The 103,040-nt window shown below is 63.0% G+C and carries 90 protein-coding genes and 1 pseudogene (1 of these 91 running past the window's edge); 51 read left to right on the top strand and 40 right to left on the bottom strand.

Annotated features, from left to right (window positions below; all coding sequences use genetic code 11):
* From NKJ40_RS11110 to NKJ40_RS11080, 7 genes and pseudogenes are all read right to left on the bottom strand, one after another.
* Positions 1-227: pseudogene (locus tag NKJ40_RS11110) on the bottom strand (ribosome biogenesis GTPase Der); the annotation flags it as partial.
* 39 nt (positions 228-266) lie between these two features.
* The gene (locus NKJ40_RS11105; RefSeq protein WP_352466136.1) at positions 267-1,157 is read right to left on the bottom strand and encodes an SDR family NAD(P)-dependent oxidoreductase; all 891 of its coding nucleotides are present in this window, start codon (positions 1,155-1,157) and stop codon (positions 267-269) included.
* Positions 1,154-1,933 carry a hypothetical protein gene (locus NKJ40_RS11100; RefSeq protein WP_352466135.1) on the bottom strand — a complete coding sequence of 260 codons (780 nt, stop codon included), beginning with the start codon at positions 1,931-1,933 and terminating at the stop codon, positions 1,154-1,156. The genes NKJ40_RS11105 and NKJ40_RS11100 overlap by 4 nt, the downstream gene beginning before the upstream one ends.
* A gap of 11 nt (positions 1,934-1,944) precedes the next feature.
* On the bottom strand, positions 1,945-2,532 hold the full coding sequence (locus NKJ40_RS11095) for a protein-S-isoprenylcysteine O-methyltransferase (RefSeq protein WP_352466146.1): 588 nt from the start codon (positions 2,530-2,532) through the stop codon (positions 1,945-1,947).
* 201 nt (positions 2,533-2,733) lie between these two features.
* On the bottom strand, positions 2,734-3,306 hold the full coding sequence (locus NKJ40_RS11090; RefSeq protein ID WP_352466145.1) for a hypothetical protein: 573 nt from the start codon (positions 3,304-3,306) through the stop codon (positions 2,734-2,736).
* Between the two features lie 148 nt (positions 3,307-3,454).
* A complete protein-coding gene (locus NKJ40_RS11085; protein ID WP_292659957.1) occupies positions 3,455-3,589 on the bottom strand; it encodes an ABC transporter in 135 nt (44 codons plus the stop codon).
* Positions 3,590-3,788: 199 nt separating this feature from the next.
* A complete protein-coding gene (locus tag NKJ40_RS11080) occupies positions 3,789-4,361 on the bottom strand; it encodes a L,D-transpeptidase (RefSeq protein ID WP_352466134.1) in 573 nt (190 codons plus the stop codon).
* 189 nt (positions 4,362-4,550) lie between these two features.
* On the opposite strand from NKJ40_RS11080, the gene NKJ40_RS11075 reads away from it, so the two are divergent.
* Positions 4,551-5,306 (top strand): SDR family NAD(P)-dependent oxidoreductase, encoded by a 756-nt coding sequence (locus tag NKJ40_RS11075; RefSeq protein WP_352466133.1) that lies wholly within the window; start codon positions 4,551-4,553, stop codon positions 5,304-5,306.
* Positions 5,307-5,557: 251 nt separating this feature from the next.
* Here the strand turns inward: NKJ40_RS11075 and der are convergent, their stop codons facing one another.
* Positions 5,558-6,991: a ribosome biogenesis GTPase Der gene (gene der, locus NKJ40_RS11070; RefSeq protein ID WP_352466132.1), complete on the bottom strand. Its 1,434-nt coding sequence runs from the start codon at positions 6,989-6,991 to the stop codon at positions 5,558-5,560.
* Positions 6,992-6,997: 6 nt separating this feature from the next.
* Positions 6,998-7,663, bottom strand: coding sequence for a tetratricopeptide repeat protein (locus NKJ40_RS11065; RefSeq protein WP_352466131.1), 666 nt, complete (start codon positions 7,661-7,663; stop codon positions 6,998-7,000).
* Positions 7,664-7,867: 204 nt separating this feature from the next.
* Between NKJ40_RS11065 and NKJ40_RS11060 the strand changes: the two genes are divergently transcribed.
* Positions 7,868-8,860: a polysaccharide deacetylase family protein gene (locus NKJ40_RS11060; RefSeq protein ID WP_352466130.1), complete on the top strand. Its 993-nt coding sequence runs from the start codon at positions 7,868-7,870 to the stop codon at positions 8,858-8,860.
* A gap of 26 nt (positions 8,861-8,886) precedes the next feature.
* Here NKJ40_RS11060 and sbmA read toward each other — a convergent pair whose 3' ends face one another.
* The 3 genes from sbmA to NKJ40_RS11045 all read right to left on the bottom strand — a co-directional run bounded on the left by sbmA (position 8,887) and on the right by NKJ40_RS11045 (position 11,761).
* Entirely contained in the window at positions 8,887-10,164 is a 1,278-nt protein-coding gene (gene sbmA / locus NKJ40_RS11055) for a peptide antibiotic transporter SbmA (protein ID WP_352466129.1), read from the bottom strand.
* Between the two features lie 116 nt (positions 10,165-10,280).
* Positions 10,281-11,435 carry a YbfB/YjiJ family MFS transporter gene (locus tag NKJ40_RS11050; RefSeq protein WP_352466128.1) on the bottom strand — a complete coding sequence of 385 codons (1,155 nt, stop codon included), beginning with the start codon at positions 11,433-11,435 and terminating at the stop codon, positions 10,281-10,283.
* A gap of 122 nt (positions 11,436-11,557) precedes the next feature.
* Positions 11,558-11,761, bottom strand: coding sequence for a hypothetical protein (locus NKJ40_RS11045; RefSeq protein ID WP_352466127.1), 204 nt, complete (start codon positions 11,759-11,761; stop codon positions 11,558-11,560).
* Between the two features lie 96 nt (positions 11,762-11,857).
* Here NKJ40_RS11045 and NKJ40_RS11040 point away from each other — a divergent pair, with 96 nt between their 5' ends.
* From NKJ40_RS11040 to NKJ40_RS11030, 3 genes are all read left to right on the top strand, one after another.
* Complete coding sequence (locus NKJ40_RS11040) at positions 11,858-12,772, top strand: LysR substrate-binding domain-containing protein (protein WP_352466126.1); 915 nt, start codon at positions 11,858-11,860, stop codon at positions 12,770-12,772.
* A gap of 81 nt (positions 12,773-12,853) precedes the next feature.
* Positions 12,854-14,110: an aminopeptidase gene (locus NKJ40_RS11035; protein ID WP_352466125.1), complete on the top strand. Its 1,257-nt coding sequence runs from the start codon at positions 12,854-12,856 to the stop codon at positions 14,108-14,110.
* A 57-nt stretch (positions 14,111-14,167) separates the two neighbouring features.
* Positions 14,168-14,524: a DUF488 domain-containing protein gene (locus NKJ40_RS11030; RefSeq protein WP_352466124.1), complete on the top strand. Its 357-nt coding sequence runs from the start codon at positions 14,168-14,170 to the stop codon at positions 14,522-14,524.
* Between the two features lie 191 nt (positions 14,525-14,715).
* On the opposite strand, the gene NKJ40_RS11025 is transcribed toward NKJ40_RS11030, so the two are convergent.
* Entirely contained in the window at positions 14,716-15,069 is a 354-nt protein-coding gene (locus tag NKJ40_RS11025) for an ArsC family reductase (RefSeq protein WP_352466123.1), read from the bottom strand.
* A gap of 172 nt (positions 15,070-15,241) precedes the next feature.
* Here NKJ40_RS11025 and NKJ40_RS11020 point away from each other — a divergent pair, with 172 nt between their 5' ends.
* Both NKJ40_RS11020 and NKJ40_RS11015 read left to right on the top strand, forming a co-directional pair.
* Positions 15,242-15,592: an ArsR/SmtB family transcription factor gene (locus NKJ40_RS11020; protein ID WP_352455157.1), complete on the top strand. Its 351-nt coding sequence runs from the start codon at positions 15,242-15,244 to the stop codon at positions 15,590-15,592.
* Positions 15,589-16,074 (top strand): SRPBCC family protein, encoded by a 486-nt coding sequence (locus tag NKJ40_RS11015; protein ID WP_502903701.1) that lies wholly within the window; start codon positions 15,589-15,591, stop codon positions 16,072-16,074. Before NKJ40_RS11020 ends, NKJ40_RS11015 begins: the two co-directional genes overlap by 4 nt.
* A 126-nt stretch (positions 16,075-16,200) precedes the next feature.
* Here the strand turns inward: NKJ40_RS11015 and NKJ40_RS11010 are convergent, their stop codons facing one another.
* From NKJ40_RS11010 to NKJ40_RS10980, 7 genes are all read right to left on the bottom strand, one after another.
* Positions 16,201-17,628, bottom strand: coding sequence for an aldehyde dehydrogenase family protein (locus NKJ40_RS11010; protein ID WP_352466122.1), 1,428 nt, complete (start codon positions 17,626-17,628; stop codon positions 16,201-16,203).
* Positions 17,629-17,666: 38 nt separating this feature from the next.
* Positions 17,667-18,752 (bottom strand): ABC transporter ATP-binding protein, encoded by a 1,086-nt coding sequence (locus NKJ40_RS11005; protein WP_352466121.1) that lies wholly within the window; start codon positions 18,750-18,752, stop codon positions 17,667-17,669.
* Positions 18,742-19,350 carry a cupin domain-containing protein gene (locus NKJ40_RS11000; protein WP_502903700.1) on the bottom strand — a complete coding sequence of 203 codons (609 nt, stop codon included), beginning with the start codon at positions 19,348-19,350 and terminating at the stop codon, positions 18,742-18,744. Before NKJ40_RS11000 ends, NKJ40_RS11005 begins: the two co-directional genes overlap by 11 nt.
* A 71-nt stretch (positions 19,351-19,421) precedes the next feature.
* Positions 19,422-20,492, bottom strand: coding sequence for an ABC transporter substrate-binding protein (locus NKJ40_RS10995; RefSeq protein ID WP_352466119.1), 1,071 nt, complete (start codon positions 20,490-20,492; stop codon positions 19,422-19,424).
* Positions 20,477-21,355: an ABC transporter permease gene (locus NKJ40_RS10990; RefSeq protein WP_352466118.1), complete on the bottom strand. Its 879-nt coding sequence runs from the start codon at positions 21,353-21,355 to the stop codon at positions 20,477-20,479. Before NKJ40_RS10990 ends, NKJ40_RS10995 begins: the two co-directional genes overlap by 16 nt.
* Positions 21,352-22,239, bottom strand: coding sequence for an ABC transporter permease (locus tag NKJ40_RS10985; RefSeq protein WP_352466117.1), 888 nt, complete (start codon positions 22,237-22,239; stop codon positions 21,352-21,354). The genes NKJ40_RS10990 and NKJ40_RS10985 overlap by 4 nt, the downstream gene beginning before the upstream one ends.
* Positions 22,240-22,323: 84 nt before the next feature.
* Positions 22,324-23,607, bottom strand: coding sequence for an NAD(P)/FAD-dependent oxidoreductase (locus NKJ40_RS10980; protein ID WP_352466116.1), 1,284 nt, complete (start codon positions 23,605-23,607; stop codon positions 22,324-22,326).
* A gap of 226 nt (positions 23,608-23,833) precedes the next feature.
* Here NKJ40_RS10980 and NKJ40_RS10975 point away from each other — a divergent pair, with 226 nt between their 5' ends.
* The 6 genes from NKJ40_RS10975 (at position 23,834) to NKJ40_RS10950 (ending at position 30,014) form a co-directional block, all read left to right on the top strand.
* Positions 23,834-24,991 carry a fumarylacetoacetate hydrolase family protein gene (locus NKJ40_RS10975; protein WP_352466115.1) on the top strand — a complete coding sequence of 386 codons (1,158 nt, stop codon included), beginning with the start codon at positions 23,834-23,836 and terminating at the stop codon, positions 24,989-24,991.
* 73 nt (positions 24,992-25,064) lie between these two features.
* On the top strand, positions 25,065-25,859 hold the full coding sequence (locus NKJ40_RS10970) for an SDR family oxidoreductase (protein WP_352466114.1): 795 nt from the start codon (positions 25,065-25,067) through the stop codon (positions 25,857-25,859).
* A gap of 250 nt (positions 25,860-26,109) precedes the next feature.
* Positions 26,110-27,042: a substrate-binding domain-containing protein gene (locus NKJ40_RS10965; protein WP_352466113.1), complete on the top strand. Its 933-nt coding sequence runs from the start codon at positions 26,110-26,112 to the stop codon at positions 27,040-27,042.
* Between the two features lie 107 nt (positions 27,043-27,149).
* Positions 27,150-28,136 (top strand): ABC transporter permease, encoded by a 987-nt coding sequence (locus tag NKJ40_RS10960; RefSeq protein ID WP_352466112.1) that lies wholly within the window; start codon positions 27,150-27,152, stop codon positions 28,134-28,136.
* Positions 28,137-28,139: 3 nt separating this feature from the next.
* A complete protein-coding gene (locus NKJ40_RS10955) occupies positions 28,140-28,934 on the top strand; it encodes an ATP-binding cassette domain-containing protein (RefSeq protein WP_352466111.1) in 795 nt (264 codons plus the stop codon).
* A gap of 57 nt (positions 28,935-28,991) precedes the next feature.
* Positions 28,992-30,014 (top strand): LacI family DNA-binding transcriptional regulator, encoded by a 1,023-nt coding sequence (locus NKJ40_RS10950; protein ID WP_352466110.1) that lies wholly within the window; start codon positions 28,992-28,994, stop codon positions 30,012-30,014.
* A 541-nt stretch (positions 30,015-30,555) separates the two neighbouring features.
* On the opposite strand, the gene NKJ40_RS10945 is transcribed toward NKJ40_RS10950, so the two are convergent.
* Complete coding sequence (locus tag NKJ40_RS10945) at positions 30,556-31,137, bottom strand: TetR/AcrR family transcriptional regulator (protein WP_031211029.1); 582 nt, start codon at positions 31,135-31,137, stop codon at positions 30,556-30,558.
* Between the two features lie 252 nt (positions 31,138-31,389).
* Between NKJ40_RS10945 and NKJ40_RS10940 the strand changes: the two genes are divergently transcribed.
* From NKJ40_RS10940 to NKJ40_RS10930, 3 genes are read left to right on the top strand one after another with little or no spacing between them, the layout of a single operon-like run.
* Positions 31,390-31,665 carry a hypothetical protein gene (locus NKJ40_RS10940; protein ID WP_352466109.1) on the top strand — a complete coding sequence of 92 codons (276 nt, stop codon included), beginning with the start codon at positions 31,390-31,392 and terminating at the stop codon, positions 31,663-31,665.
* A complete protein-coding gene (locus NKJ40_RS10935; RefSeq protein WP_352466108.1) occupies positions 31,659-34,838 on the top strand; it encodes an efflux RND transporter permease subunit in 3,180 nt (1,059 codons plus the stop codon). Before NKJ40_RS10940 ends, NKJ40_RS10935 begins: the two co-directional genes overlap by 7 nt.
* 16 nt (positions 34,839-34,854) lie before the next feature.
* A complete protein-coding gene (locus NKJ40_RS10930; protein WP_352466107.1) occupies positions 34,855-36,009 on the top strand; it encodes an efflux RND transporter periplasmic adaptor subunit in 1,155 nt (384 codons plus the stop codon).
* A 316-nt stretch (positions 36,010-36,325) separates the two neighbouring features.
* On the opposite strand, the gene NKJ40_RS10925 is transcribed toward NKJ40_RS10930, so the two are convergent.
* Together NKJ40_RS10925 and NKJ40_RS10920 are read right to left on the bottom strand one after the other, a co-directional pair.
* Positions 36,326-36,736, bottom strand: a complete 411-nt coding sequence (locus tag NKJ40_RS10925; protein WP_352466106.1) for a cupin domain-containing protein — start codon at positions 36,734-36,736, stop codon at positions 36,326-36,328.
* A 49-nt stretch (positions 36,737-36,785) separates the two neighbouring features.
* Positions 36,786-37,457, bottom strand: a complete 672-nt coding sequence (locus tag NKJ40_RS10920; RefSeq protein ID WP_352466105.1) for a TetR/AcrR family transcriptional regulator — start codon at positions 37,455-37,457, stop codon at positions 36,786-36,788.
* Positions 37,458-37,663: 206 nt separating this feature from the next.
* On the opposite strand from NKJ40_RS10920, the gene NKJ40_RS10915 reads away from it, so the two are divergent.
* The 4 genes from NKJ40_RS10915 (at position 37,664) to NKJ40_RS10900 (ending at position 42,590) form a co-directional block, all read left to right on the top strand.
* Positions 37,664-38,422, top strand: a complete 759-nt coding sequence (locus NKJ40_RS10915; RefSeq protein WP_352466104.1) for a GntR family transcriptional regulator — start codon at positions 37,664-37,666, stop codon at positions 38,420-38,422.
* 16 nt (positions 38,423-38,438) lie between these two features.
* Positions 38,439-39,545, top strand: a complete 1,107-nt coding sequence (locus NKJ40_RS10910) for a mandelate racemase/muconate lactonizing enzyme family protein (RefSeq protein WP_352466103.1) — start codon at positions 38,439-38,441, stop codon at positions 39,543-39,545.
* Positions 39,546-39,757: 212 nt separating this feature from the next.
* Positions 39,758-41,080, top strand: coding sequence for an NAD(P)H-dependent oxidoreductase (locus NKJ40_RS10905; protein WP_352466102.1), 1,323 nt, complete (start codon positions 39,758-39,760; stop codon positions 41,078-41,080).
* A 19-nt stretch (positions 41,081-41,099) separates the two neighbouring features.
* Positions 41,100-42,590 (top strand): xylulokinase, encoded by a 1,491-nt coding sequence (locus NKJ40_RS10900; RefSeq protein ID WP_352466101.1) that lies wholly within the window; start codon positions 41,100-41,102, stop codon positions 42,588-42,590.
* Positions 42,591-42,849: 259 nt separating this feature from the next.
* On the opposite strand, the gene NKJ40_RS10895 is transcribed toward NKJ40_RS10900, so the two are convergent.
* Positions 42,850-43,812 carry a sugar-binding transcriptional regulator gene (locus NKJ40_RS10895; protein WP_352466100.1) on the bottom strand — a complete coding sequence of 321 codons (963 nt, stop codon included), beginning with the start codon at positions 43,810-43,812 and terminating at the stop codon, positions 42,850-42,852.
* A gap of 265 nt (positions 43,813-44,077) precedes the next feature.
* Here NKJ40_RS10895 and NKJ40_RS10890 point away from each other — a divergent pair, with 265 nt between their 5' ends.
* The 5 genes from NKJ40_RS10890 (at position 44,078) to NKJ40_RS10870 (ending at position 49,404) form a co-directional block, all read left to right on the top strand.
* Positions 44,078-45,088, top strand: a complete 1,011-nt coding sequence (locus NKJ40_RS10890) for an ABC transporter permease (RefSeq protein ID WP_352466099.1) — start codon at positions 44,078-44,080, stop codon at positions 45,086-45,088.
* A 150-nt stretch (positions 45,089-45,238) separates the two neighbouring features.
* On the top strand, positions 45,239-46,177 hold the full coding sequence (locus NKJ40_RS10885) for a sugar ABC transporter substrate-binding protein (protein ID WP_292653899.1): 939 nt from the start codon (positions 45,239-45,241) through the stop codon (positions 46,175-46,177).
* A 33-nt stretch (positions 46,178-46,210) separates the two neighbouring features.
* The gene (locus NKJ40_RS10880) at positions 46,211-47,719 is read left to right on the top strand and encodes a sugar ABC transporter ATP-binding protein (protein WP_352466098.1); all 1,509 of its coding nucleotides are present in this window, start codon (positions 46,211-46,213) and stop codon (positions 47,717-47,719) included.
* A 126-nt stretch (positions 47,720-47,845) separates the two neighbouring features.
* Positions 47,846-48,610: an SDR family oxidoreductase gene (locus NKJ40_RS10875; RefSeq protein WP_352466097.1), complete on the top strand. Its 765-nt coding sequence runs from the start codon at positions 47,846-47,848 to the stop codon at positions 48,608-48,610.
* Positions 48,611-48,618: 8 nt separating this feature from the next.
* Entirely contained in the window at positions 48,619-49,404 is a 786-nt protein-coding gene (locus tag NKJ40_RS10870; protein WP_352466096.1) for an SDR family oxidoreductase, read from the top strand.
* A gap of 56 nt (positions 49,405-49,460) precedes the next feature.
* Here the strand turns inward: NKJ40_RS10870 and NKJ40_RS10865 are convergent, their stop codons facing one another.
* On the bottom strand, positions 49,461-50,537 hold the full coding sequence (locus NKJ40_RS10865; RefSeq protein ID WP_352466143.1) for a D-alanine--D-alanine ligase family protein: 1,077 nt from the start codon (positions 50,535-50,537) through the stop codon (positions 49,461-49,463).
* Between the two features lie 561 nt (positions 50,538-51,098).
* On the opposite strand from NKJ40_RS10865, the gene NKJ40_RS10860 reads away from it, so the two are divergent.
* From NKJ40_RS10860 to NKJ40_RS10845, 4 genes are all read left to right on the top strand, one after another.
* The gene (locus tag NKJ40_RS10860; RefSeq protein WP_352466095.1) at positions 51,099-52,073 is read left to right on the top strand and encodes an ABC transporter substrate-binding protein; all 975 of its coding nucleotides are present in this window, start codon (positions 51,099-51,101) and stop codon (positions 52,071-52,073) included.
* 74 nt (positions 52,074-52,147) lie between these two features.
* On the top strand, positions 52,148-53,224 hold the full coding sequence (locus NKJ40_RS10855) for a quaternary amine ABC transporter ATP-binding protein (protein ID WP_352466094.1): 1,077 nt from the start codon (positions 52,148-52,150) through the stop codon (positions 53,222-53,224).
* Positions 53,221-55,203: an ABC transporter permease gene (locus NKJ40_RS10850; protein WP_352466093.1), complete on the top strand. Its 1,983-nt coding sequence runs from the start codon at positions 53,221-53,223 to the stop codon at positions 55,201-55,203. Before NKJ40_RS10855 ends, NKJ40_RS10850 begins: the two co-directional genes overlap by 4 nt.
* Positions 55,204-55,363: 160 nt before the next feature.
* Positions 55,364-56,929: an autotransporter outer membrane beta-barrel domain-containing protein gene (locus NKJ40_RS10845; RefSeq protein WP_352466092.1), complete on the top strand. Its 1,566-nt coding sequence runs from the start codon at positions 55,364-55,366 to the stop codon at positions 56,927-56,929.
* A gap of 123 nt (positions 56,930-57,052) precedes the next feature.
* Here NKJ40_RS10845 and NKJ40_RS10840 read toward each other — a convergent pair whose 3' ends face one another.
* The 5 genes from NKJ40_RS10840 to NKJ40_RS10820 all read right to left on the bottom strand — a co-directional run bounded on the left by NKJ40_RS10840 (position 57,053) and on the right by NKJ40_RS10820 (position 61,844).
* Positions 57,053-58,234 (bottom strand): M20 aminoacylase family protein, encoded by a 1,182-nt coding sequence (locus NKJ40_RS10840; RefSeq protein WP_352466091.1) that lies wholly within the window; start codon positions 58,232-58,234, stop codon positions 57,053-57,055.
* Between the two features lie 47 nt (positions 58,235-58,281).
* Positions 58,282-59,055 (bottom strand): amino acid ABC transporter ATP-binding protein, encoded by a 774-nt coding sequence (locus tag NKJ40_RS10835; protein ID WP_352466090.1) that lies wholly within the window; start codon positions 59,053-59,055, stop codon positions 58,282-58,284.
* Entirely contained in the window at positions 59,042-59,962 is a 921-nt protein-coding gene (locus NKJ40_RS10830; protein WP_352466089.1) for an amino acid ABC transporter permease, read from the bottom strand. The genes NKJ40_RS10835 and NKJ40_RS10830 overlap by 14 nt, the downstream gene beginning before the upstream one ends.
* Positions 59,963-59,970: 8 nt before the next feature.
* Positions 59,971-60,801 carry an ABC transporter substrate-binding protein gene (locus NKJ40_RS10825; RefSeq protein ID WP_502903702.1) on the bottom strand — a complete coding sequence of 277 codons (831 nt, stop codon included), beginning with the start codon at positions 60,799-60,801 and terminating at the stop codon, positions 59,971-59,973.
* Between the two features lie 68 nt (positions 60,802-60,869).
* A complete protein-coding gene (locus tag NKJ40_RS10820; protein ID WP_352466142.1) occupies positions 60,870-61,844 on the bottom strand; it encodes a substrate-binding domain-containing protein in 975 nt (324 codons plus the stop codon).
* A 108-nt stretch (positions 61,845-61,952) separates the two neighbouring features.
* On the opposite strand from NKJ40_RS10820, the gene NKJ40_RS10815 reads away from it, so the two are divergent.
* From NKJ40_RS10815 to NKJ40_RS10800, 4 genes are all read left to right on the top strand, one after another.
* Entirely contained in the window at positions 61,953-63,290 is a 1,338-nt protein-coding gene (locus NKJ40_RS10815; RefSeq protein WP_352466087.1) for an aminotransferase-like domain-containing protein, read from the top strand.
* A gap of 255 nt (positions 63,291-63,545) precedes the next feature.
* Positions 63,546-64,856 carry an MFS transporter gene (locus NKJ40_RS10810; RefSeq protein ID WP_352466086.1) on the top strand — a complete coding sequence of 437 codons (1,311 nt, stop codon included), beginning with the start codon at positions 63,546-63,548 and terminating at the stop codon, positions 64,854-64,856.
* 124 nt (positions 64,857-64,980) lie between these two features.
* Positions 64,981-66,474: a cysteine synthase A gene (gene cysK, locus NKJ40_RS10805; RefSeq protein ID WP_352466085.1), complete on the top strand. Its 1,494-nt coding sequence runs from the start codon at positions 64,981-64,983 to the stop codon at positions 66,472-66,474.
* Positions 66,475-66,686: 212 nt separating this feature from the next.
* A complete protein-coding gene (locus tag NKJ40_RS10800) occupies positions 66,687-71,405 on the top strand; it encodes an alpha/beta fold hydrolase (protein WP_352466084.1) in 4,719 nt (1,572 codons plus the stop codon).
* A 291-nt stretch (positions 71,406-71,696) separates the two neighbouring features.
* On the opposite strand, the gene NKJ40_RS10795 is transcribed toward NKJ40_RS10800, so the two are convergent.
* From NKJ40_RS10795 to NKJ40_RS10780, 4 genes are all read right to left on the bottom strand, one after another.
* Positions 71,697-71,978 carry a DUF1127 domain-containing protein gene (locus tag NKJ40_RS10795; protein WP_352466083.1) on the bottom strand — a complete coding sequence of 94 codons (282 nt, stop codon included), beginning with the start codon at positions 71,976-71,978 and terminating at the stop codon, positions 71,697-71,699.
* A gap of 124 nt (positions 71,979-72,102) precedes the next feature.
* Entirely contained in the window at positions 72,103-73,389 is a 1,287-nt protein-coding gene (locus NKJ40_RS10790) for an NAD(P)-binding domain-containing protein (RefSeq protein WP_352466082.1), read from the bottom strand.
* A gap of 45 nt (positions 73,390-73,434) precedes the next feature.
* Positions 73,435-74,034 carry an OsmC family protein gene (locus NKJ40_RS10785; protein ID WP_352466081.1) on the bottom strand — a complete coding sequence of 200 codons (600 nt, stop codon included), beginning with the start codon at positions 74,032-74,034 and terminating at the stop codon, positions 73,435-73,437.
* Between the two features lie 310 nt (positions 74,035-74,344).
* Positions 74,345-75,703 carry a trimethylamine monooxygenase gene (locus NKJ40_RS10780; protein WP_352466080.1) on the bottom strand — a complete coding sequence of 453 codons (1,359 nt, stop codon included), beginning with the start codon at positions 75,701-75,703 and terminating at the stop codon, positions 74,345-74,347.
* Between the two features lie 260 nt (positions 75,704-75,963).
* On the opposite strand from NKJ40_RS10780, the gene NKJ40_RS10775 reads away from it, so the two are divergent.
* Together NKJ40_RS10775 and NKJ40_RS10770 are read left to right on the top strand one after the other, a co-directional pair.
* A complete protein-coding gene (locus NKJ40_RS10775) occupies positions 75,964-76,683 on the top strand; it encodes a helix-turn-helix domain-containing protein (RefSeq protein WP_352466079.1) in 720 nt (239 codons plus the stop codon).
* Between the two features lie 155 nt (positions 76,684-76,838).
* Complete coding sequence (locus NKJ40_RS10770; RefSeq protein WP_352466078.1) at positions 76,839-77,210, top strand: endonuclease domain-containing protein; 372 nt, start codon at positions 76,839-76,841, stop codon at positions 77,208-77,210.
* A 135-nt stretch (positions 77,211-77,345) separates the two neighbouring features.
* Here NKJ40_RS10770 and NKJ40_RS10765 read toward each other — a convergent pair whose 3' ends face one another.
* From NKJ40_RS10765 to NKJ40_RS10750, 4 genes are read right to left on the bottom strand one after another with little or no spacing between them, the layout of a single operon-like run.
* Positions 77,346-78,386: a heme-dependent oxidative N-demethylase family protein gene (locus NKJ40_RS10765; protein WP_352466077.1), complete on the bottom strand. Its 1,041-nt coding sequence runs from the start codon at positions 78,384-78,386 to the stop codon at positions 77,346-77,348.
* A gap of 9 nt (positions 78,387-78,395) precedes the next feature.
* Positions 78,396-79,361 carry a PDR/VanB family oxidoreductase gene (locus tag NKJ40_RS10760; RefSeq protein ID WP_352466076.1) on the bottom strand — a complete coding sequence of 322 codons (966 nt, stop codon included), beginning with the start codon at positions 79,359-79,361 and terminating at the stop codon, positions 78,396-78,398.
* On the bottom strand, positions 79,358-79,954 hold the full coding sequence (locus NKJ40_RS10755; RefSeq protein ID WP_352466075.1) for a dimethylamine monooxygenase subunit DmmA family protein: 597 nt from the start codon (positions 79,952-79,954) through the stop codon (positions 79,358-79,360). The genes NKJ40_RS10760 and NKJ40_RS10755 overlap by 4 nt, the downstream gene beginning before the upstream one ends.
* Positions 79,955-79,968: 14 nt before the next feature.
* Positions 79,969-81,102 carry an aminomethyl transferase family protein gene (locus NKJ40_RS10750; RefSeq protein ID WP_352466074.1) on the bottom strand — a complete coding sequence of 378 codons (1,134 nt, stop codon included), beginning with the start codon at positions 81,100-81,102 and terminating at the stop codon, positions 79,969-79,971.
* Positions 81,103-81,383: 281 nt separating this feature from the next.
* Here NKJ40_RS10750 and NKJ40_RS10745 point away from each other — a divergent pair, with 281 nt between their 5' ends.
* From NKJ40_RS10745 to NKJ40_RS10670, 16 genes are all read left to right on the top strand, one after another.
* Positions 81,384-81,671, top strand: a complete 288-nt coding sequence (locus tag NKJ40_RS10745) for a hypothetical protein (RefSeq protein ID WP_292653877.1) — start codon at positions 81,384-81,386, stop codon at positions 81,669-81,671.
* Positions 81,672-81,682: 11 nt separating this feature from the next.
* Positions 81,683-82,060, top strand: coding sequence for a hypothetical protein (locus NKJ40_RS10740; protein WP_023716770.1), 378 nt, complete (start codon positions 81,683-81,685; stop codon positions 82,058-82,060).
* Positions 82,061-82,077: 17 nt separating this feature from the next.
* Positions 82,078-82,239: a hypothetical protein gene (locus tag NKJ40_RS10735; protein WP_023673991.1), complete on the top strand. Its 162-nt coding sequence runs from the start codon at positions 82,078-82,080 to the stop codon at positions 82,237-82,239.
* A gap of 15 nt (positions 82,240-82,254) precedes the next feature.
* Positions 82,255-83,655: an APC family permease gene (locus tag NKJ40_RS10730; protein ID WP_352466073.1), complete on the top strand. Its 1,401-nt coding sequence runs from the start codon at positions 82,255-82,257 to the stop codon at positions 83,653-83,655.
* Positions 83,656-83,704: 49 nt separating this feature from the next.
* Entirely contained in the window at positions 83,705-84,385 is a 681-nt protein-coding gene (locus tag NKJ40_RS10725; RefSeq protein WP_352466072.1) for a hypothetical protein, read from the top strand.
* Positions 84,382-84,714, top strand: a complete 333-nt coding sequence (locus tag NKJ40_RS10720) for a hypothetical protein (protein WP_352466071.1) — start codon at positions 84,382-84,384, stop codon at positions 84,712-84,714. The genes NKJ40_RS10725 and NKJ40_RS10720 overlap by 4 nt, the downstream gene beginning before the upstream one ends.
* A gap of 84 nt (positions 84,715-84,798) precedes the next feature.
* Positions 84,799-85,692 carry a class II glutamine amidotransferase gene (locus tag NKJ40_RS10715; RefSeq protein ID WP_352466070.1) on the top strand — a complete coding sequence of 298 codons (894 nt, stop codon included), beginning with the start codon at positions 84,799-84,801 and terminating at the stop codon, positions 85,690-85,692.
* 4 nt (positions 85,693-85,696) lie between these two features.
* Positions 85,697-86,431, top strand: coding sequence for a GltB/FmdC/FwdC-like GXGXG domain-containing protein (locus NKJ40_RS10710; RefSeq protein ID WP_352466069.1), 735 nt, complete (start codon positions 85,697-85,699; stop codon positions 86,429-86,431).
* Positions 86,432-86,437: 6 nt separating this feature from the next.
* Complete coding sequence (locus tag NKJ40_RS10705; protein WP_023673984.1) at positions 86,438-87,766, top strand: FMN-binding glutamate synthase family protein; 1,329 nt, start codon at positions 86,438-86,440, stop codon at positions 87,764-87,766.
* A gap of 35 nt (positions 87,767-87,801) precedes the next feature.
* Entirely contained in the window at positions 87,802-89,109 is a 1,308-nt protein-coding gene (gene glnT, locus NKJ40_RS10700) for a type III glutamate--ammonia ligase (protein WP_292653869.1), read from the top strand.
* Between the two features lie 36 nt (positions 89,110-89,145).
* Entirely contained in the window at positions 89,146-90,399 is a 1,254-nt protein-coding gene (locus tag NKJ40_RS10695; protein ID WP_352466068.1) for a sarcosine oxidase subunit beta family protein, read from the top strand.
* A 17-nt stretch (positions 90,400-90,416) separates the two neighbouring features.
* Entirely contained in the window at positions 90,417-90,692 is a 276-nt protein-coding gene (locus NKJ40_RS10690) for a sarcosine oxidase subunit delta (RefSeq protein ID WP_352466067.1), read from the top strand.
* Positions 90,692-93,676, top strand: a complete 2,985-nt coding sequence (locus tag NKJ40_RS10685; protein WP_352466066.1) for a sarcosine oxidase subunit alpha — start codon at positions 90,692-90,694, stop codon at positions 93,674-93,676. The genes NKJ40_RS10690 and NKJ40_RS10685 overlap by 1 nt, the downstream gene beginning before the upstream one ends.
* Entirely contained in the window at positions 93,669-94,298 is a 630-nt protein-coding gene (locus tag NKJ40_RS10680) for a sarcosine oxidase subunit gamma (protein ID WP_352466065.1), read from the top strand. Before NKJ40_RS10685 ends, NKJ40_RS10680 begins: the two co-directional genes overlap by 8 nt.
* A gap of 223 nt (positions 94,299-94,521) precedes the next feature.
* Positions 94,522-96,891, top strand: a complete 2,370-nt coding sequence (locus tag NKJ40_RS10675) for a trimethylamine N-oxide demethylase (RefSeq protein WP_352466063.1) — start codon at positions 94,522-94,524, stop codon at positions 96,889-96,891.
* A 248-nt stretch (positions 96,892-97,139) separates the two neighbouring features.
* Positions 97,140-98,849 carry a trimethylamine N-oxide permease gene (locus NKJ40_RS10670; RefSeq protein WP_352466062.1) on the top strand — a complete coding sequence of 570 codons (1,710 nt, stop codon included), beginning with the start codon at positions 97,140-97,142 and terminating at the stop codon, positions 98,847-98,849.
* Between the two features lie 214 nt (positions 98,850-99,063).
* Here NKJ40_RS10670 and NKJ40_RS10665 read toward each other — a convergent pair whose 3' ends face one another.
* Together NKJ40_RS10665 and NKJ40_RS10660 are read right to left on the bottom strand one after the other, a co-directional pair.
* The gene (locus NKJ40_RS10665; protein ID WP_352466061.1) at positions 99,064-100,557 is read right to left on the bottom strand and encodes an aldehyde dehydrogenase family protein; all 1,494 of its coding nucleotides are present in this window, start codon (positions 100,555-100,557) and stop codon (positions 99,064-99,066) included.
* 70 nt (positions 100,558-100,627) lie between these two features.
* Positions 100,628-103,040: the 3' portion of an efflux RND transporter permease subunit gene (locus NKJ40_RS10660; RefSeq protein ID WP_352466060.1), read on the bottom strand. The gene runs 722 nt beyond the window's last position; the window shows 2,413 of its 3,135 coding nt (coding positions 723-3,135); the start codon falls outside the window, past its right edge — the gene reads right to left on this strand; the stop codon is at positions 100,628-100,630.

Genomic DNA, 103,040 nt, shown 5'->3' with positions numbered 1-103,040 from the left:
TGGCGCTTCTTCGCCCTGCTGGCAAAAGGATTGTCCGAGGTGCGCAAGGCGATGCGGATCGGCACGCCGGGCATGTCGAAAGCCTCGCGCAGGCTGTTCGAGAGATAGCGGACATAGGATTGCGGCATCGCATCGGGGCGCGAGCAGGAGACGACGAAGCCGGGCGGCCGCGTCTTGGCCTGCGTGACATATTTGATCTTCAGCCGGCGCCCGGCGACGGCGGGCGGTCTCTTGCTTCAATGAGGTTTTTCGGTGGCGTGCTGCGGTCAGGGGTTAATTCCCCGAGGGCCCCGGCGTAGCTGAATCTGGCGGGTACCGCAGCATTTCTTGAACTTCATACCTGAACCGCAAGGACATTGATCATTGCCGCCGCGTTGCAGCCGGCCGACCAGGGGCAGCAGCGCTGCGGAAGGCAGGAGCGCTGCCGCAAGGGCAGCCAACTTGGCCGAGATTCCCGGTACGACGAGGCGACGACCGGATTTGAACCCTCGCCACGCCCGTTCAGCCACATACTCCGGATCCACCTTAGGCAAGATGTTGAAGAGCACCGTCTGATTGGCGCCTGACCTTGCGAGAAACTCCGTCGACACCGGGCCTGGTGCAACGCATGTGACCGTCACACCGGTTCGGCGCAATTCCTGGTGAAGCGCCTCTGAGAAGAAGCGCACGAAAGCTTTGCTAGCGAAATACAGAGCCATATAAGGCCCGGGAACGAACCCGGCCACGGAACTGAGATTGAGCACCCCGCCCCGTCGGCGCGCCACCATTCCCGGCAGAAAATGGAGGGTCAGCTCTGTGAGGGAATGTATATTGAGATCGATGATCCCGAGTTGACCATCAATAGGCAGCGCCGTCGTCGCGCCCCGCAGGCCATAGCCGGCGCTGTTGACCAGGACATCACAGACCAGGCCGTGTGCGGACAGAAAGCCCTCCAGGCGCGTTGGCGCATCGCCTGCCACGAGATCCAACTCGAGCGTGAATGCCTCGCCGCCCGCCTCCCTAACCTCAGACGCCGCGGCGGCCAAACTGTCAGGCGAGCGGGCAACCAGCACAACCGCACCGCGCTCCCGTGCAGCGACGCTCGCAATTGCCCGGCCAATTCCACCCGAGCCGCCAATCACGACGACGGCTGGCCGGAATTCACCGTGCGAATTCACGTCGCGTTCCTCTGTCTTGCAGGAGCGGCAACACTTTGACCGAGCAACACCACTTCATTGGCGACAGTACCGTTCAGAATCTTTTCAAATCTCTCCAGTGCACGTGCGACGTTCGCTCCATCCATGACCCGGTGATCGTAGTGGATGCGGACATTCACCGATCCGTCTTTGGCGATCGGACCGTAGTTGAGAAGCGTGGTCAATGGTGTCAGCGGGTTGAGTGATTCCGCACCGAGACCAGAATAGACGGACAGTTGGAAGGTACCGAAGTAATTTGCCCTTTGCCGGGCGATGTTCAACCCTAGCCACATAAGCAGCCACCTGACGGGCGCGGGCGCACCTGCCACCCGCAAGGCACGCCGAAACTCCGGGACCTCCTGGATCGGCCGTGATCGAGCCGCGTGGATGGATGCCTCAAGTTCCGTGATGGAGTAGCGCTCCGGGCATTTGATGCGGCTCAGCAGAACGGCCGGCTCGCCATCATATTCGCGCTCGTGGGCAATCGAGGCTACGCTTGCCGGATACTCGTAAAGCTGCGGCCAGGGCAACTTGACATAGGCGCGCCGCAGTTCCGGCATCTCTAGGGCAAGAAGCGCATATCCTTTCAGGAAGATCGCGGTCCACGAGGGCCTGGTCTGCTGCGCCATTCTAGCCCTTACGAGTGGGCCAAGGTTCATCTGACGCTGCACCGCGACCCGTGGCACGCCGATCGAAAACCTCATCAGATCGCCAACAAGGCGCCGGGGCGCGGAAAGCTTGAGGGCTCGGCCTCGCATCAAACGTACCTCTAATAAAGATAAGGGAATATTCGCTTGGTCTTTTCCATATAGGCACGGTATTGCGGGCCGAAATTCTCCAGCATCATACGCTCTTCCTCGTCCACTCTCAGCAGGAAAAGGACTGCGAACCCAATCAAACCCGATATGCCCGCAATCCAGTTCGGCAGCAGAAAGACCTGGCCGAGGCCCATGAGCAGGAACGAGGTATACATCGGGTGGCGGACCAAGGCGTATGGTCCGGCGCAGATGAGTTCATGCCGTTCGCGGATCTCCAGCGTAATCGACCAGTTCCGGCCAAGTTCCTTGTGGGACCTGCGAAAAACCCATAGCGCGGAGCAGAAGATGATTGTGCCGAGAGCCACGGCCCACGCGCTGGCCGGGTGGTCAGCCGCTGCGGGCATGCCGGTGACAACATAGAAGGCAGGCAGGATTGCGAGGCCAAACAGAGCAGATGCAAGCCCGACGATCTCGGAACGTGAGCGGTAGCCAGTTACAATTCGCACGCGCCTTGCCCGGCGCTCGAAGGGATACCGGATCACGTACCAAGCAACGATGCCGATCAACCAAATGACCTCGCCAAGTGAGGCTGCCGCAATGCTCACTTCAGGTCACCAGCGCCCTTTCTGCGATCGCGACTGTAGCAGCTGCCCCTGGGTATGGCCACTTCACCCATCGCCCTCGATTTCGTCACCGGCCGACCTTCAGGCGCAGCGATCCTCTCCGAGTTAGTCCGCAGACGCGAAAGCCGGAGGGGCAGTACCGATCGCATTCGGTCCCATTCATCCCTCGAATCTTGGTTATGTATTCATCTCCCGAAGCTCGGTTATGAATTGTTGCGGCCGGAGCTGAATGGCGGGAGTCTTATATCCCATGGAATGAGCGATGTTCGCCACGAAGCCGTTGCAGTTCAAGACCGTCGCCTGCCAGACATGCGAACTCGCCTGCAGCTTGCGGATGTAGGCAACGACTTTGTCGTATTCGGCCCGGGTCAGTATGATTTGCCAGCTTGCGGATCTGTATGGTTCTTCCAGATCACCGTCGCTCCACCCGGTTTCGGCTGGCACCGGCACGACATGGCCCAGAACATAGGGAACCGCACTGTTCGAAGCCGGGTGAAGGCCCGCGACTTGGGGATCGATCATTCTCCCGGCCCGGTCCACGCGCCCAAAAACTGCGTAGGTGTGGCCGTAGCTTAGGGCGTAGCGGGAGCGGAACTCGATGAAGTACCGCTCGTCGTTTTTTTGAGGCGCAGCTCCGCCATCGGCATAAGATACGAAATTCGGCTGGGGCGGCAGGTCTTTCGTCTGACATGCCGCTGCCGGGAGGGCCACCAACGCCACAAGCAAGAGACGGCTATTTATAAGCGTCATCGCCGCGTCCATTCCCGAACTTCACAAAGCACAGACTTAATAACGGCCTATGCCCGCCAACCGCGCCCTAGGCTATGAAGCCGGCCAAAGCCCCGGCTGCGTATGTATGGGGAAGGGCTTGGCACCCCTTCCCCATACAAGCCGGTCCTTACTTAATCACTGGTTGCTCTACCGGAGCGGGCGCCGGAGCTTTACCCTTTCCTTTGCCGATCCAGTCGTTCGCGCAGCCGCTCAGGCTGGCAACGGCGAGCACAGCAACCATTGCAATCAATATCCTGCTCATCAAGCAATCCTTTCCCCGGGGGCGGAATAGCCTATAGAATCGCCACAAATAAAACGATATGCAGCCCCACGAAGTTAGCTGCGATCTACACCAACGCCTAGTGCAGAAATGACACAGTTGGCACCCGGTTGTCGGCGGCACCTTTGCGGTGACGTGCTGGCAGGGTTCACCGTCCAACGGAGATCAGGCCTGCCCACCATCAAACAACCACCACCGTCGTGCCCAAAGGAGTACGGTCGTAGAGGTCAATGACGTCGTCATTTATCATACGGATGCACCCGTTCGATACCGCTGTGCCTATCGTCCATGGCTCGTTTGTACCATGTATCCGGAAGTGGGTGTCGCGCCCGTCGCGATAGAGATAAAGGGCACGCGCACCAAGCGGGTTGTTTGGTCCGCCAGGGACCCCCCCTGCATACTGCACCAGGCGCGGCTTGCGCTGCATCATGCTGGCGGTGGGTGTCCACGACGGCCAGTCCGCCTTGCGGCCGACGGTCGCTGTACCCTTGAACGAAAGTCCCTGCTCGCCGACGCCAACGCCGTAGCGCGTCGCCCACCCGTCCGTCTCGACGGCATAGAGAAAACGTTGCGAAGTATCGACGACGATCGTTCCGGCCGGCTCGTTTCGGTCGTACCGCACATGCTGCCGTCGGTAACGAGGATTCAGGCCACGCCTTGGTCCGAACGCGGATGAAATCGACGTGCATCCGGAGATCATCAGAGCCAGACTACCCAGCACGAGCCCCCGGCGCGCAATGTGGTGTTCTTCCATTTGTACCTGCTAGGAAACTGGTCATCTACCGCCGCCCTCGTCTCTACCATTCCAAGGCCTGCGGGCCAAGTCTCGCTGTGTGGTGGCAAAAATGAATTCACAGGATTAACAAGCGAATTGGAGCGAAACTTCTTGCGATAACCGTCTGCCTCTGTTCGGTTATGTCAAAATTGGCATAGGACAGAGACGATGAAGCCTGACTTCCATGGTAAAGTCGCGATTGTGACCGGCGCAGGCTCCGGAATAGGGGCGGCTGTTTCACGGCAACTCGCGCAAGAAGGAGCCGAGGTTGTTGTCGCCGACCTTGATGCCGAGGCCGCGCAGTGCAAAGCCGCCGAAATAAGCTCGCAAGGAGGCAGGGCCTACGACTTTGCGGTAGATGTCACGGATGCGGCAGCCGTGGAAAAGCTGATCGAGTTCACTGTCCAGAAATGCGGCGGACTGGATATGGCGGTAAACAATGCAGGTGTCGATGGTATTCGAAAAGCAACGGCAGACTATCCGCTCGACAACTGGCACAAGCTGATAAACGTCAATCTAAATGGCGTTTTCTACAGCATGAAGTACGAAATCGCCGCGATGCTGGATCGAGGCGGAGGCGCCATCGTGAACATGTCCTCCGTTCTCGGTTCCGTCGGCTTGCCAACTGCGTCCGCTTACACGGCAGCGAAACACGGGGTCGTTGGATTAACCAAGGTTGCGGCGATTGAATATGCGAGGATGGGCATCCGGATCAATGTCGTCGGCCCCGGCTGGATCGAAACGCCTCTTTTATCGGAGCAAATGGAGGCATTAGCCAGCCGGCGCATGGCAGGTCTTCAGCCGATGGGCAGACGCGGGAAACCGGAAGAGGTAGCGGCTCTTGTATGCTTCCTCTTGTCCGACCAGGCCAGCTTTATCACTGGGAGCTACCATCTGGTGGACGGAGCTTACACCGCCCATTAGGTGCAGAGGCTGTCCCCACTCGCGCTGGCTACCGTCAGGGCGATGACGCCGCAGATCGCCGGGCTGCCCGCACTGCCTGAGATGGGCTGTTCCCGCATCGCAAGGAAGGCCGAGCCAGACCCGGTGGCGGCGCTACTTGCCGACATCCTGCTGCAGGCGGCGGTGGAATCGCCTACCCGAAAATGTGCAGGCGCTGCCCGCGAGCGGCCTGCGGAGCGTAGCCTGATGCGGGCGCCCAGAAGACGCGCAACTCAGTGGCGCTTCTTCGCCCTGCTGGCAAAAGGATTGTCCGAGGTGCGCAAGGCGATGCGGATCGGCACGCCGGGCATGTCGAAAGCCTCGCGCAGGCTATTCGAGAGATAGCGGACATAGGATTGCGGCATCGCGTCCGGCCGTGAGCAGGAGACGACGAAGCCGGGCGGCCGCGTCTTGGCCTGCGTGACATATTTGATCTTCAGCCGGCGCCCGGCGACGGCGGGCGGCGGATGATGCGCCAGGATGCCTTCCAGCCAGCGGTTGAGCTTGCCGGTCGACACACGGCTGTTCCAAACTCGATGCGTCCTGATGACAGCATCCATCAGCTTGTCGAGGCCACGCCCGGTTTCGGCCGAGACCGGCACCGCCTGCATGCCGCGCGCCTGCGGCAACAGCCGCTCGGTTTTTTCGCGCAGCTCGGCCAGCAACTCCTGGGGATGGTCGACAAGGTCCCATTTGTTGAAGGCGATCACCGGGGCACGGCCCTCGCGGATGATCAGGTCGGCGATCTGCAGATCCTGTTTCTCGAAGGGGATGGTGGCGTCGAGCACGATGATGACGATCTCGGCAAAGCGGATGGCGCGCAAGCCGTCCTGCACCGACATCACTTCGAGCTTTTCGTGGATCCTGGCCTTGCGGCGCATGCCGGCGGTGTCGAACAGTTTTAGCCGGCGGCCATGCCAGTCCCAGTCGACCGAGATGGAATCGCGGGTGATGCCGGCCTCGGGGCCGGTCAACAGCCGCTCCTCGCCGATCAGCGCGTTGATCAGCGTCGACTTGCCCGCGTTGGGGCGGCCGACGACGGCGATGCGCATCGGCTTGGTGTCGTCATAGCTCGGCTCGGCGTCCGGGTCGGTGATGTCCTCGCCGATCAGCACCTCGCTGGCGGCGACCTCATCCTCGCCAGCCTCTTCGTCCTCGCCGAAGGCGCGCGCCTCGCCAAGTGCTGCGATCACCGCGTCGCGCAAATCGGGCAGGCCCTGGCCGTGTTCGGCCGAGACCGGGATCGGCTCGCCAAGGCCGAGCTCCCAGGCCTCCAGCATGCCGCCCTGGGCGCCGCGCGCCTCGGCTTTGTTGGCAACGACGACAACCGGCTTGCCTGATTTGCGCACGATCTCGGCGAAGGTCTTGTCGTCGGGCATCAGCCCGGACTTGGCATCGATCGTGAAAAAGATCAGGTCGGCCTCGCGGATGGCGATCTCGGTCTGGGCGCGCATGCGGCCGGGCAGCGTCGAGGCCGCCGCATCCTCGAAGCCGGCGGTGTCGATGACGTCGAAATGCAGGTCGTAGAGCTTGGCGGCATGGACGCGTCGATCGCGGGTAACGCCCGGCGTGTCGTCGACAAGCGCCAGCTTCCTTCCCACCAGCCGATTGAAAAGGGTCGATTTGCCGACGTTAGGCCGGCCGATGATGGCGACTTTGAAGGTCATGGAATATCACGACACGCCGCCCGAGCCGCGGATCAGCTCGGACATCAATGTCGCCCGCTCGCGCGTGTTGCGCGGGGCGCCGTCATCCGCGGCGATCTGGTCGAACAGCTTCAATGCCTCCGCCGCCTTGCCTTCCTTCCAGGCGGCAAGGCCAAGCGCCTCGCGCGCCGTATGGCGCAGCGTGTTGGTGTCGGCGGTGAGCGCCTCGACGCGGCTGGAGACATCGGCGAAAGAGCCGTGGTCGACCAGAAGCAGCGCTGCCCTGAGGCGCGCCATGTCGCGAATGCCGGATGGGATCTTGGTGTCGGCGGCGACCTCGTCGAAATCCTTGACGGCGGCGTCGACGTCGCCCTTGTCAGCCTTGACGGTTGCCGCGCGCATGCGGGCGAGCAGCGGATAGGCGCCGTAGCCGTCCTTCTCCAACGCCTCCAGAGCGGCAAGCGCCTCGTCGTTCTTGCCGTCATTGGCGAGCTTGAGCGCCTGCGAGAAGGCATCGCCCGAGCGGTTGGCGCGGGTCTCGTCCCAATAGCGGTAGCCGACGACGGCAGCAGTGCCGAGCACCACCAGCACGGCCAGCACGAGCAAGGCGGGACCGAAACGGTCCCACAGCGCATGCGCCTGGTCGCGACGAATCTCTTCGTTGACTTCGCGGATAAAACTGTCGTCCGACATGGATCAAAACCATTCATGCCCCGGCCGGGGCGGTTGATGAGCCCGCGTTTTAGCGAAATTTTGCCGGCATGGAAGGGGTTCGGCAGGAAAATCGCCTATTCACGAGGCAGTCGCCGCCAACGGCGGCCGCACTGGTCGATCGTATCCGTGCCATATTTCACCGGTAGGCGTCGCTTCTACATTCCTCAATCCAGTCAGATGCCTTTGCCCCGTTTGTCCCGCGTTATTGCGTTTTCGATCGCGTCGCTTGCGGCGGGCGCTGCTTTTGCCGACCCGCCGGCGACGCCGGCAAAACCGAAACAGGTCGTCATCATCTCGTTCGACAGTGCCCGCGACATTTCGCAGTGGCAGCGCAGCCGGGCGCTGGCCCAGCGCACAGGCGCGCATTTCACCTATTTTGTCTCCTGCGTGTTCCTGTTGTCGCCGCAGACACGCAGCCAATACACCGCGCCCGGCAAAACAGCCGGCAAATCGAACATCGGCTTTGCCGCCTCCAAACAAGAAGTCGCCGAGCGGCTCGAGCAGATCAACCTTGCCGCCTCCGAAGGCCACGATATCGGCAGCCATGGCTGCGGCCATTTCGACGGCAAGGACTGGAGCAAAGCCGACTGGCTGAGCGAGTTCGGCTCATTCAAGCATATTCTCGAAAACGCCTATTCGATCAACGGCATTGCACCTGAACCAAAGGGCTGGCGCGATTTCGCGCGCAAGTCGGTGGTCGGGTTCCGCGCGCCTTATCTGTCGGCAAACAAGGCGCTCTACGAGGCGCTGCCAGCGGCCGGCTTCCTGCTCGACGCAAGCGGCGTCTCGCGTGGGCCGGTTGAGCCGCCGACCGTCAACGGCATCACGCGTTTTTCGCTACCGCAGATCCCGGAAGGGCCGAGTTCAAGGCGTGTGATCGCCATGGATTACAATCTCTATGTCAGGCATTCCGGCGGCTTCGAGCGGCCGAGCATGGCAGAAGAGTTTGCCGACCGGACCTACCACGCCTTTCGCGCCGCCTTCGACGCGCAATACCAGGGCAAGCGCATTCCGCTGGAGCTCGGCTTCCACTTCACGCTGATGAACGACGGCGCCTACTGGAACGCGCTGGAACGCTTTGCCGGCGAGGTCTGCGTCAAAGCGGACGTCGAGTGCATCAGTTTTCACGACTACGTTTCGCGGCGAGGTGAAAGACAGGCGGCGGCGGGCGGCTGAGCCCAAGTGATCGCCGCCCGCCATCATCAGCTTACCGGCTGGTCCTCAGGGCGCAAGCCGGCTTGCTCACGTTCCAGATAGCGCTGATCGATCGCCGGCAGCGGTTCCCCTTCCAGCGTCGCCTCGAAGGCTCGGAGGCGTTTGTAGATCGAGATCAGTTCCACGATCGTCGGCCAAGCATTCACCAGATACTGAAATGAAGATCGGACCTGCTCAAACGAGTTGAGAATCTGGTTCAGAGCGCCGAGCTTGATTTTCCCCGCGACCATCGTAGGAACAAGAACGATGTATGGAAATATATTGTCAATTTGTAGATAGAATATTCTAGCAACGTTAAAATATAAGTAATGAAAGTATTTACGAAAATAGATGCTTCTTACACTTCTAAAAAGATCAGCGACAGTTGGCGGTTGCGCGCGATCTGCGTCGTCCTCACCATAGACTAATTCTTTTCGGTAGGCTGCTTCGACACGTTGGGTGCGGAACTCGAGACCCGGTAGCTTGATTCCTACCACTGCCAAGAAAGTAGTCCCGAAGAGCGACCAAAGGATTGCCACAACGACCAGGGAGTAAGGCACCGTGCCTATAATCGGCAGTTCCGTGACGTTCTGAGAGAGATGCAGCAGCACGGGAAGGAACGCTATCAGTGTCATGATGGACCCGACTAAACTTACGCCCAGATCCTCCATCGTGCTGGAGAAACGCATCGTGTCCTCTTGAACACGCTGGGATGCACCTTCGATGCGCCTCAATCTTTCCCAGTTGGTCATGTAGTATTCATTCATTGCGGTACGCCAACGAAATATCCAATGACTTACAAAAAACCGGTTGAGGGCGCCAACCGTCACAGCCAGAAGCGCAATCCACATAATTGTCAGCAGTTGGATATAGAAGTCCCACGGCGTCGTAGAGTACGGTGTGCCTAAAGCCTTCTGGATAAGGTCATAGAAAGGGCCATACCAGTCATTGAAGGCGACATTTACCTGCACCTGGTAATAGATCACAAAGAGGATCAGTGAGGTGCCAAGGATCGACCAATTCCGCCATGGATGAGGTCGGTACCAGGCCCAAAAGCCGTAGAAAATGAGGACGACAGCCGCAAAATATATGTAGAACCAGAGAAATGGCTTCGACCAAAAGAGCGACACGCCAATGATCTTGTCAACGCCGGCGGCCATCGGGGGCAGTCCAAACACTGCGCCAAGTTGCTCTCCTCCAAAAAACCAGAACAGAACGGCCGCGAGGCTCCAGACGGCTACCGAAGAGAAGAAGAGCTTCGGCTGCGGAAAAAACGATACGAACACTGTGGGGAAATCCTCGGTCGATGCGCAAATCAGCGGGGTTCAGCGGGCATAAAGTCACACATTAGTGGGAAAGAAAATGCCCGCTACCCAATGCCCGTCGTCGAGCAAGACCATAATCATGGCGATTTTGGCGCAGCCGACCAGGCGATCGCACCCGAGGCCAGCAGGACGGCGGCGGCCACGATCGAGGCAAGGAAGAAGTTACCCGAGGCCTGCGCAAGCAGCCCGGCGACGATCGGGCCGATGATCTGGCCAAGGCCGAAGGCGGCCGTCATGATCGCCAGCATCCGGCGTGGTGCTTGCGGAGCAAGCTGCCTGCCGGTCTGCAGGCCAAGCGCGGTGATGGCGATGAAGGTGCCGCCGACGAGAAGGCCACCGAGCAGCGGCCCGGTGCGCCCGCCCATGATGACACTGGCGCTGACGCCGACCACCTCGACCAGGCACCCCAGGGCGTAGGTGGCACAGAGCCCGATTTTAGCCGCGAGCTTCTGCCACAGCCAGACCGAAGGAAAACCGGCAAGTCCGGTGACCATCCAGACCACAGCCTCGAAGACGCGGCCGCCGCCGCCCTGGCGGACGATCGCGACCAGGAACGTTGCCGTGACGATGTAGCCGAAGCCGAACAGGCCGTAGGCGACGATGATCTTCACCAGCGACCGGTCTTTCGGCAGTGCCGGCTCGCTCCCGGTGGTGCTGTTCGCGGCCGAGGTGCCGCCGGCCAGCAAGGCAACGGCGGCAAAGCCGCAGGCTGAAATTACCGCGGACCACAGCCAGCCCGCCGCCCAGCCGGCATGTTCGGTGACGAGGACTGCCAACAGCGCCGAGGACGCCGCGATGCCGAGGCCGACACCGCCGAAATATAACGCCTGCAGGTCGTTTCGCCCGACCGCGGCGAGATGACCGAAAACGATGCTGGTCATGAAGACCAGCACGAAGGCGCTGGCGAGGCCGGCAAGAAAGCGGATGAGGAGAAAGGCGGGCATCGTGCCGGTCAGGCCCATCAGCCCGGCGAGGATCGCGGTGGCGGCAAGGCCGGCCAGCATCAGCTGGCGCTCGCGGCCTTGCGCCCAGCCGCCGGTGGCGGCAAGCGCGCCGACAAGGTAGCCGAGATAATTGGCCGAAGCGATCCAGCCGGCATCCGCCGGCGACAGGCCGAGCTCTTCCATCATGCCAGGCAGGATCGGCGTATAGACGAAGCGGCCGATGCCCATGGCGACGGCCAGGGCGATCATGCCGGCGATTGCCAGGCGCAAGGGCGAAGCGATGTTCATCGCGGTGCACCATAGGTGCGCCTGCCGGTGAGACAATCCGCCTTTTATTGGGCCAGAAGTGTTCGCGGCCGCGTCGGCGGCTGGCTCGCCTGAGGTGCCAAGCACGATCCTCGTTCAGGAACTCAGCCGCAGCAGGTCGAGGTCGTCTCGTAGTGAGTACGACCCGCGGTCAGCCTGAATGGCATGTCGGCGAGTTCGCGCTCCGACATGGTGTCGAGCATCGGATGCGACAGCGGATCGGTCACCCAGCTGGTGGCCTCGCTGTCATGCCGGTGTGGCTGCGTTCCGATCGGGGAAAAGGCGCCGAGCCATGACAAAATCTTCATCAGATTGCCTCCTCACTCTGAGTAGCCCACTTAGAATCCGGCATCCGGCAGTGTCTGGCAATTGAGATTTCAGCCGTTCGAGTTTAGAAAAACTGTATGGCTATGCTGAACCGCGTCCATCTCAACGGCTTGCGCGCCGTCGAAGCCGTCGCGCGCCTGGGCTCGCTCGCGGCGGCGGCCGGCGAGCTCAACGTCTCGGTCAGCGCCGTCAGCCAGCAGATCAACCGGACAGAAAAGCAGCTCGGCCGGGCGCTGTTCGAACGAACGCCAGCTGGCCTGGTGGCGACGGAATTCGGCACGGTCTTTACCGCGCGGCTCAGCGCAGGCTTCCGCGAGCTCGCACAGGCGGTAGCGCTTGCCGATGAAAGCTCGGAGTGCACGCTGGTGGTTTCGGTGGCGCCGGCTTTCGCCTCGAAATGGCTGCTGCCGCGGCTGTCGCGGCATTTCGCCCGCCATCCGAACGTGCTCCTGCGCATCGATGCCTCGGTGCGGCTTGCCGATCTCGATCGTTCGGACATCGACATCGCCATCCGGCTCGGCGACGGCAAATGGCCCGGCGGGCGGTCCGAATTGCTGCTGGCGCAGGAGGTGTTTCCGGTCTGTGCACCGGTGATCGCCAGCAAGCTGAAATCGATAGAGGACCTTGCATTGACCTGTGCGATCACCGACGAAAGATCGATGATCAGTTGGGAGAGCTGGTTCGAAGCGGCCGAGGTGGAGCCGGTCACCTTCATGAAGGGCGCGCGCTTCACCGATCCGATGCTGTGCCTGGAATCGGCGATTGCCGGTCATGGCGTCATGCTCGGCTGGCAGTTGCTGGCCGCCGACGCGTTTGCCGACGGCCGGCTCGTCGCGCCGTTCGGCGTACGCGCGCAGAGCGGCCTCGGCTATTGGCTGGTGACTTCGGCCAGCAAGAGCGAAAGCCGCAAGGTCAGGGATTTCAAGATCTGGATCCGCGAAGAGATCGAGGGGACGATGGCGCAGTTCAGGTCGCTCGAGAGCGCCAGTTGAGCCTGCCGGCACATCACGGTGGAAAGGTCGGTAGCGCCGGTCTATGTAAGAATACAGTCCCCAATCACGGCAGGCAGGATCATGACCACACATTCGCGCGGCGTTTCCGCAACCATCGACCCGGTGAAGCTCGACAGGCTGGCGGAAGTCGCCGTCAAGGTCGGGCTGCAATTGCAACCGGGTCAGGATCTGGTGCTGACCTCGTCTATTGCAGCGGTGCCTTTGACGCGGCGGATCGTCGAGCACGCCTACAAGGCAGGTGCGGGCCTGGTGACGCCGATCTTCAACGATGACGAGATCACGCTGGCGCGCTTCCGCTACGGCGCCGACGCTGGTTTCGACCGCGCCGCCGGCTGGCTCTATGAAGGCATGGCCAAAGCCTTCGCCAACAATGCGGCGAGGCTTGCCGTGCGCGGCGAGGATCCGTCGCTGCTTTCGGCGCAGGACCCGGCAAAAGTCGCACGTGCCAACAAGGCGAATTCGATGGCCTACCAGCCGGCGCTGGAGAAGATCACCGGCTTCGACATCAACTGGAACATCGTCGCTTATCCCGATCAGGCCTGGGCCAAGCAGGTTTTCCCGGACGACGCCGAAGACGTCGCCGTGGCCAAGCTTGCCGACGCCATCTTTGCCGCCTCGCGGGTGGACGTCGAAGACCCGATCGGCAATTGGACGGCACACAATGCGGCGCTGAAGAGCCGCACCGAATGGCTGAACGGCCACAATTTCCACGCGCTGCATTTCACCGGCCCCGGCACCGACCTGACCGTCGGGCTGGCCGAGGGCCACGAGTGGATGGGCGGCGCCTCGACCGCCAAGAACGGCATCACTTGCAACCCCAACATCCCGACCGAAGAGGTTTTCACCACGCCGCATGCAAGGCGCGTCGAAGGCCATGTCACCAGCACCAAGCCGCTGTCCTACCAGGGCACGCTGATCGACGGCATTGCGGTGCGTTTCGAGGCGGGCCGTATCGTCGAGGCAAAAGCTTCGAAAGGTGAGGATGTGCTGCAAAAGGTGCTCGATACCGACGAAGGCTCGCGCCGTCTCGGCGAGGTGGCGCTGGTGCCGCATTCCTCGCCGATCGCCAAGAGCGGGCTCTTGTTCTTCAACACGCTGTTCGACGAGAACGCCGCCTGCCACATCGCGCTTGGCCAGTGCTATTCGAAGTGCTTCGTCGACGGCGCCTCGCTCAGCCAGGACGAGATCGCGGCGCGCGGCGGCAACAAGAGTTTCATCCACATCGACTGGATGATCGGCTCGGACAAGATCGACATAGACGGCGTCCATAAGGACGGCAGCCGCGTGCCGGTGATGCGCAAGGGCGAGTGGGTTTAGGCCCGGGATCTCTAAGCGAAGGCCAGCAAGCAGCGGCGCCTGCTGGGCCATGCGGAGTTGGCAATGGAGCTCGCGGTCAAGCGCATCTATGAGCAGCCGGCGCCCGATGACGGGCATCGGGTGCTGGTGGATCGCATATGGCCTCGCGGCGTCCGCAAAGAGGACGCGGCGCTGACGGTCTGGCTGAAGAACATCGCGCCAAGCAATGCGTTGCGCAAATGGTTCGGTCATGAGCCGGCGCGCTGGGCGGAATTCCAGCGGCGATACCGCGATGAGCTCGACTGGAACGGCGAGGCGGTGGCGGAACTACGCGCCTTGCTCGGTGAAGACAAGGTGACGCTGCTCTACGGCGCCCATGACGAGGCCCATAATAATGCGGTCGCGTTGGCGAGCTATTTGCGGGGGATCAATTAGTCACGCCGGCGGGACAGCGCCCCCTCTGTCCTGCCGGACATCTCCCCCTCAAGGGGGGAGATTGGCAGCTTCGCCGAAAGCGCCCTTCTTTGGAGACTAGCGAAAGCCGAAGTGACATCCAATCTCCCCACTAGAGGGGGGAGATGTCCGGCAGGACAGAGGGGGGCGCGACGGATCGCGGCGGGTCGGTCCTATTTCCCACTCACCGCCTGCTGATAAACATCAGGCTTGAAGCCAACCAGTATCCTGTCGCCAAGTTCCAGCACTGGTCGCTTTATCATCGTCGGTTTGGCCAGCATCAGCGCCTTGGCCTTCTTTTCATCCAGACCCATCCTGTCCTCGTCCGACAGTTCACGGAACGTTGTGCTCGCCTTGTTGAGCAGGATTTCCCAGCCGACCTTGCCTGACCAGCCGTTCAGCCGATCCGCGTCAAGCCCGTCTGCCCTGTAGTCGTGAAAGCGATAGGCAACATCATGGCTCGCCAGCCAGGAACGCGCCTTCTTGACCGTATCGCAATTGGTAATGCCGTACATGGTGATCGTCAAAACGCGTCCTCGGACCAGTCGAATCTGACGACACCCTAAAACCGCGCCTCTCGGTTTTCCAGCGGCCTCGCCGGGCTCCGCGATTTTCGCGCTTGCCAATAGTAAGGAATTTCCCTAAGTGTTTTCTGAGCCTACTCTGGTCACGCGGAATGGCCGAGGCAAGGAAACGACCATGACGGGCCTGCAGACCGAAAGCCCCCCGCCGATCGACGGCATTTTCCGGGCGCTCGCCGATCCGACCCGGCGACGCGTGGTCGAGCGACTGAACCGAAGCCCCGCCTCGGTCAGCGAGCTTGCGCAGCCGTTCGAGATGGCCCTGCCATCCTTCATCGAGCATCTCAGGGTTCTGGAAGGCTGCGGGCTGGTGCATTCGGAGAAGGCAGGCCGCGTCAGGACCTACCGGCTCGCGCCGGAGCCGTTGAAGCTCGCGGAAAACTGGTTGGCCGAGCAGCGTGCGCTGTGGGAGCGCCGCCTCGACCAGTTCGACGACTACGTGCTGAAACTCAAGGAGACAGACAGATGAATATGGTCCCGTTGTTCCAGCCCGATCCGAAGCTCGACCTCGTGCTCGAACGGACGATCGAGGCGCCGCGAGAACTGCTGTGGATGGCCCTGACGAGACCCGAGCATGTCCGCCAATGGTTCACGCCGAAGCCGTGGATCATCACCGATTGCGAGATCGACCTGCGGCCCGGCGGCCTGTTCCGCACCCGCATGCAGTCGCCCGACGGCAAGGAGGTCAACGACAGGCGTTGCTGCTACCTCGAGATTGTCCCGAACGAGCGGCTGGTGTGGACCGATGCGCTGCTGCCAGGCTACCGGCCGTCAGGCGACCCATTCATTACAGCGGTCATATCGCTGCAATCGTATGGCGAGACGACGCGCTACACCGCCACCGCCATCCACCGCGACGAAGCCACGCGCAACAGCCACGAGGAGATGGGCTTCTACGACGGCTGGGGCACAGTGGCGGATCAGTTGGCCGGCTATCTCAAGACGATCTGAGGCGACCCTGCTTCGCACTCACATTGCGGCCACGGAGCCGTCGTGGCCGTTCAACCGAACGGCGGTGCCGAAGGCACCAACGCTCGCAACAAATTTGACGGTTGGCGTAATGCCAATGTTGAAGGCTCAGGCGCCGTAGCCGATGATGCCCTTGATCTCGAGGAAATCGTGGATCGCCCAGTCGGCGTATTCGCGGCCGTTGCCGGACTGCTTGTAGCCGCCGAAGGGCGCGAACGTGTCCCATTCCGGATAATTGATCGAGACCTGCCCGGCACGCAGCCGGCTGGCAATCTTGCGGGCGTGGTCGATATCACCGGACTGCACATAGGCGGCCAGGCCATAGACGGTGTCGTTGGCGATCTTCACCGCATCATCATCGTCCTCGTAGGAGATGACCGACAGGACCGGCCCGAAGATCTCCTCCTTCTCGATGGTCATGCCGGGCCTGACGTGGCCGAAAACGGTCGGCCGCACATAGTAGCCACGGTTGAGGTGCTCCGGCCGGCCGGGGCCGCCGGTGACCAGCGTTGCGCCCTCGGCGATACCGGCCTCGATCAGTCGCTGGATCTTGTCGAACTGGATGTTGCTGACCACCGGCCCGAGCTTGGTCTCTTCCGAGCGCGGGTCGCCGACCTTGTGCGCTTCGGCCGCCTTTTTGGCGATGGTCAGCGCTTCGTCGTGGCGGGCGGCCGGCACCAGCATGCGCGTCGGCGCATCGCAAGACTGGCCGCTATTGCCGAAACACGCCTTGACACCCTTGCGCACCGCCGTCTCGAAGTCGGCGTCGGGCAGCACGATGTTGGCCGATTTGCCGCCCAGTTCCTGCGCCACGCGCTTGACCGTCTCGGCCGCCGTCTTGGCGACGATGATGCCGGCCCGGGTCGAGCCGGTGAACGAGACCATATCGACATCAGGATGGCCGGCCATGACCTGGCCGACATCCGGGCCGGTGCCATTGACCATGTTGTAGACGCCCTTCGGCGTGCCGGCAGCCTCCATCACTTCAGAAAAGACGATGCCGCTGATCGGCGCTATCTCGGAAGGCTTCAGCACGACGGTGCAGCCGGCGGCAATGGCCGGCGCCACCTTGCAGACGATCTGGTTGAGCGGCCAGTTCCACGGCGTAATCAGCGCGCAGACGCCGATCGGTTCCTTGGCCACCATGGTGGTGCCGCGCTTCTCGCTGAATTCGTAATCCTCCAGCGCCTTGATGGTGGCTTCCATATGCGCCCTGCCCGCCCAGGCCTGCGCCTCGCGCGCCCACCTGATCGGCGCGCCCATTTCCTGGCTGACCGCCTGGGCGATGTCCTCGTAGCGCTCATTGTAGACTTCGAGGATACGCTTCAGCAGCTTCAGGCGCTCGGTCTTGCTGGTTTGCGAGAAGGCCGGGAATGCCGCCTTGGCTGCCGCCACGGCCTTGTCGACATCGGCTTTCGAGCCGACCGAGATTTTGGTGTAGGCCTCTTCAATGGACGGGTCGATCACATCCAGGGTCGCCGGCACCACGGGGCCGACCCATTGGCCATCGATGAAGAAGTTGAGATGATTGCTCATGGGCCGTGCTCCGGTTTTCTGGAAGTTTGAAAGTCAGACTAGCTTGGCAGCATAGGGCAGTTGGCGCCACGGCGCAGGCTGATATGCGCCACGTCGCCGACGCTGAATTGAAAACCCTCCGCCCGGCGCGGCGCGTCGATCACCACCTGTGTCCCCTGCCCCAGCTCTGCATGAAGGCGCAAGGTGCGGCCGTGAAAGACGATGCTGTTCACCCGCACCGGTGCAGTACCGGCCGCGGCCTCGGTCGTGGCCAAAAGGTCCTCCGGACGCACGCCGATGGTGCGCACCGTGCCCTCGCCAGGCAGCTCGCCTTTTTCCGAAATCGCTTCCAGCGGCAGAGCGCCGGCGATGAACCGTAAGCGCTCGCCGTCACGGCCGACAAAGCGCGACTGTAGAAGGTTCATGGTTCCGATGAAGCTGGCGACGAATTTGGTGGCGGGCCGGTCGTAAAGGGTTGCCGGCGGTGCGATCTGCTCGATGTGGCCCTTGTTCATGACGACGATGCGATCGGAGATCGACAGCGCCTCGGTCTGGTCATGCGTGACCATGACGAAAGTGGTGCCAAGCCGCGACTGCAGCCGCTTCAATTCGACCTGCATCTGCTCGCGCAGATGCGCATCGAGCGCCGACAACGGCTCGTCGAGCAGCAGCACACGCGGCTCGCAGACGATCGCGCGGGCAAGCGCGACGCGCTGGCGCTGGCCACCCGACAATTCGGACACGCGGGCGCCGAGCTTTTCGGCAAGGCCGACCATGTCGAGCGCTGCGCCGACGCGCTTTGCCTGTTCGGCGCCGGAGAGCTTGCGCAGCGACAAGCCGAAGCCGACATTTTCGGCGACGTTCATGTGCGGGAACAGCGCGTAGTCCTGGAATACGGTGTTGACCGGGCGGTCGAAGGGCCTGAGCGCCGTGATGTCGCGGCCATCGAGCAGGACCCTGCCGTTCGACGGGCTCTCGAAGCCGGCGATGACCCGCAGGCTGGTGGTTTTGCCGCAGCCGGACGGTCCGAGCAGGGTCAGGAACTCGCCGCGCGAAATATCGAGATCGACGGTGTCGAGCCCGACGATGCCGCCGGGGAAAATCTTGGAGACCTTGTCCAGCCGGACGAGCGGATCAGGCGCCATCGCGAACCTCGGACGGCTTGGTGGTGTTGACCCACAGGATCTGGCAGCGCTCGGTGCCCGGATTGCGGAAGGCATGCAGCAACGTGCTCTTGAAGGCGAAGCTGTCACCGGCCTTCAGCCCGTATCTGGTCGAATCGACCACCAGCTCGACCTCGCCTGACATGACGAAGCCGAATTCATGGCCGGCATGGGCGTAGGCTTCGGCGGTGCCGCCACCGGCCTCCACCGTCACCAGCATGCCGGTCAGCGTGGCAGCCGGCGGCGACAGCAGCGCCTTGGCGATGCCTTCCGACTTGACCGGGATCTGCCGCCGGCTGTTGGCGCGCACACAATAAAGATCATTGCCGGCATCATTGCCGTCGGCGATCAGCGCCGACGGCTCGATGTCGAGGGCGGCGGCGAGCGGCCAGATCACTCGCACCCGCAATGACGACATGCCGCGCTCGATCTGGCTTAGCGCACCGATCGAGACGCCGGCTTTGGCGGCAAGTTCGGCCAGCGAGAGATTGCGCTCCAGCCTGAGCGCCCGCACGCGCCGGCCGACCCTGACGTCGGCGTCGTCCTTCGGCTTCCCAGCCGCTTCGTCCAGCATGTCCATCTATTCCCGACCTCGTTTTCGGTATCCTGGAGCGGCGCCGCGCAGTCGAAACCGCGCGGCGCCTCAGAAGCTCAGCCGCCTGCCTTGACCTTCTCGAACATCTTGGCGAGTTCGTCATTCTGTTTCATCGGCCCGGTGAAGACAGTGGTCTTCAGCATCACTTCCGGATCTGACGGCAGTTCTAGTTTCTTCAGCTCCTCCTTCGGCACGGCGGCGAAAGCCGAGCTGGTCGAGCTGCCATAGCCGTAGGCCTGGATCAGGTATTTTCCGGAATCCGTCTCAAGCCGGCTGTTGATGAAGTCATAAGCGAGGTCGACGTTCTTGGCGTCCTTGAGCATGACGAAGCCGCAAGCCCAGGTCAGCATGCCTTCCTTCGGTTTCATGAACTCGACCGGCACGCCCTGCTTCTTCAGCGAGGTGGCCGAGGCGTTCCAGGTCATGGCGGCGACCAGCTGGCCGCTCGCCAATGCCTGTTCGACCGAGGTCATGTCGGTGGTGTAGTTCGAGAGCAGCGGGCGCTGCTCGCGCAGTTTTTCCGCCACCTTGTCCATCTGCTCCGGCGTCATGTCGAATGGATTGACGCCGGCAAGAAGGGCCGCCACCACCGGCGTGTCGTGGACGGCATCGATGGTCGCCATGCGCCCGGCATATTGCTTGTCCCAGAGCAGGTTCCAGCTGGCTTCCGGGTTCTTCACCAGATCGGTGCGGTAGAGGATCGAGGTGTTGCCCCAGTCCCACGGCACCATCCAGACCTTGCCGTCGCCGGCCTGCAGGTCGGGCAGGTTCTTGAAGACCGGGAAGATCGAATCCCAGTTCTTGATGCGCTTGGTGTCGATCGGCTGCAGCAGGCCTTCCTTGTTCCAGCGCGCCACCTTGTCATAGCAGGGATGCGCGACATCGGGGCGGAAGCCGGCCTTGACCTTGGTGAAAGCGTCATCATCGTCGCCGAACATCGAGGCTTCGACACCATCGGGGTGCGCGGCGAGGAAGCTCTTGTTGAAGTCGGGCAGTTCATAGCCCGACCAGGTGAAATATTGCAGCTTGTCGCCGGCAAAGGCGACAGTCGACGCAAGCGCCAGCGCGCAGGCGGCCAGTCCGGTTTTCGCTGTCTTTGTCGTTATCGATTTCAGGTCGAATGCCATTGCAGTTCTCCTCTTTCGGTTTCTTGTGGTTTTGACAGGCTGGCGGGCGCTGGCCGCCGGGTGGCGGCAAGCCCGCGATGGCGCAGGATTTCGGCGAGTGCGGCGATGACGAACGACACGGCCAGGATCGCCGTGCCGAGCGCCATGACGGTCGGAAGCGATTTCGGGAAGCGCAGCTGGCTCCAGATATAAAGCGGCAGCGTCGGCTCGGTGCCGGCAAGGAAGAAGGCGACGATGAACTCGTCGAACGAGGTCAGGAAGGCCAGCATGAACGCCGAAATAATGGCGGGCAGGCTGAGCGGCAGCATCACTCGTCTGAAGGTCGTCCAGTCCGAGGCGCCGAGGTCGAGCGCTGCCTCACGGATGGTCTTCGGGATGGCGGCGAAGCGGCTGCGCATGACCACCACCGTCGTCGGCAGCGCCATCAATATATGACCAAGCACGATGGCAATCCGCGACGGCCCGAAACCAGCAAGATTGACCAGGATCAACAGCGAGATGCCTATGATGACGCCGGGGATCAGGATCGGCAGCCGGGCAATGGCGCTGATCGTGGCGGCCAGCGGCGAGCGCCCGTAGAGGTCCATATAGGACACGGTGATGCCGCAGAGTGTTGCGCCGGTGGCGGCAATGGCGCCGATGACGAGGCTGGTGGCAAGCGCACCGGACAGCGCCGAATTGCCGTAAAGTGTGCCGTACCACTCAAGCGTGAAGCCTTGCAGCGGAAATGCCGCCTGGATCGAATTGTTAAATGAAAACAGCGGGATCAGCAATATCGGCAGATACAGGAACACCAGATAGACAAGGACGTAGGCTCCGAGCCAGCCGCCGCCCTGCCTTGCATCGATACGCGCCGTGTTCATGTGCGGCTGCCGTATCGGCGGTCGGCGAAGCGCACCACCAGCACCACAGCGAGAATGACCAGCATGACGGCGACGGCGAGTGCGGCGCCGAACGGCCAGTCATTGGCCTTGCCGAACTCGGCCTGGATCAGTGTGCCGATCATCGTGCTCGCAGGGCCGCCGACCAGCGCCGGCGTCACATAGTCGCCGACGGTCGGCACGAAGACGACGAGGGCCGCCGCCAGTACGCCCGGCATCGAATTAGGCAGCACGATGCGACGGAAACTGGTGAACGGTTTTGCGCCAAGGTCGGAAGCAGCTTCGAGCAGCGATTTCGGGATCGTGTCCAGCGCCACATAGATGGGCAGGATGGCGAACGGGGCATAAGCGTGGGCAAGCGTGACGACGACCGCTGCCGGCGTATTCAAGAACGCCAATGTCGGCTCCGACCAGATGCCGCTTTCGATCAACGCCGAGTTCAGCACGCCATTATAGGCAAGCACGATCTTCCAGGCGAAGACGCGCAGCAGATAGCTGGTCCAGAACGGCAGGGTCAGCAGGAACAGCAGCAGCCCGCGCCGCCGCCCGGCATGGAAAGCCAGATAGTAGGCAACGGGATATGCCGTGACGACGGTTGCCAGCGTCACCAGGCCGGCGATGCCCAGCGAGCGCAATGTCACCGTCCAGTACAGCGGATCGGTGGCCACGGTGACGAAATTCGCAAGGGTGAAACCGGCCCCCAGCAGCGAGCCGTCATTGCCGCGAAAGGCCAGGAAGAACACCAGGCCAAGCGCGAAAAGGATCAGCAGAAAGGTGACCAGCCCGCCGGGCAGCAGCATGGCGAAGCGAAAACCCGACGAAGACCGGGTTTCCGGCAGCGGCTGCGTTGCGGCGATAGTCGACATCGACGGCCCATCATAATTTGAAATCGACCAAGCTTTTTTCATATTGGTGAAGCTGTCAAGCTGTTTCACGCTTGGGCGTGAACGTCAGCGTTCGAATGCGTCCAGCATCCGGTACCAGGCGATGGTCGCGGCAACGCCGACCTGCCGAAAGGCGTGAAACGGGATCGGCCGGATCGGCGATATCGGGAACGGCAATTGCCTGGTATCGCCGCTCAACAGGTAGGAGGCGATGCGCTCGCCAAGCGCGGTCATCAGACCGATGCCGCGGCCCTGGCAACCGACGACCGCAAGCAGACCCTTCTCTGGCTCGTGGATATGCGGGAGATGGTCCGGCGTCATTGCCACCCGGCCGAACCAGCGCTTTTCAATGGCCACATCGGACAGCGCCGGGTAGAGCCGCAGCAGCGCGCGTTCCAGATGCGCCCAGTCGGCCGGGCCGTTCGGCAAGGCCATGCGGCCGCGCCCGCCGAGCACCAGCCGGCCGTCGGCACTCTTGCGATAATAGACGAGGATGCGGCGCGAATCCGAAACCGCCTGCCCGTCCGGCAGGATCGCCGCCGCGAGATTGGACGATAGCGGTGCTGTCGCGATCTGAAAGGAATGCAGCGGAACGATCGTCTCGGCGAGGCGGGGGAGCAGGCCGCCGGTATAGGCGTTGGTCGCCAGGACGACCGCCTTGGCCTTGAGTTCGGCGCCGCTTTCGGTTGAAACGTGGCAAATGCCAGCATCCTTGCTGATCTGCATCACGTTCTGGCGCTCGGCGACCTTTACGCCCACCGCTGCAGCGACGCGCGCCAGTTCCGACGTGTAGGCGAGCGGATCGATGACACCAGCACGGTGATCGAGCCAGCCGCCGAGATAGCCCTGCGCGCCGGTCATCGTCGCGATCTCCGTCCCGCTCAGCAGCCGGACATCGGCGCCGCGGGCGCGCCACTGCCGATCCCGGTTCGCCGTCGCTTTCAGCGCGGTCTCGGTATGTGCGGCCTGGATCCAGCCATTGCGGACGAACGGCACCGCCATTCTTTCGTCGCGGATCAATTCGAAAACGGCGTCCGCCGTCGAGGCGGCAAAGTTGACGAGCGCTTCGCCGCGTTCGAGACCAAAATGCTCCAGCAGCCAGTCCGGATCGTATTTCAGGCCGGGAATGACCTGGCCGCCGTTCAGACCGGACGCGCCGCTGCCGATTTCGCCGGCCTCCAGTACCTGGACGGCAAGGCCGAGCCGGGCGGCGTGCAAGGCTGTCGACAGCCCCATGATGCCGCCGCCGACGACGACGACATCGACGCATTGGCCGGCTGGAAAAAGCGACTGGAACGCGGTGGCTGTCCGCGGCTTCTGCCAGATTGGATCGGAAAACCGTAGGAGCAAGCGTCACCTGGAGATTTCAGTAGGTGAAAAACCCTAGCGACGGTTTCATTATTTTGAAAGAGCGTTTTCCGTCGCCGTTGGCGCACGTCAGGCTCGATCAAGGTCCAGCGATGCGAAGACCGCTTGAAAGAATTGACAAAGCTCGCCCTGCAAGCGGGATAGACCTTTGGCGGGAATTTGTTGAAAGTGCCGCGGCCGAAGGACAAGAAAACAGGAAATGTAAGCCATGACGAACGCCACACATTTGCCCGCCGAAGGCCTCTTCGTAGGCCGCGCCCGGGCGAGCGATGCTTCCCATCCGCTGGTGGTCACGGTGCGTGACGGCACGGTCTTCGACATCACGTCAAATGTGGCGCCGACCGTACGCGACGTTTGCGAATTGCCGGATCCGGCGGGGCACGTCCGCTCGGCCAAGGGGCGGCCGATCGGTCCGCTCGATGCCATTGCCGCCAGCAGTTTCGAGACAGCGCGCGATCCGGGGAAACCATACCTGCTGTCCCCCGTCGACCTGCAGGCGATCAAGGCATCTGGCGTCACCTTTGTCGTCAGCCTGCTCGAACGGGTGATCGAGGAGCAGGCGCGCGGTTCGGCGGAAAAGGCCGACGCCATTCGCGCCGACATCGCCGGGCTGATCGGCCACGATCTGTCGAAGCTCAAGCCCGGCTCGCCGGAAGCAATGGAGATCAAGGCCAAGCTGATTGCGCGCGGCGCCTGGTCGCAATATCTGGAAGTCGGCATCGGCCCCGATGCCGAGATCTTCACCAAGTGCCAGCCCATGGCCTCGGTCGGCTTCGGCGCCGATGTCGGCCTGCATCCGGTTTCGACATGGAACAATCCGGAGCCGGAGATCGCCATGATTGCCGGCAGCAGCGGCAGGATCGTCGGGGCAACGATCGGCAACGACGTCAATCTGCGCGACGTCGAGGGGCGCTCGGCACTGCTGCTCGGCAAAGCCAAGGACAACAACGCTTCGGCAGCACTTGGCCCCTTTATCCGCCTGTTCGACGAGACGTTTTCCATCGGCGACGTGAAGCAGGCGATCGTACGGTTGAAAGTCGAGGGTGAGGATGGGTTCTCGCTGGAGGGCGCCAGTTCGATGGCCGAGATCAGCCGCTCGCCGGAAGAGCTGGTCGCCGCCGCCATGGGGCCGCACCACCAGTATCCGGACGGGCTGGCGCTCTATCTCGGCACGATGTTCGTGCCATCGAAGGATCGCGGCGAAAAAGGCAAGGGCTTTACCCACAAGGTCGGCGACATCGTCACCATCTCGTCGGAGAAGTTCGGTGCCCTGGTCAACCGCGTGCGGCTGTCGCCCGACTGCCCACACTGGACCTACGGCGCCAGCCATCTGATGCGCGACCTCGCAAGGGCCGACCTCATCTAACAGCCTGACATCCAATTGATTCTAGAATTCTCTGATTGGAAATTACCTGCTCGTCGGCATTCGGGAGAGTCCATTGATCGTCGCTCTTGAGGGCAAGACCCTTGTCGTTACCGGCGGGACGCAAGGGCTTGGCGAGACCATCGCCCGGCTGGCCTCAGCCGGCGGCGGCGAAGGGATCGCCATTGTCGGCCGCAACGCCGAGCGTGGCAGACGCATCGCTGAAGAGCTTTCACGACCAAGCCGGCCCGTCGTCTTCATCCAGGCCGACCTTGGAGATCCGACCGCGCCTGCAGCTGTCATGGCGGAAGCGATCAAAAGACTCGGCCGCGTCGATTGTCTGGTGAACGCCGCGGCCCTCACCGACCGGGCCTCGCTGGAAACTGGCACAATCGACGACTGGGACAGGTTGTTTTCCGTCAATGCGCGCGCGCCGTTCTTCCTCATGCAGGCGGCCGTAGCCGACATGAAGACACGGCGGGCAGCGGGCGCCATCGTCAACATACTGTCGGTGAATGCGCATTGCGGTGCGCCGGACCTTGCCATCTATTCCGCAACCAAGGGCGCGCTTTCGACGCTGACCAGAAACATTGCCAACGCGCATCTTTCCGATCGCATCCGCGTCAACGGCATCAACATGGGCTGGGTAGCGACGCCGGCCGAACAAGAGATGCAGGCGCGCACGCTGGGCAAGGGCGAAAACTGGGCAAAGATCGCCGCCGCCGGCCTGCCGCTTGGTCGATTGCTGACCACGGACGAAGTCGCCCAGCTAACGCTATTCCTGCTCAGCGACGCCTCCGGGCTGATGACCGGGACGCTTATCGACCTAGAGCAATCCGTGCTCGGCGCGCCGCCGCGCGGCATTGCATGACGGTCGCAAGGCCGATCGTCGGCCGCCTGGAAAATATCAGCCAAACTGATGCAATCTGATGGGATTGCTGATGGCGTGGTGCCTTGCGCCAACGTCCATTGGCAATCGAGGCTTGCCATCGATCGAAAAAGGGAATGCTCTAATGCGCCCAGGTCGACGCTGGCAAATGCGACCACGGTTTTGGGCGCGCACGGCTTTTGGCCGCGATCGTCGTCGGAGGAGGAGTTCGATTCAAATGGGAGGAAATCAAATGCTGACGAGGCTAAGACTGCTTGTACTCGGCTTGGTGGTGGCGCTGGCTATTCCGGCCGCGGCACAGGCCAAGACGTTCTACTGGATTTCGCATGGCGGCCCGGCCGATCCGGTCTGGACCTACTTCCTTGCTGGCGCCAAGCAATGGGCGGCGGATACCGGCAACACTGTCAACACGTCGTTCCACAATGGCGACGTGGCGTCGCAGCAGGAGGCTGTTCGCGCCGCGATTGCCGCCAAGGCCGACGGCATCACCACGACCAGCCCTGATCCGGGCAGCCTTGTCGAGATCGTCAAGGAAGCGCGGGCAGCGAACATCCCGATCATCAACTTCAACACGCCTGACCCAAAGGCGGATTTCAACGCCTATGTCGGCGGCGACAACGTCACCTTCGGCAAGCATTGGGCTCAGTATCTGGTCGACAAGGGCCTGGTGAAGAAGGGCGACTTCGTCTGGATGCCGGTCGAAATTCCCGGCGCTACCTATGGCGTCCAGGAAGAGGAAGGCATCAAGAGCGTCTTCGAGCCGCTCGGCATCACCTATGAAATCACCGAAGCGACGCTCGACCAGGCCGAAGTGATCAACCGCATGGTCGATTACCTCACCGCCAACAGGGCCAAGGTCAAGGCGATCATCGGCCTTGGCGACCTTGTCACCGGTTCGATCAAGCGGGTGTTCGACCAGGTCGGCGTCAAGCCGGGCGAAATCCCAGTCGTCGGCTGGGGCAACTCGCTCGACACCACCCAGGAAGTGCTGAACGGCTACGTCAATGCCGGCCAGTGGCAGGATCCGCAGGCGACCAGCTACGTCGCGCTCTCGCTCGCCAACATGGCGGCGAGCGGTATTCCGCCCGGCTTCGACGTGATCACCGGCGCGCTCTACGAGAAGGACACCGCGGCAGTCTACGACAAGATCCTGTCCGGCAAATAAATCCGCGATCGAGTTGGTCACGGCCGCTTCGGCGGCCGTGACTGTCTCATCATTCCGCCGAAGCCGGTTGCGGTCTCGGCCAAATCCAATCCTATCGCGGGTCCAAGGTGGAAAATCGTTCTCTTATCCAACGCTCGATCGCGCGGCCCGAGTTCGGGCCGTTCGTGCTGCTCGTCGTCGAGATCGCCGTGTTCTGGGGCATCAACCACGACTTCTTGTCGCCGCAAAACATCTCGAACACGCTGGCCTTCACGGTCGAGCTCGGCCTGATCGCGCTGGCGATGACGCTGTTGATGACATCAGGCGAATTCGACCTCTCGGTCGGCTCGGTGTTCGGCTTCTCGCCGGTCCTGATGTGGACGTTGTTCAACAGCGGCGTCGCCTCGCTCGAAGCCGCCTTCGTCATGGCGCTGGTGGTCGCTGCGTTCATTGGACTGGTCAATGGCTGGTTCGTGACGCAGCTCAAGATCCCGTCCTTCCTGGTGACGCTGGGCATGCTGCTGGTGGTGCGCGGCACCGCTTTGTTCGTCACCAACGGGTTTCCGCAGCGGACCTGGAGCGCCGAGGGCAGCTGGCTGGCGGAAGCGCTGGTCGGCGATTTCTTCATCGGGCCGTTCCGGATCTATATGTCGCTGTTCTGGTTCATCGCCGCCGCAATCGCGCTCGGCTACGTGCTGACGCAGAGCCGGACCGGCAACTGGATCCAGGCGGCCGGCGGCAACCCGAGTGCTGCAAGGGCGCGCGGCGTCAATGTCAGCGGCGTCAAGATCGGCCTGTTCATCCTGTCGTCGATCCTGGCCTCGCTTGCCGGCGTCATCTCCTCGCTACGCACCTCGGCGGCCAACCCCAACAGCGGCACCGGCTACGAGCTCGAAGTCATCGCCATGGTGGTGATCGGCGGCACGGCGCTGACCGGTGGGCGCGGCACAATCATCGGCACGGTGCTCGGTATCCTGATCCTGCGCGTGATGCGCAACGGCATCGTGCTGATCGGCGTGCCCGGCCTTGCGTATAATATTTTCATCGGCGCCATCATCCTCGGCATGATGGCGCTCCACTCATGGCTGGAACGCCGGCATCAGGCAGGGACTTGAACCATGGCCGAACCGCTTGTCCGCATGGAAAATATCCGCAAGTCCTACGGCCGCGTGCAAGCGCTGGTGGACGCCAATTTCCATGTCAATGAAAGGGAGATCGTCGGTCTGCTCGGCGACAACGGCGCCGGCAAGTCGACGCTGATCAAGGTGCTGTCGGGCGCGGTCCCGCTGACCAGCGGCAACATCTTCATCCGCGGCAAGAAGGTGAATTTGCGCAGCACCAGCGACGCCATCGCCCATGGCATCGAGACGATCTACCAGGACTCCGCGCTGGTGACGCAGTTGTCGATCGCCCGCAACCTGTTCCTTGGACGCGAGCCGATCAAGTCGCCGCGTTTCCTCAACCGCATGGACCAGGAGGCGATGAACGTGGTTGCCCGCGACCTGCTCAAGCAGGTCGGCATCTCGAAGAACATCCCGCCGACGACGCCGATCGGCTCGCTCTCCGGCGGCGAGCGGCAGGCGGTTGCGATTGCACGCGCCATGCATTTCGACAGCGACCTCATCATCCTCGACGAGCCGACCAACAATCTCGGCGTCGCCGAAACGCAAGGCGTTCTGAGCTTCGTGCGCAGCGCCCGCGATTCCGGCCATTCCTGCATCTTCATCGCCCACAACATCCACCACGTCTTCCAGGTGGTCGACCGCATCGTCGTCATGCGCCGCGGCAAGGTGGTCGCCGACGATATCGACCCGAAGAAGACCAGCGTCGCCGAAGTCGAACGCGTCATTACCGGCATGTCGGACAAGGAGATCCACGACGCGCTGGTCGAGGGCACGAAACGGCCCGGCTGAGCGGCCGGGCCGGGCTTATCGTCGAAGCACTGGATCGCATCGCCACATGGTTGCGATATGAAAGCCACCGTTTCGGATATTGCCAGAAGCTGCGGCCTGTCGACCGCGACGGTCGACCGTGTGCTCAACAATCGGCCGGGAGCCAGTGCCGCCAACCGGCAGCGCGTAATGGAGGCGGCCAAGCAGCTCGGCTATCTGCCGATCGTCGACCAGGTCGCGTTGCCCTCGCGGCCGGCACATCTCGAATTCTTCCTGCCGATCGGCAGCAATGCCTTCATGGCCGATCTGGCCAGGCACATCGAGGATTATGCGGCGCGCCTGCCGCTGGTCGCCTCCTGCCGCATCCACGAGCTCGCCGGCATTTCGCCGAGCGCCTTGCAGGCGGCCGTCGAAAACCTCTCGCTCAAGGCGAACGGCGTCGGCGTCATCGCCGTCGATCATCCGAGAACGCGCAACATCTTGCGCGAGATCGTCGAGGCCGGCATCCGTCTGGTCACGCTGGTGTCCGATGTTCCCGGCGCGCCTCGGTCGGCCTATGTCGGCATCGACAACCGGGTGGCCGGCCGCACCGCGGCGCTGCTGATGGGACGGTTCCTCGGCGGCCGCCAGGGCCATCTGGCGATGGTCGTCGGCTCACGTTCCTATCGCGGCCACGAGGAACGCGAAATGGGCTTCCGCTCCGTGCTCGGCGAAGAGTTCCCCAACCTGACCGTCACCAGCGCCGTCGAGATCAACGATGAGCCGGAGGTCAGCTATACCGCGACCATGAAGGCGCTGCACAACGAGCCGGAGCTGCTCGGCATCTACTGTATCGGCGCCGGACGATCGGGCGTGGCAAAAGCGTTGCTCGAAGCCAGGCCGCGGAAGAAGCCGGTGTTCATCTGCCATGATCTGACGCGCGAGACGCGCGGCTATCTCGTCGACGATCTGCTCGACGTCGTCATCGACCAGAATGCGCGGCTGATCGCCGAACAGTCGGTCATTCGCCTGCTCGGCTCGATCGCCTCGTCGGCGCCCTATCTGACGCGGAAATTCATCGAGCCGCGCCTGATCTTCAAGGAAAATGTCCCGGTGCAGTGATGTCGTGCGGGGCGATGGTCGCTCGGCCTTGATCGTTAAAATTCGGTTGATACCGCAAATCTGCACATCACCTATGCAACTTTTGTGGTTGCCGAATCATTGGGCAATCGATAGTTTCGCAGGTGTCGGCCATCTACTCCTCCCAGATGCGATGCCGACGCTGAGTGCGGTACACCTCCTCCCGTGCCGTATTCGAAATCGAGCCCGCTGCCACCTCCTCCCGGCAGCGGGCTTTTTTTGTTCCGGCTCCGGGATAGCGGCCGATGCTTGGGGCCTGACTAGCAGCGGACGCGACTCTTGATCCGCAGATCGATGAGCTTCGCTGCGATCGCCGCGGCTTGTCGCGCAGAATCCTGTCACACTTGTCACTCTCACCGGTTCGCCGGCGGCCCTATCCTGCCTCACGACCCGCAAACAACGCCGCGCCGGCAATGCTGCTGCGGACCGACAAGGGACACGCGAGATGGCACAGGGGACGAGACATCACCCGGCGGCGCAGCCCGCAATCGAAACGCCACGGATCGTTTCGCCGCTTGCGAGACTATCTGGCCCTGAAAGAAGTGATCAGGCCTTCCGCCATGCGGACGAACTGCGCGCTCGGGCCTTCGGCGCCGACGCTTTGCAGGCTGACACGGGCGCCCTCGAGCAACAGCGACAGCGTGTCCGCAAGAAGTTCGGCCTGTCCGATGCCGGCATCGCGACACAGGGAGACCAGCCGCTCGCGCTGCGCTTCCTTGAGTTCCTTGATCACTTGCCTTGCCGGATGATCGGCCTCGCTCAGCTCGATGGCGGCGTTGGCCATGTCGCAACCGCGACGATCCGACATCAGGCAATCGGCCGCCATCCGGACCCAGGCGTGCAGCTGAGCCAGCTTGTCGCCCGGATTCTCGGCCTCGAACTTTTCCCACATCGCGTTGGCGCTGCAGGCGGTCGCCCGCAGACATTCGATGATCAGGTCGTCCTTGGACTCGAAATGCCGGTAGAGCGTCATCTTGTTGGTGCCGGCGGCCTCGGTGATGGCGTCGATGCCGACGCCGCGAATGCCATGCTTGTGAAACATGTCCCGTGCCGTCTCCAGGATCCTGTCCCGGGGGCGAACACGCTCCACAACACCGTCTGTCATCAAAACCTCCGTGATTGCGTTTCCGAAATTCCCTCGGTGCACCTCTTGACTAGGGTGTTACCGGTCTGTAACGTTAGAGATGTTACTTACCTGTAACACCCGCATTGCATCATGTCAAACTCGCAAGTGCCGGCCATCAGCCCCGCCCCGATCGGCAAGGGGACGAACCGCACCTCACGGCCTCGGCCGGCGAGCAAGAGAACACCCGATCCGCGGCTTGCCGCGGATCGCCAAAAACCAGGAGCCGCTTCGATGTCGCAGCGCAATGATCTGACGATCGATGAAGTCGTGAGGGATCCGATGATCCGCATGCTGATGAAAGCCGACCGCGTCGACCCGCGGTCTTTCGAGGCGATGCTGCGTGCGCTGGCTGATGAGCAGGCCGAGCGCCGCAATGCGCCGCGCCGCCCTCTGCAAGATTTCGGCTTTCTCGAAGATTCCGGCTCAACGCGCAGCCGGCGGCTGTCTAGGGTAGCCAGGGCCTTTGGCCGGGCCAGAGCATCGGGCGAGGCGTGCATCTCATGGTAAACTTCTTCATCCATCGTCCGATCTTCGCGTCGGCGATCGCCATCATCATGGTGCTCGCCGGAGGGATTTGTTATTTCCTTCTGCCCGTCTCGCAATTTCCCGACATCACGCCGCCCCAGGTCGTGGTCAGCGCCCATTACCCGGGCGCCAGCGCGCAGGTCGTCGCCGACACGGTGACGACGCCGCTCGAACAGCAGATCAACGGCGTCCAGGGCATGACCTATATGTCGTCGTCGAGCTCCAATGACGGCTCCTCGACGATCACCATCACCTTCGACGTCGGCTACGACCTGAGCACAGCCGCCGTCGACGTCCAGAACCGCGTTTCGCAGGCGGCTTCCTCGTTGCCGGCCATCGTCAACCAGGGCGGCGTGACGATCAAGAAGCAGAATCCGAACTTCGTCCTGATCGTCGACCTCACCTCGCCGGACGGTTCCGTCAACCCGGTCGCGCTGAGCAATCTCGCCTATCTGCAGGTGGTCGATCCGCTGAAGCGCCTGCCCGGCGTCGGCGACGTGCAGATCTTCGGCGAGCGGCGCTATTCGATGCGCATTTGGCTCGACCCCGACAAGCTCGCCAATCTCGGCATTACTGCCGTCGACGTGCAGAACGCCGTCGCCGAGCAGAACGTCCAGGTGGCGGCCGGCAAGATCGGACAGTCGCCGGCTCCGGCCGGCACCGCCTTCGAGATGCAGGTCAACGCCGTCGGCAGGCTGAGCGATCCCAAGGAGTTCGGCGACATCGTCGTGCGGGCCAATACCGCCAACGGCTCGCTGGTCAGGCTGCGCGACGTTGCGCGCATCGAGCTCGGCGCCCTGCAATATTCGTCGTCCGCCTTCTTCGGCAAGGACCCGACGGTGGTGCTGGCGGTCTACCAGATGCCGGGCTCCAACGCGCTCGATCTGCAGCAGCGCGTCAAGGACAAGATGCAGGAGCTGTCGGCCCGTTTCCCGAAGGGCGTCAGCTACGCCATGCATTACGATACGACACGTTTCGTTTCGGCCTCGATGCACGACGTGCTGATCACGCTCGGCGAAGCGCTGGTCCTGGTCGTCGCCGTGGTGTTCATCTTCCTGCAAAGCTGGCGCACCACGATCATCCCGACGATCGCAATTCCGGTTTCGCTGGTGGCGACGCTGGCCGTCATGAATATGCTTGGCTTCTCACTGAATATGCTCAGCCTGCTCGGCATGGTGCTGGCGATCGGCCTCGTCGTCGATGATGCGATCGTCGTCGTCGAGAATGTCGAACGCCAACTTGAGGCCGGCCTCAAACCGCTGGCTGCCACGCGCACGGCGATGGCTGAGGTCACCGGCCCGATCATCGCCACGACCGCCGTGCTGATGGCCGTGTTCGTGCCGGTCGCCTTCATTCCCGGCGTGTCCGGCCGGCTCTACAACCAGTTTGCCCTGACGGTGGCGATCTCCTTCGGCATTTCGGCCTTCGTCTCGCTGACGCTTACCCCGTCGCTCAGCGCCGCCTTCCTGCGCCACCGGCCGGAAACGCAGTTCGTGCTGTTCCGCTGGTTCAACATGGGCTTCGAACGGCTGGCGCATGCCTATGCGAATGGCGTGCGCATTCTCATCCGCCTGCGCTGGATCATGCTCGGCGTGTTCGCGGCCGGACTTGTCGCGACCTATTTCGTCTGGCAGCGCCTGCCCTCGACCTTCCTCCCGGTCGAGGACCAAGGCTATTTCTTCGTCGTCATCCAGCTCCCCGACGGGGCCTCGCTGGAACGCACCGACGCCGTGGCGCAAAAGGCACGCGACATCCTGCAGAATACCCCCGGTGTCGACATCGTCGGCTCGATCAGCGGCTTGAACTTCCTGACCAGCGCCGCGCAGTCGAACTCGGCGGTCGAATTCGCCATCCTGAAGCCATGGGACGAACGCGGTCCCGACCAGAGCGCCTCGAAGCTCGTCGCCGACGTGCGCAACAAGCTGCTGCAAATTCCGGAGGCTTTTGCGCTGAGCTTCGACCCGCCGTCTATCCCGGGCATTGGTACCACCGGTGGCTTCGAGTTCCAGGTCGAGGACCTGACCGGCCGCGGCAGCGTGGCACTCAACGATGCGACGCAAGCGGTGATTGCCGAGGCGCGCAAGCAGCCCGAGCTCAACCCGCAGCAATTGTTCTCGTCGTTCTCGACCTCGACGCCGCAGTTCAACTACGATCTCGATCGCGCCAAGGCGAAGCTGCTCGGGCTCAACCTGCCGGACGTCTTCAATACGCTGCAGATCTATCTCGGCTCGCTCTATGTGAACGATTTCAACCTGTTCGGCCGCACCTTCCGGGTGACGATCCAGGCCGACAAGGACTCTCGTGCCGGCCCGGCCGACATTTCGCGGCTCTATGTCCGCAATGCTTCGGGTGGCATGGTGCCGCTGAGCACGCTGGGCAAGCTTGTGCCCATCGTCGGCCCCGAGACCGTGCCGCATTACAACAACAATGCGTCGGCCCTGATCAATGGCGGCGCCGCCCCCGGCTTTTCGTCCGGCCAGGCGGTGGCGGCAATGGAGCGTGCCGCTGCCACGGCGTTGCCGAGAGATTTCGGCTACGAATGGACTGGCATCACCTATCAGGAGCTCAAGGCGGGATCGATCGCATCCGTCGTCTTTGGTCTCGCGATCGTCTTCGTCTTCCTGATCCTCGCTGCGCAATATGAGAGCTGGGCGATGCCGTTCATGGTGCTGCTGGCGGTGCCGCTTGCATTGTTCGGTGCGTTCGTCGTGCTGTGGCTGCGCGGCATGCAGATCGACGTCTATTCGCAGATCGGCTTCGTCATGTTGATCGGACTGGCGGCCAAGAACGCGATTCTGATCGTCGAGTTTGCCCGGCGCCGGCGCGAAGAAGGCCTCAGCATCGTCGACGCCGCGATGGAAGCGGCGCGGCTTCGGCTGCGACCGATCCTGATGACCGCCTTCGCCTTCATCCTCGGCGTGCTGCCGCTGATGTTCGCTACAGGTGCAGGTGCCGCGAGCCGGCAGTCGATCGGCACCACCGTCTTTGGCGGCATGGTCGCGGCGACGATCCTGTCGCTGGTGTTCGTGCCGGTCTTCTATGCGGTGATCGAGCAGCTGCGCGAGCGCCGCAGCGAGGGCGAACCGGTCTCCGAAGCGACTGAACAACCAACTGCCGAACCCGCCTTCGAGCCATTGGCCGAAGCGGCTGAATAGGACTGGAGAATTGATCATGCGTAAATGGAAAATCGCGCTGGGAACGGCCGTCGCCCTTGGGGCGATTTCAGTGGCGAGCGTTCACCTGCTCGACATGGGCAGCCTCAGCCTCAACGCCGGCACAGCCGGGGCGGCGACACCCAAGCCGGAAGCCTTTGTCATGCCGGTGCCGGTGGTGAGCGTCGTCAAAAAGACGATCCCGATCTATCTCGACTATGCCGCCCGGGTGGAGCCCATTCGCAGCATCACGCTGCAGGCGCGCGTGCCGGGGTATCTGCAGGAGCAGGTCGCCACCGACGGCAGCGACGTTGCAAAGGGCGACCTTCTCTACAAGATCGCCCCGGAGGATTTCCAGGCTGCCCTCGAGCAGGCGAAGGCGCTTATCCAGCGCGACACGGCAACACTCGACTATGCGCGCTCCAATCTCGGGCGCGGCAGCGAGCTCGCCAAGAGCGGCTATCTCGCCAAGGACGTGTTCGACCAGCGCACCAGCACCTTGCGCGAGGCTCAGGCTTCGCTCGCCGTGAATCAGGCCGCCTTGCGGACCGCAGAGCTCAATTTGAGCTATACCGAAATCCGTGCCCCGTTCGCGGGACGCATCGGTCGCAGCCAGGCTTCCGTCGGAACGCTGGTCAGCGTTGCCGGCACCGTGCTCAACTCCCTGGTGCAGCTCGATCCGATCTACGTCACCTTCAATCCGAGCGAGACCGACCTGACGCAGATCGAGGAAGCCCGGGCCGCGGGACCGATCAGTGTCGACGTCCTGCTTCCCGGTGAAACGGAACCGCGCCAGAAGGGCGATCTTACCTTCATAGACAACACGATCGATCGCTCGACCGGCACGATCACGGCACGGGCGACGATCGGCAACGGCAAGTTCACGCTGCTGCCCGGCCAGTATGTCCGCGTCAGACTGCACGTCAAAGAGCAGCCCGATGCGCTGATGGTGCCGCAGACGGCACTCGGCTCAGGCCAGCTTGGCAAATACCTCTATGTCGTCGGCAAGGACAACACCGTCGACCAGCGTATCGTTTCGCTCGGACCGACCAATGGCGATCAGGTCGCCATCTTGAGCGGTGTGGCCGAAGGCGACCGGGTGATTACCGGCAATCTGCAGAAGATCGGCCCGGGAATGCCGGTCTCGCCGCTGCCCGAGAAACCGGCCACCTGATAACCCCCATCAGGTCCGGTCCCGCGGCGCCCTCGGCTCCCACGCCAAGGGCGCCGTTTTTGCTGATAATTTCGACACGGTCGATTCAAGCCGTCGCGCGAACGGCGGTTCTGGCGACGATGGCAGCATAGAGGCGCTCTCTAGCTGTGAAACAGTTTGTGGATCAGCAAACGGCGATATCCATCCAGCCGACGGCTTGTCGCGGCTGCACGTATCACTCGCGCGAAGGCCCGCTTCGACCCTGGATGGATGGACTGCTGGATTTAGGCGGCATAAGCCAGGTCAAATCCTGAGCCTGGCGCAACGGTTTCGCCGGTCAGGCCGCCTGCAGGATCTGGATTCCGTGGCGTCCGGTAAGCTCGATCACGCGGTTAATCATGTCAGCGGTCGGCGGGCCGGAGGGCGCGTCCTTGGATGCAGCCTCTTCGAAGAATGCGATCATCTCGTCGTCGACGATCGCCATGAATATAACCGGCACGGGACCAGCATTGCGATAGCCATGGGGCGCCTTGCCCGGAATGGTGACGACATCACCGGGTTCCACCTCATATTCTTGCGCGACACCATCGATCACTGTCCACATCGTGAGAGTGCCCTCGAGAATGCGGAAAATTTCCGCGGAAGGATGCGTGTGGGGCGGCGTGCCGCTTCCAGGAGGTACCGTGACGTCGATCACGTTGAGTGCCGTCCCAGCGAGCTTTGCCCGGACAGCGACCTGATCGCCCATCACCCAGAAGCCTTGAACCGAATCGGCCGGATGGACCGTCGCTTTGGTCTTATGCCAAGTCACTTGCTTTTCCCTTTCGAACAGCGCCCTGCTGCGATTTTGCCGCATTGAGCAAGGCGCGAATTGCCCAGGCGGCTGCCTCTCCGGCCTCACGGCCGGTAAGACCCCAATAGTCTTTCATCGTCTGCCAGGCAGTGGCGCTGAACAGGAGCTGGATCACGGCCTCAAGCTGGCGCGCCGCCTTCGGGTCCATTCCGTTTGCGACTTGCGAAAGGCTGCTCCGAAAGGCACGTTGCCGCTCACTATTGGCTTGCAGGCGCATCTCGCGCCCGGTAGCACTCGCATGCGAGGCCCTGACTACGCCTTCGATTGCGTCCAACGAGGCGAAAAGGTCGGGAGGAAGATCGATCAGATCCTGCTCCCGCTCAGGCCAGAACCGCACTCCCAGCGAGGCATTGGTGCTGGCCCAAAAGGCTTCCAGAAGCGCTTCCTTCGTCGGGAAGTGGCGGAAGATCGTCCTTCGGTTCACGCCCGAAACCTCGGCAACCTCATCGAAGCCAAGGAGGCTGTACGGATTTTGCTCCAGGATCGTTCGAATGGACGCGAGGATGCGCTCGCGCGTCGCCTGCGCCTGCTCCGCCCGCAGCGGGCTCTCGTATTTCTGAGTCATCATTTGTGAATTCATGTCACTGCTAGTGACACAAAGGTTCCCAGTCGTCAATGGACATTGCGAAGGCTACGCACCAGTCCGTTTCCCGCTGCGAGAAGCCAGCTGACGCTCAGCGAGGCGAGCGGGAAGGCTTGCATGGCCAGGCTGGCTGAGGCCGGAAGAGCGCCAATGTCATGCAGGATCGACAATCCAGAAATTCCTCTTGTTAGATTGTCGACAATCTGCTTGTGTCGCTTTTGGTCTCGTGGAGCAGCCGGATGGCAAAGCTGGATTTCAATCCGATCGCCGATACGACACGCAGGGCAGAGATCGTCGCGCTGCTCCGGCGGGCGATCCTGACCGGCCAGCTGGAGCCGGGGCAGAAGCTCAACGAACTCAGGATTTCCGAGCAGATGCGGGTGAGCCGCGCGCCGCTGCGCGAGGCGATGCGCGAACTGGTGCAGGAAGGCATCCTGACCAGCATCCCCTACGCCGGAACCTTCGTCATCGACGTTACCGCCAAGGATATCGACGATGCCTATTCGCTCAACAAGGTGCTGGACGAATTCGCCATCGCGCGGACCTGGCCGCTTCGTGACCAGCGCTTCTTCGACGAACTCGACCGGCGCCATGCGGCGGTGAAGCAGGCGACGCGCGAACTGGACACGACGCGGCAGATCGAAACGGCGCTGCAACTGCATGGCCTGATCCACGAATGGGCCGACAATTCGGTGCTGCTTGAAACGTGGCAACGGCTGACCAGCCGGCTGCAGATGTATTTCGCGTTGCACCAGCGGGCGCGCAACGAGCCGGTGCCTGCCGAAGATGCTCACGAGACCTATGTGCGGTTGCTCAAGGGCACCGACATGCGCGCTGCACAGCGCCACGCCAAGGAGCATATCGACCTCGATTTCGAAGAACTGCTGGCCTATGCGCGCGGGCTGGAACAGCGCGGCTCAAAGGGCGCCGGCGCCAATCGTGCCGGCCGCCTAAAGGCGGCTGAGCCAGACAAGTTTGGCGGTCATCCCGGAAAATAGGCAACGGACAGAAAACGTGCAGATCAAAACCATCAAGGCCTACCATGTCGTGCAGCCCTTCGTCGACGGGCCTTACCGCATGTCCAAGGGGCGCGTCGCCGATGCGTTCGACGCGGTAATCGTCGCGGTCACCGCCGACAGCGGGCTCACCGGCTGGGGCGAGATGGCGCCGCTCGGCAATTTCTATTCGCCGGCCTTCGCCGCCGGCACGCGCGCCGGCGTCGTCGAGATCGCGCCGCATCTCATCGGCCATGATCCACGCGGGCTTGCCAGTATCAACAGGCTGATGGATACGGTGTTCAAGGGCCATCCCTACATCAAGTCGGCGCTCGACATGGCATGCTCGGATCTTGCGGCGCGCGCCGCCGACGTGCCGCTGGTCACCCTGCTTGGCGGACGCGAAAGCGAGACGGCCGAACTCTACAAGGTCGTCACCCACGGCACGGTCGATGCGATGGCAGCACTTGCCAAGCGCATCGTCAACGACGGCTTTCACCGGCTGCAGGTCAAGGTTGGCGGCAACGTCCATGACGACATCGAACGCGTCACAGCCGTCGCCGCCGCGGTGCCGAAGGGCACCGTCATCTTCTGCGACGCCAATGCCGGCTGGACCCCTTACCAGGCGCGCCAGTTCGCCGATGCGACGCGCACCATCGACTACACGTTCGAGCAGCCCTGCACGACGATCGACGAATGCCTGTCGGTGCGCCGCTCGCTCGACAAGCCGATGGTGCTCGACGAATCCGTCGCGTCGCTGGACGATATGCTCGACATCCATCGCAAGGGCGCCGCCGATGGGCTGACGCTGAAGATCTCGCGGCTCGGAGGAGTAACCAAAACGCGCCAGATCCGCGACCTTGCCGTCGACCTGGGCTTCATGATCACGGTCGAGGACACTGGCGGCGCCGAGATCGACACCTCGGCCATGGCGCATCTGTCGCTGTCGACGCCGGAGGAGCGCCGGCTGCACGCCATCGCCTTTCACGAATGGGTGACGGTGCGCACCGCATCCAACATGCCGCCGGTTTCGGGAAGCCGCATGGGCATTCCGGACGGGCCGGGACTCGGTATCGATGTCGTTCCCGACCTGCTCGGCGCGCCCTTCTTCGAGATCGGCAGCTGAGCGAATAAGGCTGCACCCAATCAACCTGAATATGCCGCGTCCTTCTGACTGCAGAGGCACGGCCGTGTGGATTGACCGCTCATCCAATCGTCTTCGGCCGATTGCAGGGCGACAATGCCCAATTGCCGGTTGAAATATTTTTCATTTGGAAATAGAAATGTTCAAAACGCTGATTTGGACGCTGCGGCGCGTCAGGAACTGGAGGAAGCGACATGTCCCATCCGCAATTTGCAGCGGAACTTCTGCAGCGCGCTGAACAGCAGGGACCGATCACCATCGGGCTTGCCGGCGCCGGGCAAATGGGCACCGACATCGTCGTCCAGGTCGCGCTGATGCCGGGCATGCGGATCGGCGCTATTTCCGAAGTCAGGCCGCAGGCAGCGATCGACGCGGCGCTGCTCGCTGGCCACGACCGTTCCGACATCGTCCAGGCCGGCAATGCGGCAGCGATCGACCGCGCCATCGAGGCCGGCAAGATCGCGGTGACCGAAGATTTGCATGCGCTGGCGGCGGCCGGCCGTATCGACGTCATCATCGACGCGACGGGCAATCCCAATATCGGCACGCTGTTCGCGCTCGAAGTGATGAAGAACGGCAAGCACATCGTCATGCTCAATGTCGAGGCCGACATCACCATCGGCCGTTTCCTCAAGGACGAAGCGCGCAAGGCCGGCGTCGTCTATACCGGTGCGGCCGGCGACGAGCCGGCCTGCACGCTGGAGATCATCGGCTTTGCCAAAAGCCTCGGCTTCAACATCATCGCCGCCGGCAAGGGCAAGAACAATCCGCTGAAGATCGACGCCATGCCGGCCGACTACGAGAAGGAGGCGGCAGAGCGCAACATGAATGCGCGCATGCTGGTCGAATTCGTCGACGGCTCGAAGACGGCGATCGAGATGGTGGCGATCGCCAATGCGACGGGCCTGGTGCCCGACGTGCCGGGCATGCACGGCCCAACTGCAACGCTGGAGGAACTGGCCAGCGTGCTCTGCCCGCGCGAGGATGGCGGCGTGCTGCATCGCAAGGGCGTGGTCGACTATTCCATCGGCAAGGGCGTCGCGCCCGGCGTGTTCTGTATCATCGAGACCCGGCATCCGCGTGTGCTGGAGCGCATGATCGATCTCAAGGTCGGCAAAGGCCCGTATTTCACGATCTTCCGGCCCTATCATCTGACCAGCCTGGAAGTGCCGCTGTCGGCGGCGCGCGCGGTGGTCTACAAGCGCGCCGACATGGAGCCGCTCGACCATCCGGTCGCCGAGGCGGTGGCGGTTGCGAAGAGCGATCTTGGCGTTGGCCAGTCGCTCGGTATGATCGGCGAAAACGATTATCGCGGCTTCGCTATGACGTGGAAAGATGCACGCGCCCGCGGCGCCCTGCCGCTTGGCCTTGCCGAGCGCGCCAAGGTGGTCAAGCCGCTCAAGACCGGCGATTTCCTGACCTATGAAAATTGTGTACCGGACGATTCGATGGTGATAACCCAGATCCGCCGTCGTCTCGACCAGTCGGACGGACGGTTTGCTACCAACGCGGCCTGACCCGCCGGATCTCCGCTTGATGGACGATGTCGTAATCGGGATCGACGCCTCGACCACGGCCGTGAAGGCGATTGCCTTCACCCGCGACGGCGAGGAGCTGTTCCAGGCGCGCGAGACCTATCCGCTTTCAAATCCGAAGCCCGGCCATTTCGAGCAGGACGCCGAACATTGGTGGACGGCGCTGCTTGGGGCATTGAAGCAGGTCACCGAGGCGGTCGGCGCTGCGCGGGTGGCGGCGATCTGCATTGCCCACCAGCGCGAGACCTTCACGCTGGTCGACAGCGCCGGCAAACCACTCATCCCTGCGATCCTGTGGCTGGACGAACGCGCCCGGCCTCAGGTTATCAATCTTTCGGCCGAACTCGGCCGCGAGGCGATCCGCGACTGGAGCGGCAAGCCGCCGGACCCGACGCCGGCGCTGTATGCGATCGCCTGGCTTGCCGAATACCAGCCGCAGGTGCTGCACCAGGCAGCAGCGCTGGTCGACGTGCACGGATTCTTCGTTCAGCGGCTGACCGGGCGATTGGTCACCAGCACCGCAAGTGCGGATCCGCTCGGGCTGCTTGACGTCGAGAAAGGTACCTGGCATCCCCGCCTCGTTGCGGCCGCCGGACTGCAGATGGAGCAATTGCCCGAGCTGGTCGCGCCGGGTGCAATTTGCGGCGGGCTTTCCGCAAGCATAGCGCAACTGACCGGCCTGAGGGCCGGCACGCCGGTTGTGGCAGGAGCCGGTGACGGGCAAGCTATGGGCCTCGGCATGGGCGTCTACGGCGAGGGCAAGAGCTATCTCTCGCTCGGCTCCGGCGTGGTCAGCGGGTGCTATTCCGGCAAGGTGAAAACCTCGGACGCCTTTCGAACGCTGGTCTCGCCGACCGGCTCCGGTTTCATGCTGGAGACCGTGCTGCGCTCGGGCATGCAGCTGGTCGACTGGATCGTTCGCACCACCGGTTCGCCCTCGGCGGCGGCGCTGGAGAAAGCGGCGCTGGATGTTGCCGCAGGCAGCGAGGGCCTGCTCATCATGCCTTATTGGGCCGGCGTCATGAGCCCGTATTGGGACGGTGCGGCGCGCGGCGCCATTGTCGGCCTGTCGCTCGATCACCGGCCGGAGCATCTTTTCCGCGCTGTCCTGGAAGGCATCGCCTTCGAGCAGGCGGTTGCCACCGAGGCCATGGAAGCCCAGGCCGGCAGCAAACCGGCGGCGATGATTGCCGCCGGCGGCGGCACCAATTGCGCGCTGCTCATGCAGATCATGGCCAGTGTGCTGGAACGACCGCTCTCGGTTTCGCCGGTCAACGAAGCCGCCGCACTCGGCGCCGCCATGCTGGCGGCTGCGGCTGTTGGCTGGTTTGCCTCGCCGGAAGCTGCCGCAAAGACGATGGCCGCGCAGCCGTCAAGACAGGTCAACCCCGTCAAGGCCCTGGTCCCGACCTATCGCGCCCGCAAAGAAATCTACCGCGACCTCTATCACGCGACGCGGGACATCCACGCGCGGCTGGATGAGGTTGGGTAGGTTTAGTTAGCGAGATGCTGGCGGGACAGCGCCCCCCTCTGTCCTGCCGGACATCTCCCCCTCTTGGGGGGAGATCACGCGCTCAGCCGCGTTCGCCAATCTCCAACGTTGCAGGATGAGCGCCGGCGCCAAAGCTGCCAATCTCCCCCCAAGAGGGGGAGATGGCCGGCAGGCCTGAGGGGGGCGCGAAGGATCGCAACAGAACGGAATTACGGATGCTGCATTTGAGATCAGACTGAGACCTGCGACACAACAGATATCAGCGACCCAGCAAGCCTTTCGCCGCGTCTTCGTCAGTGATCAGAACCGAAACCTTGGTGTTGGCGAGCGCCGCCCGCATCACCGCAACCTTCTCGCTGCCTCCCGACACCAGGATGATGCTCGGGATATCCGACAGATCCTGCAGCGGATAGGCGCAGACGCGGCGGTTGACCTCGTGGTCGACCGGGCGGCCCTCGGCGTCGATGAAATGACACAGAATATCGCCGACGGCACCGGCCGCCTGCAGTTCCTCGAGTTCGCTTGGCTTGATGAAGCCGTAATTGGCGATCGGGCTGTCGTTGGAAAACGAGCCGACGCTGAGCACGGCGATGTTTGCCCGGCGTGCACGGAAGACGACGTCCTGAACGCTGCGCTGGCTCATGAACGCGTCGCGCTGCTCCGGCCTGTCGGCGTAGACCGGCACCGGCAGCAGGAAGCACTCCGCACCGATCTTTTCGGCGAAATCCCAGGCGCTTTCTGTCGGGTTGAGCGGCTGGGCATGGGTGAGGCCGCCAAGCATCGAAACCACCGTCGTCCTGGCGATGGGCCGCCGCGGCAATTCATTGATGGCGAATTTCAGTGTCCGCCCCCAGCCGAGTGCGATGACATCGCCGGCATTCACGTGGTCGGCCAGGTACGCGGCAGCGGCGTGGCCGATCATCAGCGGCGCGTTGCTTCGGTCGGCCGCCGACGGCACGACAACAGCCTGGCTGAGCCCGAACCGCTGCTTCAGGCTTTCCTCCAAAACCACGCATTCGACGACGCTGTCGCGGATGCGAAACTGGACGACACCCTCTTCGCGGGCGGCGGAGAGAATGCGATGAACCTTGATGCGGCCGACGCCGAGAATTTCGGAAATCCGCTCCTGTGTAAGACCCTCGACATAATAGTGCCAGGCGGCGCGGGCCTTGAGTTCGGCGTCTGGGAAGCGCGAGGCTCTTTCGTTCTCTACGATCGTCATCTGTTTGCCTTGCCGCAGCCGCCGGCTCTGCTCATGATATTCCAATCCGGCGACTTCGAAATGCCCAAGATTTCGGAGACCTTGCGTAAGGCAAACCGGCGGACAGCGCAAACCCGTCGTCGAATGAAGCGGCAGGCCTTGACAATTTTCCGACGAACAGTTTAGCTGAACAAAATTGCATGCTAAAGATAAATTGTTCACAGGGAGGGGCTGGTGAACAAAGTGGCCCGGTGATGCAGCGCCGGATTGCTGTGGAGGAGACAAAGTGGCTGTGAGCAACGACGCAAGCGAGTTGAAGGCAGGCTCTGGCGCGCAGGTTACGGCGGGCGCAAGGTTTTCGGCTGTCTTTGCCGGAACCATGGGTCCGCTGATCGGACTGGTTCTGCTGTGCCTGGCGCTCTCGCTGACCACCGACACCTTCCTGACTGTCCGCAACATCCTCAATGTGCTCGACCAGGTCACCGTGCTCGGCATCATGGCGATCGGCATGACGCTGGTCATCCTGATCGGCGGCATCGACCTGTCCGTCGGCTCGGTGCTGGCGCTAGCTTCCATGGTGATGGGCTTCGTCGCCCATCCGGACTATCTCAATCTCGGCCTGCCGGCCGGCATCGCCGCAGCCCTCGTCGTCGCCGGCCTTTGCGGGCTGGTTTCGGGCCTGCTGGTGACGGTCACCAAGCTGCCGCCCTTCATCGCCACGTTGGCCATGATGTCGGTGGCACGCGGCCTCGCCAACATGATCACCGACGGCTCGCAGATCGTCGGCTTTCCCGACTGGTTCACAAGCCTGTCGATCATCCGCCATTTCGGATTCCTGTCGGTCACCGTCGGGCTGATGATCGTGCTTGCTGTCATTTTCGCGATCTTCCTGAACTACCGCGCCACCGGCCGCAGCCTCTACGCAATCGGCGGCAGCGCCGAAGTCGCCCGGCTGTCCGGCATACCGGTCAAGTCGCTGACAAACTGGGTCTATGCGATCTGCGCCGTGCTCGCCGGTCTCGCCGGCATCGTGCTCGCCGCCCGGCTCGATTCCGTCCAGCCAAGCTCCGGCCTCGGCTACGAACTCGACACGATCGCGGCGGTGGTAATCGGCGGCGCCAGCCTGTCGGGCGGCGTCGGTTCGATCGGCGGCACCGCCATCGGCGTCCTCATCATCGGCGTGCTGCGCAACGGGCTCAACTTGCTCGGTGTCTCGCCCTTCATCCAGCAAGTGGTTATCGGCGTGGTGATCGCGCTGGCGGTGGCCACCGACACGTGGCGGCGCCGAGCACAATGAAGAATGGGGCACAATGAAGAATTGGGCTCAATGAGATTCACCCGGATATTCGGGCGAAAACGGATCGGTGATCCGAAACTGGGAGTTGTTCGGCCAAGGGGCGCCGCGATGCGCGGGCAGGACAGATTGAACATCAACGGAGGAATAAACATGCTGACCAAACGTTCATTGCTGCTTGCCGCCGCGGCCGTCATCCCGCTGCTTAGCCTGTCCGATATGGCCTCGGCCAAGGAGGCCAAGAAGCTCGGCCTCGCCGTCGCCAATCTGCAGGCCGACTTCTTCAACCAGATCAAGCAGTCCGTCGAAGCTTACGGCAAGGAAAAGGGGATCGAGGTCGTCACCGTCGACGCCAAGGGCGATTCGGCGACCCAGGTCAGCCAGGTGCAGGACCTGATCACGCAGAACATCGATGCGCTGATCTACATTCCAGCCGGCGCCACCGCCGCCACCGTGCCGACCAAGACCGCCAAGGCTGCCAGCATCCCAGTCATCAATGTCGACCGCAACGCCGACGGCGCGCCCGGCGACACCTTCATCGCCACCAACAGCGTGGCCTCGGCCAAGGCGGTTTGCGACTACATCGCCAAGCAGGCCGGCGGCAAGGGCGAGCTGATCATCATCCACGGCCAGAAGGGTACGACGCCCGAGGTCGACCGCTCGAAGGGCTGCGGAGAAGCGCTGAAGGGCTATCCCGACATCAAGGTGGTCGGCGAATTGTGGAGCGAAGGCTGGCACCAGGACGAAGGCTTCAAGCTGACGCAGGATCTGTTGCAGTCGCATCCCGACGTGTCGATCGTCATCGGCCAGGCCGATGCGCTGGCGCTCGGTGCGGCGCAGGCCGTCAAGGTCGCCAATCCCGGCCACAAGGTCTGGGTTGCCGGCTTCGACGGCGACGTGGCGGCGCTCAAGGCACTGAAGGACGGCGTTTTCGACGTGACCGCGACGCAGCAGACCCAGGGCATGGGCCGGCTAGCCGTCGATGCAGCAATCAAGCTGGTGGCCGGCGAGACCATTCCCGCCGAACAGCTGCAGGATGCGACGCTGACCACCAAGGACAATGTCGAGCAGTTCATCGCCAAGCATCCCTGATTGAGACCAGTCCGGCAGTCGACGAGCGCAACGATGTCCACCGATCCTCGCCACACGCACAGCCCCCATAACGGGCTCGTCGTCAGCGGCCTCTGCAAGAGCTACGGGCCGGTGCAGGTCCTGGCCGATGCGAGCTTCGAGGTGGGGCCGGGCGAGGTCGTGGCGCTGCTTGGCGAAAACGGCGCCGGCAAATCGACTGTCTCAAACATCATCGCCGGGTCGACCAAGCCCGATGCCGGCACCATCACCTGGCGGGGGAACCCTTATTCCCCCGCCAATCCTGCCGCGGCGATCGACGCCGGCATCGGCATGATCCACCAGGAGCTGAAGCTCTTGCCCGATCTGTCGGTCGCCGAAAACGTCTATGTCGGGCGCCTGCCGATGCGCAGCGGCCGCATCGACCGCGCGGCAATGAATGCCCGGGCATCGGCCCAGTTGAAGCGCCTCGGCCTCGATGTCTCTCCCGAGCGCAAGGTGCGCACGCTGCGTATCGCCGCCCAACAGCAGGTCGAGATCGCCAAGGCGCTGACGCTCAATGCCGAGCTGCTGATCTTCGACGAACCAACGGCAGCCCTTGGCGGCGAAGAGACGGAGCTCCTGTTCCAGCAAATCCGCAAGCTCAAGGCGGAAGGCATGTCCTTCATCTATATCAGCCACCGGCTGGACGAGATCGCCCAAATCGCCGACCGCGTGGTGGTGATGCGCGACGGGCGCATCGTCGCCCGGCACGAGCGCGCCGACATTCCAGTGCGCACTGTCGTCGAGCAGATGGTCGGCCGCAGCGTCGAGCGGATGTTCCCTACGGTATCGGCGCCGGGCAACGACACGCTGCTCGAGGTCGAGAACCTGTCCTCGCCGGAACGCAGCTTCCAAAATGTCAGCTTTTCGGTGCGGGCCGGCGAAATCCTCGGCATTGCCGGGCTGATCGGCGCCGGACGCACCGAACTGGTGCGGGCGATCGCTGGTGCCGATCCGATCTCATCCGGCTCGGTGCGCGTCGCCGGCAAGCCGGTGCATCTCAATGGCCCGGCGGCGGCGATCAAGGCCGGCGTCGTTCTGGTACCGGAAGACCGCAAGGCACAAGGCGTGGTGCTCGACCAGACGATCGGCGAGAACCTGGCGATCGGCAATTTCGACCATGTCGCGCCGAATGGCTGGGTATTCCCGAAGGCGGTGCAGAAATTCGCCGAGGCTGGTATTCGCCGGCTCGGCGTCAAGGGCCGGCCGAACCAGGAGGTCAGCAAGCTCTCCGGCGGCAACCAGCAGAAAGTGATCATTGCCAAATGGGTGTCGCGCCCGCCCAAGGTGTTCATTCTGGACGAGCCGACGCGCGGCATCGACGTTGGTGCACGCGCCGCGATCTATGATGTCATCGCCGACCTTGCCCGCTCCGGCATGGCGGTGGTGGTGGTGAGCTCCGACCTCGAGGAAGTGCTCGGCCTGTCGCATCGCGTGCTGGTGCTGAGCCGCGGCCGGCAACGCGGCATTCTCGACCGCAGCGAGGCAAGCAACGTCGCCGTCATGGAACTCGCCACGAGCTAGGACGGCCCATCGAAACAAAGCGCAGCAGGTGGTATCCTCCCGGGCACCAGACCGCGCGGGGCGCCAGCAACAGAGTTGGCGCCCCTTTATTTCCGGAGGACGGCGGTTGGAGCAGAGGGACCGACGATGAAACTATTCGAACTTCATGGTGACGTGGCACTTGTGACAGGCGCCGGCAGCGGCATCGGGCAAGCAATCGCCATTGGGCTGGCCGAGGCCGGCGCCGACATCGCTTGCTTCGGCCACGCCTCCAAAGGCGGGCTGGAGGAGACCGCACACCAGATCACCGCATTGGGCCGCAAAGCACTGGTGCTGACCGGCACGGTGACTGCAGAGGCCGATCTCGCGGCCGCGATCGAGCGTACGGAGGCGGAACTCGGCGCGCTGACGGTCGCAGTCAACAATGCCGGAATCGCCGGAGCTGAGCCGGCAGAGACGCTGTCGCTGGAAAAATGGCAGAAGCTCTATGACGTCAATGTCAGCGGCGTGTTCCTGTCCTGCCAGGCCGAGGCCCGCGCCATGCTGACGCGACGCAAGGGCTCGATCATCAACATCGCGTCGATGTCGGGCTCGATCGTCAATCGCGGCCTGACCCAGGCGCATTACAATTCGTCGAAGGCCGCGGTCATCCACATGTCGAAGAGCCTCGCCATGGAATGGGCCGATCGTGGCCTGCGCGTCAATGTCATCAGCCCCGGCTACACGCTGACGCCGATGAACAAGCGGCCGGAGGTCGCCGACCAGGTCAGGATCTTTGAGCGTGACACGCCGATGGGCCGCATGGCGGCGCCGGAAGAGATGGTCGGCCCGACCGTGTTCCTGGCCAGCCGCGCCTCGAGTTTCGTCACCGGCATCGATCTGATCGTCGATGGCGGCTTCGTCTGCTGGTAGGAGAAAAGATGCAGAAGCGATTCCAGGGAAAAACGGCGGTGATCACCGGCGCCAGCGGCGGCATTGGCGCGGCAATGGCCAGGCGCTTCGCGGCGGAAGGTGCTGCGGTCGTCGTCAGCGCCATCGACGCGCGCGTCGACGAGGTTGCCGCCGATCTGAAGGCTGCGGGCGCCAAGGTCGCATCGCTGCGCATGGACGTGACCAGGAAGGACGAGGTCGTCGCCCTCTACGACCTGGCCGAGCAGGAGTTCGGCCGCGTCGACATCTCCGTACAGAATGCCGGTGTCATCACAATCGCCAGGATCGAGGCGATGACCGAGGCCGAATGGGACAAGGTGATGGCGGTCAACACCAAGGGCGTGTTCCTGTGCTGCCAGGAGGCGATCGCGCGCATCCGCAAGCATGGCGATGGCGGCCGGCTGATCAACACCGCATCCGGCCAGGCGCGGCAGGGTTTTATCTACACGCCGCATTATGCGGCCTCGAAATTCGGCGTCGTCGGCATTACCCAGAGCCTGGCAAAGGAAGTGGCCAAGGAGAAGATCACCGTCAACGCGATCTGCCCCGGCATCATCGACACCGACATGTGGGCCTATAACGATGCCGCATGGGGCAAGTTGATGGGCGACTACAAGCCCGGCGAGCTGATGGCCGAATGGGTGAAGAACATCCCGATGGGCCGCGCCGGCAGCGGCGAGGATGTCTCCGGCCTGGTCAGCTTTCTGGCCAGCGACGATGCAGCCTACATTACCGGCCAGACCATCAATGTCGATGGCGGCCTGATCATGTCGTGAGCGGCGGCGCGGGCCAACGTACCATCCGCTGGTATCTGAAAGCCCCTTCGCTGCATTCAGGCTGCTCGGCGGGCCCGTGCCAATCCATGTTCCACGAGCCGGTCGATGATTTCGGAATAGCTGACGCCGCTTGCCGCCATTGCCTTGGAATACATGCTGATATCGGTGAAGCCGGGGATGGTGTTGATTTCATTGACCAGGAATTGCATGTCCGGCGTCAGGAAAAAGTCGACGCGCGCCATCCCGTCACAACCGACGGCTCTGAAAGCCCTTGCGGCTACATCCCGCATGCCTGCCTCGACCTCCGGCGGCAGTTCGGCCGGCACTTTCAGCACCGCGCCGTTCTCGTCGATGTATTTGGCATCGTAGCTGTAGAAACCGTGGCTTTCCGCCGGCACGATCTCGCCTGGCCGCGAGACGAACAGGTCGCCTGCCGGGTCCTCCAGCACGCTATATTCAATCTCGCGCCCATGAACGAATTCCTCGGCCAACAGCTTGCAATCGTGCTGGAAGGCTTCAGCAAGCGCTCCATCGAATTCCTGGCTGGCATTGACCTTTCTGACGCCGACTGACGATCCCTGACGCGCCGGTTTGATGAAAAACGGCAGGCCGAGTTCGCTTTCCAGTATGGCGAGGGCGGGTGCCGCACCTTCATGGATCGTCACTGAGCGCGCGATTGGCAGCCCCGCCGCTTTCAGGAGCCGCTTGGCGATATCCTTGTCCAGCGTGGTTGCTGAACCCAGGATGCCGCAGCCGGCGAGCGGCACCAGAGCCACCTCGGCCACCCCCTGTACCGAGCCGTCTTCGCCATGGGGGCCGTGCAGGACGGGAAACAGGATATCGATCTTAGGCAGATCATAGGGCATGCCGTCGGCCGGGATCGCCATCATCCGTCCGCGCCCACCCGGAACCAGGCAAACTTCCGTGCCGGCCGCAGGTTTTGCGAGCGTACCATCCTGGAAGCTGCTCAGCAGCCACTGTCCTTCGCGCGTGACGAAGATTGGGACGGCATCGTATTTGGCGGGCAGCAGCGCACGCATGACATTGGTTGCTGAAAGCACCGAAACGTCATGTTCGGCGGAACGTCCGCCAAAGAGCACGGCAATTCGCGGTCTGTTCAAGGAAGAGGTCATGAAAGCCTCGGATATGATCTGGTGTTGAAAGGTCAGAAGCCGGCGGCGATCCCGCGGTTGGCGAAGAAGTAAGGCATTTTGGTCTGCTGCATTGTATCGGTACCCTGTCCTCGCGACTCGCATACGGGATGACTGGCAACCTTGGCTTTTTTCAAACCCATCTACGGGTCCATGCAAAAAGACGGGCCGTGAAATTGGCACCGGCGTTAATCGTTGCGCGACATGAACGTTGGTATATATAATTTCATCTCATGAAAGTGGCTCTGGGCGAGTTGCCGAGCCAACAGCCGAGATCATGGGACTTTGATGGTTTTTACCTCAAGACCGGCGATCGATCCGCGGATGACTGCTTCGGCAGCAATCCTTCGGCAGTCATGACGCGGCCGGTCCCGCCACATCTTCACCAATTTGGGCACCACTGCGTTTTGCGCCGGCATCCGCTTCGGCAGCATTGTGGCGCCTACGGCCTTGCGCAACGACCAGCTTTTCCAACACAATCAAAAAAAGACGCAAGAAGGGAACTAATGATAACTTCCACCAGAGCTTGACAGGAGAACAAGCATGTCACTTCGGAGCATGATTTCGAATTTCTCAATGGGAGCCTTAACACTTGCCGCAGCAAGTGCACTGACACCTTCGGCCTATGCGGCGGCGCCGGAATCCAACGACCCGATCAAGATCGCGCTGTTCGACTGGACCAGCGTCAATCTGAACGCCAAGATCCTCGGCGGCATCCTCGAAAAGCTCGGCTATACCGTCGAGTATCCGACCGCAGACTATCTCTCCAGCCTGACCACCGGCCTGACCAATGGCGACATCGATGTCGGCCTGGAATTCTGGGACACGACGGCCGGCGAGGCGATGAAGGCCTCGGACGCGACGGGCCAGACCGAACGCCTCGGCAAGCTCGGACCCAAGGCCAAGGAAGAATGGTGGTTTCCCGAATATATGAAAGAGAAATGCCCCGGCCTGCCGAACTGGGAGGCGCTGAAAGATCCGAAATGCGCCGAGGCCTTTTCGACGGCCGAAACCACACCGAAGGGGCGCTATCTCGGCGGACCTGTGACATGGGAAGGTTTTGACGACGAACGCGTCGAGGCGCTGAAACTGCCCTTCACCGTCATCCATGCCGGCACCGATGCGGCGATGTTCGCCGAACTGGACTCGGCCTATCAGCGCAAGGCGCCGATCATGCTGTGGATCTATTCGCCGCATTGGGCGCCGGCCAAATACAAGGGCGAATGGGTCGAATTCCCCGACTACACGACAGAGTGCTACACCGACCCGAAATGGGGTGTGAACCCCGACGCGAAATATGACTGCGGCAAGCCGCATGGCGAGATCTGGAAATATTCCTGGGCCGGGATGAAGGACAAATGGCCGGTCGCCTACAAGGTCGCGAAAAACTACACGGTCGATACCGACGAGCTCAACAAGATGAGCGGCCAGATCGATCTCGAAGGCAAGACGCCGGAAAACGTCGCCGCCGCCTGGATCGCCGCCCACGAAGCCGACTGGAAAGCCTGGGCCGAGTGACCGTCTGACTGGAAATCCGACGACCCGGCCATTCGTGGCCGGGTCTCGATCCCGTGTTCCAGAAGGACGATCGCATGACCGATACGATTGAACAGGCGGCGAAAGCGGGCAACGATGCCCGCCCGATAAAGCTTGCCTGTCGCAATGTCTGGAAGCTGTTCGGGGCGGACGCGGCCAATTTCATCCGCCGGCGCGACGGCAAGGCCAGCCTGGCGGATATCGCCGCGGCCGGACTGGTTGGCGCGGTGCGCGCCGTCGATCTCGAAATCCGCCAGGGCGAGATCTTCATCATCATGGGACTTTCCGGGTCAGGCAAGTCGACGCTGGTGCGCTGCATGTCGCGGCTGATCGAGCCGACCCACGGCAAGGTCGAGTTCGAGGGCAAGGACCTGCTCAAGATTTCCGATGCCGCGCTGATCGAGCTGCGGCGCCATCGCATGGGCATGGTGTTCCAGAATTTTGCCTTGCTGCCGCATCTCGACGTACTGGAGAACATCGCCTTTCCCTTGGGCATCCAGGGGCAGGACCGGCCGACGCGCGAGGCGCGCGCGCGGGAAGTGATCGAGCTGGTCGGCTTGCGCGGTCGCGAGCATTTCTATCCGCGCGAGCTTTCCGGCGGCCAGCAGCAGCGTGTCGGCATCGCCCGCAGCCTCGCCACGAAGCCGGAAATCTGGTTCCTCGACGAGCCGTTCTCGGCCCTCGATCCGCTTATCCGCCGTGAGATGCAGGACGAGCTGATGCGGCTGCAGACCATGCTGCACAAGACCATCGTCTTCATCACCCATGATTTCGACGAGGCCATCCGGCTGGCCGACCGGATCGCCATCATGAAGGACGGCGAGGTCATCCAGATCGGCACGCCGGAAGAGCTGGTGGTCAACCCGGCGACCGACTACGTCGCCGAATTCACCCGCGACGTCGATCGCGCCAAGGTGATCTCCGCCAAAAGCCTGATGCGCGCCTGCGACGGCGCCGAGTACGGCGGCACGGTCGCGCCGGATGCCAAGATTGCCAGTTTCTCGGCAGATATTGTCTCTGCCGGCAAACCCTTCGCGGTGGTCAACGGCACCGGCAAGCCGATCGGCGAAGTCACGCCGCAGGCGGTGATCGATCTTCTCGCCGGCATCGAGCGTCGTGGGGCCGGCGCATGACGGTCACGGCAAGCGCCAGCGCAGCGAGGCCCCGGCCGGTTCAAACCTGGCTGGCGATCTGGGCCTGCGCGCTCGCCGCCGTGCTTATTGTCTTCCTGCTGCAGGAAAGCCTGCCCTGGGCGGTCAATTACCCGGCCGGCGCGACCGTTCCTGTCGCCGACTGGGTCAGTTCGCTGATGAACTGGGTGAAGTCGAACTTCTCCTGGCTGACCCGCTCGATCACCGCGGTGCTCGGCGTGCCGCTCGATTTCGCGCTCGGTCTTCTGGCCAAGAATTTCAAGATCGGCCATGGCGCGGATATGATCGTCTTGCCGCGCCTGTCCTGGGTCGGCGTCTGCGCTGCCGCCTATCTTGCCGGGCGCGCCGCCGGCGGCTGGAAGCTGGGTGCGCTGGTCGGCGGCTGTTTTTTCTACATCGCGCTGTTCGGGCAGTGGACCAGCGCCATGCTGACGCTCGGCTTGATCTCGATCGCCGTGCCGTTTTGCATTGTCACCGGGCTGTTCGCCGGCATCTGGGCATGGCGCAAACCTTGGGCAGAGAGATTGTTGATCTCCCCTGCCCTCGATCTGATGCAGACGATCCCGACCTTCGCCTATCTGATCCCGATGCTGCTTCTGTTCGGCAACAGCCCGGTCTCGGCAATGATCGCGACGGCAATTTTCGCGACGCCGCCAATGGTGCGGGCGACGATGCTCGGCCTGTCGCGGGTGCCGTCGGAGATCGACGATTTCAGCGAGATGGCCGGCTGCACGGCACGGCAGAAACTGTGGCGGGTGCTGTTGCCGTCGGCGCGGCCGACATTGATGGTCGGCGTCAACCAGGTCATCATGCTGGCGCTCAATATGGTGATCATCGCCTCGATGATCGGCGCCGGTGGGCTCGGCTATGACGTGCTTTTGGCGTTGCGCGCGCTCAAGGTCGGCGAGGCGATGGAGGCTGGCCTAGCCATTGTCGCACTGGCAATTGCACTCGACCGGCTGAGCCAGGCGATCGCCCACAATCACGCCAAGGGCAATGTCCGCCATCAGGCCAGCACCAGCTTCTGGCGGCGCTATCCCAATCTGACGCTGGCCGTCGCCATCCTCGCCGTCACCACGCTGCTCGGCCTGTTCGTGCCGGCCTTCGCCGCGGTGCCGAAAGCGATCACCTTCACCACCGCGCCTTTGTGGAAGGCGGCGGTGAACTGGATCACCATCAACTTCTTCGACACGATCGAAGCGTTCCGCGTGGCGCTTATCCTCAATGTGCTGAACCCGGTGCGCGCCTTCTGCGAGGGCTTTCCGTGGCTGGGCGCGGTGTGTCTCCTCGGCCTTGCCGGCTACCAGCTCGGCGGCTTACGCCTCGCCGCCCTGGTCGCGGCATTGACAGCGTTCTGCGCCGTCACCGGACTTTGGGAAAAGACCATGGCGACGGTCTATCTGTGCGGCATCTCGGCCTTTATCGCCTGCCTGATCGGCATCCCGATCGGGCTGATGGCATCGCGCAGCGACCGCTTCGAAAAGATCGTCACGCCGGTCATCGACACGCTGCAGGTGCTGCCGTCGTTCTGCTTCATCATTCCGGTGGTCATGCTATTCAGAGTCGGCGACGTCACCGCGATGATCGCCACCGTCGCCTTCGCCGTGGTGCCGGCCATCCGCTACACCAATCACGGCATCCGGCAGGTGCCGCCGGCGCTGATCGAGGCGGCGAAGGTCTCGGGCTGTACCCCGCGTCAAACTTTCTTTCGCGTGCAACTGCCGCTGGCGCTGCCCGAGATCATGCTCGGCGTCAACCAGACGATCCTGATGGCGCTGGCGATGATCATCATCTGCGCCATGGTCGGCACGCGCGATCTCGGCCAGGAGGTGTTCATCGCCCTGTCCAAGGCCGATTCCGGCCGCGGCATCGTCGCCGGCCTGGCCATCGCCTTCATCGGCATCGTCGCCGACCGGCTGTTCAACGCCTGGACGGCCAAGGCGAGAGCGAGGCTGGGATAGCCGGGAATAGGACGGCCTCAGGAAGCTGCCGCTAATGGCGCCCCGGTGACGAGTTACCGATCCCTACGCCTAACGACATAGCCCTTCGGGATTATTGCTCGCTCTTGCCTCACATCGTACGGCTGTCATGGGACGGGCAGGCTCAACAGGAGAGCGAACAATGTCTAAACGTGTTCCCTTTACTTCCGGTGATCTAAGAGATCATCAACGCGGCACCGATGACACCCTCGCAGGCGATCCAAATACAAACATCTTAATCGGCGATGCTGGCGGCAGCCTGCTCGATTTCTCGAGAGGCGGCAACGATACCTTTACGGAAACCGGAGCGCCGACCTACACCTTCTACGGTGACGCGGCTCGGAGCTTGTTCAATTTTGCTCGGGGCGGTGACGACACCTTCACCACGGGGCTTTCGTCCACCACGACCACTGCCTATGGTGACGCGGGCGACGATATGTCGGACCACAGCAAGGGCGGCAACGATACCTTCAACAGTGGATTGGCAAGGCAGGTAGTCGATACCTTCTATGGTGACGCCGGCGGCAACATGCTCGGCCATGCTCAGGGGGGTGACGACACTTTCCTGACCCAAACCAAACAAGGAGCCGACCACACCTTCTACGGTGATGCAGGCGGCGAGATGTCCGATCGCAGCAAGGGCGGCAACGACACCTTCGAGGGCTCGACAGAAGCCAATAACATTTTCTACGGTGACGCCGGCAGCAACATGTCTGGCAATGCGCAGGGCGGCGACGATAGCTTCACGGGCAAGAGCGATTCATTCAACACTTTCTACGGCGATGCCGGCGGCGACATGTCGGACGACAGTAGGGGTGGCAACGATACCTTTACGGGCCGCTCCTTTTCCGCCAACACTTTCTTCGGCGACGCCGGCGGCAACATGTCTGGCCATGCTCTGGGCGGCGACGACTATTACACAGACACGTTTGGGGATCTCGGGGGCAAAACTCTCTATGGCGATGCGGGCGGCGATCTTTCCGATTTTGCGACGGGCGGCAACGATACCTTCACGAGCGTGGGTGGGTCCCAGGTAACGTTCTACGGGGACGCCGGCGGCAGTATGCTCGACCATGCGCTTGGGGGCGATGACGTGGCCGTGCTGCAAGGCACCGCCCATAATGTGGGGTATGGCGACGCCGTGACGATGCTCGGCAACGCTGTGGGCGGCAATGACACCCTGACCGGCGGGGACAAGAGCGCCTTTCCTGATGTTCTAAACGAGTTGTACGGCGACGCGCGCGCTATGTCCGGCTCCGCCCAGGGCGGCAACGACATTCTTACCGGGGGCCACAACAACGAAAGCGGTCAGGTCCGTAACTTCCTGTGCGGCGACGCTCTACAAATGTCCGGTTCGGCCAAAGGTGGAAATGATACCCTGTACGCTGGGAGCGCGGCACCCGGCTGCACGGTCATCAATGACATGTGGGGGGATGGACAACTGAGCGAGTTGGCTCAGGGCGGCGCAGACCAATTCATATTCAAGGATGATGGTTCAATGACGGTCGGAACCCAAAACACCATCTACGACTTCAGCCAGACCCAAGGTGACACTATCGTCTTTAGCGGCGTGGAGGGCGTGCAATCGTTCGATGATCTCACAATTGCGCAAAGTGGAACCGACACCATTATTACCGCGGGAGTCGATCAAGTTACTCTCGCAAACTTTGCGAGCCCGCTGACAACGAGTGACTTTTTGTTCGTCTGAAAGCGAAACCTTACCTGTTCGAAGGAGCTGGAATGCGGTGAGAGTTCGTTGAAGATGGTCGCGCGGCCGGTCGCCCCAATTCTGCTCGACCGGCCGATCGGCGATCCCAGCCGCAAGTATGGATCAAGCGGCCAGAAATCTCTCGGTCAATCGAGCCCAGAGCGCTGCGCCGACGGTCAAATTGCCGTCGTTGAAATCATATTTCGAGCTGTGCAGGATGGCTGAATCCTCGCCGTTGCCGAGGCGGAGGAAGCAACCAGGTTTGTGCTCAAGGAAATAGGAAAAGTCTTCGCTGCCGGGGATCAACGGGCAGACGGACACCTTGTCCTGACCGACGAGTTCAACAGCGACGTCTGTCGCAAAGGACGTCTCGCCCTCGGAATTGATCACCACTGGGTAGCCGCGCTCGTAGTCGATCTCGACCGTTGCGCCATGTGCCTGCGCCACAAGTGCTGCGATACTGCGAATACGCTGCTCGAGCGTGTCGCGAATCTCGGCCGAGAAAGAGCGAACGCTCAGCGTGATCTCGGCGTGTTCCGGGATGACGTTGGAGGCCGTGCCGCCGTGAATGGTGCCGACGGTAACGACAGCCGTCTCGATCGGGTTGACGTTGCGCGATACCACCGTCTGCAGGGTCATGACGATGTTGGCGGCAGCGACGATCGGGTCGACCGTCAGGTGCGGACGGGAGGCGTGGCCGCCACGCCCGGCGATCTTGATGGTGACAGTATCGCTCGCCGCCATCAGCGGCCCGGCGCGCATCAGGAACGAACCCGTTGGCGCGCCCGGGTGGTTGTGCAGCCCGAATATCGCATCGCAAGGAAAGCGCTCGAACAGGCCGTCGGCGATCATCGCCTGCGCTCCGCTTCCCTTGCCGGCTTCCTCGGCCGGCTGAAAAATGAGGTTCACCGTGCCGTTGAAATGCCGCGTGCGCGCCAGGTATTCGGCCGCGCCGAGCAGCATCGTGGTGTGGCCGTCATGGCCGCAGGCGTGCATCTTGCCGCTGGCTTGGCTGGCATAAGGGAGATTGGTCGCTTCGGTGATCGGCAAGGCGTCCATGTCGGCGCGGATGGCGATGCTGCGGCCGCTGCCCTGGCGCAAGCGGCCGACGACCCCGAGGCCGCCGACATTACGCGTCACCTCGTAGCCCCAGCCTTCGAGCCGTTCAGCAACGTATGCAGCGGTTTCATGCTCCTGGAAAGAAAGCTCGGGATGCGCGTGCAGGTGCTGGCGAGCCGCCGCAAGCTCGGCCGCCTTGTCGGCGAAGTCGGAAATATCGGCGAACTGGTTGGAGGTCTTTGGCATCGAAGGTCCTTTGCCGGCCGAATAGGTAAATCGCGCCGGCTTTGCTGTTAGATGAAACGGCTCAAAAAAGCCCGCGTGCGCGGGTGCCTGGGTTTGGCGAGAACCTCGTCCGGAGGCCCGGCCTCGATCACATTCCCGTCGTCCATGAACACCACCCGATCCGCCGCTTCGCGGGCGAAGCCGATCTCATGCGTGACCACGATCATGGTCAAGCCCTGCCTGGCGAGATCGCGCATGGTGGCGAGCACCTCGCCGACCAGCTCCGGATCGAGCGCCGACGTCGGCTCGTCGAAGAGCATCAATTTCGGGCGGATGGCGAGCGCACGGGCGATGGCGACGCGCTGCTGCTGGCCGCCCGAAAGCTGGCGCGGATAGGCGTCGATCTTGTCGGCGAGACCGACACGGGTCAGCAGTTCGCGGGCGTAGCCGATCGCCTCCTTGCGGTTCTCCCGGTGAACGCCGACCGGAGCCTCGATGACGTTCTGAAGGGTCGTCATGTGCGGATAGAGATTGAACTGCTGGAACACCATGCCGATCTTGCGCCGCTGCGCGGCGGTCGCGCGATCGGAAAGCTTGTCGAGGCGGCCGTCGTGCAACCGGTAACCGATCTGCTCGCCGTCCACCTCGATCGACCCTTGGTCGATCGCCTCCAGATGATTGATGCATCGCAGGAAGGTTGATTTGCCGGAGCCGGACGGCCCGAGAATGACCACCACCTCGCCAGGCGCGACGTCCAGGTCAATGCCTTTCAGCACCTCGAGCGGGCCGAAGGCCTTGTGAACGTTGCGCGCCCGGACCAGGGGCGTGTCATGCGCGCTCATTGGCAGCCTCCAGGGTGGCGGTCGCCGTCTTATCGCGAGCGCCGCGGTCGCCGCGGCTGTAGTGGCGTTCGATCGCGCCCTGCGCGACGTTGAGAACCGAGGTGATCAGCAGATACCAGAGCACTGCAACCATCAGCAGCGGAATGATTTCGAAGGTGCGGTTGTAGATCGACTGCACCGAGTAGAGCAGGTCGGCCATGGCGATGACGCTGACCAGCGACGTCGCCTTGATCATGCTGATCAGCTGATTGCCGGTCGGCGGGACGATCGACCGCATCGCCTGCGGGATGATGATGCGCCGCAAGGCCCGGGAGCGGGTCATGCCGAAGGCTTCAGCCGTTTCGGCCTGCCCCTTGTCCACCGACAACAATCCGCCACGGATGATCTCGGCCATGTAGGCGGCCTCGTTCAGCGCCAGACCAAGAACCGCGGCCGTCAAAGGCGTGATCAGGTCGTTGGTGTTCCAACTGGCGAAGCCGATGGAAATGCGCGGAAACAGCGTCGAAAGGTTGTACCACAGGATCAGTTGGACCAGCAGCGGCGTTCCCCGGAAGAACCAGATGAACAGGCCGGAGAGGAAGGATGCCAGCCTGTCCTTCGACATGCGCGCGATGGCGAGCAGCAGGCCGAGCACGATGCCCAGGATCATCGCCACGACCGTCAGGCCGAGCGTTACGGAAAGCCCCTGCATGACCGTCGGATCGAAGAAATACTGGGCGACCACCGGCCAGCCGAAATTCGGGTTGACCGCAACGATATAGGCGAAGCCGGCCGCCACGGCGATGGTGAATGCCCAGAGCGCCAGCCGGACGAGCGGAAACGGCCGGTGGGCTCGTTTGACGTCGCGCAGCGCGTCGTCGGGACGTCGCGGCAGCCCGGCCGCGTAGGCAGCGGTCGCGTCGGTCATGGCAGCCTCTACTGGCCCTGGTTGATGCCGGGTGCATCGATCATGTTCTTCTCGAGGCCCCACTTCTTCATCACCGCGGCATAGGTGCCGTTCTTCATCAGGATCTTGAACGCGTCGAGCAGTACACCGCCCAGCGGCGAGCCCTTCTTGACGACGGCGCCTTGATAGATGTCCTTGAAGCCATTGGCCTGGCCGACACCGGCGAGTTCCAGCTGGCCCTTCGCCTGCTCGACGAAATAGGTCAGCGGCGCCTGCGAGGAGAAGAATGCGTCGGAGCGCTTCGACCGGACGGCCAGTATCGAACTCGGCTGGTCGGTGAAGGATTGCACCTCGACGGCCGGCTTGCCGCCCTCGGTGCATTTCTGTACCTGCTGCTTGATGACCTTTTCGGCCGACCCGCCCGACATGACGGCGATGCGCTTGCCGCAAGCGGTGTCGAGTGAGGTAATGTCTTGCGGATTGCCCTTCTCGACGGCGAAGACGACGTATTCGCGCACCCAATCAATGAAGTCGTTGGATTTCTGGCGGTCGGGATAGTCGCCGACAGGCCCCATCGCGAACTGATAACGGCCGGCATTGATGCCACTCAGCAACGCCGGCAGGCCGGCGACCGAGGCATGATCGACTTCGACGCCGAGCAGCTGGCCGATAGCGTCCGAAATGTCCTTGGTCGCCCCGGACAGTTCGGTGCCGGTGACGATCTCATAGGGCGGGAACGAGCCGTTGTTGACGGCTGTGATCTTTCCCGCCGTGCGGATCTCTTCCGGCAGCCGGGCGCGCAAGTCTTCGTTCACCGATTGCTTTTGGACGTCCTGGGCGAAGCTGGACTGCGCCAGCATTGTGACGAGCGAGGCGAATATGAAGCTGATTGTCCTCATGGCATTCTCCTGTTCTTGATTGTGCGTTGTCAGGCTGCAGTGGCCCGCGACCTGGCCTCAAAAGGAAACAAGGCTTCGGCGGAAATCGGCTCCGTCAGAATGCCCTGGGCATGTAGCTCAGTGACGAAATCCTCGATCATGCGCCGGTTGGCGGGCAGGCCGGTGGCGTTCCAGGAGGCAGGCAGGTCGCGCCCCGCATGAAGCAGCTCCTCGAGGACCCAGGGCGAGGTATCGGCATATTTTCGGCGCTTTGCCGTCCAGACGCGCTGGCTTTCGTCGATCAGCCTGGCGAGTTCCTGCGGCAGCCAGGGGTGCTCCCTGGCCATTGCGGCCTTGACGGCGACCAGATGCATGCCCGGGACATAACCGACGTCGGCGAAATAGGCGCGTTCGGCCGCGCGAAAATCGCGCAGCACTTGCCGGAAGCCGGAAGTCGGGCCGAAAAAGCCGTCCGGCATGAAGGGCGTGAAAACGGCGTCGAGCTCGCCTTGCGCCAGCAGTTCCATCATCGGGCGTTCGCCCGGTGCCGCTTCGATACGACCCGGCCTGCCGAATCCGTCGAGGCGGTCGGCGACCGGGTGCTCGGATGTCAGCCTGCCGGCAAACCAGTAGGCGTCCTCGACGCCGACACCTTCCCGACGAAGCGCCGCGCGCGTCCATGTGTTGCCGGAATCGCGCCAGCCGGTCACGCCGATGCGTTTGCCGGCAAGGTCGGCGAGCCGCTCCAGCGGGCTGGTCTCGACCGTTATGATGCAGCGATGGCGAAAGCCGCGCATGATGAAGCACGGTAGTCCAACCACAGTATCCCGGCCCGAAGCCATGGCCGACACATAACGGCTGAATGAGACCTCCGCCGCATCGTAGTTCGGATCGGTGCCGAGATCCGCGATCAGCGTAGCGACGCGGTCAACCTTCACCGACAGGCGGCTCGACGTGACGTCACCCAGCATCAAAGGGGTGAGATAGTCCCAATCGCGGGTGGCTATAGTGATGGAGACGGGCATCGGCATGAACTTCAAAGCTACGTTTGACCGGCGATTGGTAAATGTTTATTTTTTGCCGATCAAATGTTATTATGTTACTGAACATTCAAACTGACAGTTGTCGATTCGATGGATTTCGATGCAGGATGGTTCGCTGAACGCCTTGGCGACCGCACGACGCGCGGCATCGCGCGCGAGACCAGTGCGCTGATCAGAAGCGGCGCGCTGCCTGTCGGCGTAAAACTTCCGCCGGTGCGCGATCTGGCCTATGTGCTCGGCGTCAGCCCGGCGACGGTCTCGCAGGCGTGGAGCGAGCTTCGGCGCTACAAGATCATCGGCGGCCGTGGGCGCAACGGCACCTGGATCATGGGCAACCGCTTTGCCGCCCGGCCCGAGCGCCACATGAGCGGCGGCAATTACGGTGCGGACATTCTGAACCTGGCGATCGCGGAGCCCGATGTGATGCTCTTGCCGCCGCTCGACATCGCGCTGGCGCATGGTGCGCGTGCCGAAAAGCTCAACAGCTACGAGCGGGTGCGCATCCTGCCTGAGCTGGAGGCCGCGGTGCGCCCGTCATGGCCGTACGATCCCGGCGCGTTCCTGGCCACCAATGGCGGCTACAACGCCATCTACACCTTGCTGCATGCGCTGGTCCCGCCGGGAGCGCCGGTCGCTATCGAGAACCCAACGGCGCTTCGCCTGCTCGACATCCTCGAGGATCTCGACGTGCCGATCATTCCGGTGGACTGCGACAGTGACGGTCCCTTGCCGGATGCACTTGCCAACGCTCTGCGGCAGCGGCCCGTCGCGTTCCTGTTCCAGCCGCGCGTCCATTCGGTTACCGGCGCCTGCATGTCATCGGCGCGGCTGGAGGTCATTGGCGACCTGCTCGCCGGCACCGACGTGCTGATTGTCGAAGATGACGGCGTTGGCGACATTGCTTCGGCGCCGCGCATTTCGCTTGGCCGGCGTTTTCCCGATCGCGTCATCCATATCCTGTCCTATTCCAAGACCCATGGCCCGGACCTGCGGCTCGCCGTGCTGTCCGGATCGGCGACGATCGTCGAGCAGATCCAGTCCTATCGCAGCTTCAGCTCGGGATGGACCAGCCGTATCCTGCAGGCGGCCACCGCCTGGCTGCTGCAAGACCCGGCCACGGCTGCCCTCGTTGAGCAGGCGAAGGAGGTGTATCGCCGCCGCCGCGAGCGGCTCGCCGACGAACTGGCGAAACGCAATGTCGCGATCGACGCCGGACACGGTCTCAGCGTCCTCATTCCGGTTGCTTCGGAACCTTACGCGATGGTCACGTTGGCCGCACACGGCATCGCGGTTCATGCCGGGGCGAAGTTTTCGACGGGAAAAACGAACGCCGTCCGCGTCGCGACCAGCATCCTGGACGAGGAGCACCTCGAGCACGTCGCAAATTCCCTGACGCTGGCAGCCGACCCCGCGCGGGAGGTTAGCTGAGGCAAGGCCTCCGATGGATAGTCGCCGACTTGCCATAGACAGACCCTGTCTTCCGTCGCGTTCAACTGCCGCTGGCGCTTCCCGAGATCATGCTCGGCGCCAACCAGTCCGTCGTGATGGCGCGGCGATGATCAAAGATCTCACCAATCCGCCGCTCACCGAGACGAGGCTGCAGGTCTAGGCGAGGCCGTTTCCACGGCTCCGCGGTGAAGCTTTCCACGCTGATGCACACACCTGCTTCCACACCGCTGGCCGATGACAGCTTCGAAGAGGTCCTTCGAGGGCGAGAACATGTCGAATCATCAAATATCACCGACGGCAGGCAGGGAGGTTTGGGATAGTGCAACACGGCTGCGCGGCCTGTTGGCTGCGGCCGGCGCCACGACCGCCATGGCGTTCGGATTTGGCAGCCTGGCGCTCACATCCGTCTTCATCAGACCGCTTGAGGCGGAGTTTGGCTGGTCGCGAGCCGACATCAGCCTTGCCTACACGCTATCAAGCGTCGGCATGGCCTTGGGCGGGCTGTTCTGGGGCCGGCTGTCGGACCGCCTGAATATCAAAAGCCTGCTATTCATCGGCTCGGCAGGCATGGCGATCGCGCTCGCCGCGCTTTCCTTCACCACTTCGCTCTGGCAGATCTATGCGGCCAACTTCGCTTTGGGCGGGCTAGGCTTTGCCTGTCTCTACGCGCCGGTACTTGCCGTGACCGGACTCTGGTTCGACCGCCGCCGCGGCCTGGTGATAGGGATCGTCACAGCAGGCGGAGCCCTAGGCCAGGGCATAATGCCCTACGCCGCAAATACCTTGATCGACGGCGTAGGCTGGCGCCTCGCATACGCGATCATGGCTGTGGCGACGATGGCTGCGCTGGCGATCTTCATGCCGGCGGTTCAGGCGCCGCCCGTCAATCGGATCCTTGCCGCACCGGCGCATTTTTCAGCGAAGCCAGGCTTCCAACGTGGCCATCTTTCCCCGCTGACGCTGGTATCTGCCGCAGCCTTCCTCTGCTGCGCCTGCATGGGCGTCCCGCTGATGCACCTCACGAGCTTCGTCACGGCCGTGTGCGGATCTTCGAATGTCGGATCGCTCAGCCTGCTGATCGCCATGCTGTTCGGCGCCATCGGGCGGATCGCATTCGGGCTCCTCGCCGACCGGGCAGGCAACATTTCTGCCTACGCCCTGGCGTCGTTTATTCAGACGGCATGCGTTGCGATTTTCCCCGCGCTGGACCAGCAGCTGAGTCTGCTGGCGCTGTCGGCGGTTTTTGGCTTCGGCTTTGCCGGAAACATGACATGCCTGATCCTTTGCGTGCGCCAATTTGCGCCAGCCGAACGCTTTGGCCAGTCACTCGGCATCGTCATGCTGATCGCCTGGGTGGGTATGGGCGTGGCCGGATATTTCGGCGGCTTTGTCTATGACAGCTTCGGCAGCTATGGGCCCGCTTTCCTAGTGGCATTTGTCGCAGGCGCGGCCAATCTCGTGGTTCTGGGCATATTGGCGGCATCATCCGGCGCGAGAGCGCAGGTTCCATGCGGCCGCCTTCCGGACCCAGCGATGAGCCGCTGATTCAAACGTCGAAATCCATTTATTCCACGTTGGTTCGAACGCTGCAAACCACGGCCTTCCTGCCAACCTCAGAGATCGAACGGACCGGCGGAGCACCGTCGTCACCAAACAAGGACCAGCTGAGATGAGCAGTATCTACGACAGCATTCTCGACACCATCGGTGATACGCCGGTCGTTCGCCTTTCCCGTATCAACAACGGCGCCGCTTCGCTCTATGCCAAGCTCGAGGCGTTCAATCCTGGCGGCTCGGTCAAGGACCGTCTTGCCGCCGCGATCATTGAAGAAGCGGAGAGCTCCGGTGCACTTCGGCCTGGCCAGACGGTGATCGAGGCGACGAGCGGCAACACAGGCATAGGACTTGCCATGGTTTGCGCGAGGAAAGGCTACCCTCTGGTCATCGTCATGCCGGAAAACGCCAGCCTCGAACGCCGCAAGCTGATGCGCTTTTTCGGGGCCAAGGTCGTGTTGACCCCTGCCGTCGAGCGCGGCAGCGGCATGCTCGCCAAGGCGGTCCAACTGGCCGGAGCGCACGGCTGGTTCCTCTGCCGGCAATTCGAGACGCCCGTCAACGCCGATATTCATGCCCGCACGACAGCGCTCGAAATCATCGCGGCATTCCAGGACCGTCCACTCGACTACTGGGTCACCGGCACCGGGACCGGCGGAACACTTGCCGGTGTGGCGCGAGTGCTCAAGCGCGAGCGGCCGGAAACGCGGATCATAGTCTGCGAGCCCGACAATTCGGCGCTGCTGTCGAGTGGCATTCCTCAAACTTTCGACGAACAGGGGCTGCCGACTCGGGCGCATACTCGGTTCCGGCCACACCCGATGCAGGGGTGGAGCCCTGATTTCATTCCGCAGATCGTCGGCAACGCGATGGCTGACGATCTTGTGGACGAGATCCTACCCGTTTCAGGCGCCAGCGCTCTGGAAGCCGCGCGCCGGCTTGCGACGGAAGAAGGAATACTGGCGGGCATCTCCGGCGGAGCAACCTTGAGCGGGGCACTGGAAATTGCTCGACGCGTCGGCGCGGACCGAAACGTGCTCTGTATGTTGCCTGATACGGGTGAGCGGTATCTCAGCACGATCCTGTTCGATCACATCAGCGAGGAAATGTCGCCCGCCGAAGAGGCGATCTCTCACTCCACACCCGGCTACCGCTTCGACCGGCCGCCGTCCTTCGCCCTTTCATCGGCACCTGTAAACGAAATCCAAATCGACCAGTCGGCGCATGCGATGGTCGACAAGGCGATCAATGATCCGGAGCGTCCGGTGGTCATGTTCGCTCTGACATGGTGGGAATTCTGCTGGACGGTAAGAAAGCTTTTCGACCGTGCCGGAATCGCCTACAGGTCCATCGAAATCGATACTCCGGAATTCCAGAAGAACGGCCTGGACGGGGAAATCCGGAAGGCCCTGAGGGCCCGGATCGGTTCGCCTACAATTCCGCAGGTCTTTGTCGGCGGCGAGCATATCGGTGGCTGCATGGATACGCTTGCGGCCTGGCGGGAAGGCACGCTCGCCGCCCGGCTCGAGTTCGTCGGCGCAAACTACACGCCCGGCGCATGCGCAAATCCCGAGAGCCTACTGCCCCGATGGGTGCGCGCGGCAGCGTGAGATCTCGCCTCTAGGCTTTTCACAGTGCCGTCGCCACCATCAAGCGAGCGGAACGGGCGCGATCCCGTTCCGGCTCAGCTTTCATCCGCACTTGTCCGTGTCAGCCTTCCCGCAGACCGAAACCTCGCGCTTCCGGAAACGAACGCTTTCGGCAGCGGCACGGACTTGATACAATCAATCGCTAAATTAGCAGGCGCACTAGGGTCAACAAAGTGTCGCTCGAAATTCGCGTTCTCGGAGATCTGACGGTCCTTCGCCATGGCGAGGTCGTTTCCTTGCCGCCTTCGAAAAAGACGCGGGCGCTGCTGGCCTATCTTGCGCTCGTAGAGCGCCTGCAACGGCGCGAGCGCCTTTGCGAAATGTTTTGGGAGGTACCGGACGATCCTCGCGGCGCCCTGCGCTGGAGTCTCTCGAAGATCCGACAGGTCGTGGACCTCGGGGACGGCGAGGTCCTGCAAGCCGACCGCAACGCAGTTCGCCTGAACAACAGCGAAATCGTGCTGGACATCGCGCCGCTCCGCGGCCTTGGCACTCGCGACATAGAGGCTCTCGAACGGGAAAAGCTGGAGGCCCTCGCCGGAGCGTTTCGCGGACGTTTCCTGGATGACCTCTCACTGCCGCGCTGTCCGGAATTCGAAGCCTGGCGCATTGCGACCGCCGACGAACTGCACGTGACGCATCTGCGCATCCTTCGGGTGCTCGTCGACCGGCTGGCGGATGAGCCGGCGCGGGCGCTTCCGTACGCCCATGTCCTGCACGGGCTGGAGCCCGGAGACGAGGCTCTTCGAGCAGACATCCGTCGGCTGAGCGAGGCAGCACGGCAATCCGCCATGGTCCAGAGCCGCGCCTCGATAACGGACACGGAGGTCGCTCCCGCCGGTGAGAGCGTCACTCCGACCCAGGTTTGGCCGGGGGCGGAGATACAGCTCCCCCCTGCGCCGGAGCGGGTCCTTGCGCAGGAGATCCGGCGGTGCACAACGCCCGACGGCGCGCGCCTCGCCTATTCCTTGAGTGGTCAAGGCCCCCCTTTGGTAAGGGCCGCCCACTGGATGTCCCATCTCGAGCTCGAATGGGACAGTCCGGTATGGAAGCATTGGATCGAGGGCCTCTCCGCGCACTACCAGCTGATACGCTACGACCAGCGCGGGAACGGCCTATCGGATCGGTATCCCGCCGACCTATCCTTCGAGGCCATGGTCGCCGACCTGGAGAGCATCATCGACGCGGCCGGTCTGCGCCGCGTTTCCCTGCTTGGCATTTCCCAAGGGTGCGCCGTTTCGATAGCCTATGCCGTCCGGCATCCCGAGCGCGTGGCCGGGATGGTGCTGTATGGCGGATTTACCAAAGGCTGGCGCAAACGGGGCAATCAGCGCGAAATAGCGCGCCGCGAAGCGATGGGATCGCTGATACAGGAAGGGTGGGGCCAAGACGACCCGGTGTTCCGGCAGATGTTCACCTCCCTCTTCATTCCTGAAGCAACGCCGGAACAGAGGAATTGGTACAACGAGCTGCAACGCAATACCGTCTCGCCGGAGATTGCCCATCGCATTTTCGAGGAAGGCGCCGTCATCGACGTGGACGAGCTGTTACCACGGGTCCGTGTTCCGACCCTGGTGATGCATGCCACGGGGGACGCAGTCATTCCGTTCGACCATGGCCAGGCGATGGCTGGGAAAATTCCCGGCGCGCGTTTCGTCGCGCTCGACAGCGCCAACCACGTGCTGCTTGGCCATGAACCGGCATTCGCGACCTTCGTGGAGGAAACGCGTCGTTTCCTTGCCGACCCTGAACAGACGCAGCAATTGGCCGGCCCTCCGGCGTCCTTGGGAATCAACCGCTCCCGGCAGTACATAACCGTACTAGCCACGGAAGTGGTCAGTCCCATGCATCTCCTCGAAACGGAGGATCCGGAAGTGGCGATCCGCGAATTCCAGCCCGTCGAGGATCGGGTGATAGAAGTCGTGGAGAGTCATGGCGGCGTCGTCACGTCGGCTGCTGACGGGACAATCACCGCAGCATTCGGCCTCGCTCGCGCCACGGAGGATCACGCTTATCTTGCATGCCGCGCCGCGCTTGCGGCCAAGCTGGCGGTGGAGGAGCTTTCCCAGGGCGGGATCCAGTTGAGGGTCGGAATAGACACCGGCGAGGTGATCGTACGGCAGCAATGGACGACCCAAGCCAGCAAGGTTGAACTGGCCGGAGCCGCGCCGCGTGCAGCCAACCGGCTGATGCGTGCCTTGCACCGTGCGACGATCGCCGCGACAGGCCGGGCGCGCGCAGCAGCCGGGGGCTATGTGCAGATGCACCGCTTGGCGCATTCGGAGCATCCACAACTTGGCCGCGACGAACGTGTTTACGAGCTGTTGGGCGAAAATCACGCTCTGTCGCGCTGGCACTTGAGGGCCAACCGCGGCCTCACCGGACTGGTGGCACGCGAGCTCGAGCTCAAAATCCTTCTTTCAACCTGGCGCAGGGTCAGGGAGGGCCACGGCCAGGTCGTCGGGATCGTCGCCGACCCCGGCATGGGCAAGTCGAGGCTTGCCCATGAATTTCTCTCTCTCGACGAGGTGGCCGGTTTTACTGTGCTTGAATGCGGCGGTCTGGAGTTTGATTCGTCCGTTACTCTCGGCGCTGTAAAGAAGCTGTTGCTCTCGGCTTGTGGCATTCGCGGCGAAGACGGCCTGGCGGAGGCCCAGCGCCTGTTTGCGCTCAAACAGGCTGAACTGGATCTGGATCCCCGTCATACCGCGCCGCTCTCCTTCCTCGCGGACCTGCCGATCGACGATTCTTCCTGGCGACATCTCGATGCGCGGGAGCGGACCTCACGGGTATCCGAAGCGATGAGCGCTTTTCTCGTTGCCTTGAGCCGAGCCGCGCCCGTCGCCGTGCTTATCGAGGATCTGCACTGGATCGATGCCGAGAGCGAGGCGGTAGTGAACAGGCTGGTCGAAGTCATGGGCGCCAACCGCATCATGCTGCTCGCCACCTACAGGCTGCAGTACCGGCACGAATGGAACCGCCGCGGCTATTTCCAGCAGATAAGGCTCGAGCGGTTCGCGCGAGATGAAATGGAGCAGTTCCTCACCGAATTGCTAGGATCCGATCCCAGCCTGGGGGAATTGCGGAAATCGCTTGCCGAGCGGGCCGAGGGCACACCGCTATTTCTGGAAGAAATGGTGCGCGGACTGGTGGCGGACGGCGTCCTTGCCGGCCAGTCGGGCCGCTACGAGCTCACGAGACCGGTGGAATCCATCACCGTCCCGTCGACGGTTCAATCGCTCATCGCCGCACGCATCCAGCAACTGGGTGACTCGGAAAGGCAAGTACTCCAACTGGCTTCGGTTATCGGCAAGAATGTTCCGTTTCCGCTGCTGAGGGCGCTCTCGCCGCTCTCGGAGGCGGAGTTGGAGGCATGCCTGGCCAAACTGCAGAGTCTAGAATTCCTGTTCGAGGTCCAGAGCTATCCTCACGTGGAACATACCTTCAAGCACGCGCTGACGCTGAAGGTGACCTACGAATCCCTGTTGGCGGAGGACCGAAAAAGGCTGCATCGGGCTGCATTGGTTGCGATGGAAAGACTCTATGCCGGATCGCTGAACCACCACATCGAGCAACTGGCCGAACACGCGCTTCGTGCCGAGGCATGGGAATCTGCCGCGGATTATCTGCTGCAAGCGGCGGGTCGGGCGGAGGAACGTTCGGCCTATTCCGCCGCGGTCCAGTTCCTGGAAAGCGCCCGCAAGGCGGTCGCCGCGCTGCCCCGAAATCCGAAAACACTCGCCCAGGCGATCAACCTGCGGGTGCGGATGCGACCCGCCTACGGCGCCCTCGGGGCCTACCGGAAGGCGCTGCCGCAGCTGTTGGAAGCGCGCGAACTGGCCATGGAACTGGGCGATCCGCAACTCATTTCCGACGTGTTGCTCCACTTGAGCTATCTTAACAGCTCCCACGGCCGCTACGAGGAGGCGCTGGAACCGGCCGATACACTCAAGCGCGGCGCCACGGCAAACGGCGTGCAGCGCTGCATAAGCGAGTCGGATCTGGCCGCCTCACAGGCGCTTCTGATCCGCAGCGAGGCCCGGCAGGTGCTGGAGCGGCTTGTTCCGCATGAGGAGAGGTTCACCAAAGCTTGGCGTCTGGAGCGTTTCGGACAGCTCGGTGCGCGTGCGGTATGGTACCTGGGGCACCGTGCGCAAGCGGAAGCGCGCCTTGGCCGGTTTGACGATGCGGAGCGTTCGCTTGCCGAACTGCAGAAGGTCGCCGCCGAAGTGGCGCGCCCGATCGACAGCTGCGCGGCCGCCTATTTCACCGGTGTGGTGGGCGTCCTGCGCGGGCCCGAGCCGGCGCTTATGGGGACGCTGCAATTGTGGTCCTCCGAAGCCGCGACCAGCGGATCTGTCCTACTCCGACCATGGCTGTTGACGGTGCTCGGGCATGCGGAATTCCTGCGCGGCCGCAACCACGACGCGGGCGCCACCTTGGAAATGGCGGTGACCGAGTCTGAGCGGCTCGATCTTGCCCAGTTCGAATGTCATGCGCGCGCAGTGCTCGCATGCGTGCGTGCGCGCCTCTGTGAGCCGGAAGCCGCGGCCAATCTCGGCCATGCGCTCGAGCTTGCACGGGGACGCGGCGATCCGTGGAGCGAGATCGTCGTACTGCGCGGCCTTGCCGAGCTGAAACCTTCCAGATCGGCCATTGGCTTGCTCGAACAGGCCTGCAATCTTGCCAGGCGGGTTGAATTGCGGCCGGAGCTTGCCCGCTCCTTGCGAGCTCTCGGGCTTGCGATGCGGCGTGGCAAAATCGCTGGCGCGGATGCCACTCTCGCGGAAGCCGCCAAGCTCTACACAGAAATGCAGATGCGGGACGATTTCTTCGACACGGAGGAGCCGGCCGGAAATATGATACGCGATCGCATAGAAGCTACGGTGTGAATTCTCCGCACCCACGGATCTGCTTCGAAGGGTCGTGCTGCCTGTGGGACAGGCAAGTTGCGCTCATGCAGCTCGCGATCCCGCGGTGTCATAGGACAAAATCTGCCGGACCAAACGATCCGCCACCAGATCTGCGTGGGTCAGCGGCCCCATGTGTCCCGCGCCAGGAACAATCGTACCAATTGCGCCCTGGAGTTCCCGGGCGATGAGCCGCGTCGGAACTGAAGCAAATTCGTCGCGCAATACCAAGACCGAAAAGCCAATCGGGCATATTCTCTTGCTGACATCGACTCATGGATCAATGCGTGGAAGTCGAGGCTGGCCTTCGGCAGAAACTGCACCAGTGCCGCCTGAACGCGTGCTGGTATCACGCCCAGCAAACCAAGTGATCGAGTTGATCTCAAAGCGGGTGATGCCGACGTCGCGCAAGATGTAGTCCGGCAACTCATAAAGCTGTCGACGGTCCTGCTGGATGCGAATGAAACGCCAGACTGCGGCCAACATTGTTCCGCCAGCCCAACTCAAACCTCGCGTCGTGGTGAGGGACAGGGATGGGTTCACCATTGCACTCATCTTGATTTCTCCATGGTTGCCGGCGCCGACCACGGCGCCAGTGGAGCCTCTTGTCGTGGTCGGCCGTGAGCGTCATCGTTGAAGGCAACGGCGATTTTTGCCGCGCCAGCGTTGTATTCTGCGGTCAGGCCGCGGCTCGGCGGGAGGCGTCGAGAAACATTGCCACGTGAGCCGCCAGCGCCTCGGCATCGCGGCCGACGCCGTCGAGGAAGCTGGAGCTTCGATGGCGCATGAAATTGAGACCGAGCACGTAGAGTCCCGGATATGCGCAGACGCCGCCATCGTTCAGGATTTCGCCCCGGGCATCGAACACATCCAGCTTCAGCCACGGGTATTCCCGGCGATATCCGGTGGCCCAGATGACGGTCTCGATACCTTGGTCGATGAGGTCGATTTCGGTCGGTTCGGCGCTCAGGAACAGGCTCGGAATGTATCCGGGGTCGGTCGAGTAGCGGGCCTTGCCGGCGGCCGCGCGATCTATGTTGGCCAGCACGCGCCTCAGCCTGCGTTCCGCCGCCGCGGTCGTGTCGGCGAGATCGCCACTGAACCGAATGCGCGTATCGCAGGCGGCAACCGCTCGACCGACAAGACGAACGCCTTGCTCACGAAGGCCGGCGAGATCGAGAGACCTGTGCTCGGGCGTGCCTATGAGCTGCAGCGAGGGTTGCCGCCGTGCCGCCGCGAGATCCGTAACTTCGGCGACAGGCTTGGCAAGCATTCCCAGCCGGTCGAGCCACCACAGGATGTCGTGCCCGTGGTAAAGCCTCGGCAATCGCGTATGACTGCCGACCGACAGGGTTACCGGGCGGCCGGAGCGATTGATCTCCTCAGCAAGTTGTATGCCGGTCGCGGAGGCACCGGCCACGAGAACGCCGCCCTGGGCCAGCTGCCGAGGGTTGCGATAGTCCCGCGGCGCGACCTGCCGGATCCGGGAGGAGATGTGCTTTGCAATTGATGGAATGCGGGGCCGATCGCTGTATCCGGTCGCGACCACGACCGCACGCACGCTCCATTGGCCGCGATCGGTCAGCAGCCGGAAGCCTCCGTCGATCGTTTCGACCGAAAGCACCTCCACACCGTCCTCCACCGGCGCGGTGATCGAGCACGCGTAATCCTCCAGGAACCCGACGGTCTCAGCCATTGTCATGAAGCCGTTGGGATCGGCGCCGCGATAGCCGCCGCCGGGCAGGCGCGTCATCCAGTTGGGCGTCAGCAGGCGGAGCGAGTCCCACCGTTCGCTGCGCCAGCGCTCCGCGATCCGGCCGCGCTCCAGCACGACGTGGTCGACGCCGCGCTCGGACAGGCATCGGCTCATGGCTAGACCCGCCTGTCCGGCGCCGATAATGGCCACGTCTGTACGCTGCATGGAATCCGCGCCTTGCAAGCAGGGGCAACAGATCGCCGGCGCCATCCTTTTCCAGGACGAGGCCGGCGATATTGCTCTTCCGGACCGAAGTCAGCCTTTCACGACAACCGAGACCGGCACGCCGTTGGTCAGCACGTCGAACACGGCGGAACGGGCACGCGACTGCGTCACGATTTCCTCGAGCTTCTCAGCGGGAGCATCGCCCTTGATCTTGAAGGAGATACGGATGCCTTGGTAGCCGTTGCGGACCTCGTTCGAGATGCCGAGGATGCCGCGAAGGTCGATGTCGCCTTCGACGGTCGATTCCACCTCATGCAGCGTCACCCCGCGCACGGCCGCGATGTTCGCGATGCCGGCCGTGAGGCATGAAGCAAGCGCGTGGAGAAGATATTCGACCGGCGTCGGGCCGTTGTCTGTGCCGCACAGCACCGCTGGATGGTCGCTGTCAGCCTGGTAGGCCATCTTGTGAGACTGCTCGGTGCCGGCGCCGAAGAAATTGGCCATGGTGCTGCTGCTGTGCGTGCCGGCAATCCAGCGGCTCTTGGCACGGAACTGGAACTTGGCAAGCTCGGGCTGCCCCGCGACTGCGTTGATGGTGGCCAGAAGGGCGGGCGTGTCAACGCCGTTCCTTGGCTCCCGCGGCGCCTTCTTAACGGAAGACTTCTCCATGACCATTGTATCGTCCCGCATGTCATTCACTCCTGGTTCGGATGTTGCTCGACCGGGATTGCCCGGACGGCTAAACCTCGGCCGGCAGCGTTTGACGTGCAGTGGGAACAATAGTGGGAAAACGAGAGGTTTTTTGCGTCAGCCGGTAGTGAAGAGCGCCAGGACCGTAATCAGCGAAACGACGGGCCTTCAAACGCTTGCTTCCCGCGACACCGCGATCTCACGCAGCGCCGAGAAGGCGTCAAAACCGAAACCACAGGGTCAACTTGCGTCGTCCGGACCTCTGCGACGACGCAGCCCGTCCAAACGATTTGGGTATTCGACCCCTGGCCTACTCCGCCGCGACCCCCTTCACCTCGAGATAGCTTTCCATTGAATCGTCCATCGCCTGCAGCCAGGGCGTATGGTGCAGCGGCGCCATCGTGCCGGTCATCAGCGAGCGATAGGAATGGTCGCGGAAGCCCATAATGTCTTCCGCCTTGTGGTGCTCCCATTCCATGAAGGTCTGATTGACGGCCTCGACGTCGAAGCCGGGATAATCGGTCTGCTCCATCAGCTCCCTGGTGTAGTCACCCTGGAACCAGATCATCTGCTCGGCGTCTTCCAGCGTTTCCTCGCGTGCCCGCCACTTTTTGCCGTGCTCGGCCATCGCTTCGGCCGAGTGCAGCTTGATGCGGCCCATGATGACGTCGCGGGCGAACCAGGCCTGCGCGTCGAACATGTTGAAGGTGTAGAACTGGTCCTGCATGCCGATATAGGACAGCTTCGGGTTCTTCTCCCAGACGACGCCCTCGTAGAGCCCGTCCGGCCACATGCGGTTGGCGGTCTTGAGCTTCAAATCCTCGGTGAGGAACGGGAAGGAATGGAGGTAGCCGGTGCACAGGATGATGGCGTCGACGTCTTTGGTGCTGCCGTCCTTGAAATGCGCGGTCTTGCCGACGACCTTCTGCAGCAGCGGCACTTCCTTCCAGTTCTCCGGCCATTTGAAGCCCATCGGCTTCGAGCGATAGCTGGAGGTGATCGATCTGGCGCCGTATTTGTAGCATTGCGAGCCGATGTCCTCGGCCGAATAAGAGCGGCCGATGATCAAAATGTCCTTGCCCTTGAATTCCATGGCGTCGCGGAAATCGTGGCTGTGCAGGATACGGCCGTTGAAGGTCGAAAAGCCCTCGAAATAGGGAACGTTGGGCACGGAGAAATGCCCCGAAGCGACGACGACATTGTCGAACTCTTCCGAGTAGGTGACGTCGTTGGTGCGGTCATGCGCGGTGACGGTGAATTTTTTTGTCGTTTCGGAAAAGGTGACCATGCGCACCGGGCTGTTGAAGCGCACCCATTGGCGCACGCCGGACTTTTCGACGCGGCCCTTGATGTAGTCCCACAGCACGGCGCGCGGCGGATAGGAGCCGATCGGCCGGCCGAAATGCTCCTCGAACGTATAGTCGGCGAATTCGAGGCATTCCTTCGGGCCGTTCGACCAGAGATAGCGATACATCGAGCCATGCACCGGGTCGCCGTGCTCGTCGAGGCCGGTGCGCCAGGTGTAGTTCCACAGGCCACCCCAGTCGGACTGCTTTTCGAAGCAGACGATCTCGGGAATGTCGGCGCCCTTGTCGGCGGCCGACTTGAAGGCCCGGAGCTGGGCCATGCCGGACGGCCCGGCTCCGATGACGGCAACACGATCTTTCATTGCGGGCCTCCCGATCTCATTTCCTTAACGAAACAAATTTCACTGACAGGACAGTAATTGCCCCTTCGATGCTGTCAACAGGCCTTGTCGCGAAACCCTCGTTTCACCAAGCTGGATTTCCAAGCGACGCAGTAGCTCGGGCGAAATCCGGACATTGCGCAATTCGACACAGGTGGCTTGCCGTGGCAGTTGCGCTTCTGTATCGGCACCGAATATGTTCACCGTGAGTGAAATGAATCGGCAAGGTCCGGGGTGGCAACATGGCGAAAAAAGCATCCAGTCTAAAGCCTGCTGCGGCCGTCGTCGCCGCCAAAGCCAAGCCGTCGGTCGCTGCAATCGATCCGCGCAAGATACGCGCGCCGCTCACCCAGAACCCGCACGCCATTCGCGACACCCGCGAAAAAGTGCTGGAGGTCGCAATTGGCCGCGAGGTGCGGGCATTCCGCAAGAAGCTCGGCATTACGGTGGCCGATCTGGCTGCCGCCACCGACATTTCGTTGGGCATGCTGTCGAAGATCGAGAACGGCATCACCTCGCCGTCGCTGACCACGTTGCAGGCGCTGTCGCGGGCGCTCGGCGTTCCCGTCACCGCTTTCTTCCGCCGCTTCGAGGAAGAGCGCAGTGCTGTTTTCGTCAAGGCCGGCGAAGGGCTCGACGTCGAGCGCCGCGGCACGCGCGCCGGCCACCAGTACAATCTGCTCGGCCATATCGGCTCCAACACCAGCGGCGTCGTCGTCGAACCCTATCTGATCACGCTGACCGAGGATTCCGACGTGTTTCCGACCTTCCAGCACGAAGGCATGGAGTTCCTCTATATGCTCGAAGGCGAGGTGGTTTACCGGCACGGCAGCAATCTCTACCCGATGAAGCCCGGCGACAGCCTGTTCTTCGACGCCGATGCGCCGCACGGACCGGAAGTGCTGACCGTTCTGCCGATGCGCTATTTGTCGATCATCTGCTATCCGCAAAGCGCGGGGTAACGGAGATCGGTCTCCCCCTTGGTCCTTGTGAGCGAGATCGGCGGCTTCGCGACGGCTACTCTTTTGCGGCATTGGCGATTGGCGAAGCCGAAGTGACATTCGATCTCCCCCCTTGAGGGGGAGATGTCCGGCAGGACAGAGTGGGGCGAACCGCGATGACGCATAATCTAGTATCCGCCAACAACCGCCGCAATGCGCGCAGGATGCGCAAGGTGATGACCGATGCCGAACTCAAGCTTTGGAATGAGATCAGGGCACACAGGCTGATGGGACTGGGGTTTCGGCGCCAGATGCCTATCGGCGGCCATGTCGTCGATTTTGCATGCCCGGACAAAAAGCTGATCGTCGAGCTTGATGGTTCCCAGCATGGCCAGGCCGAAACATCGGAATCGGATGCTGCAAGAACCGCCAAGTTCGAAGCGCTGGGCTGGACGGTCCTGCGCTTCTGGAACGACGATGTCGTTCGCGATATCGACAATGTCTGCCAGCATGTCGTGATGGTGGCTGGGCTGGGCGGCGCGGCGTGAGCTTCGCGGAGGCGCTGGGGTGGACATTGGGCAAGGCCGGCGCTCCACGGCGCCCCCCTCTGCCCTGCCGGGCATCTCCCCCTCAAGGGGGGAGATTGGCTGCTTTAGGGGTAGCGCCACCGCGCAAAGAAAAACTCAATCCGGCCCAAACCCCGGCGACGTCGCACTGCCGTCATCCAACTTCGACAGCCACTCGACCAGTGTCGGCCGATAGCGCGTCAGGCCTTTGTAATTGGCGAGTTCCTCGGGCAGGTCGCGGATGACGCGGTGCAGCCGCCGTGCCCATTTTGGCTGCGTCACCAGCTCGTCCATCTTGATCAGGTAGCAGCGGATCGGGAAGACGATCGCATTCGAGCGCGGCAGCCGCCAGAAGCTCTGCAGCTCGACGCGCAGATGGACCTTGTCGCCGACGTTTTCCGGCGTCACCGTGGCGCGGTCCGGACCCCATTTGTGGTAATTTTCCGGGCTGGTGTCGAGGCGCGGATTGATGGTCATCGTCCAGTTCAGCCGGCGCGCCGGCTTGCCCTGCTGAATGTTGGTGAGGAACTTCAGCGCCCGGACGAATATCCCCTTCTCATGCGCCAGCGGCACCGGCGCGTGCCATTCGAAGAAGTTCATGCCGATGTCGAAATCGAGCGACCAGTCGGCCTGGGTGGTGACCATGCCGGCATCCATCCACAGATTGCCGTCGCGCTGGTCGAGGATGCAGAAATCGCCCTGGCTCTGGCGGGTGATATATTCCATCGGCCCATAGGGCAGCGTCGAGACGTCACCGAAGGTGAAGCTGTCGTCGATGCCGAGCGGCCGGTTGATCCAGCGCCAGCGGTCGCCGTCGCGCGTCAGCGTGAAATGCTCGGGATAGCCCAGCGCCTGCTGCTCCATCAAAAGCTCGAGCAGATCCCAGCCGGCCAGCGTCATGTGCGGCAGCGACTGGCAGCGCAGCGGGTCTTCGGCCAGCACCAAAGCGCGGTCCCGCATTTCGGCGACATAGTGCTCGTCGACGTCGATCAAATTCTCCAGCACGCTGCCCTTCGGCCCGACGACATGCGGCTCGATATTGACCGCATACATGTAGCTGTCTTCATGGAACGGGAAAGGAAACCGCCTGATGTGCTCCGGGCTGTTCCTGAAGGTGAAGTCGTCGCGGAACGTTTCCTTGCGAAAGGTGATGCCCAAGCTCGCCTCCTATCTTTCCAGCACCAGCGACCTGCCTTCGAAGCGCGACACGCAGGGCATGATCTTGCAGCCCGAACGGTGGTCTTCCTCGCTCAGCCAATGGTCGTTGTGGATGAATTTGCCGTCATGCGAAATGACGTTGGTCTCACACTGACCGCAGACGCCGCCGCGGCAGAGATAGGGCGGATCGACGCCGGCCGCCTCGATCGCCTCGAGCAGGCTCTGCTGCTCGTCGACACGGATCGTCTTGCCGCTGAGCGCCAGCGTCACGTCGAAGGGCGCGCCGGGCTGCGGGGCCGCGAAATGCTCGAAATGCACGGTCTCCGGAGGCCAGCCGAGCGCCGCGGCACGCTCGCGCACCCAGCCGATCATGCCGGACGGGCCGCAGACATAGAGATGGGTGCCGAGCGGCTGCGACGACAGCAGCCGGTCGAGATCGACGCGCTCGTCGCGGTCGTCGTGATAGAGCCTGACCCGGCGATCGTAGCGCTCTCTCAGCAGGTCGGCATAGGTGCCGAGCGAGGCGGTGCGGCAGGTGTAGTGCAACTCGAAATTGCCGCCTTCCGCCGCCAGCTGCGCGGTCTGTGCCATGAACGGGGTGATGCCGATGCCGCCGGCCAGCATCAAGTGCTTCCTGGCGCGCAGATCAAGCGAGAACAGGTTGACGGGATAGCTGACCACCATCTCCGTGCCCGGCCTGACGCTCCTGTGCATGAACAGCGAGCCGCCGCGGCCGGCGTCGTCGCGGCGAACCGAGATGGTGTATTCGCGGGTGTCGAGCGGCGAGCCCATCAGCGAATAGGGATTGAGCCTGGTGCGTTCGCCATCGCGCATCTCGACGACGACATGGGCGCCGCCGGAAAAAGTTGGCAAAAGCTGGCCGTCGCGCCGGCGGAAATGAAAGCGCGTCACCAGCTCGTTGACCGGAACGACATCGCTGACGACGACGTCGAGCTTGGTGGTGCCGGTGCTCATCGAAAGACCTCCTCCGTCGGAGGAATTTCACTGCGGTCCTCGGCATTGATGCAGACGCCCTGGAAGGCGGCGAGGCGTCGCGAATAGTGGTCGCGCACCAGAAGCAGCAGGCCGCAATGCGAACAGGTCGCCGGCTGCGTCGTGACGTTCTCGGTGATGCCCTTACAATGGACGCACTGCATGCGGCGCGCCAGCGAGCCACGATGCTCGGTCTGGATCGAGGTGTGGTCGATGCCGGCTTCGAGCGCCGCCTGCATGGCCTGGCCGATCAGCCCTTCGGTGCCGGCAAGATAGAGCCTGAGTCCCATATGGGCGTTGGCCAGCGTCTGCTTCAGCCGCGGCAGGGCACTGGCGAAGGAATGGCCGAGGTAGAACTGCGCCGGCTTCAGTGCTTCGAGCGCGTCGGCATATTTACCGTCGCGGCCGGGAATGAAGATGATGTGGGCGCCGCCGAAGAAATCCGCCGGTGCCTTGGCGGCCAGATCGGCAATCGCCAGCGCTCCCTCTGCATCCGCTATGAAAAGATGATGCTTGCCGGGCTGCGGAGACAGGGTCCCATAGACCGGCCGGCTGATGATGCTTTTCGCTGCCATACCCGCAGTATGCCTCAGCCTTTCGCCGTGCGCTTGGTCTTCTTCGGATCATCGAAGGGAAGCGGCTCGGCGGTTGCGCTGATGGCGCCGCTCTTGTTGCGGATCTCGAGCCTGGTGCCCTGCACCGCGCAGTCGACGTCGAGCCGGGCGATGCCCATCGATTTTTTGACCAGCGGCGAATACATGGCGCAGGTCACCACGCCGACTTTCTTGCCGCCGCGGTAGACCGGCGCGCCCTCGTCGGCCGGCTCCTTGCCTTCGAGCAGCACGCCGTAGATCTTGAAACGCTCCTTGCCCTTGAGGCGGTAGTGTTCCTCGGCGCCGCGAAAGCCCGTCTTGCCGGGGCTGACTGTGAAGTCGAGGCCGAGCTCCCACAGCGTGTCGCCGGGGCCTTCATTCTCGAACGGGTATTTCTGCGAATTGTCGTAGGGGTAAAACAGCAGGTAGCTCTCGACGCGCAGCATGTCGAGCGTGGTGAAGCGGCACGGGATGATGCCGGCGCTCTTGCCCTCGTCGAGGATCCTGTCCCAGATCGTGCCGGCGTCCTGGCCACGGCAGAAGATCTCGTAGCCGCGCTCGCCGGTATAGCCGGTGCGCGAGATCATCACCGGGAAGCCGAACAGCTGCGTCTGCATGTGGTGGAAATAGTTGAGGTCGCGAATGCCGGGCACATGCTTTGCCAGATAATCCACGGCTAGCGGCCCCTGCAGCGAAAGGTCGTGCAGATTGTCATCGAAGCGCAGCGACACGTCGCGACCGACAGAAGCGCGCTGCAGCTCTTCATGGCCGGTGCCCGAGCCATGCACGACCATCCAGGAATTCGGGCCGGTGCGGTAGAGGATGCAGTCATCGGTGAACTTGCCGGCCTCGTTCAGCATGCAGGCATAGGCCGACTTGCCGGGATAGATCTTTTCGACGTCGCGCGTCGTCGCCAGGTCGATCAGGTGCGAGGCGTGCGGCCCGGTGATGTGGACCTTCTTCAAGCCGGACACGTCCATCAGGCCGGCCTTGGTGCGGATGGCGATGTACTCTTCGTCGGCGTCCTTGTCGTAGGTCCAGGCGGTGCCCATGCCGCTCCAGTCCTCGAGCTTCGAGCCGAGCGCGCGATGGCGGTCCGCAAGCGTCGAAAATCTCCAGGATGCCGTCATCCGCTGGTCCTCCGTTCGAAAGAACTTTTGCTTTCCTTGCTCCCTGCACAGTGGCGGGAGCGTTGCCCGAATATTGACCGCAAACGCCGGGAGCCTGCAATACCCGTAAGCAAATAATTTCATTGTCAGGCAAATCCGGCGGACCAAACAAACGGTTAACGTCGCGTAAAACCGTCTTGACAATTCCAGAATTCGGCCAGATTTTATGAAAAAAATTTCACTCTCTTGAAAGAGGGCAATGACCGGCCAATTCGACCGGGCGTTGAAAAAGGGGAAAGCCGATGTCCGACCTGCAACAGCGCGTCGAAGCGTTGTACCGTTCCGACGTGCGTGGATCCATGCTCCTGATCGTCTGCCTGTGGGCGACGATCCTCTTTGTCCTGTTCATGACATGGCCGTACATCCCCGACGCCGGCATCAAGCTCGTCGTCGCGGTCGCCGCCGGCGCCGTGCTGATCTTCAACACGGCCGCGATCCTGGCGATGGTCAACCACTACAAGGAAGACAAGGACTTCATCTACGGCCTCGACATCAAGAATGCCGACGCCTACCGCAACCGCAAGTCCTGAGGGGGAGACGCATGGCCCGCTATACACCGCCCGAACAGAGCAAGGCCGGACAGGTCTTCGATATCGCCGTCGTCGTGGTCGCGATTTTCGTCGCGCTGTGGCTGCCGCTGAAACTGGGGCTGGCAGGGGCGGCAAAATCCATCGACGCGCTCGACGCCAAGACGTGGGAAGCGCTCGGACAGAACCCGACCATGGCCTCGATCTGGGAAAAGCTCGGCTACACGCCGGAAACCGCGCACGACATCATTCAGAACCGGTTCCACTACATCATCGACTGGCCGACGTTGATCATCATGGCCGCGGTGCTGATCGGCTATTTCATTTTTCTGTTCCGCGCATCGGACCGCGAATACCGCGACGTCATCAACGAAAAATTCGACGACAAATAAATCAGGGAAGCATCGTCATGTGGGTGGCACTCTCTTACGCATGCTGGGGCATCTCGATCGTGCTCGCGCTGTGGATGCTCTACGACTGGTTCAAGATCGACACGACCTATTCCGAAGAGATGCTGACCTCGTCCAGGGAAGGCGAACTTGAAGCCGTGTCCGAAAAACACCGGATCTGAGTGGGGGATTGAACGATGACGATCACGGCTGAACCAGCGGTGCAAGTGCAAGGCGACAGGGTTTCACTGCTCAGGGTGCTTGGCCCGGCCCATGTCTGGGCACTCGGCGTCGGCATCGTTCTGGTCGGCGAATTCACCGGCTGGAATTTCGCGGCGGACAAGGGCGGTGCGCTGGCGGCGCTGATCGTCTGCTGGATCGTCGGGCTGCTCTACACGTCGGTCGCGATGATCGATTCCGAAGTTACCTCGACGGTTGCCGCCGCCGGCGGCCAATATGCCCAGGCAAAGCACATTGTCGGGCCGCTGATGGCCTTCAACGTCGCGCTTTTCCTAGTCTTTGCCTACACCATGCTCGAAGTGTCGGACGCTATCCTGCTCGGCGACACGATCGTCGCCAAGGCCGGTGTCGAGGGCCTCAACCACAATTCCTTCATCGCCGCGACCATCGTCGTGCTGGCATGGCTGAACTATCGCGGCGTGCTGATGACGCTCAACGTCAACTTCGTCATCACCACCATCGCTTATGTCTCGATCGTCATCCTGTTCTTCTCGGTCAGCCCGTGGACGCAAGGCGCCGTGCTGAAGCTGAACGAGCTGGTCACCCCCGGCAACGCCCTGCCCTATGGCTGGATCGGCGTCATCGCCGCCTTCCAGTTCGGCATCTGGTATTATCTCGGCATTGAGGGCACCACGCAGGCCGCCGAGGAAGTGCGCTCGCCGGCGCGCTCGCTGCCCTACGGCACGATGGCCGGCATGATCACACTTTTGATCGCCGCCGCCATGACCTGGTATGTCTGCGCCTCGCTGATGCCCTGGGAATATCTCGGCATCACCTACTATCCGCTGTGGGACGCAGGCAAACTGACCGGCAGTGCGCTGCTGGAAAACCTGTTGTTCATCGCGACGCTGCTTGCGGCGCTGGCCTCTGCCAATGGCTGCATCAACGACGCCGCGCGCGCCTGGTTTTCGCTCGGCCGCGACCGCTATCTGCCGACCTGGTTCTCGGCGGTGCATCCGAAATACCGCACGCCCTATCGCTCGATCCTGTTCCTGCTGCCGATCGCGCTCGCCTTCGCCTTCATCGCCGACCTCAACCAGGCGATCACCTTCTCGATCCTGTCGGGCGTGCTGCAATACACCTTCATGAGCATCAACATCATCATGTTCAGAAAGAAGTGGCCGCTCGGCTCGATCCGCCGCGGCTACACCCATCCGTTCCATCCGCTGCCGGCGATCGTCTTGTTCTGCCTTTGCGTAGTCACCTTCTTTGCGATCTTCCTCGGCTTCGGCTCGCAGCTGATCGCCATGGTCGCCTTCTACTTCCTGATCTCGCTATGGTTCCACTTCTACCGCTACAAATTCGTGCGCCGCGGTGCTCAGTTCACCATGCCGTGGCCGAAGCCGCAGGGCTACTGACGAGAGGCGCGCCCTGTCAGGCGGACATTTGCGTGACAAGGTGCGTTAGGTGATCTCAGCATTGCTCGCCGGGGCGGTTGCCCTGGCTCTCGTCCTTCATTTCGCCTGGCTTGCGCGCGCCAGCCGCATCAAGGCCTTGGCCGCGCTTGCCGCCGAGGAAGCCGGAATCCGCACCGTCATCCCCAACGCGGCCAACATCCCGGACGGCACTGCCGGCGTCGTCACCTTCGCCGGCTCGTGGAACGGCCGGCGGGTGCAGGTACGGACTATCGTCGACACGCTGGCGATAAGGAAGCTGCCGGCGCGCTGGCTGAGCGTTTCGATCACCGAAAAGGTCGCGATACCAGGCACTTTCGATATGATGATGCGGCCCGGATCGCCGACGACCTTTTCCAATTTCGATCATCTCGACCATACGCTGCCGAAGGCGGCTGGATTTCCGGCCGAGGCGGTGCTGCGGAGCGACCGCAAGGGCGTGCGCTTTCCCGAGGCTCTTATCGCTGGTCACCTCGACATCTTTGCCGAGGGGCGCGCCAAGGAACTGCTGATCACGCCGAACGGCGTGCGCATCGTCTGGCTCCTGGCCGAGGCCGAGCGGGCGCGCTACGGCGTATTCCGGCAAGCCGAATTCGGCACGGTCAGGCTCGATCCGGGGCTGATCGAGAGGCTGCTGTCGTCGGCTTCGGCGCTGCGCGATGCCATCAATCAAAGCGAACGGCAGGCGGCATGACCAGCCAGATCACCACCTCCCCCGCACCACCGAACCCCTATCTGGTTCTGGGCGCTGCGATCGCCTTGCCGGCGAGCGGGCATGTCGTGCTCGGCGTGCCGGTACGCGGCCTGCAATTCCTGTTCTTCATGGTGATCCTCGCCTGGGTCACAGCCAAGATCGCGCCGCCCGACGCCAGCTTCGTCGGCCGCCATGCTGGCGGCTTCCTGATCTATGCCCTGTCGATCCTGGATTCCTACAAGATCGCCCGCATCCGCTATGCCAAATGGGTTCACAATCGCGGCGGGCGCGGCGATAGTGCGGCCGGCGGCGCCTCGGCCGATATATAACGACAGGAAAATTTTTTTCATACCAATTGAATTCCCCGGACGCATTCGATACATCTCCAAGGGAACAAATCTCGGGAGCCTGACATGTGCGGAATCGTCGGACTGTTTTTGAAGGACAAGTCGCTCGAACCCCAGCTTGGCGCGATGCTGTCGGAGATGCTGATCTCGCTCAGCGATCGCGGTCCCGACAGCGCCGGCATCGCCATCTATGGCGCGTCCTCCAATGAAGCCAAGATCACCATCCAGTCGGCCAAGCCGGAGCGCGATTTCCGCGGCCTCGACGCTGAACTCGCCAAGGCAATCGGCGCGCCGGTGAGCATTGCTGCGAAGTCGACGCATGCGGTGGTCAGGACGACGCCTGCCAAGATCGACGAAGCGCGCGAGGCCATCCAGGCGCTGCGCCCCGACATCCGCATCATGGGCGCCGGCAACGTCGTCGAAATCTACAAGGAAGTCGGCTTGCCGGAAGCGGTCGTCGACCGTTTCGGCGTCCGCGAGATGACCGGCACCCACGGCATCGGCCATACCCGCATGGCGACCGAATCGGCGGTGACAACGATGGGCGCGCATCCGTTCTCGACCGGCGCCGACCAGTGCCTGGTGCATAATGGCTCGCTGTCCAACCACAACAATGTCCGCCGCGAGCTGATCCGCGAAGGCATGACATTCGAGACCGAGAACGACACCGAGGTCGCTGCCGCCTATCTCTCCTCGCAGATGGCGCATGGCAAGAACCTGGGCGAGGCGCTGGAAGGCACGCTGAGCGATCTCGACGGCTTTTTCACCTTCGTCGTCGGCACCAAGAACGGCTTCGGCGTGGTGCGCGATCCGATCGCCTGCAAGCCTGCCGTGATGGCCGAAACCGACCAGTATGTCGCCTTCGGCTCGGAATATCGTGCGCTCACCAAACTGCCCGGCATAGACAATGCGAAGGTCTGGGAACCCGAGCCCGCAACCGTCTATTTCTGGGAGCATTGATCTGATGCCGGCAATCAACCTCTCCAAAGCCGCGCGTGAGCCGGGCCAGGCATCGAGGGTCTTCGACCTGGCCGAAATGTCGCTGCGCGAGCTCAACCAGGCGCTGCACGATCTGGCGCCCGGTTCGAACGAGACCGCCTGGGAAGTACTTCACCCGCGAGGCAGCCATTCGGTCGCCGTCGGCGTCGACCAGCCGGTCGCCATCGATGTGCGCGGCAGCGTCGGCTATTATTGCGGCGGCATGAACGACGGCGGCAGCATCACCGTGCATGGCTCGGCCGGGCCCGGCGTCGGCGAGAACATGATGTCCGGCCAGATCATCGTCAAAGGCGACGCCAGCCAGTATGCCGGCGCCACCGGCAGGGGCGGGTTGCTGGTCATCGAAGGCAACGCGTCGTCGCGCTGCGGCATCTCGATGAAAGGCATCGACATCGTCGTCCACGGCAATATCGGCCACATGTCGGCGTTCATGGCGCAATCCGGCAACCTCGTGGTGCTGGGCGACGCCGGCGACGCGCTCGGCGATTCCATCTACGAGGCGCGGCTTTTTGTGCGCGGCAAAGTCGAAAGCCTCGGCGCCGACTGCATCGCCAAGGAGATGCGGCCCGAGCATCTGGAACTGCTGCAAAACCTACTCGACCGCGCCGGCGTGACCGGCGTCAAGGCGGCGGAGTTCAAGCGCTACGGCTCGGCTCGTACCCTCTACAATTTCAATATCGACAACGCCGACGCGTATTGAGGCTCAATGACCTATCGCAACCCGCCGACGACGCCGCGCAAATCCGCGACCTTCGACGACTACACGCTTTCCGAGATCCGCCGCGCCGCGGCGACCGGCATCTATGACATCCGCGGCGCCGGCGCCAAGCGCAAGCTGCCGCATTTCGACGACCTTCTGTTCCTCGGCGCCTCGATCTCGCGCTATCCGCTCGAAGGTTATCGCGAGCGCTGCGACACCAGCGTCGTGCTCGGTTCGCGCTATGCGAAGAAGCCGATCGAACTGAAAATCCCGATCACCATTGCCGGCATGAGCTTCGGCTCGCTGTCCGGTCCCGCCAAGGAAGCGCTCGGCCGTGGCGCGACGCTGTCGGGCACCTCGACCACCACCGGCGACGGCGGCATGACCGAGGAAGAGCGCGGCCATTCGAAGACGCTGGTCTACCAGTATCTGCCGTCGCGCTACGGCATGAACCCGCGCGATCTGCGCCGGGCCGATGCGATCGAAGTGGTCGTCGGCCAGGGCGCCAAGCCCGGCGGCGGCGGCATGCTGCTTGGTCAGAAGATCTCCGATCGCGTTGCCGAAATGCGTACGCTGCCGAAGGGCATCGACCAGCGCTCGGCCTCGCGCCACCCCGACTGGACCGGGCCCGACGACCTCGAAATCAAGATCCTCGAACTGCGCGAGATCACCGACTGGGAAAAGCCGATCTACGTCAAGGTCGGCGGCGCGCGGCCCTATTACGATACCGCGCTTGCGGTGAAATCGGGCGCCGATGTTGTCGTCGTCGACGGCATGCAGGGCGGCACGGCGGCAACCCAGGAAGTGTTCATCGAAAATGTCGGCCAGCCGACGCTTGCCTGCATCAGGCCGGCTGTGCAGGCGCTGCAGGATCTCGGCATGCACCGCAAGGTGCAGCTGATCGTCTCGGGCGGCATACGCAACGGCGCCGACGTCGCCAAGGCCCTGGCGCTCGGCGTCGATGCGGTGTCGATCGGTACGGCAGCGCTTGTCGCGCTCGGCGACAACGATCCGCGCTGGGAAGCGGAATACAACGAACTCGGCACCACCGCCGGCGCCTATGACGACTGGCATGAGGGTCGCGACCCGGCAGGCATCACCACGCAGGATCCCGAGCTAATGAAACGGGTCGATCCGATTGCGGCCGGACGACGGCTGGCGAATTATCTTAAGGTGATGACACTTGAGGCTCAGACAATCGCCCGCGCCTGCGGCAAGAACAGCCTGCACAATCTCGAGCCCGAGGATCTTGTGGCCTTGACGATCGAAGCCGCCGCCATGGCCGGCGTGCCGCTGGCCGGCACCAACTGGATACCGGGCAAGAACGGCTTCTAAGACAAACCAAAAATGCCAGTAAGCGAGGAATTATAATGGGGAACGATCTCGCCGCCTTCGCCAAGGAGAAGGGCGTCAAATATTTCATGATATCCTACACCGACCTGTTCGGTGGGCAGCGTGCCAAGCTGGTGCCGGCGCAGGCGATCGCCGACATGCAGCGGGACGGTGCCGGCTTTGCCGGCTTTGCCACCTGGCTCGACCTGACGCCGGCTCATCCCGACATGCTGGCGGTGCCGGATCCGGATTCGGTGATCCAGTTGCCGTGGAAGCCGGAGGTCGCCTGGGTCGCCGCCAACTGCATCATGGACGACAAATCGGTCGAGCAGGCGCCGCGCAACACGCTGAAGCGGCTGATTGCCGAGGCGGCCGGCGACGGCATGCACATCAAGACCGGCGTCGAGGCCGAGTTCTTCCTGATCTCGCCGGACGGCAAGACGATTTCGGACGAATACGACACGGCGTCGAAGCCCTGCTACGACCAGCAGGCGGTAATGCGCCGCTATGACGTCATCGCCGAGATCTGCGACCACATGCTGGCGCTCGGCTGGGGCGCCTACCAGAACGACCACGAGGACGCCAACGGCCAGTTCGAGATGAACTGGGCCTTCGACGATGCGCTGGCGACCGCCGACAAGCATTCCTTCTTCAAATTCATGGTGAAGTCGGTTGCCGAAAAGCACGGCCTGCGCGCAACCTTCATGCCTAAACCCTTCCAGGGCCTGACCGGCAATGGCTGCCATGCGCATATCTCGGTGTGGGACAGGGACGGCAAGACCAATGTCTTTGCCGATAATGCGATGGAGCTCGGCCTGTCGGCAAAGGGCCGGAATTTCCTCGGCGGCATCATGAAACATGCTTCCGCGCTTGCGGCGATCACCAACCCGACGGTCAATTCCTACAAGCGCATCAACGCACCGCGCACCATCTCCGGCGCCACCTGGGCGCCGAACACGGTGACCTGGACCGGCAACAACCGCACCCATATGGTGCGCGTGCCCGGCCCCGGCCGCTTCGAGCTGCGCCTGCCGGACGGCGCGGCAAACCCCTATCTGCTGCAGGCCGTGATCATCGCCGCCGGCCTCGACGGTGTCCGCTCGAAGGCCGATCCCGGCCGGCGCTACGACATCGACATGTACCAGTTCGGCCATACGGTCGAAGGGGCGCCGAAGCTGCCGCTCAACCTGCTCGACGCATTGCGCGAGTTTGACAACGACAAATCGCTCAAGGCGGCGCTGGGTGAGGAATTCTCGTCGGCGTATCTAAAGCTCAAGCAGCAGGAATGGAATTCCTATGCGTCCCACTTCACCCAGTGGGAGCGCGACCACACGCTCGACATCTGATCCGGAATTGTTGCACGCGCGGCGCGAAACAGGTTCATGAAATACTCGATCTTCTCCCTCGCCCGGGCGGCATTTTCCGGCCACAAGGACTGGCAGCGCACCTGGCGTGACGCCAGCCCGAAGAGCCATTACGACGTGGTGATCATCGGCGGCGGCGGCCATGGCCTGGCGACGGCATGGTTCCTCGCCAGCGAATACGGCATCAGGAATGTCGCCGTGCTGGAAAAGGGCTGGATCGGCTCCGGCAATGCCGGCCGCAACACCACGATCATCCGCTCCAATTACGGGCTGCCCGGCAATACCGGTTTCTACGAGCTGTCGATGAAGCTGTGGGAACGGATGGAGCAGGACCTCAACTACAATACCATGGTCAGCCAGCGCGGCGTCATCAATCTCTACCATTCCGACGCACAGCGCGACGCCTATGCGCGGCGCGGCAACACCATGCGCATCAACGGCATCGACGCCGAACTGCTCGATCTGGCGGCGGTCAGGAAGATGATGCCGTTCCTGAACTTCGACAATGCGCGCTTTCCAGTGCAGGGCGGGCTTTTGCAGCGACGCGGCGGCACGGCGCGCCACGACGCCGTGGTCTGGGGCTATGCGCATGCGGCGAGCGCGCTCGGCGTCGACATCATCCAGAATTGCGAGGTGACCGGCTTTGTCCGCGACGGCAACGGCAAGGTGACCGGCGTCGAGACGTCGCGCGGCAGGATCGGTGCCGCCAAGGTCGGCATGGCCGTCGCCGGCTCCTCGTCGCGCGTCGCGGCGATGGCCGGTATGCGGCTGCCGATCGAAAGCCATGTGCTGCAGGCCTTCGTCTCCGAAGCGATCAAGCCGCTGATCCCCAATGTCATGACCTTCGGCGCCGGCCATTTCTACGTCAGCCAATCCGACAAGGGCGGCCTGGTCTTCGGCGGCGATATAGACGGCTACAATTCCTACGCCCAGCGCGGCAATCTGCCTGTCATGGAAGACGTCTGCGAAGGCGGCATGGCGCTGATGCCGATGATCGGCCGGATACGGCTTCTGCGCCAGTGGGGCGGCATCATGGACATGTCGATGGACGGCTCGCCGATCATCGACAAAACACCGGTCGACGGGCTCTATCTCAACGCCGGCTGGTGCTATGGCGGCTTCAAGGCGACGCCCGGCTCCGGCCTCGTCTTTGCCCATCTTCTGGCCCGCGACGAGCCGCACAAGGAGGCTACCCGCTTTCGCCTCGACCGCTTCCGGCGAGGTGCGATGATCGACGAAAAGGGCCAGGGCGCCCAACCGAACCTGCATTGAAGGCTGGCTGAAGAAGCATGCGTATTGTCTGTCCCTTCTGCGGCGAACGCGAACTCGGCGAGTTCACCTATCTGGGCGACGCCAAGCCGGCGCGCCCGGCAGCCGGGGCCTCCGAAGACGAGGTCTTCGACTATGTCTATCTGCGCGACAATGTCGCCGGGCCGATGAGCGAATTCTGGTATCATGGCGGCGGCTGCCGGGCCTGGCTGAAGGTCGCCCGCAACACGCTGACGCACGAGATTTCCTCGGTCGAGCCGGCTGCGGGCGTCGGTGCCGCCAAGGTGGGCGCCTGATGGTTGGCCATGCGCAGACACACCGGCTGGAGAGCGGCGGTCTCATCGATCGCGCCGCGCCGCTGGGCTTCCGCTTCGACGGCAAGAGCCTTGCCGGCTTCCAGGGCGACACGCTGGCCTCGGCGCTGATCGCCAATGGCGTCAAGCTGGTCGGCCGCTCGTTCAAATACCATCGGCCGCGCGGCATCCTGACCGCTGGCTCCGAAGAGCCCAACGCACTGGTCGAATTGCGCACAGGTGCGCAGCGCGAGCCGAACACCAAGGCGACCACGGCCGAGCTTTATGACGGGCTCGAAGCCGCCAGCCAGAACCGCTGGCCGTCGCTGCGCCACGATCTGATGGCGGTCAACCAGCTGTTTGCGCCGATCTTCGTCGCCGGCTTCTACTACAAGACCTTCATGTGGCCGGCGAAATTCTGGGAAGCGGTCTACGAGCCGGCGATCCGCCGCGCCGCAGGCCTCGGCCGCGCCGCAGGCGTCGCCGATCCCGACCATTACGACAAGGCGTGGGCGCATTGCGACGTTCTGATCGCCGGTTCCGGCCCCGCCGGGCTCGCGGCGGCATTGGCGGCCGGGCGCAGCGGCGCCCGTGTCATCTTGTGCGAGGAAGATTTTGCGTTTGGCGGCCGCCTGCTCGCCGACGACGGCATGATCGACGGCGCGCCGGCGGCCGAATGGATTACGCGCACGCTGGCCGAACTCGCGACGCTGCCCGATGTCCGCATCATGAACCGCACGATACTGTTCGGCGTCTATGATGGCGGCACCTATGGCGCGATCGAGCGGGTCAACGACCACCTGCCCTCGCCGCCCGAGCACCAGGTGCGCCAGCGGCTGTGGCGCATCGTGGCTAGGCGCTGCGTCGTTGCCGCCGGCGCCATCGAGCGGCCGATCGTCTTTGCCGGCAACGACACGCCCGGCGTGATGATGGCTTCGGCAATGCGGACCTATGTGGCGCGCTATGCGGCGACGCCGGCAAAGAGGATCGCACTGTTCACCAACAATGAGGATGGCTGGCGCACGGTAGAGACTGCGCTTGCCGCCGGGTTGCAGATCGCGGCGGTCGTCGATGCGCGTCCGGATGTCTCCGCCGCGCATCGCGCGCTTGCCGCAAAGGCCGGCTTTGCCGTGCTCAACGGTTCCGTCAGCGGGGTCGAAGGCGGCAAGGACGGCGTCCGGACGATCGCGGTGGCGCTGACCGGCGGCGCACGGGCGGAAGTCGAAGCCGACGGGCTTGCCGTCTCCGGCGGCTGGAATCCGGCGGTCGGGCTGACTTCCTATCATCGCGGCCGGCCGAAATGGCAGGACGATATATCAGCCTTCGTGCCGGATGGTGCGCCGCCCGGCATGGTGGCCGTGGGCGCCGCCAACGGCGCCTTCGGGCTGGGTGAATGCCTGCGCCAGGGATTTGCCGCGGGTGCTGCGGCAGCGCAGAGTGCCGGGCGCAGCGGCAATGCCGGCACATCGCCGGTCGCCGACGATGAGGCGTTTTCACTGGCGCCGCTCTGGCACGTCGCCGGCAAAGGGAAAGCCTTCGTCGATTACCAGCATGACGTGACCGCGTCCGACATCGAACTGGCGCAGCGCGAAGGTTTTGAATCGGTCGAGCATCTCAAGCGCTATACGACGCTCGGCATGGCGACCGACCAGGGGAAGACCTCGAACGTCGCCGGCCTCGCCATCATGGCAGCTGTGTCAGGCAAATCCATTCCCGAAACCGGCACGACGATCTACCGGCCGCCCTATGTGCCGGTCGCCATCGGCGCCTTCGCCGGCCATCATCGCGACGAGAACTTCCATGCGACAAGGCTGACGCCGTCGCATCACTGGGCAGCCGAACAGGGCACGGTGTTCGTCGACACCGGCCTGTGGAAGCGGGCGCAATGGTATCCGCGCGCCGGCGAAAAGGACTGGCTGGACTCGGTGACGCGCGAGGTCAGGGCGGTGCGCTCCGGCGTCGGCTTCTGCGACGTCTCGACGCTCGGCAAGATCGACGTGCACGGCCCGGATGCCGGCGCCTTCCTCGACCGTGTCTACATCAACACCTTCTCCAATCTTGCTGTCGGCAAAGCCCGCTACGGGCTGATGCTGCGCGAGGACGGCATCGTCTATGACGACGGCACGACGTCGCGGCTGGCCGAGGATCATTATTTCCTGACCACCACCACCGCCAAGGCCGGGCTGGTGATGCAGCATCTCGAATTCTGCCGGCAGGTGCTGTTTCCCGAGTTCGATGTGCAGTTGACCTCGGTCTCGGACGAGTGGGCGCAATTCTCGGTCGCTGGACCTAGGACCCGGGACCTGCTTCGCGAGATCGTCGATCCGGCCGAGGATCTGTCGAATGAAGGTTTTCCGTTCATGGGGGCGCGAGAGGTATCGCTTCGCGGCGGCACCAGGGCACGGCTGTTCCGCATCTCGTTCTCCGGCGAGATGGCGTTCGAGATCTCGGTTCCCGCCCGCTATGGCGACGCGCTGGTGCGCAACCTGATGCTGGCCGGCAAGCCGTTCGGCGTAACGCCCTACGGCACCGAGGCGCTCGGCGTCATGCGCATCGAAAAGGGCCATGTCGCCGGACCGGAGCTGAACGGCACGACGACCGCCGCCGACCTCGGCCTCGGCAAGATGATGTCGACCAAGAAGGATTTCATCGGCCGCGTCATGGCCGGACGCGAGGCGCTCGTCGCCCCCGACCGGCAGGTGGTGGTCGGCGTCAAGCCGGTCGACAAGACACGCCGCCTGCGTTCCGGCGCGCATATCATCCCGAAGGGCAAGACACCCGGTCCCGATAACGACCAGGGCTACGTCACCTCGGTCTGCTTCTCGCCGACGCTCGAGCAGTGGATTGGGCTTGGCCTGGTAGAGCGCGGCCGCGAGCGCGTCGGCGAGATCGTCCATGCGCATGACCCGCTGCGCGGCGAAGATTACGACGTCGAGCTGTGCAGTCCCGTCTTCTACGACCCGGATGGAGGGCGCCAGCGTGGCTGAGTTTTCCTGGAGTGCCCGCAGTCCGCTGGAGAAAGCGCTTGTTGTCGGCGGCTATGGCGCGCGCGGCACGGCGGCCGGCGTATCGCTCACCGAGATCCGCAATTTCGACCTGATCCAGGTGATGGCGCGGCGCGGCAAAGCGGCAGAACTGGCGAAGGCTGCCGAAACCCGCTTCGGCGTTGCCGCCCCGGGAACGCCCAAGGCGGTCCGAGTTCCCGACGCTATGCTGATCTGGTCGGGACCGGATCAGTTCCTGGTCCTGTCCAATGGCGGCAAGCACGCGATCGCACCGCTGAGCCAGGCGTTTGCGCAATCCGCCTCGCTGTCCGACCAGTCGCATGCCCGCGCGCTGATCAGCGTTTCGGGAGAAAAGGCACGCGCGATGCTGGCCAAACTGTCGTCGCTGGACCTGCACCCCGCGGCGTTCCCGGCCGGCACCGCTGCCGCGACATCGGTAGATCACACCAGCGTCAATCTCTGGCGTGGCGGCGACCGGCCGGATGGACAGGCGGTGTTCAATCTTCTGGTATTTGCAACCTTCGCCGAAAGCCTGTGGCACACGATGCTAGCTGCCGCCGCGGAATATGGCGTCGATATCGGGCATTCCGAGGAATTGGGGTAAACTGTCTGCGTCGGCGCCGCCCCTCATCTGCCTGCCGGTATCTTCTCCCCGTATAGTGACGGGGAGAAATGCCTGGCAGGGCAATGAGGGGCAGCGCCGACAATCGGAAGGATAAGGCCGAGCTGCCCCACCTTCACTTGCCAACTCCGGCTCTTCTGCCCTATTCTTCCCGCTAAAATAATTTCACACACAGGCAAACTTGTTTCTCGAAACCAGGGTTGAGATGAGCCAGTCGCCCTACCCCGCCGTCGCCGCCGGACCGCCGCGGCCGAGCCTGATCCTGCGGCCAGGCCAGATTGCGCTGCCGGCCGGGATGGAGCGCTACTCGGTTCAGGGCAATGGCGCGGTGCTGATCGAGGTCGAGGCCGGCGATACGATCAGCGTGCGCAATGTCGAAGGTGGGCAGGCCTGCGAGCTGCTGGCATGGGATAGCAGCGGCGCGACCGATTCCGGCATTTTCGGCGAGAAATCGAACAGCAATGCCGCCGGCATCAAGGCGCTGCTGGCCGAGGGCGACGACAGCCTCGCTTTCCTGCACCGGGGGCTCGAGCGGCGCGAGGTGCAGCTCGACCAGGCAAAGGCGGTTCGCGTTTTCGGCGGCGCCACCCCTGCCGGTACCGAACAAGCTTTTACCATCGCCCGCGATGGGTCGATGCTGATTGCTGCGCCGGGCGGTCCGATGCTGGTCGACGGCCACGATACGGCGACGCCGCTTAGCGTAATCGTCCGGCGCGCCACCGCCCGCCCGGCGGCGAAATCCAGGCTTGCCGACCCGCTGGCCGATCCGGTGCTCGACCTGCGCGTCCATTCGGCGACGGCGGAAGCCTACTTCGTCAAAGCCGGCGACTATCTGCAGATCATCGATGTCGACGGGCGCCAATGCACGGACTTCCAGTGCTTTTCGGCGCGCAAGCTGGACACGGGCCGCGATCATCCGCTCGACGTGACGACGACGCGCACGCTGATGGGCTCGAGCTATCCGATGCCCGGCCTGCATTCGAAATATTATGACCAGGACATGGAGCCGCTGGTCGAGGTTATCCAGGACACTTGCGGCCGGCACGATGCATTCGCGCTCGCCTGCGCCGCCAAATATTACGACGACATCGGTTATCCCGGCCATCCCAACTGCTCGGAGAATTTCAACCGCGCGCTGGCCGACAAGGGTGTGACGCCCCGCGCCGGCTGGATGGCGATCAACTTCTTCTTCAACACGACAATCGACGCGCATGGCGTCGTGGTTTCCGACGAGCCGTGGTCGCGGCCGGGCGACTATGTGCTGCTGCGCGCCTTGACCGACATCGTCTGCGTCTCGTCAGCCTGCCCTGACGATACGACACCGGCCAATGGCTGGAACCTGACCGACATCCATGTGCGAACCTATTCCGGCCAGCACAAATTCTCGCGAGCGATCGCCAGACGCATGACGCCCGATTCGGAACCGAAAATGACCCGCGAGACCGCCTTTCATTCGAGCTTTGCCAAGCACACCCGCAACTTCGTCGAGTACAAGGGTTACTGGCTGGCCAATTCCTTCGCCAGGCAAGGCCCGATCGACGAATACTGGGCCTGCCGGCAGGACGCCGTGATCATGGACCTGTCGCCGCTGCGCAAGTTCGAGGTCACCGGGCCGGATTCGGAAGCGCTGCTGCAATACACGCTGACCCGCGACATCAAGAAGCTCGGCGTCGGCCAGGTCGTCTATTCCGCCATGTGCTACGAGCATGGCGGCATGATCGACGACGGCACGCTGCTTCGGCTCGGCAAGGATAATTTCCGCTGGGTCGGCGGCGACGATCTATCCGGCGAATGGCTGCGAGAAACGGCGCAAAAACTCGGCCTCACCGTGCTGGTCCGCTCGTCGACCGACCAGATGCACAACGTCGCCGTGCAGGGACCGAAAAGCCGCGACATCCTCAGAGAGATCATCTGGACCTCGCCGCTGCAGCCGTCGATCGACGAGCTTGAATGGTTCCGTTTCGCGGTCGCCCGCATCGGCGGCGGCAACGGCATTCCGGTCGTGGTTTCGCGCACCGGTTACACCGGCGAGCTCGGCTACGAGATCTGGTGCCATCCGCGCGACGCCGAAAAGGTGTTCGACGCGATCTGGCAGGCCGGCCAGCCGCACGGCCTGAAGCCGATGGGGCTGCAGGCGCTCGACATGGTGCGCATCGAGGCCGGGCTGATCTTTGCCGGCTACGAGTTCTCGGACCAGACCGATCCGTTCGAGGCCGGCATCGGCTTCACCGTGCCGCTGAAGACCAAGAGCGACGATTTCATCGGCCGCGAGGCGCTGATCCGGCGCAAGGAAAACCCGCAGAAGAAGCTGGTCGGCCTCGACATCGACGCCAATGTCACAGTTGGCCACGGCGATTGCGTGCATATCGGCCGCGCCCAGATCGGCGCCGTCACCTCCGGCATGCGTTCGCCGGTGCTGAACAAGACCATCGCGTTGGCCAGGCTCGACGTCGCGCATTCGGCGATCGGCACCGAGGTCGAGATCGGCAAGCTCGACGGCCACAGCAAACGGCTGCCGGCGCGCGTCGTCGCCTTTGCCCATTACGACCCGCAAAAGACCAGGCCGCGCTCCTGATCGATCGCCCCACGGAGGGCTTCGTCCGGCCCTTCGGCGATGCGGCTGCTTGTCCTGTCTTTCACAGCAATGTGCACAGCGTCACAAACCGCTTGACGTGAAAGCGCGTTGGGTCAATCTTCACTGCTAAGAATAAAATACTACTGAGCGGAAAACGCCTGGGGCCGTTTCAACGTGAGCGTCGATGACGCCTCGCGAGATTGCGGCTGTTGCCGATGGGGAACATCAAAAATGGGGAATCCACGTAAATGAGCACGATAGTCACCACCTTGGTGCCGCCTGCCGAAGGGCAGCTGCACCGGAACATCGATTGGCGCGGCGCCTTCTGGGTCGCAAGCGGCGTTCCGGCCCTTGTCCTGTTTTCGATCGGCGGCATCGCCGGCACCACCGGAACGCTGGCCTTCCTGATCTGGATGGTATCCATGATCATGGGCTTCCTGCAGTCCTTTACCTATGCGGAAATCGCCGGCCTGTTCCCGAACAAGTCCGGCGGCGCCTCGATCTACGGCGCCACTGCCTGGTTGCGCTATTCGAAATTCATCGCGCCGCTTTCTGTGTGGTGCAACTGGTTCGCCTGGTCGCCGGTGCTGTCGCTCGGCTGCTCGATCGCCGCCGCCTATATCCTCAACGCGCTGGCGCCGGTGCCGCTGTTCACCGACACTTCGCCGGAAGTCGCCGCCTATATCGCGGCCCATGTCGGAACCAGCGCCGCCGACGCCATCACCGCCGTCACCGCGGCGGCCACGCCGGCGATCCGCAACTGGACGCTCTACGGTCACACGCTTGGCCCGGTTTCCTTCACCTTCAACGCAACCTTCTTCATCGGCGCGGTGCTGATGCTGATCATCTTTTCGATCCAGCATCGCGGCATCCTGGGCACCGCCAACGTCCAGAAATATATCGGCCTGCTGGTCATCATCCCGATGCTGATCGTCGGCGTGGTGCCGATCGTCACCGGCCAGATCAACTGGGCGAATTTTTCGCCGCTGGTGCCGCTTGCGGCAGCCTATGCGCCGGAGCCCGGCGCATGGAACATCGCCGGCTGGACGCTGGTGCTCGGCGGCATGTTCATCGCGGCATGGTCGACCTACGGTTTCGAGACCGCCGTCTGCTACACCTCCGAGTTCAAGAACCCCGGCACCGATACCTTCAAGGCGATCTTCTACTCCGGCCTGTTATGCATGCTGCTGTTCATCCTGGTGCCATTCACCTTCCAGGGAGTGCTCGGCTTGAACGGTATGCTGGCGACGCCGATCGTCGACGGCTCCGGCGTTGCCGATGCGCTGGCCGGCATGGTCGGCGGCGGACAGCTGATCCACAGCCTGCTGGTCATGCTGATGATCCTGGCGCTGGTGCTCTGCATCATGACGGCGATGGCCGGCTCTTCGCGCACGCTCTACCAAGGTTCGGTCGACGGCTGGCTGCCGCGCTACCTCAGCCACGTCAACGAGCACGGTGCGCCGACGCGGGCGATGTGGACCGACCTGATCTTCAACCTGATTGTGCTGGCCATCGCTTCGGCCGACGCGACGAGCTTCTTCTTCATCCTCGCGGTGTCGAATTGCGGCTACATCATCTTCAACTTCCTCAACCTCAATGCCGGCTGGATCCACCGCATCGACAATGGCCACATTGCGCGGCCATGGAAGGCGCCGAGCTGGCTGCTCGGCCTCGGCGCGATCCTTGCCTATGTCAACGCGGTCTTCATGGGCGCCGGCGCCAAGGTCTGGAATCCGATGGCATTGTGGGCCGGGCTGATCACGGCAGCCTTGATCATCCCGGTGTTCTGCTTCCGCCACTACATCCAGGACAAGGGCAAGTTCCCCGACCACATGCTGGCCGATCTCGGCATGAGCTCGTCCGACCTTGCGGTACGCAAGGCGGGGATGCTGCCCTACCTGACGCTGATCGCTGGCGTCGCGGTGATGCTGCTTGCCAACTGGCTGTTCGTCATCTGAGGCTTGCCTTGAGGGATCGGGTGCGCAATGCGCCCGATCCCCTGCCGGAACATCGAGACGCCCGGCACGCCGATTATTTGAGGCATAGCCCTATTTTGTTCTTGCTTTGTGCCGGCAGCTATGCTACTAATTTCGGTATGGTGCCAATTGGCTCCAAAAGAGACCCGCCCCTCCAAGGCGGGTTTTTTCGTTTCTGACCCTGTTTGGCGCAGCCTCAATCGATCTTGATGAACACACCCTTGGTGTTGAGATATTCGTCAAGGTGTTCGGCGCCGCCCTCGCGGCCGTAGCCGCTCATCTTGTAGCCGCCGAAGGGCACGGCCGGATCGATCGCGTGATAGGTGTTGACCCAGACCGAGCCAGCGCGGATCTTTCGCGACAGCTGGTGGGCGGTGGCGAGATTTTGGGTGAAGACCCCTGCAGCCAAGCCATATGGTGAGTTGTTGGCTCGCTCGACCGCCTCGTCCAGCGTGTCGAACGGCAATGCCGAAATCACCGGCCCGAAGATCTCCTCGCGGGCGATCTTCATCTCGTCCGAGACACCGGCAAAGACGGTCGGCGCGACGAAATTGCCGGCGGCAAGCGCGCCTTCCACAAGCCGGGTGCCTCCGGTGACGAGTTTCGCCCCTTCCGCAGTACCGGCCTCGAGGTAGCCGGTGACCCGTTGCAGCTGCTTTTCGGAGACGAGCGGACCGATCTCGGTCGCCGGGTCGATGCCGTCGCCGACCCTGAGACCCCTGGCATATGCCGCCAGCCGCTCGACGAACTCGTCATGGACGGCGCGTTCGACAAACAGGCGCGAACCGGCAATGCAGATCTGGCCGGAATTGGCGAACACCGACATGGCGGCCACGGGCACCGCTTTGTCGAGATCGGCATCGGCGCAGACGATGACCGGCGACTTGCCGCCGAGCTCCAGCGAGACGCGCTTGAGATTGCCGGCCGAGGCGCGCACGATCGACTGGCCGGTCGCCGTCGAGCCGGTAAAGACGATCTTGTCGACACCCATGTGCTCGGCGAGTGCCGCGCCCGCCTCCGCGCCGGTGCCGGTGACGATGTTGACGACGCCTTCCGGGACGCCGGCCTCGTTCATGATGTCGGCGATCAAAAGTGGCGTCAGCGGCGCCTCTTCCGATGGTTTCAGCACGATAGTACAGCCGGTCGCCAGCGCCGGGCCGATCTTCCAGATCGACGCTGCCGTCGGTGCGTTCCACGGGATGATGGCGCCGACGACGCCGACCGGCTCCTTGCGGGTGAAGGAGACGATTTCGCCGGGCAGCGAGTTTTCGATCGTCTCGCCGTGCAGCGCCGTCGCCATCCCTGCATAATAGCGTAGCATGCCGATGACGCGGTTGCGGTTGGCTCGGGTGCGCATGATCGGCATACCCATGTCGGTGGTGTCGGAGCGGCTGATCTCTTCCCAGTGCTTTTCGAAGAGATCGGCGATCCTCAGCAGCAGCAGCTGCCGCTCATAGGGCTTGAACCGGCTCCACGGGCCCTCGAACGCCTTGCGCGCAGCAGTCACCGCCAAGTCGATGTCCTGGCGGTCGCCGCGCGGCACCGTGGCGATGACCGCGCCGGTGGCGGGGTTGCGGCTCTCCATGGTCCGGCCGGAGCGGGCATCGACCCAGCCACCACCGATGAACATCCGGCGATGGCGCCCGTCGATCGGCAGCCGCAGCGGTGCCTTTGTCCGAGCTAGGGTCATAACGGTCCTCCTCCGGCGCCTACGCCTGGTGGGCGGATTAAACCGCCGGAGGTCACATTTGCCAACAGCTCTATTCGGCCGCCAGGGCCAGTTGCGGCCTTTCGTTCTTTTCTTCCGTCTCGGCCGCCTGCTCCACCACCTTCTTGGGCTCCCTGCCGAAGAACAGCGCGTAGGCTGCCGGCAGGACAAGGATGGTCAGCACCGTGGCGACGAGAATGCCGCCCATCATGGCGTAGGCGAGCGGCCCCCAGAAGACGCCGCGCGAGATCGGGATCAGCGCCAGCACCGCGGTCAACGCCGTCAGCACGATCGGCCGGAACCGGCGGACCGCCGAGCCGATGATGGCCTCGGAGCGCTCCACGCCGGCGGCGATGTCCTGATCGATCTGATCGACCAGGATGATCGAGTTGCGCATGATGATGCCGAGCAGGGCGATGACACCGAGGATGGCGACGAAGCCGAACGGCGCGCCGCTGATCAAAAGTGCCGCCGCCGCGCCGATGATGCCGAGCGGACCGGTCGCCAGCACCAGCATCGCCTTGCCAAAATGCTGCAGCTGGATCATCAGCAGCACGACGATGACGGCCAGCATGATCGGCGCTTTCGCCGCAATCGAGGCCTGGCTTTCGGCCGCATCCTCGGCGCCGCCCTGGATCTCGATCTTGTAGCCGGGGGCGAGGCTGGCGCGCAGGCCCTGCATGTCGCTGTACATCTTCATGGCGACATCGTTCGACTGCACGCCATCCGGAAGCGTGGCGCGTACGCTGATGGTCGGCAAGCGGTCGCGCCGCCATTCAACGCCTTGCTCCAGCACCGGGACGATCTTGGCGACCTGCGACAGCGGCACGGAGCCACCGAAATCGGTCGGGATGTAGACGGAGTCGACCGCCGACAGCAGATGACGGCTTGCCTCCGGCTCACGGGCGACGATCGAAGCCGTCTCCTCGCCGTCGCGGAAGTCATCGAGCGGCGCTCCCGACATGCTCGCCTGCAGCATCTGGCGGATGCGCTGCGAGGTGACGCCGAGCGCACGGGCGCGATCCTGGTCGATCACCAGCTTCATCGCCGGCACCGGCTCCAGCCAGTCGTCGTGGATGGCGCCGAGCAGCGGATTTGCCTGGAACTTTGCCTTCACCTCGTCGGCGATGCGGCGCACCTCCTGGCGATCCGGACCCATGACGCGCATCTGTACCGGCCAGCCGGTCGGCGGACCGAGGAACAGGCGATCGACCTTGGCGCGGATCGATGGGAAATCCTCGGCCAGGATGGTGCGCAGCTTGACGATCAGCCGCTCGCGGGCCGGTTCGTCATTGGCCATGACCAGAAGCTGGGCGAAGTTCGGGTTGCGAAGCTGCTGGTCGAGCGGCAGGAAGAAGCGCGGCGCGCCTTCGCCGATATAGGTGGCGATGAAGCGCTTGTCCTTGTCGTCCATCATCCTGGCTTCGAGCGCCTTGGCCTGGGTCTCGACTTCCTTGATGCTGGTGCCTTCCGGCAGCCAGAGATCGACGAGGATTTCCGGGCGCGACGATTGCGGGAAGAAATTCTGCGGGATGAACTGGAACGCCCACAGGCTTGTGGCAAAGGTCATCAGTGTCATCACCAGGACGATGATGCGATGGCGCACCGCCCATGACACGGTCGAGCGAAGACGGCGGTAAAAACCCGTGTCGAAGACATCGTGATGGCTGCCGGCGTGCTTGCGCTGCTTCAGGATCATGTGGCCGAGCCATGGCGTGAAATAGACCGCAGCGAACCAGGACACGACCAGCGCGATGCCGACGACGTAGAACAAGGTGCGCACATATTCGCCGGCCGTCGAGGCAGCGAAACCGACGGGGATGAAGCCGGCCGTGGTGATCAGCGTGCCGGTCAGCATCGGGAAAGCGGTCGAGGAATAGGCGAAGCTCGCCGCCTCGACCTTAACCAAGCCTTCCTCGAGCTTTCGCTCCATCATTTCGACGACGATCATCGCGTCGTCGACCAAGAGCCCAAGCGCGATGATCAGCGCGCCGAGCGAAATGCGCTGCAGGTCGATGCCGAGTTCGTACATGATGGCGAAGGTGGCTGCCAGGACCAGCGGAATGACGATGGCGATCACCAGGCCCGAACGCCAGCCGATCGACAGGAACGAAACGACAAGCACGATCAGCAGCGCTTCACCGAGCGCTTCCATGAACTCGGCCACCGCATCCTTGACGACGCCCGGCTGATCGGAAATCTGATTGACCGAGACGCCATAGGGCAGCGCCTCCTCGAAGCGCTTGTAGGTCGCTTCGACGTCCTTGCCGACGTCGGTGACGTTGAAGCCCTTGGCCATGACGACGCCGAGCTGGACGCTGTCATGGCCGTTGAAGCGGTATTTGCGCTGGTAGGGGTCTTCGAGGCCAGAGGTCACGGTGGCGATGTCGCCGAGGCGCGTCACCTGGTTGCCGGCGCGCAGGCGAAGCTCGCGGATGTCGGCCGCCCTGGCCACGTCGCCTTCG

This window comes from Mesorhizobium sp. M0119, assembly GCF_040322615.1.
Taxonomy (GTDB): Bacteria; Pseudomonadota; Alphaproteobacteria; order Rhizobiales; family Rhizobiaceae; genus Mesorhizobium.
Note: the sequence above shows the minus strand (reverse complement) of the source record. Positions and strands in the feature narration are given on the sequence as shown.

Coding starts and splice junctions, on each gene's coding strand:
- NKJ40_RS11100 (WP_352466135.1), bottom strand. CDS start 1,933: ATGCGAGGCCGAGCCCTCAAGCTTTCCGCGCCCCGGCGCCTTGTTGGC.
- NKJ40_RS11090 (WP_352466145.1), bottom strand. CDS start 3,306: ATGACGCTTATAAATAGCCGTCTCTTGCTTGTGGCGTTGGTGGCCCTC.
- NKJ40_RS11085 (WP_292659957.1), bottom strand. CDS start 3,589: ATGAGCAGGATATTGATTGCAATGGTTGCTGTGCTCGCCGTTGCCAGC.
- NKJ40_RS11080 (WP_352466134.1), bottom strand. CDS start 4,361: ATGGAAGAACACCACATTGCGCGCCGGGGGCTCGTGCTGGGTAGTCTG.
- NKJ40_RS11075 (WP_352466133.1), top strand. CDS start 4,551: ATGAAGCCTGACTTCCATGGTAAAGTCGCGATTGTGACCGGCGCAGGC.
- der (WP_352466132.1), bottom strand. CDS start 6,991: ATGACCTTCAAAGTCGCCATCATCGGCCGGCCTAACGTCGGCAAATCG.
- NKJ40_RS11065 (WP_352466131.1), bottom strand. CDS start 7,663: ATGTCGGACGACAGTTTTATCCGCGAAGTCAACGAAGAGATTCGTCGC.
- NKJ40_RS11050 (WP_352466128.1), bottom strand. CDS start 11,435: ATGAACATCGCTTCGCCCTTGCGCCTGGCAATCGCCGGCATGATCGCC.
- NKJ40_RS11045 (WP_352466127.1), bottom strand. CDS start 11,761: ATGAAGATTTTGTCATGGCTCGGCGCCTTTTCCCCGATCGGAACGCAG.
- NKJ40_RS11040 (WP_352466126.1), top strand. CDS start 11,858: ATGGCTATGCTGAACCGCGTCCATCTCAACGGCTTGCGCGCCGTCGAA.
- NKJ40_RS11035 (WP_352466125.1), top strand. CDS start 12,854: ATGACCACACATTCGCGCGGCGTTTCCGCAACCATCGACCCGGTGAAG.
- NKJ40_RS11020 (WP_352455157.1), top strand. CDS start 15,242: ATGACGGGCCTGCAGACCGAAAGCCCCCCGCCGATCGACGGCATTTTC.
- NKJ40_RS11015 (WP_502903701.1), top strand. CDS start 15,589: ATGAATATGGTCCCGTTGTTCCAGCCCGATCCGAAGCTCGACCTCGTG.
- NKJ40_RS11010 (WP_352466122.1), bottom strand. CDS start 17,628: ATGAGCAATCATCTCAACTTCTTCATCGATGGCCAATGGGTCGGCCCC.
- NKJ40_RS11005 (WP_352466121.1), bottom strand. CDS start 18,752: ATGGCGCCTGATCCGCTCGTCCGGCTGGACAAGGTCTCCAAGATTTTC.
- NKJ40_RS11000 (WP_502903700.1), bottom strand. CDS start 19,350: ATGGACATGCTGGACGAAGCGGCTGGGAAGCCGAAGGACGACGCCGAC.
- NKJ40_RS10995 (WP_352466119.1), bottom strand. CDS start 20,492: ATGGCATTCGACCTGAAATCGATAACGACAAAGACAGCGAAAACCGGA.
- NKJ40_RS10990 (WP_352466118.1), bottom strand. CDS start 21,355: ATGAACACGGCGCGTATCGATGCAAGGCAGGGCGGCGGCTGGCTCGGA.
- NKJ40_RS10985 (WP_352466117.1), bottom strand. CDS start 22,239: ATGTCGACTATCGCCGCAACGCAGCCGCTGCCGGAAACCCGGTCTTCG.
- NKJ40_RS10975 (WP_352466115.1), top strand. CDS start 23,834: ATGACGAACGCCACACATTTGCCCGCCGAAGGCCTCTTCGTAGGCCGC.
- NKJ40_RS10965 (WP_352466113.1), top strand. CDS start 26,110: ATGCTGACGAGGCTAAGACTGCTTGTACTCGGCTTGGTGGTGGCGCTG.
- NKJ40_RS10955 (WP_352466111.1), top strand. CDS start 28,140: ATGGCCGAACCGCTTGTCCGCATGGAAAATATCCGCAAGTCCTACGGC.
- NKJ40_RS10950 (WP_352466110.1), top strand. CDS start 28,992: ATGAAAGCCACCGTTTCGGATATTGCCAGAAGCTGCGGCCTGTCGACC.
- NKJ40_RS10945 (WP_031211029.1), bottom strand. CDS start 31,137: ATGACAGACGGTGTTGTGGAGCGTGTTCGCCCCCGGGACAGGATCCTG.
- NKJ40_RS10940 (WP_352466109.1), top strand. CDS start 31,390: ATGTCGCAGCGCAATGATCTGACGATCGATGAAGTCGTGAGGGATCCG.
- NKJ40_RS10935 (WP_352466108.1), top strand. CDS start 31,659: ATGGTAAACTTCTTCATCCATCGTCCGATCTTCGCGTCGGCGATCGCC.
- NKJ40_RS10930 (WP_352466107.1), top strand. CDS start 34,855: ATGCGTAAATGGAAAATCGCGCTGGGAACGGCCGTCGCCCTTGGGGCG.
- NKJ40_RS10925 (WP_352466106.1), bottom strand. CDS start 36,736: ATGGGCGATCAGGTCGCTGTCCGGGCAAAGCTCGCTGGGACGGCACTC.
- NKJ40_RS10915 (WP_352466104.1), top strand. CDS start 37,664: ATGGCAAAGCTGGATTTCAATCCGATCGCCGATACGACACGCAGGGCA.
- NKJ40_RS10905 (WP_352466102.1), top strand. CDS start 39,758: ATGTCCCATCCGCAATTTGCAGCGGAACTTCTGCAGCGCGCTGAACAG.
- NKJ40_RS10900 (WP_352466101.1), top strand. CDS start 41,100: ATGGACGATGTCGTAATCGGGATCGACGCCTCGACCACGGCCGTGAAG.
- NKJ40_RS10895 (WP_352466100.1), bottom strand. CDS start 43,812: ATGACGATCGTAGAGAACGAAAGAGCCTCGCGCTTCCCAGACGCCGAA.
- NKJ40_RS10885 (WP_292653899.1), top strand. CDS start 45,239: ATGCTGACCAAACGTTCATTGCTGCTTGCCGCCGCGGCCGTCATCCCG.
- NKJ40_RS10880 (WP_352466098.1), top strand. CDS start 46,211: ATGTCCACCGATCCTCGCCACACGCACAGCCCCCATAACGGGCTCGTC.
- NKJ40_RS10875 (WP_352466097.1), top strand. CDS start 47,846: ATGAAACTATTCGAACTTCATGGTGACGTGGCACTTGTGACAGGCGCC.
- NKJ40_RS10870 (WP_352466096.1), top strand. CDS start 48,619: ATGCAGAAGCGATTCCAGGGAAAAACGGCGGTGATCACCGGCGCCAGC.
- NKJ40_RS10865 (WP_352466143.1), bottom strand. CDS start 50,537: ATGACCTCTTCCTTGAACAGACCGCGAATTGCCGTGCTCTTTGGCGGA.
- NKJ40_RS10860 (WP_352466095.1), top strand. CDS start 51,099: ATGTCACTTCGGAGCATGATTTCGAATTTCTCAATGGGAGCCTTAACA.
- NKJ40_RS10855 (WP_352466094.1), top strand. CDS start 52,148: ATGACCGATACGATTGAACAGGCGGCGAAAGCGGGCAACGATGCCCGC.
- NKJ40_RS10850 (WP_352466093.1), top strand. CDS start 53,221: ATGACGGTCACGGCAAGCGCCAGCGCAGCGAGGCCCCGGCCGGTTCAA.
- NKJ40_RS10845 (WP_352466092.1), top strand. CDS start 55,364: ATGTCTAAACGTGTTCCCTTTACTTCCGGTGATCTAAGAGATCATCAA.
- NKJ40_RS10840 (WP_352466091.1), bottom strand. CDS start 58,234: ATGCCAAAGACCTCCAACCAGTTCGCCGATATTTCCGACTTCGCCGAC.
- NKJ40_RS10835 (WP_352466090.1), bottom strand. CDS start 59,055: ATGAGCGCGCATGACACGCCCCTGGTCCGGGCGCGCAACGTTCACAAG.
- NKJ40_RS10830 (WP_352466089.1), bottom strand. CDS start 59,962: ATGACCGACGCGACCGCTGCCTACGCGGCCGGGCTGCCGCGACGTCCC.
- NKJ40_RS10825 (WP_502903702.1), bottom strand. CDS start 60,801: ATGCTGGCGCAGTCCAGCTTCGCCCAGGACGTCCAAAAGCAATCGGTG.
- NKJ40_RS10820 (WP_352466142.1), bottom strand. CDS start 61,844: ATGCCCGTCTCCATCACTATAGCCACCCGCGATTGGGACTATCTCACC.
- NKJ40_RS10815 (WP_352466087.1), top strand. CDS start 61,953: ATGGATTTCGATGCAGGATGGTTCGCTGAACGCCTTGGCGACCGCACG.
- NKJ40_RS10810 (WP_352466086.1), top strand. CDS start 63,546: ATGACAGCTTCGAAGAGGTCCTTCGAGGGCGAGAACATGTCGAATCAT.
- cysK (WP_352466085.1), top strand. CDS start 64,981: ATGAGCAGTATCTACGACAGCATTCTCGACACCATCGGTGATACGCCG.
- NKJ40_RS10795 (WP_352466083.1), bottom strand. CDS start 71,978: ATGAGTGCAATGGTGAACCCATCCCTGTCCCTCACCACGACGCGAGGT.
- NKJ40_RS10790 (WP_352466082.1), bottom strand. CDS start 73,389: ATGGCGCCGGCGATCTGTTGCCCCTGCTTGCAAGGCGCGGATTCCATG.
- NKJ40_RS10785 (WP_352466081.1), bottom strand. CDS start 74,034: ATGCGGGACGATACAATGGTCATGGAGAAGTCTTCCGTTAAGAAGGCG.
- NKJ40_RS10780 (WP_352466080.1), bottom strand. CDS start 75,703: ATGAAAGATCGTGTTGCCGTCATCGGAGCCGGGCCGTCCGGCATGGCC.
- NKJ40_RS10775 (WP_352466079.1), top strand. CDS start 75,964: ATGGCGAAAAAAGCATCCAGTCTAAAGCCTGCTGCGGCCGTCGTCGCC.
- NKJ40_RS10770 (WP_352466078.1), top strand. CDS start 76,839: ATGACGCATAATCTAGTATCCGCCAACAACCGCCGCAATGCGCGCAGG.
- NKJ40_RS10760 (WP_352466076.1), bottom strand. CDS start 79,361: ATGAGCACCGGCACCACCAAGCTCGACGTCGTCGTCAGCGATGTCGTT.
- NKJ40_RS10755 (WP_352466075.1), bottom strand. CDS start 79,954: ATGGCAGCGAAAAGCATCATCAGCCGGCCGGTCTATGGGACCCTGTCT.
- NKJ40_RS10750 (WP_352466074.1), bottom strand. CDS start 81,102: ATGACGGCATCCTGGAGATTTTCGACGCTTGCGGACCGCCATCGCGCG.
- NKJ40_RS10745 (WP_292653877.1), top strand. CDS start 81,384: ATGTCCGACCTGCAACAGCGCGTCGAAGCGTTGTACCGTTCCGACGTG.
- NKJ40_RS10740 (WP_023716770.1), top strand. CDS start 81,683: ATGGCCCGCTATACACCGCCCGAACAGAGCAAGGCCGGACAGGTCTTC.
- NKJ40_RS10735 (WP_023673991.1), top strand. CDS start 82,078: ATGTGGGTGGCACTCTCTTACGCATGCTGGGGCATCTCGATCGTGCTC.
- NKJ40_RS10730 (WP_352466073.1), top strand. CDS start 82,255: ATGACGATCACGGCTGAACCAGCGGTGCAAGTGCAAGGCGACAGGGTT.
- NKJ40_RS10720 (WP_352466071.1), top strand. CDS start 84,382: ATGACCAGCCAGATCACCACCTCCCCCGCACCACCGAACCCCTATCTG.
- NKJ40_RS10715 (WP_352466070.1), top strand. CDS start 84,799: ATGTGCGGAATCGTCGGACTGTTTTTGAAGGACAAGTCGCTCGAACCC.
- NKJ40_RS10710 (WP_352466069.1), top strand. CDS start 85,697: ATGCCGGCAATCAACCTCTCCAAAGCCGCGCGTGAGCCGGGCCAGGCA.
- NKJ40_RS10705 (WP_023673984.1), top strand. CDS start 86,438: ATGACCTATCGCAACCCGCCGACGACGCCGCGCAAATCCGCGACCTTC.
- glnT (WP_292653869.1), top strand. CDS start 87,802: ATGGGGAACGATCTCGCCGCCTTCGCCAAGGAGAAGGGCGTCAAATAT.
- NKJ40_RS10695 (WP_352466068.1), top strand. CDS start 89,146: ATGAAATACTCGATCTTCTCCCTCGCCCGGGCGGCATTTTCCGGCCAC.
- NKJ40_RS10690 (WP_352466067.1), top strand. CDS start 90,417: ATGCGTATTGTCTGTCCCTTCTGCGGCGAACGCGAACTCGGCGAGTTC.
- NKJ40_RS10685 (WP_352466066.1), top strand. CDS start 90,692: ATGGTTGGCCATGCGCAGACACACCGGCTGGAGAGCGGCGGTCTCATC.
- NKJ40_RS10675 (WP_352466063.1), top strand. CDS start 94,522: ATGAGCCAGTCGCCCTACCCCGCCGTCGCCGCCGGACCGCCGCGGCCG.
- NKJ40_RS10670 (WP_352466062.1), top strand. CDS start 97,140: ATGAGCACGATAGTCACCACCTTGGTGCCGCCTGCCGAAGGGCAGCTG.
- NKJ40_RS10665 (WP_352466061.1), bottom strand. CDS start 100,557: ATGACCCTAGCTCGGACAAAGGCACCGCTGCGGCTGCCGATCGACGGG.